This window comes from Tropicimonas marinistellae (assembly GCF_001509585.1).
Taxonomy (GTDB): domain Bacteria; phylum Pseudomonadota; class Alphaproteobacteria; order Rhodobacterales; family Rhodobacteraceae; genus Tropicimonas; species Tropicimonas marinistellae.
Genome location: NZ_LNCI01000005.1, coordinates 344,122 through 459,464 on the forward strand (window position 1 = coordinate 344,122; position 115,343 = coordinate 459,464).

Annotated in this window: 97 protein-coding genes and 1 other RNA gene (2 of these 98 only partly in view); 32 read left to right on the forward strand and 66 right to left on the reverse strand. The window is 64.6% G+C overall.

What is annotated here, in order from left to right; genetic code table 11:
• Both ARC39_RS12715 and ppsA read right to left on the reverse strand, forming a co-directional pair.
• Positions 1–114: the 5' end (the start) of a hypothetical protein gene (locus ARC39_RS12715; RefSeq protein WP_068114978.1), read on the reverse strand. 2,103 nt of this gene lie to the left of the window's left edge; 114 of the gene's 2,217 nt are visible here — the first part of the coding sequence; its start codon is at positions 112–114; the stop codon falls past the left edge of the window.
• A 345-nt stretch (positions 115–459) separates the two neighbouring features.
• On the reverse strand, positions 460–2,841 hold the full coding sequence (gene ppsA, locus ARC39_RS12720; RefSeq protein ID WP_068114980.1) for a phosphoenolpyruvate synthase: 2,382 nt from the start codon (positions 2,839–2,841) through the stop codon (positions 460–462).
• 270 nt (positions 2,842–3,111) lie between these two features.
• Between ppsA and ARC39_RS12725 the strand changes: the two genes are divergently transcribed.
• Positions 3,112–3,426, forward strand: coding sequence for a hypothetical protein (locus tag ARC39_RS12725; protein ID WP_068114981.1), 315 nt, complete (start codon positions 3,112–3,114; stop codon positions 3,424–3,426).
• Positions 3,427–3,478: 52 nt separating this feature from the next.
• Here the strand turns inward: ARC39_RS12725 and ARC39_RS12730 are convergent, their stop codons facing one another.
• The 7 genes from ARC39_RS12730 to ARC39_RS12760 form a co-directional block, all read right to left on the reverse strand.
• Entirely contained in the window at positions 3,479–3,949 is a 471-nt protein-coding gene (locus tag ARC39_RS12730) for a cyclic nucleotide-binding domain-containing protein (RefSeq protein WP_068114983.1), read from the reverse strand.
• 411 nt (positions 3,950–4,360) lie between these two features.
• Positions 4,361–5,377 carry an ABC transporter ATP-binding protein gene (locus tag ARC39_RS12735; protein WP_068114985.1) on the reverse strand — a complete coding sequence of 339 codons (1,017 nt, stop codon included), beginning with the start codon at positions 5,375–5,377 and terminating at the stop codon, positions 4,361–4,363.
• The gene (locus ARC39_RS12740) at positions 5,377–6,156 is read right to left on the reverse strand and encodes an ABC transporter permease (protein WP_068114988.1); all 780 of its coding nucleotides are present in this window, start codon (positions 6,154–6,156) and stop codon (positions 5,377–5,379) included. The genes ARC39_RS12735 and ARC39_RS12740 overlap by 1 nt, the downstream gene beginning before the upstream one ends.
• Positions 6,153–7,016: an ABC transporter permease gene (locus ARC39_RS12745; RefSeq protein ID WP_068114990.1), complete on the reverse strand. Its 864-nt coding sequence runs from the start codon at positions 7,014–7,016 to the stop codon at positions 6,153–6,155. Before ARC39_RS12745 ends, ARC39_RS12740 begins: the two co-directional genes overlap by 4 nt.
• Before the next feature lie 11 nt (positions 7,017–7,027).
• Positions 7,028–8,059, reverse strand: coding sequence for an ABC transporter substrate-binding protein (locus tag ARC39_RS12750; protein WP_149866412.1), 1,032 nt, complete (start codon positions 8,057–8,059; stop codon positions 7,028–7,030).
• A gap of 48 nt (positions 8,060–8,107) precedes the next feature.
• Positions 8,108–9,013, reverse strand: a complete 906-nt coding sequence (locus tag ARC39_RS12755) for a PfkB family carbohydrate kinase (protein WP_236545249.1) — start codon at positions 9,011–9,013, stop codon at positions 8,108–8,110.
• Positions 9,010–10,041 carry an ADP-ribosylglycohydrolase family protein gene (locus ARC39_RS12760; RefSeq protein WP_149866413.1) on the reverse strand — a complete coding sequence of 344 codons (1,032 nt, stop codon included), beginning with the start codon at positions 10,039–10,041 and terminating at the stop codon, positions 9,010–9,012. Before ARC39_RS12760 ends, ARC39_RS12755 begins: the two co-directional genes overlap by 4 nt.
• 196 nt (positions 10,042–10,237) lie before the next feature.
• Here ARC39_RS12760 and ARC39_RS12765 point away from each other — a divergent pair, with 196 nt between their 5' ends.
• The 15 genes from ARC39_RS12765 to ARC39_RS12835 all read left to right on the forward strand — a co-directional run bounded on the left by ARC39_RS12765 (position 10,238) and on the right by ARC39_RS12835 (position 28,967).
• Positions 10,238–10,735, forward strand: coding sequence for a TRAP transporter small permease subunit (locus ARC39_RS12765; protein ID WP_161470967.1), 498 nt, complete (start codon positions 10,238–10,240; stop codon positions 10,733–10,735).
• On the forward strand, positions 10,728–12,344 hold the full coding sequence (locus ARC39_RS12770) for a TRAP transporter large permease (protein ID WP_068114997.1): 1,617 nt from the start codon (positions 10,728–10,730) through the stop codon (positions 12,342–12,344). Before ARC39_RS12765 ends, ARC39_RS12770 begins: the two co-directional genes overlap by 8 nt.
• A gap of 46 nt (positions 12,345–12,390) precedes the next feature.
• Positions 12,391–13,455, forward strand: coding sequence for a TRAP transporter substrate-binding protein (locus ARC39_RS12775; RefSeq protein ID WP_068114999.1), 1,065 nt, complete (start codon positions 12,391–12,393; stop codon positions 13,453–13,455).
• A gap of 236 nt (positions 13,456–13,691) precedes the next feature.
• Entirely contained in the window at positions 13,692–14,276 is a 585-nt protein-coding gene (locus ARC39_RS12780; RefSeq protein ID WP_068115001.1) for an ANTAR domain-containing response regulator, read from the forward strand.
• On the forward strand, positions 14,273–15,451 hold the full coding sequence (locus ARC39_RS12785; protein WP_068115002.1) for an ABC transporter substrate-binding protein: 1,179 nt from the start codon (positions 14,273–14,275) through the stop codon (positions 15,449–15,451). The genes ARC39_RS12780 and ARC39_RS12785 overlap by 4 nt, the downstream gene beginning before the upstream one ends.
• Positions 15,452–15,726: 275 nt before the next feature.
• Positions 15,727–17,094, forward strand: coding sequence for a CmpA/NrtA family ABC transporter substrate-binding protein (locus ARC39_RS12790; RefSeq protein WP_068115004.1), 1,368 nt, complete (start codon positions 15,727–15,729; stop codon positions 17,092–17,094).
• A gap of 140 nt (positions 17,095–17,234) precedes the next feature.
• On the forward strand, positions 17,235–18,320 hold the full coding sequence (locus ARC39_RS12795) for an ABC transporter permease (RefSeq protein ID WP_068115005.1): 1,086 nt from the start codon (positions 17,235–17,237) through the stop codon (positions 18,318–18,320).
• 6 nt (positions 18,321–18,326) lie between these two features.
• Positions 18,327–20,033, forward strand: a complete 1,707-nt coding sequence (locus ARC39_RS12800) for an ABC transporter ATP-binding protein (RefSeq protein WP_068115007.1) — start codon at positions 18,327–18,329, stop codon at positions 20,031–20,033.
• Complete coding sequence (locus ARC39_RS12805; RefSeq protein WP_236545250.1) at positions 20,030–20,965, forward strand: GAF domain-containing protein; 936 nt, start codon at positions 20,030–20,032, stop codon at positions 20,963–20,965. The genes ARC39_RS12800 and ARC39_RS12805 overlap by 4 nt, the downstream gene beginning before the upstream one ends.
• Positions 20,966–20,981: 16 nt before the next feature.
• Entirely contained in the window at positions 20,982–21,404 is a 423-nt protein-coding gene (locus ARC39_RS12810) for a globin family protein (protein WP_068115011.1), read from the forward strand.
• A complete protein-coding gene (gene nirB, locus ARC39_RS12815) occupies positions 21,401–23,851 on the forward strand; it encodes a nitrite reductase large subunit NirB (RefSeq protein WP_068115012.1) in 2,451 nt (816 codons plus the stop codon). The genes ARC39_RS12810 and nirB overlap by 4 nt, the downstream gene beginning before the upstream one ends.
• A gap of 103 nt (positions 23,852–23,954) precedes the next feature.
• Complete coding sequence (nirD, locus tag ARC39_RS12820) at positions 23,955–24,290, forward strand: nitrite reductase small subunit NirD (protein ID WP_068115014.1); 336 nt, start codon at positions 23,955–23,957, stop codon at positions 24,288–24,290.
• The gene (locus ARC39_RS12825; protein ID WP_068115015.1) at positions 24,290–26,944 is read left to right on the forward strand and encodes a nitrate reductase; all 2,655 of its coding nucleotides are present in this window, start codon (positions 24,290–24,292) and stop codon (positions 26,942–26,944) included. The genes nirD and ARC39_RS12825 overlap by 1 nt, the downstream gene beginning before the upstream one ends.
• Positions 26,941–27,912 carry a glycosyl transferase family protein gene (locus tag ARC39_RS12830; protein ID WP_068115017.1) on the forward strand — a complete coding sequence of 324 codons (972 nt, stop codon included), beginning with the start codon at positions 26,941–26,943 and terminating at the stop codon, positions 27,910–27,912. The genes ARC39_RS12825 and ARC39_RS12830 overlap by 4 nt, the downstream gene beginning before the upstream one ends.
• Positions 27,913–27,923: 11 nt before the next feature.
• Positions 27,924–28,967 carry a siroheme synthase family protein gene (locus ARC39_RS12835; RefSeq protein ID WP_068115019.1) on the forward strand — a complete coding sequence of 348 codons (1,044 nt, stop codon included), beginning with the start codon at positions 27,924–27,926 and terminating at the stop codon, positions 28,965–28,967.
• Positions 28,968–28,993: 26 nt separating this feature from the next.
• Here ARC39_RS12835 and ARC39_RS12840 read toward each other — a convergent pair whose 3' ends face one another.
• From ARC39_RS12840 to ARC39_RS12950, 24 genes are all read right to left on the reverse strand, one after another.
• Positions 28,994–30,664, reverse strand: coding sequence for a ribonuclease J (locus tag ARC39_RS12840; RefSeq protein ID WP_068115022.1), 1,671 nt, complete (start codon positions 30,662–30,664; stop codon positions 28,994–28,996).
• Entirely contained in the window at positions 30,665–31,438 is a 774-nt protein-coding gene (locus ARC39_RS12845) for a type III pantothenate kinase (RefSeq protein ID WP_068115023.1), read from the reverse strand. It abuts the gene before it with no gap.
• A 118-nt stretch (positions 31,439–31,556) separates the two neighbouring features.
• Positions 31,557–32,330, reverse strand: coding sequence for a biotin--[acetyl-CoA-carboxylase] ligase (locus tag ARC39_RS12850; protein ID WP_068115025.1), 774 nt, complete (start codon positions 32,328–32,330; stop codon positions 31,557–31,559).
• A complete protein-coding gene (gene nuoN / locus ARC39_RS12855) occupies positions 32,302–33,747 on the reverse strand; it encodes an NADH-quinone oxidoreductase subunit NuoN (RefSeq protein ID WP_068115028.1) in 1,446 nt (481 codons plus the stop codon). Before nuoN ends, ARC39_RS12850 begins: the two co-directional genes overlap by 29 nt.
• Position 33,748: 1 nt before the next feature.
• Positions 33,749–35,299, reverse strand: coding sequence for an NADH-quinone oxidoreductase subunit M (locus ARC39_RS12860; RefSeq protein WP_068115030.1), 1,551 nt, complete (start codon positions 35,297–35,299; stop codon positions 33,749–33,751).
• 5 nt (positions 35,300–35,304) lie between these two features.
• Positions 35,305–37,494 carry an NADH-quinone oxidoreductase subunit L gene (nuoL, locus tag ARC39_RS12865; protein WP_068115032.1) on the reverse strand — a complete coding sequence of 730 codons (2,190 nt, stop codon included), beginning with the start codon at positions 37,492–37,494 and terminating at the stop codon, positions 35,305–35,307.
• Positions 37,495–37,499: 5 nt separating this feature from the next.
• Positions 37,500–37,805, reverse strand: a complete 306-nt coding sequence (gene nuoK / locus ARC39_RS12870) for an NADH-quinone oxidoreductase subunit NuoK (RefSeq protein ID WP_068115034.1) — start codon at positions 37,803–37,805, stop codon at positions 37,500–37,502.
• Between the two features lie 136 nt (positions 37,806–37,941).
• On the reverse strand, positions 37,942–38,565 hold the full coding sequence (locus ARC39_RS12875; protein ID WP_068115035.1) for an NADH-quinone oxidoreductase subunit J: 624 nt from the start codon (positions 38,563–38,565) through the stop codon (positions 37,942–37,944).
• Positions 38,566–38,570: 5 nt separating this feature from the next.
• Positions 38,571–38,975 (reverse strand): carboxymuconolactone decarboxylase family protein, encoded by a 405-nt coding sequence (locus ARC39_RS12880; RefSeq protein WP_068115037.1) that lies wholly within the window; start codon positions 38,973–38,975, stop codon positions 38,571–38,573.
• Positions 38,972–39,466: an NADH-quinone oxidoreductase subunit NuoI gene (gene nuoI / locus ARC39_RS12885; RefSeq protein WP_068115039.1), complete on the reverse strand. Its 495-nt coding sequence runs from the start codon at positions 39,464–39,466 to the stop codon at positions 38,972–38,974. Before nuoI ends, ARC39_RS12880 begins: the two co-directional genes overlap by 4 nt.
• A 4-nt stretch (positions 39,467–39,470) precedes the next feature.
• Complete coding sequence (gene nuoH, locus ARC39_RS12890) at positions 39,471–40,508, reverse strand: NADH-quinone oxidoreductase subunit NuoH (RefSeq protein ID WP_068115041.1); 1,038 nt, start codon at positions 40,506–40,508, stop codon at positions 39,471–39,473.
• Between the two features lie 15 nt (positions 40,509–40,523).
• Complete coding sequence (locus ARC39_RS12895; RefSeq protein WP_068115042.1) at positions 40,524–40,925, reverse strand: YNQ4 family lipoprotein; 402 nt, start codon at positions 40,923–40,925, stop codon at positions 40,524–40,526.
• A gap of 5 nt (positions 40,926–40,930) precedes the next feature.
• The gene (gene nuoG / locus ARC39_RS12900) at positions 40,931–42,958 is read right to left on the reverse strand and encodes an NADH-quinone oxidoreductase subunit NuoG (RefSeq protein WP_068115043.1); all 2,028 of its coding nucleotides are present in this window, start codon (positions 42,956–42,958) and stop codon (positions 40,931–40,933) included.
• 625 nt (positions 42,959–43,583) lie between these two features.
• Positions 43,584–43,739 carry a hypothetical protein gene (locus ARC39_RS25855; protein WP_161470968.1) on the reverse strand — a complete coding sequence of 52 codons (156 nt, stop codon included), beginning with the start codon at positions 43,737–43,739 and terminating at the stop codon, positions 43,584–43,586.
• A gap of 301 nt (positions 43,740–44,040) precedes the next feature.
• Positions 44,041–44,490, reverse strand: a complete 450-nt coding sequence (locus tag ARC39_RS12905; protein WP_068115044.1) for a DUF5333 family protein — start codon at positions 44,488–44,490, stop codon at positions 44,041–44,043.
• Positions 44,491–44,672: 182 nt separating this feature from the next.
• Entirely contained in the window at positions 44,673–45,953 is a 1,281-nt protein-coding gene (nuoF, locus tag ARC39_RS12910; protein WP_068115045.1) for an NADH-quinone oxidoreductase subunit NuoF, read from the reverse strand.
• 11 nt (positions 45,954–45,964) lie between these two features.
• Positions 45,965–46,195 (reverse strand): DUF5337 family protein, encoded by a 231-nt coding sequence (locus tag ARC39_RS12915; RefSeq protein ID WP_149866414.1) that lies wholly within the window; start codon positions 46,193–46,195, stop codon positions 45,965–45,967.
• Positions 46,196–46,211: 16 nt separating this feature from the next.
• A complete protein-coding gene (gene nuoE, locus ARC39_RS12920; protein WP_068115048.1) occupies positions 46,212–47,327 on the reverse strand; it encodes an NADH-quinone oxidoreductase subunit NuoE in 1,116 nt (371 codons plus the stop codon).
• Positions 47,327–47,884, reverse strand: coding sequence for a hypothetical protein (locus ARC39_RS12925; protein WP_068115049.1), 558 nt, complete (start codon positions 47,882–47,884; stop codon positions 47,327–47,329). Before ARC39_RS12925 ends, nuoE begins: the two co-directional genes overlap by 1 nt.
• Before the next feature lie 12 nt (positions 47,885–47,896).
• Positions 47,897–49,144 (reverse strand): NADH-quinone oxidoreductase subunit D, encoded by a 1,248-nt coding sequence (locus ARC39_RS12930; protein WP_068115051.1) that lies wholly within the window; start codon positions 49,142–49,144, stop codon positions 47,897–47,899.
• Entirely contained in the window at positions 49,141–49,749 is a 609-nt protein-coding gene (locus tag ARC39_RS12935) for an NADH-quinone oxidoreductase subunit C (protein WP_068115053.1), read from the reverse strand. Before ARC39_RS12935 ends, ARC39_RS12930 begins: the two co-directional genes overlap by 4 nt.
• Positions 49,750–49,848: 99 nt before the next feature.
• A complete protein-coding gene (locus ARC39_RS12940) occupies positions 49,849–50,382 on the reverse strand; it encodes a NuoB/complex I 20 kDa subunit family protein (protein ID WP_068115054.1) in 534 nt (177 codons plus the stop codon).
• The gene (locus tag ARC39_RS12945) at positions 50,373–50,738 is read right to left on the reverse strand and encodes an NADH-quinone oxidoreductase subunit A (RefSeq protein ID WP_068115056.1); all 366 of its coding nucleotides are present in this window, start codon (positions 50,736–50,738) and stop codon (positions 50,373–50,375) included. The genes ARC39_RS12940 and ARC39_RS12945 overlap by 10 nt, the downstream gene beginning before the upstream one ends.
• 487 nt (positions 50,739–51,225) lie before the next feature.
• Positions 51,226–51,582, reverse strand: a complete 357-nt coding sequence (locus ARC39_RS12950) for a VOC family protein (protein WP_068115058.1) — start codon at positions 51,580–51,582, stop codon at positions 51,226–51,228.
• A gap of 185 nt (positions 51,583–51,767) precedes the next feature.
• On the opposite strand from ARC39_RS12950, the gene ARC39_RS12955 reads away from it, so the two are divergent.
• The gene (locus tag ARC39_RS12955; RefSeq protein WP_236545251.1) at positions 51,768–52,460 is read left to right on the forward strand and encodes a helix-turn-helix transcriptional regulator; all 693 of its coding nucleotides are present in this window, start codon (positions 51,768–51,770) and stop codon (positions 52,458–52,460) included.
• A gap of 658 nt (positions 52,461–53,118) precedes the next feature.
• On the opposite strand, the gene ARC39_RS12960 is transcribed toward ARC39_RS12955, so the two are convergent.
• The 12 genes from ARC39_RS12960 to ARC39_RS13015 form a co-directional block, all read right to left on the reverse strand.
• Positions 53,119–53,904: a crotonase/enoyl-CoA hydratase family protein gene (locus ARC39_RS12960; RefSeq protein ID WP_068115063.1), complete on the reverse strand. Its 786-nt coding sequence runs from the start codon at positions 53,902–53,904 to the stop codon at positions 53,119–53,121.
• A gap of 138 nt (positions 53,905–54,042) precedes the next feature.
• Positions 54,043–54,912, reverse strand: a complete 870-nt coding sequence (locus ARC39_RS12965; RefSeq protein ID WP_068115065.1) for a hydroxymethylglutaryl-CoA lyase — start codon at positions 54,910–54,912, stop codon at positions 54,043–54,045.
• A 117-nt stretch (positions 54,913–55,029) separates the two neighbouring features.
• Positions 55,030–55,686 carry a glutathione S-transferase family protein gene (locus ARC39_RS12970; protein ID WP_068115067.1) on the reverse strand — a complete coding sequence of 219 codons (657 nt, stop codon included), beginning with the start codon at positions 55,684–55,686 and terminating at the stop codon, positions 55,030–55,032.
• On the reverse strand, positions 55,683–57,647 hold the full coding sequence (locus ARC39_RS12975) for an acetyl/propionyl/methylcrotonyl-CoA carboxylase subunit alpha (protein WP_068115068.1): 1,965 nt from the start codon (positions 57,645–57,647) through the stop codon (positions 55,683–55,685). The genes ARC39_RS12970 and ARC39_RS12975 overlap by 4 nt, the downstream gene beginning before the upstream one ends.
• A 102-nt stretch (positions 57,648–57,749) precedes the next feature.
• The gene (locus ARC39_RS12980) at positions 57,750–59,354 is read right to left on the reverse strand and encodes a carboxyl transferase domain-containing protein (protein ID WP_068115070.1); all 1,605 of its coding nucleotides are present in this window, start codon (positions 59,352–59,354) and stop codon (positions 57,750–57,752) included.
• Entirely contained in the window at positions 59,351–60,187 is an 837-nt protein-coding gene (locus tag ARC39_RS12985; protein ID WP_068115071.1) for an EcsC family protein, read from the reverse strand. Before ARC39_RS12985 ends, ARC39_RS12980 begins: the two co-directional genes overlap by 4 nt.
• The gene (locus ARC39_RS12990; protein ID WP_068115073.1) at positions 60,184–61,761 is read right to left on the reverse strand and encodes an AMP-binding protein; all 1,578 of its coding nucleotides are present in this window, start codon (positions 61,759–61,761) and stop codon (positions 60,184–60,186) included. The genes ARC39_RS12985 and ARC39_RS12990 overlap by 4 nt, the downstream gene beginning before the upstream one ends.
• A gap of 151 nt (positions 61,762–61,912) precedes the next feature.
• On the reverse strand, positions 61,913–62,395 hold the full coding sequence (locus tag ARC39_RS12995; RefSeq protein WP_068115075.1) for a hypothetical protein: 483 nt from the start codon (positions 62,393–62,395) through the stop codon (positions 61,913–61,915).
• Complete coding sequence (locus ARC39_RS13000; protein ID WP_149866415.1) at positions 62,385–62,903, reverse strand: lysozyme inhibitor LprI family protein; 519 nt, start codon at positions 62,901–62,903, stop codon at positions 62,385–62,387. Before ARC39_RS13000 ends, ARC39_RS12995 begins: the two co-directional genes overlap by 11 nt.
• Entirely contained in the window at positions 62,900–63,301 is a 402-nt protein-coding gene (locus tag ARC39_RS13005; protein ID WP_236545252.1) for a DUF1622 domain-containing protein, read from the reverse strand. The genes ARC39_RS13000 and ARC39_RS13005 overlap by 4 nt, the downstream gene beginning before the upstream one ends.
• A gap of 3 nt (positions 63,302–63,304) precedes the next feature.
• Positions 63,305–64,468: an isovaleryl-CoA dehydrogenase gene (locus ARC39_RS13010; protein WP_068115076.1), complete on the reverse strand. Its 1,164-nt coding sequence runs from the start codon at positions 64,466–64,468 to the stop codon at positions 63,305–63,307.
• Positions 64,469–64,683: 215 nt separating this feature from the next.
• A complete protein-coding gene (locus ARC39_RS13015; RefSeq protein WP_068115078.1) occupies positions 64,684–66,303 on the reverse strand; it encodes a GMC family oxidoreductase in 1,620 nt (539 codons plus the stop codon).
• 162 nt (positions 66,304–66,465) lie between these two features.
• Here ARC39_RS13015 and ARC39_RS13020 point away from each other — a divergent pair, with 162 nt between their 5' ends.
• Positions 66,466–67,389: a LysR family transcriptional regulator gene (locus ARC39_RS13020; RefSeq protein ID WP_068115080.1), complete on the forward strand. Its 924-nt coding sequence runs from the start codon at positions 66,466–66,468 to the stop codon at positions 67,387–67,389.
• 16 nt (positions 67,390–67,405) lie between these two features.
• Here ARC39_RS13020 and ARC39_RS13025 read toward each other — a convergent pair whose 3' ends face one another.
• From ARC39_RS13025 to ARC39_RS13050, 6 genes are all read right to left on the reverse strand, one after another.
• Positions 67,406–67,816, reverse strand: a complete 411-nt coding sequence (locus ARC39_RS13025) for a DUF2160 domain-containing protein (RefSeq protein ID WP_236545253.1) — start codon at positions 67,814–67,816, stop codon at positions 67,406–67,408.
• Positions 67,816–68,613, reverse strand: a complete 798-nt coding sequence (locus ARC39_RS13030) for a carbohydrate ABC transporter permease (protein WP_068115082.1) — start codon at positions 68,611–68,613, stop codon at positions 67,816–67,818. The genes ARC39_RS13025 and ARC39_RS13030 overlap by 1 nt, the downstream gene beginning before the upstream one ends.
• Positions 68,610–69,470: a carbohydrate ABC transporter permease gene (locus tag ARC39_RS13035; protein WP_068115084.1), complete on the reverse strand. Its 861-nt coding sequence runs from the start codon at positions 69,468–69,470 to the stop codon at positions 68,610–68,612. Before ARC39_RS13035 ends, ARC39_RS13030 begins: the two co-directional genes overlap by 4 nt.
• On the reverse strand, positions 69,467–70,549 hold the full coding sequence (locus tag ARC39_RS13040; RefSeq protein ID WP_068115087.1) for an ABC transporter ATP-binding protein: 1,083 nt from the start codon (positions 70,547–70,549) through the stop codon (positions 69,467–69,469). The genes ARC39_RS13035 and ARC39_RS13040 overlap by 4 nt, the downstream gene beginning before the upstream one ends.
• Positions 70,542–71,627: an ABC transporter ATP-binding protein gene (locus tag ARC39_RS13045; protein WP_068115088.1), complete on the reverse strand. Its 1,086-nt coding sequence runs from the start codon at positions 71,625–71,627 to the stop codon at positions 70,542–70,544. Before ARC39_RS13045 ends, ARC39_RS13040 begins: the two co-directional genes overlap by 8 nt.
• 110 nt (positions 71,628–71,737) lie before the next feature.
• Positions 71,738–73,477, reverse strand: coding sequence for an ABC transporter substrate-binding protein (locus ARC39_RS13050; RefSeq protein ID WP_068115089.1), 1,740 nt, complete (start codon positions 73,475–73,477; stop codon positions 71,738–71,740).
• Between the two features lie 150 nt (positions 73,478–73,627).
• Between ARC39_RS13050 and ARC39_RS13055 the strand changes: the two genes are divergently transcribed.
• Both ARC39_RS13055 and glpD read left to right on the forward strand, forming a co-directional pair.
• A complete protein-coding gene (locus tag ARC39_RS13055; protein WP_068115091.1) occupies positions 73,628–74,425 on the forward strand; it encodes a DeoR/GlpR family DNA-binding transcription regulator in 798 nt (265 codons plus the stop codon).
• The gene (gene glpD / locus ARC39_RS13060; RefSeq protein WP_068115093.1) at positions 74,400–76,007 is read left to right on the forward strand and encodes a glycerol-3-phosphate dehydrogenase; all 1,608 of its coding nucleotides are present in this window, start codon (positions 74,400–74,402) and stop codon (positions 76,005–76,007) included. The genes ARC39_RS13055 and glpD overlap by 26 nt, the downstream gene beginning before the upstream one ends.
• Before the next feature lie 90 nt (positions 76,008–76,097).
• On the opposite strand, the gene ARC39_RS13065 is transcribed toward glpD, so the two are convergent.
• The 9 genes from ARC39_RS13065 to mbfA form a co-directional block, all read right to left on the reverse strand.
• On the reverse strand, positions 76,098–79,475 hold the full coding sequence (locus ARC39_RS13065) for a DUF6603 domain-containing protein (RefSeq protein ID WP_068115095.1): 3,378 nt from the start codon (positions 79,473–79,475) through the stop codon (positions 76,098–76,100).
• A 15-nt stretch (positions 79,476–79,490) separates the two neighbouring features.
• Positions 79,491–81,281: a hypothetical protein gene (locus tag ARC39_RS13070; protein WP_068115096.1), complete on the reverse strand. Its 1,791-nt coding sequence runs from the start codon at positions 81,279–81,281 to the stop codon at positions 79,491–79,493.
• A complete protein-coding gene (locus tag ARC39_RS13075; RefSeq protein WP_068115099.1) occupies positions 81,281–84,550 on the reverse strand; it encodes a hypothetical protein in 3,270 nt (1,089 codons plus the stop codon). Before ARC39_RS13075 ends, ARC39_RS13070 begins: the two co-directional genes overlap by 1 nt.
• Positions 84,550–86,286, reverse strand: coding sequence for a hypothetical protein (locus ARC39_RS13080; protein ID WP_068115101.1), 1,737 nt, complete (start codon positions 86,284–86,286; stop codon positions 84,550–84,552). The genes ARC39_RS13075 and ARC39_RS13080 overlap by 1 nt, the downstream gene beginning before the upstream one ends.
• Complete coding sequence (locus ARC39_RS13085; protein ID WP_068115102.1) at positions 86,276–91,456, reverse strand: ATP-binding protein; 5,181 nt, start codon at positions 91,454–91,456, stop codon at positions 86,276–86,278. Before ARC39_RS13085 ends, ARC39_RS13080 begins: the two co-directional genes overlap by 11 nt.
• Complete coding sequence (locus tag ARC39_RS13090) at positions 91,453–94,281, reverse strand: hypothetical protein (RefSeq protein WP_068115103.1); 2,829 nt, start codon at positions 94,279–94,281, stop codon at positions 91,453–91,455. Before ARC39_RS13090 ends, ARC39_RS13085 begins: the two co-directional genes overlap by 4 nt.
• A 342-nt stretch (positions 94,282–94,623) precedes the next feature.
• Positions 94,624–95,610, reverse strand: coding sequence for an acrylyl-CoA reductase (NADPH) (gene acuI, locus ARC39_RS13095; protein WP_068115104.1), 987 nt, complete (start codon positions 95,608–95,610; stop codon positions 94,624–94,626).
• 39 nt (positions 95,611–95,649) lie between these two features.
• On the reverse strand, positions 95,650–96,129 hold the full coding sequence (locus tag ARC39_RS13100; protein WP_068115105.1) for a DinB family protein: 480 nt from the start codon (positions 96,127–96,129) through the stop codon (positions 95,650–95,652).
• A 115-nt stretch (positions 96,130–96,244) separates the two neighbouring features.
• Entirely contained in the window at positions 96,245–97,222 is a 978-nt protein-coding gene (gene mbfA / locus ARC39_RS13105) for an iron exporter MbfA (protein WP_068115107.1), read from the reverse strand.
• A gap of 128 nt (positions 97,223–97,350) precedes the next feature.
• Here mbfA and ssrA point away from each other — a divergent pair.
• The 3 genes from ssrA to ARC39_RS13120 all read left to right on the forward strand — a co-directional run bounded on the left by ssrA (position 97,351) and on the right by ARC39_RS13120 (position 98,951).
• Positions 97,351–97,700: a transfer-messenger RNA gene (ssrA, locus tag ARC39_RS13110) on the forward strand.
• A gap of 90 nt (positions 97,701–97,790) precedes the next feature.
• Complete coding sequence (locus ARC39_RS13115; RefSeq protein WP_068115109.1) at positions 97,791–98,219, forward strand: ester cyclase; 429 nt, start codon at positions 97,791–97,793, stop codon at positions 98,217–98,219.
• Between the two features lie 234 nt (positions 98,220–98,453).
• Positions 98,454–98,951 carry an SspB family protein gene (locus tag ARC39_RS13120; RefSeq protein ID WP_068115110.1) on the forward strand — a complete coding sequence of 166 codons (498 nt, stop codon included), beginning with the start codon at positions 98,454–98,456 and terminating at the stop codon, positions 98,949–98,951.
• Positions 98,952–99,148: 197 nt separating this feature from the next.
• Here ARC39_RS13120 and ARC39_RS13125 read toward each other — a convergent pair whose 3' ends face one another.
• On the reverse strand, positions 99,149–99,778 hold the full coding sequence (locus ARC39_RS13125; RefSeq protein WP_068115207.1) for a DnaJ domain-containing protein: 630 nt from the start codon (positions 99,776–99,778) through the stop codon (positions 99,149–99,151).
• A gap of 108 nt (positions 99,779–99,886) precedes the next feature.
• Between ARC39_RS13125 and ARC39_RS13130 the strand changes: the two genes are divergently transcribed.
• The 5 genes from ARC39_RS13130 to ARC39_RS13150 all read left to right on the forward strand — a co-directional run bounded on the left by ARC39_RS13130 (position 99,887) and on the right by ARC39_RS13150 (position 102,969).
• The gene (locus ARC39_RS13130) at positions 99,887–100,144 is read left to right on the forward strand and encodes a BolA family protein (protein WP_068115112.1); all 258 of its coding nucleotides are present in this window, start codon (positions 99,887–99,889) and stop codon (positions 100,142–100,144) included.
• 147 nt (positions 100,145–100,291) lie between these two features.
• Positions 100,292–101,692: a class II fumarate hydratase gene (gene fumC, locus ARC39_RS13135; RefSeq protein WP_068115114.1), complete on the forward strand. Its 1,401-nt coding sequence runs from the start codon at positions 100,292–100,294 to the stop codon at positions 101,690–101,692.
• Positions 101,693–101,694: 2 nt separating this feature from the next.
• Positions 101,695–101,889, forward strand: coding sequence for a DUF4169 family protein (locus tag ARC39_RS13140; RefSeq protein WP_068115115.1), 195 nt, complete (start codon positions 101,695–101,697; stop codon positions 101,887–101,889).
• Between the two features lie 154 nt (positions 101,890–102,043).
• Entirely contained in the window at positions 102,044–102,736 is a 693-nt protein-coding gene (locus tag ARC39_RS13145) for a Hint domain-containing protein (protein ID WP_068115117.1), read from the forward strand.
• A complete protein-coding gene (locus ARC39_RS13150; protein ID WP_068115119.1) occupies positions 102,733–102,969 on the forward strand; it encodes a ribbon-helix-helix domain-containing protein in 237 nt (78 codons plus the stop codon). Before ARC39_RS13145 ends, ARC39_RS13150 begins: the two co-directional genes overlap by 4 nt.
• A gap of 111 nt (positions 102,970–103,080) precedes the next feature.
• On the opposite strand, the gene ARC39_RS13155 is transcribed toward ARC39_RS13150, so the two are convergent.
• Positions 103,081–104,463 (reverse strand): cytochrome P450, encoded by a 1,383-nt coding sequence (locus tag ARC39_RS13155; RefSeq protein ID WP_068115121.1) that lies wholly within the window; start codon positions 104,461–104,463, stop codon positions 103,081–103,083.
• A 1-nt stretch (position 104,464) separates the two neighbouring features.
• Positions 104,465–105,637 carry a hypothetical protein gene (locus tag ARC39_RS13160; RefSeq protein WP_068115123.1) on the reverse strand — a complete coding sequence of 391 codons (1,173 nt, stop codon included), beginning with the start codon at positions 105,635–105,637 and terminating at the stop codon, positions 104,465–104,467.
• Between the two features lie 526 nt (positions 105,638–106,163).
• On the opposite strand from ARC39_RS13160, the gene ARC39_RS13165 reads away from it, so the two are divergent.
• From ARC39_RS13165 to ARC39_RS13175, 3 genes are all read left to right on the forward strand, one after another.
• The gene (locus ARC39_RS13165; protein ID WP_068115125.1) at positions 106,164–107,678 is read left to right on the forward strand and encodes a class I adenylate-forming enzyme family protein; all 1,515 of its coding nucleotides are present in this window, start codon (positions 106,164–106,166) and stop codon (positions 107,676–107,678) included.
• Positions 107,679–108,014: 336 nt separating this feature from the next.
• A complete protein-coding gene (locus ARC39_RS13170) occupies positions 108,015–108,656 on the forward strand; it encodes a DsbA family oxidoreductase (RefSeq protein ID WP_068115210.1) in 642 nt (213 codons plus the stop codon).
• A 114-nt stretch (positions 108,657–108,770) separates the two neighbouring features.
• Positions 108,771–109,982, forward strand: a complete 1,212-nt coding sequence (locus tag ARC39_RS13175; protein ID WP_068115127.1) for a multidrug effflux MFS transporter — start codon at positions 108,771–108,773, stop codon at positions 109,980–109,982.
• Positions 109,983–110,253: 271 nt separating this feature from the next.
• Here ARC39_RS13175 and mfd read toward each other — a convergent pair whose 3' ends face one another.
• Positions 110,254–113,724 carry a transcription-repair coupling factor gene (gene mfd, locus ARC39_RS13180; protein WP_068115212.1) on the reverse strand — a complete coding sequence of 1,157 codons (3,471 nt, stop codon included), beginning with the start codon at positions 113,722–113,724 and terminating at the stop codon, positions 110,254–110,256.
• A gap of 349 nt (positions 113,725–114,073) precedes the next feature.
• Here mfd and ARC39_RS13185 point away from each other — a divergent pair, with 349 nt between their 5' ends.
• Positions 114,074–114,709, forward strand: coding sequence for a calcium-binding protein (locus ARC39_RS13185; protein WP_068115129.1), 636 nt, complete (start codon positions 114,074–114,076; stop codon positions 114,707–114,709).
• A gap of 106 nt (positions 114,710–114,815) precedes the next feature.
• On the opposite strand, the gene ARC39_RS13190 is transcribed toward ARC39_RS13185, so the two are convergent.
• Both ARC39_RS13190 and ARC39_RS13195 read right to left on the reverse strand, forming a co-directional pair.
• Entirely contained in the window at positions 114,816–115,064 is a 249-nt protein-coding gene (locus ARC39_RS13190) for a hypothetical protein (protein ID WP_068115130.1), read from the reverse strand.
• A gap of 206 nt (positions 115,065–115,270) precedes the next feature.
• On the reverse strand, positions 115,271–115,343 hold the final stretch of the coding sequence (locus tag ARC39_RS13195; protein ID WP_068115132.1) for a component of SufBCD complex. The gene runs 482 nt beyond the window's last position; 73 of the gene's 555 nt are visible here — the last part of the coding sequence; its start codon lies off the right edge, out of view; it ends in the stop codon at positions 115,271–115,273.

Below are 115,343 nucleotides of genomic sequence, written 5' to 3' on the forward strand. Positions count from 1 at the left end.
CTGCCCGGCTTCGCCTGTCGGATGCGGCTCCGGACCGCTGTGTCCGCCGCCGCCTCCACCGCCTGGTTCCCCGCCATGTTCGTTCCCGTGGTCACCACCAGGCGTATCAGACATCTATTCCCATCCCGAAATTCAGTGTCGCAATACGCGGAAGACTTGCACGGGGCATCCATTCCAACAACGCATTTGTTACCGGAGTACGGAAAGGCACCGTATGGATTTGACTTAACGTAAGATTTTCCCTGTGGAGAGCAGCGGAAAACCCGGCACACCCACCGTGCGACCGCACGATTTTTGGGCCGGCCTCACCCGGTTTGCGCGCAAATCAATCGGTCAGCGAATGCGCGCCCGGCCGTCATCGCCGCGCCGATTCCGCGCACATGATCGGGCCGCCAAAACCACACGCGGCCCGATATTCCAGAACCTTCGGCAGAAGCGGTCTCTGCCGCCTCCTTCAGGTCAGTTTTCCGCTTCGGTCACATTGCCTTTCACGGCAACGAAGCTGTCCGGCGTTACCGAAATCGAGTCGATGCCGGCGGCCACCAGCAACCGGGCGAACCCCGGATCGTTGCTGGGTGCCTGCCCGCAGAGGCCGATCTTCGCGCCCGCTGCGCGCGCTTTCTCGATCACCGTCTCGATCATCCACAGCACGGCCGGGTCCCGCTCCTGGAAGAGGTAGGCAAGCCCCGCGCTGTCCCGGTCGATTCCGAGGGTCAACTGGGTGAGATCGTTCGAGCCAATCGAGAAACCGTCGAAGCGTTCGGCAAATGCCTCGGCGACGATGACGTTCGACGGGATTTCGCACATCACATAGACCTCAAGGCCATTCTCGCCGCGCACCAGGCCATTCTCGGCCATCACCTCCAGCACCCGGTCGGCCTCCTCCGGCGAACGGCAGAAGGGGATCATCACGACGATATTGTCAAAACCCATCTCCTCGCGCAGCCGCTTGATGGCCCGGCATTCCAGCGCGAACCCCTCCCGGTAGGCCTCCGAATAGTAGCGCGATGCGCCGCGGAACCCGATCATCGGGTTTTCCTCGGCCGGTTCAAACTGGCGCCCGCCCAAGAGTGCCGCGTATTCATTGGTCTTGAAGTCGCTCATCCGTACGATGCACGGGGCGGGATACCAGGGAGCGGCGATACAGGAGAGCCCCATCGCGAGCTTTTCGACGAAGAAGTCCTCCCGGTCGTCGTACCCAAGTGTCAACGTGTCGATGGCTGCCTTGTCCTCTTCGGACGTCAGTTGGTCGTAGCGCGTGAGCGCCAGCGGATGCACCCTGATCTCGTTGTTGATCACGAATTCCATCCGCGCCAAGCCGACGCCGTCCGCGGGCAACCTCCACCAGCGCATCGCCGCCCCCGGGTTGGCCAGGTTCAGCATCACGTTGGTGCGGGTCTTTGGCACCGCGCCGAGTTTGGTCTCCTCGACCTCGACCTCGGCTTTCCCCGCATAGACCACACCGCGATCGCCTTCGGCGCAATTGACCGTCACCATCTGACCGTCATGCAGCACATGCGTCGCCTCGCCGGTGCCGACGATGGCCGGCAACCCAAGTTCGCGGCTCACGATTGCCGCATGCGACGTTCGCCCACCGTGATCCGTGATGATCGCAGAGGCCTTCTTCATGATCGGAACCCAGTCCGGGTCTGTGATCGATGTCACCAGAATCGAGCCGTCGACGAATCTGCCGATATCGTCGGCACTCTCGATCAGGCAGACCTCGCCGGAAGCGACGGACATGCCCACACTGAGCCCCTCCAGCAGCTTCTCGCCCGCGCTGGTCATTCGGAATGACTTCAGCGTTTCGGTTTCGGCGCGCGACTGCACCGTCTCGGGGCGCGCCTGGACGATATAGAGCTTGCCGGTGTTACCGTCGCGGGCCCACTCCATGTCCATCGGCTGTCCGTAGTGATCCTCGATCGTACAGGCCGTGCGGGCCAGTTCCAGGATCTCCGCGTCCGAAAGCACGAAATGCGCGCGCTCGCGCAGCGATGTGTTCACGTTGCGTGTCTTGGCACCGCCCGTTGCGCCGTAGATCATCTTGATCTTCTTCGCGCCGAGCGCCTTCTTGAGGATCGGGGTCACGCCACTCCGGTCGAGGAAGGGCTTGTAGACGAGGTACTCGTCCGGATCGACGGCACCCTGCACGACGTTCTCGCCGAGACCCCACGCGGCATTGATCAGCACGACCTTGTCAAACCCCGACTCTGTGTCGAGGCTGAACATCACCCCGGACCCACCGATGTCGGACCGCACCATGAGTTGTACGCCGATGGAGAGGGACACGCCCATGTGGTCGAACCCCTTGATCGTGCGATAGGAAATCGCGCGATCCGTGAACAGGGACGCATAGCATAGCCGGCAGGCCCTGAGCAGGTCCTCCTCTCCGCGGATATTCAGGAAGGTCTCCTGTTGACCCGCGAAACTGGCGTCCGGCAGGTCTTCGGCGGTCGCGCTGGAGCGCACGGCCACGGACGGCAGATCGATGCCCGCCCTTTCACCGAGCGCACGGTAGGCGGCAAGGATATCCGCGGCAATGTCGGCCGGCCATTCGCCCGCCCGTACCTCGGCCCGGATTCGGTTCCCTGCTTCCTGAAGCGTGATCCGTTCTCGACTGAGATCGCTCAGGCATTCCGAGATCATGTCTCGCAGCCCGTTCGCCTCGATGTAGCGCTGGTAGGCGTCCGATGTGGTGGCGAACCCGGGCGGCACGCTTATTCCCTTTTCGCCCAGCGAACGGACCATTTCACCCAGAGAGGCGTTCTTGCCCCCGACCCGCGCGACATCTCCGCGCCCGAGGTCTTCGAACCAGACCAGATTTTCGCAGATCGCACGCATGGTTCCTCCTCCTCGACCAGACGCTTTTCTCGGTCGCATTCTACCGCATGCCTGTCGGCGGCGCGTTGATCGGCATCATTTCCCGAATGCCACTTGCTGCAATGGCATCAGCGGCGGCCTGTACTTCGCTGCAAGAGTGGCGGGGTAACCGCTCCGTCTCGTTCACCCTGTCGGTGTACGAGCGGAAAAGTCTGCATTTTCTGTTGGATCGCCCGATTTCCTGATATGCTCCCCCGTAGCGTTCACGTTGCAACGATTTCGGAGGATGGAATGAGGATCGTGCGTAATTCCCTGGTGGCCCTGGTCTTGAGTTCGGTCGCCGCAGGTGCAGGGCAGATTTCACCGGACCATCCCGACGGGATCGTTTGCCCGCTTCAGGCCACGGAAACACGCCCCGAGGGGCTGACAGCCTTCTATCTCGCCGTCGTGTTGAGCGATGGCCGCGTGCTGTATCAGACCATGGGCAGCCAGGTGCTCTCACTTACGTTCGGAGCCGACGGTGTACCGCTGGAAAGCTCCGACATCGCCTGCGACGGGAAAACCCTGTCAGAACTGGAGGCGGCGGGGATGACCTTCGGGAACTGACCGCGATCCGGCGATCTTGCCAGCAATCCTGAGTTTTCAACCGGCGCGCGCGTCACTGCACGCCGGCACCGTAGAGTTCCACGAGCTGCGACCGTTGCGCCTTGAAACGGGCCGCGAGGTGGGGAAGCCAATGCTTGACCAGCTCGTAGCCCAGTGCCGGGTTGTCGTCACAGCACGCGCGCAGGCAGGCCGAATCGAGACTGACGCAACTCACTTCGCTCATCGCCCGCGCGTCGTACATCGAGCGATACGGCGGGATCAGCCAACCCCACCCGAGAATATCGCCGCTGTGGACAGTCTCCACGATCATCGGGGCCAGATGCGCGGCCGAGATCTCGATGGCAACCTCACCCCGCCGCAGAATGTACACATGGTCGGCAGGATCGCCCACACGCTGCACGATCTCCCCCGCACCGAAGTGCCGTGAACTTGCACTTCCCGCAAGGGACTCGCGCGCCTCACACCGGAAGCGGCCAAGAACCGGATGATCCGCCAAAAGTTTGGGAATGCTGTACTGCGCCATTATCTACCCCTCCTTGGCAGTGTAGGTCGTCCGCGTCGTGGATTGGGTTTCCTTCGGAGCGCTGGATGCCGACGTCGCTTCCAGCCGCGTTCCGACCAACGAAATGTACGAAGACTTGCCGCCAATGCCCGGTTGCGGAATGCCAATACAACACCCGCTGCGCCCGCCCCGGCCATGCAGCATTCGCTCTCATCGTCGCCTCCAGCGCGGTCCTTGTCCCGGAAATCCGGTTAGGGGTGCGCCGGTTTTCTCCCTCGTCGGAATGAACCCTCTCTTGGACGATACCGATTTTTCCAGAACCGGTTCAACCTTGCGTTGACGTGGATCACACACTGCATCGATCACACCAGGAAATCGGGCACGATGGCGGCCCTGTCCGGCTCCGGCGTCGCGTTGCCGCCACCGGGAAGGCTAGCCGGGCGCGATCGGAAGCGTGTCCGCCGTGTCCCAGCTCAACCAGACCGCTGCGTCGTCCGAGAGCTGTGGCAAATCCCGGTCCCGGTCGATCACCTTCCATGTCACGCCTGCCACGTCGACGACACAGGTTGCCATGGAGCCGGCAAAGACACGCTGCACCAACCTCCCCGGCAGGATGTTGTCCGTATCTTCGGGTTGCTCCGCCGTCAGCCTGAGTGCTTCGGGCCGCACGGCCGCCGCGCGCATCCCGGACGGCAGCGCGACCCGCGCGCCCTCGGGCAGGATGTCGGGCAAGATGTTCGCCTCTCCCAGGAACCGCGCGGTGAAGGCATCCACCGGGGCGTTGTAGACCTCCCGTGGCGGCCCGGCCTGCACCAGACGGCCCTCGCGCAGGATGCCGATCCGGTCGGCCAGTGTCAGTGCCTCCTCCTGGTCGTGGGTCACGAAAATCGTTGTGATCCCAACCTCCCGCTGGATGCGCTTCAGCTCGATCTGCATGTCGACCCGAAGCGACTTGTCGAGCGCCGAGAGCGGCTCATCGAGCAGCAGCACCTTCGGGTTGGTCACGATGGCGCGGGCCAGCGCCACCCTCTGCCGCTGTCCGCCCGACAGCGCCTTGGGCTTTCGCTCTCCCAACCCTTCCAGTTGCACCAGTTCCAGCGCCTCGCCCACGCGCCGCCGCTCCTCCGCCCTCGGCACCTTCCGGGTCCGCAGCCCGAAACCCACGTTTTCGGCGACCGAAAGGTTGGGAAACAGGGCGTAGCTCTGGAACATCATCCCGATCTCCCGCTTCTCCACCGGCACCCGCTCCACCGGTTGCCCCGCGATCCGAACCTCGCCCGCATCGGGAAACAGGAACCCGGCGATCACCCGCAAGAGCGTGGTCTTGCCGCTGCCCGACGGCCCTAGCAGGGCGAAAAAACCGCCATTGACGAAATCAAGAGACACGTCGTCGAGCGCGGTCATTTCGCCGAACCGCTTGGTAACGCCGCGCACGGATACCTCGGCCATCAGCGATGTCCTCCGAAACTGAAAAATCGCGCCACCACCAGCATGAGCGCCATGGAACCCACGATTATGAGGGTGGAGACGGCGTTGATCTCCGGCGTGAACCCCTTGCGGATCGATGTGTAAATCAGCACCGGCAGCGTGGAATCCCCGGGTTTTGCCAGGAAATATGACACCACGAACTGATCGAAGCTCACCGCAAAGGCAAAAAGCGCGCCGGCCACCACACCCGGTGCGATCCAGGGCAACGTGACCCGCCGCGTGACGGTCCAGGGGTTTGCGCCAAGCGCCCGGGCGGCCTCCTCCAGCGTGCGGTCGAAGCTGACAAGGCGCGCATTCACCACCACGATGACGTAGGGCAGCGCCAGCGCAACATGCCCGATCAGCACCGCCGGGGTACCGCGCCCGACACCGATGGCAAAAAAGAAGATCAGCATGGCGGTGCCGGTAATGAGCCACGGGATGGCGATGGGCGGGAAAAGAAGAACCTGCAATATGCGCTTGCCGGGGAAGTCGTAGCGGAACAGCGCCAGCGCGGCGGAGGTGCCAAGTGCCGTTGCAATCACCGTGACCGCCAGCGCGATTAGGACGGAGCGGGTCGCGGCGGTCCGGATCGCCGTGTTCGAGGCAAGGTCCTCGTACCAGCGCGTGGAGAAGTCAAAGGGAAGTTGATAGAAGGGCGAGGCATTGAAGCTCATCGCCGCCATCACCAGGATCGGCGCATAGAGGAACACGAGCACGAGGCCCAGCCAGATCAGTCCCGCAATCCTGAGCGCGTTCATTGCATCCCCCGCCGCAGTACCGGGCTGGAAACCCCGAGGATCAGGAGAACGACAGCCAGCAGGATGAAGGAGAGTGCCGCGCCGAGCGGCCAGTTGAAGACAGCGACGAACTGATCCTCGATCACCGTGCCGTAATAGGTGCCGAACCGCCCGCCCAATATGCGCGGTTCCATGAAGGAGCCCACAACGGGCACGAAGACCAGCACCGCGCCGGCCAGCAGCCCCGGCAACGACAATGGAAGAACCAGACGCCACAGGATCGTCAGCCGCCGTGCCCCGAGCGACCGCGCGGCTTCCACGATATCGTCATCGATGGCCTGTAGCGCTAGGTAACTCGTCAGTATCACGTAGGGCAGATAAGAGTGGACCAGCCCGATCACGACGGCCGCCGGCGTGAACATCAGCGCGAGCCGCACGTCGCCGGGCCAAACCGCGTCCAGCGCACGGTCCAGCACCCCGTTTCCGCGCAGCACGATGGCCCAGGAGAAGATCCGCACGAGGGAATTCGACCAGAACGGCAGGATCACCAGCAGGAACAGCGCCTCTCGCGCCCTGCCCCGGATCTGCTTGGCGAGCACCAGCGCACAGGGGTAGCCGATGAGAATGCACGCGCCCGTCACCCAGAGCCCGAGCTTGATCGACTTCCATAGCAGTAGCGCGTAGGTGCTGGTTTCGAAAAACGCCCGGTAGTTGGACAGCGTCGCTTCAACCGGCTTGTCGCCGAAGGGGGCGGCAGTGAGAAAACTGAAGAACAGCATGGCCGAGAGCGGCAGGAAGACCGCCAGGGTCAGCCACAGGTAGGCCGGAGCCAGTAGCCTCGCTGCCCTGCGCCCATCGCCCGCGCTCAATGTCCCGGCCATGCGCCTTCAGCCTACTGCCGGGCCTTCAAACCCTGCCAGAGCGCAAGGTACTTCTCCCGCGTGGCGTCATCCACCGGGGCCTGGAAGGTCACGCGCGCCACGACGTCCGGATCTCCCAGAACGCGTTTGTTGAAGGAGTCGTCGGGCAGCGCATCCGCAGCGGCGGCATTGGCCGAGGCCGGCGCGCCCTCCTTGTCCCATCCCACGTAGAATTCCGGGTCGATCATCCAGTCGATGAAGGCCACGGCTGCCTCCTTCTTGGTCGAGCTGTCGGGGATCGACAGCCCATCGAGCCAGGCCACCGCGCCCTCCTTCGGCACCACGAATTCCACTGGAAGCCCCATGTCGGCGGAGCGGGCGGCGGAGCCCGACCAATAGGTCGCCACATCCAGCTCACCGGCGGCCATGAACTGGTTCCAGTCGTTTTCCGAACTCCAGAAGGTGCGGATCTGCGGCATCAACTCGGCGAGCTTGGCCTCCACCGCGTCCAGATCGGCAATGTCGTTGATGTCCTGTCCGGTCGCCAGCGCGCCGAACTGAACCACTTCGAGCGCATCGTCACGGATCGACACCCGCCCCTTGTGCGCCGGATCCCAGAAAACCTCGATGCTGTCGGGCACCGTTTCGAATGCCGCCGTGTTGACGGCGAACGACGTCAGCCCCCAGGTCCACGGCACGCCGAAGACCGCACCGTCGATCACCAGTTCGCTCTCAAGAAACCCGTCCGCGACGGTGCCGAAATTCGCCATGCCGGAGGTGTCGATTGCCCCGATCAGCCCTTCGTCCCTTGCCTGCCGGGTGAAGGCGGCGTTGATCAACACAACGTCGTAAGCACCTGGATTCGTGCGAAGTTTCGTCAGCATCTCCTGCTCGGAGGTGAAATACTCATGCACCACCGAATGCCCGGTCGCCTCTGCGAAGGCCTCCACCGCCCAGCCCAGGTCGGTGCCGTAGCCCTGCCAGTTGAGAACTCGGATTTCATCGGCCAAGGCCCCTGTGGCCGACAGCGCCAATAGAGACGATAGAAACAGGTGTCTGGTCATATTCATTTCCTCCTCATCGGATCTGCCTCGATGTCTATCCGCTGCTCCCTAGCCCAGCAATGCCAGGACGTCCGCCTGCGACGGTGCCGTCGCCGGGCCTTTCAGCGTCGTCGAAAGCGCGGCCGCGACATTCGCATATCGCGCGGCGTGCAATGCGTCGCCCGTTGCGTCGAGCCGCGCCAGAAAACTGCCAATATGCGTGTCGCCCGCGCCGTTGGTGTCCACCGCTGTCACCGCATGCGGCGCGACCTTTGCCACCTGCCCGTCGGTGGCCAGCCAACATCCCTCCGCACCGACGCGCAAAACCGCGCCCTGCCTGTTCTCGGCCAGCGCCTGTGCGGCCGCGCGTGGGTCCGAATACCCAGTCAGATGCGCCGCTTCCTGCGCATTGGCGCTGACCCACTCGGCACGGGCAAGCACGGGGCGTAAGACGTCCTGCGGGATTTCAGCAACCAGCGGACAGGGATCGAGCAGCAGCGGCGGCAGGTTTTCGGCCCGTGCAATCCACGCCGCGACCGCATCGCGGGCTCCGGCGTAGAGCAGCGTGTAGCCGGACACCATGACACGCGTCACGCCGGACAGATCCATCGCTTCCAGATCATCAAGGTTCATATGCCCCTCGGCCCCTTCGGCGGCAACGAACGTACGTTCGCCCGAGGGTTCGATGAGAACGGTGCAGCATCCGGTGTCGCGGGTCGCATCCCGTGACCGCGCGAGACCGATCCCCTCCTCCTCCAGTGCCGCGAGGACCCGCGCGGCAAACGGCCCCGTCCCGACAGAACCGCCGCACCGCGCCGCCATCCCCGCGCGACGCGCGGCAACCATGGCGTTGAACCCGCCGCCGGGGGACATGGAAAAACCGGTCACCACGGCCTCTTCACCGGACCGCGGCACCGCTGTGACGTCATAGAGAAGGTCAACGACCGGCCCTGTCATCTGCAAGAGCACGCTCACCGGCCGCGGACCCGCAAGGCCAGCAACGGCGCGGCCAGCCCATCCAGGTCGAGCGTGTTGGCCGCGCGCAACACCGTCAGCTTGTCCGCCGGCAAAGCGCCCGCGCCGCCGCAAGCACCGCAGATCGCGCCGGCAATCGCGCCAATCGTATCGGTGTCGTCGCCGATATTCGCCGCAAGGCACCCGGCCCTCCAACCGTCTCCCTCGGCGGCGGCGACGACCGCGAAGGCCGCCGGAACGGATTCGTGGCTGGCGACGGAGGTGCCGATGCGCTCCGCAATCGCCGCGGCGTCCCCCGCCTTGCCGACTTCCAACGCCGCCGCGATCCGGCTGGCCATGTCCGTTACACCGAAACGTTCGCCGTGGTCCTGCCCGAGGCGTGCCGCATCCAATGCCCCCGGAACGGCCGATTTCCAATCCGCACCCTCGACACCGGCGCTCACCATCGCCGCGACGGCCGACGCCCCTGCGATCGCTTCGCCTGTGTTGTGGGTGACGCGGCAGGTCTCCGCGACCCGCGCCACCAATCCCGCCGTGTACCGGGACGGTTGCGCAATCCCCACCGGTGCGATCCGCATCGCCGCCCCGTTGGTTGTCCCCCGCCTGCCGGTCTCGCTGACCGCCGTTCCGGAAAGGAGCCCGGTGAGCGCCGCCTTCGTGGAGGGCCCGAGCAGGTCGCGCAGCCCGCGGGATTTCACATCCGCCTCCCAGGTCAGCAGGTCGCGCGCCCAGCTTTCCGCATCGAACCCATCCGGAGAGGCGAGAATGCGACGCGCGAGCAAAAGGGCTTGTTCGGTGTCGTCGGTTATTTGCGCGGCCGTGAGCCCGTGGGAAACCGGGTGATCCTCGAAAGGCGCCACGAAATCGGCGATCACGCCGTATCGCGCGCGTATCTCCGCGCGGGTCAGCGTCTGCGACGGCATCCCGAGCGCATCGCCCAGTGCCAAGCCAAGCAATGCACCTTGCGCCCGGTCCATCGCAACCACTTCGCGTTCCGGCGCAACATTGCCCTGCAAATCTTTGATCATCAGGAAAAACGCCTCTGACTGGCGGTCGCGGCCATCGAACGCCCGTTTCCGTGTACTGTCAATGCCAAGCGCGCAGCACACGCTCGGGACGCAGACATTTGACGCAACGGCAGGCAAGGTGTCGCCGCTCGAAGCTCCGCAAAGACTTGCGGATTCCAAGGAATTTCGGCATGGGGCGCGGAACGAGGACATGTGGATGACAATCCTGACGAAGAGCGCCGAAACAGTGCACGCGATCACACGGCGCATGTGCCAATTGATGCTGGGGCTGATTTTCCTGGGGCAGCTTGCAGTTGTGATACTGCGCTATGTCTTCGGCGTCGGATTCATCGAGCTTCAGGACGCGGTCGCCTATAGTTTCGCAACGTTGGTGGTTCTGGGCCTGCCGCTTGCGCAAGCGTTGGACGTGCATGTCCGGGTCGATATCTTCCGGGCGCTGCAATCGCACAAGGCACAGCTGTGGACCGATCGCGTCGGTATCGTCGCGTTGTTGATGCCCCTCTTCGGCCTGACGATCTGGTGGGTCTGGCCCGATGTCGCCTACAGCTGGTCGATCCGCGAGGCCTCGACCGAAACCGGCGGCCTGCCCGGCCTGTACCTGATCAAGTCAATGCTGCCCCTCGCCTGCGCATTGATGATCCTTCAAGGGGTGTCGTCATTGGCCAAAGACCACGAGGACAGGCGCGATGCTTGAACACATCTGGCTGATCGTTCTCGGCTTGAGCCTGCTGGCCGGCATCCTCTCCGGCATCCCGGTCATGCTCGTTCTTGGCGGTGTGCCCATCGTGGTTGCCTTCGTTGCCTCGGCCTTTGGCGCCTTCGATCTCACCTTCCTGCAGGCTTTCCCGCAGCGTGCCTTTGGGGTGATGTCGAATTCCCTCCTGATCGCCGTCCCGCTGTTCGTGCTCATGGGCGTCATGCTGGAACGCTCCAGGGTGGCCGAACGAATGCTCACGCAGGTTGGCCGGCTGCTGGGCGGTACGCCGCGCGCCCTGACGCTTGCGGTTCTGTTGATTTCCACCCTGATCGCCGCATCGACCGGGATCATCGGCGCAACGATCGTGATGCTTGGCCTCATCAGCTTGCCAGCGATGCGCCGGGTCGGCGTGCCGGACGGGACCGCAAGCGGCCTGATTTGCGCCGCCGGCACCTTGGGCCAGATCATTCCGCCCTCCATTGTGCTGATCCTGCTGGGCGACCAGGTGGCCAATGCCTACCTCGATGCACAGCAACAGGCCGGCAACTTTGCCCCAGACGCGGTCACGGTGGGAGATCTCTTCGCAGGCTCCCTGCTGCCCGGCCTGGTGCTGGTGGCACTCTATGGCGTGTACGTTACCGTCAAACTCTCCGGCATGCCGGCACCGGACGACCAGCCGACGGAACGGGTTCGTCTGTGGGATGTGTGGCGGGAGGTTCTACCGCCCGTCCTGCTGATCCTCGCGGTGCTTGGCTCGATCCTCGCGGGCGTTGCGACACCGACCGAAGCCGCCGCCATCGGCGTCGCAGGTACCCTGCTCATCACCGCCGCGCGCGTCAGCGCGGCCAGCGAGGAGGACGCCTTGCCCGGCGGCGAGCATGCCCACGCCCCCGATGCGCGCCGTACCTCGGCCTGGTTGCGGCACACGATGTCTGCAACGGGCGCGGTCGGCTTCGCGCTGGTCGCCCTGCGTCTGAGCGGGGTGGCCCGGGTCGATCTCTCGGCCGCCGAACTCACCCTCAGCCCCGGTTCGCTGCTCGCGCTCGGACTGACCGTGTTGCTCGTGGCCGGACTGGCGCTGGCGGTGATCGTGCTTATCCGCGCGGGCGTTTTCGGCGCGGCGCTCGGACAGGCGGCACAGACCTCCGGCATGATCTTCGGCATTATCCTGGCGGCCTCCATGCTCTCGCTCGTGTTCCGTGGCTTCGAGGGCGATGAATGGGTGCGCGACGTGCTGACAAGCCTGCCGGGCGATCACCGCACCATGCTGATCTTCACCCTGCTGGTGATCTTCTTCATGGGATTCATCCTCGAATTCGTGGAAATCGTGTTCATTGTCATACCGCTGGTGGGGCCGATCATCCTGCAGGACGTGGACCCGGTCTGGTTCGCCGTACTGGTGGCGCTGAACCTTCAGACCTCGTTCCTGACCCCGCCTTTTGGCTTCGCGCTGTTCTATTACCGGTCCGCGGCGCCAGCCGATATCACCACCGGAACGATCTATCGCGCCATCGTGCCCTTCGTGCTGATTCAGATCGTCACACTGGGCATCGTTTTCCTCTGGCCGCCGCTTGCGACCTGGCTGCCAAAGGTGTTGTTTGGGTGAAAAGCAAAGCCGGGGCGAGACCCGCTCCGCAACAGGGAGAGATCACATGAAACGTCGTACATTCCTGAAGTCCGGTGCCGCAGCAGCACCGGCCGCAGCACTTGCCGCGCCGGCAATCGCGCAAGGTGTCATCGAGTGGAAGTGCCCCACCTCTTTCCCGGCCAAGGCGCCGGGCGTCGGCACCAACGCCGTGACTTTCGTTGAGCGCGTGAACGCCATGGCCGAAGGGCGGCTGCAACTCAAGCTCTACTCCGGTGGCGAACTGGTTCCGGCCTTCGCGGTGGAGGACGCGGTTCAGCAGGGCACCGCCGAGATCGGCCAGACCACGCCCTATTACAGCGCCGGCAAGAACTCCGCGCTGCACATTTTCACCAACATCCCCTTCGGCTTCAGCGCCGCGGAACTGTCCGGCTGGCTGCGCTATGGCGGTGGTCAGGAACTCTACGACGAGCTCTACGCCCAGCGGGGCATGATCCCGCTCTACTCGGGCAATTCCACCGTCCAGGCCGCTGGCTGGTTCAAGAACGAAATCACCAGCGTCGCGGACCTCTCGGGGCTCAACATGCGCATTGCCGGTCTCGGCGGCGAAGCGATGCGGAAACTCGGCGTGAACGCGGTTTTGCTTCCGCCGACCGAAATCTTCCCGGCCTTCCAGTCCGGCGCCATCGACGCTGCCGAATGGGTCGGCCCGATGCTCGACCAGGCCTTCGGCATGAACAAGGTGGCGAACTACTGCTACGCACCGGCCTTCCACGAACCCGGTGCGGGTCTGCACGTGGTCGTCAACAAGGATGCCTGGGACAGTCTCACACCCGATCTGCAGGCGATCCTTCGCAATGCCGCCGGTGCGGCAGAAGCCGAGACGATCAGCCAGTTCGAGTATTTCAACGCGATGGCCTTCAAGGCGCTGCAGGACAGCGGCGTTGAGTTCAAGGCCTTCCCCGAGGACGTGCTTGCCGCGCTCAAGGGCGCCGTCGACGAGGTCATGGCAGAACAGGCGGAGGCCAACCCGGACTTCGCCCGGTGCATGGAAAGCGTCAACGCCTACCTCGACGTCGCACGCCCCTATGGCGCTGCCTTTACCGCTCAGATGCTGTTGCAGCGCGCCTGAGGCGGCGTGACTCCATGATCGTCCAGTACCGCCGCGGGCATCTCCCGCGGCGGCTTTGCACATGGCGCAGCGCATCTACGGACGCCGCCCCCAAGCGCCAATCTCATAGGCAAATCGCCCAATCATGTGGCACTATTCTCGCGAAGCGCGCCCCAAGGCAGTCCGGTGGGCCATTGCCATTCTCTCCCGGCGGCCGGGGGGCTAGGTCTCTCCTTCGCAGGAACGGCGAGTGAGCCATGGCAAACAGACTATCAATTGTGGTTGTCGAAGCGGATCGCGAACGTGCGCGGTCGATCGTCGACAGCCTTCGCGATGCGGGCGACTTCGATATCTCCGTCATTTCGGAAGTCACCGGGCTCGCCCGACACGTGTCCAACCGCGATCCCGACGTCGTGCTCGTTGACATGACGAGCCCGTCCCGCGACAGCATCGAGGAGCTCACCCTCGCCTCCGGACCGCTCGAGCGCCCTGTTGCGATGTTCGTCGACCGCTCGGACGACGGGTTGACAAAGGCAGCCATCGAGGCCGGTGTCTCGGCCTACGTGGTGGACGGGCTGCGGCCAGACCGGATCAAGCCGATCATGGATGCCGCCATCGCGCGGTTCCACATGTTCCACCGCATCCGGTTGGAGCTTGAAACCACCAAGCGCGCGCTGGAAGAACGCAAGGTCATCGACAGGGCGAAAGGGCTTCTGATGAAAGCGCGCGGGATCGACGAGGACGCGGCCTATGCCCTGTTGCGCAAGACAGCCATGGACCAGGGCCGCAAGGTCGTCGACGTGGCCGAAGCCCTCGTGACAGCCGCGGGGCTGCTGTCATGAGCACGACGCCACTGGAGGCGGGAATTATTCCGCTGGTCGACGCCGCGCCGCTGATCATCGCGCGGGAAATCGGCTTCGCCGAAGAAGAAGGGCTGGACCTGCGTCTGCACCGGGCCCCGAGTTGGTCGAGCCTGCGCGATATGCTGGCGCTCGGCCAGATCGACGCCGCGCATATGTTGTCGGCCATGCCGGTCGCCATGGCGCTCGGGCTCGGCGGGTTCGCCGAGCGGATCGACGTTCTGAGCGTCCTGTCGGTCAACGGCAATGTCATCGGCTGCTCGCTCGACCTCGCGGCACGGATGCGGGCCGCCGGATACGGGTTCGATTTCGTCGACGCCACGGCGGCTGGCCGTGCATTGATCGCGGCCGCCGGCGACACCCCGAGAATTGGCGTGCCATTTCCGTTCTCCATGCATGCCGAGTTGCTCTACCATTGGCTTGGGGCGCTAGGGGTCCAGGCGCCCCAGGCATTGCGCGTTGTCACCGTCCCGCCGCCACTGATGGCGCAGGCAATGGCCGCGGGAGAGATCGACGCCTTCTGCGTTGGCGCGCCCTGGGGCTCCACGGCGGTCGAGGACGGCGTCGGCGAGCTTCTCCTGCCCACCACGGCGATCCGCGCCTTTGCCCCAGAAAAGGTTCTGGCGGTACGGCATACATGGGCCGAAGCCGAACCGGACCTGACGCGCCGCCTGATGCGGGCGGTCTGGCGCGCGGGCCGCTGGCTAGACCAGGAAGACAATTGCCTGACCGCTTCCGAGATTCTTGCTCGACCGGACTACCTGAACGTGTCGTCCGAGGTGGTCGAACGCTCGCTCACCGGCCGCTTGGTGATTTCCCCGCGTGGAGATCTGCGCAGCGTGCCGAACTACCTCGTATTCTTCCGCGGCGCCGCCGCCTACCCGTGGCGCTCCCAGGCCGCGCTCATGGCACACTCCCTGGCGGCCCGGTCCGGTCTGGACCGCGCAGCCGCCGTCAAAGCGGCCCGTTCGATCTTCCGCACGGACCTCTACCGGCAGAATCTTCGCGATCTGGGCGCCGAAATGCCCGGAGCAACCGACAAGGTCGAAGGCGCAATGCGCGACCCGACCGCCGTCGCCTCGGAAGCCGGCCACCTGATTCTGGAACCCGACGCGTTTTTCGACGGCTTCATTTTTGATCCAACCGGGGACGAATGACCAAATATTGCGCAGGAATTTCTGCGGTGCCGCGAAAACCGGGATCATGAACCGCTCCGCTTAGGAGATTTCGGGGCAGCCGTTGACAGTTTTTCTGCGAAGCGGCACAACATCCATGCACGGGGCAAAGGCGTCCCGTCACCCAATCCACCCTCAGTGTTGTGGGTATCCGAGCACAGCCGCTCGACCCCCTTGCTTCCTCCAGCAAGGACGGTCAGCGGCTTTTTTTGCGTTTTGCGGACCCCGACACGGGACAGAGACAGGATGACATCACCATGAAGAAGACCCTCGCATCATTGCTCGCCACCTCGTGCCTCACCCTGCCCGCCGCGGCCGAGATGCTGGACGTTGAGAAGGACGAGCTGACATTCGGCTTCATCAAGCTGACCGACATGGCCCCGCTCGCGGTCGCCTATGAAAACGGTTACTTCGAGGACGAAGGCCTTTTCGTCACGCTGGAAGCCCAGGCCAACTGGAAAGTGCTGCTCGACGGCGTGATCGACGGCCAGCTCGACGGCGCACACATGCTCGCCGGCCAGCCGCTCGCCGCAACCATCGGCTTCGGCACCGAGGCACATATCATCACCCCGTTCTCCATGGACCTCAACGGCAATGGCATCACCGTGTCGAATGACATCTGGGCGATGATGAAAGAGCATGTCGAGCATGACGCCGACGGCAAGCCGGTCCATCCGATCCCGGCCAGCGCGCTCAAGCCGGTCGTCGACCAGTTCGCCGACGAGGGCAAGCCGTTCAACATGGGCATGGTTTTCCCGGTTTCCACCCACAACTATGAACTGCGCTACTGGCTCGCCGCCGGCGGCATCAAGCCGGGCTACTACTCCCCCGAGGACGTGACCGGCCAGATCGACGCCGACGTGCTGCTCTCCGTCACCCCGCCGCCGCAGATGCCTGCTACCATGGAAGCCGGCACCATCTATGGCTACTGCGTGGGCGAGCCGTGGAACCAGCAGGCCGTGTTCAAGGGCATCGGCGTGCCGGTCATCACCGATTACGAGCTGTGGAAGAACAACCCTGAGAAGGTCTTCGGCATCTCCGCCGCTTTCCAGGAAGAGAACCCGAACACCACTATCGCCGTCACCAAGGCGCTGATCCGCGCCGCGATGTGGCTCGACGAAAACGACAACGCCAACCGCCCCGAAGCGGTGGAGATCCTCAGCCGCTCCGAATATGTCGGCGCCGATTACGACGTGATCGCCAACTCCATGACCGGCACCTTCGAGTACGAGAAGGGCGACAAGCGCGAAGTTCCTGATTTCAACGTGTTCTTCCGCTACAACGCGACCTACCCCTATTACTCGGACGCCATCTGGTACCTGACCCAGATGCGCCGCTGGGGCCAGATCGCCGAAGCCAAGCCGGATAGCTGGTACGACGAGGTCGCCAAGTCGGTCTACAAGCCGGAGATCTACCTCGCCGCCGCCGAAAGCCTGATCGACGATGGCTACGCCACCCGCGACATGTTCGATTTCGATACCGATGGCTACAAGGCGCCCACGCCCGCCGAGGATATCATCGACGGCATCCCCTACGACGGCCGCACCCCCAACGCCTACCTCGACAGCCTGCCGATCGGCCTGAAGGGCGAGCAGAAGGTCGTCGGTAACGAGGTGCAGGGCTAAACCTCTCGCCCCCCCCGAAGCCCGGCCCGTCGTCCCCTTCCTGACGCTGGCCGGGTGACGGTACGGCGGGTGGGGCGACGCTCTCAATGCAGCGAGCGTCGCCCCGCCACCCACGTGATCCCACGCAAGGACCTGAAGACATGACCGCCATCGACCCCGACAGCCTGAGTGCCGACGCGGCCCGCGAAGCCCGCCGCGCCCGTCTCTTCACCCGCATCAACAAGGCCGATTCCTGGTTCAAGGTCCTCGGTCTCAGCTTCATGACGCCGCTGCTCAAGGCCATCGCGGGCGACAACCCGAAGGCCCAGCTAAAGGAAGTCTGGCTCCTTCTCGGCGTGCCCGTCGTCGCCATCGCCGCCTTCCTCATGCTCTGGGCCACCCTTGCGCCGAAGGTGCAGACCTCTCTCGGCGCGGTGCCCGGCCCGGCCCAGGTCTGGGAACAGGTGATCAACCTGAACGAAGACGCCAAGCGCGAACGCGATAAAGAAGCGTCCTTCTACGAGCGCCAGGAAGAGCGCAACGCCAAACTCGAGGCCTCGGGCAAATCCGACAAGGTCAAGTGGCGCGACTACACCGGCAAGCCGACCTACTACGACCAGATCTGGACCTCCATCCAGACCGTCTTCTTCGGTTTCCTGCTGGCCACGCTCGTCGCCGTTCCGCTGGGTATCCTCGCCGGCCTCTCCCGCGTGGGCGACGCGGCCCTGAACCCGATCATCCAGATCTTCAAGCCGGTCTCGCCGCTCGCGTGGCTGCCCATCGTCACCATGGTCGTCTCCGCCACCTACACGACCAACGATGGCATGTTCACCAAGTCTTTCCTGATCTCGGCCATCACGGTGACGCTCTGCTCGCTCTGGCCGACACTGATCAACACATCCCTCGGCGTGGCCTCGATCGACAAGGATCTGGTGAACGTTTCCAAGGTGTTGAAAATGAACACCTGGACCAAGATCACCAAGCTCGTGCTGCCCTCCGCGCTGCCGCTCATCTTCACCGGCCTGCGGCTCTCGCTCGGTGTCGGCTGGATGGTGCTGATCGCGGCCGAAATGCTGGCGCAGAACCCCGGCCTTGGCAAATTCGTCTGGGACGAGTTCCAGAACGGCTCCAGCCAGTCGCTCGCCAAGATCATGGTCGCGGTCTTCACGATCGGCATCATCGGCTTCCTGCTGGACCGCCTGATGTACGCCCTGCAGTCGCTCTTCACCTTCTCGAACAATCGGTAAGCCATCATGAGCATCCTCAAGTTCGAAAACGTCTGGAAGTCCTTCGGCGAAGGCACGGCAAAGACGGACGTCCTGCGGGGCATCGACCTGGAAGTGGAGGAAGGCGAATTCCTCGTCCTCCTCGGCTTCTCCGGAACCGGCAAGACGACGCTGATCAACCTGATGGCAGGGCTGGAGACGCCCACCAAGGGCAACGTGACCTTCAAGGGCGCCCCGATCACCGGCCCCGGGCCGGAGCGCGGCGTAATCTTCCAGAACTACTCGCTGATGCCCTGGCTCACGGTAAACGGCAATGTCCGGCTCGCGCTCGACAGTGTCTTTCCCTCCATGCCAAGCGCGGAAAAGGACGAGAAAGTCGCCCATTACGTCAAGATGGTCGGCCTCTCCCATGCCACCGGGCGCCGTCCGGCCGAGCTTTCGGGCGGCATGCGCCAGCGGGTGAACGTCGCCCGCGCGCTCGCCATGAACCCGGAAATGCTGCTTCTCGACGAGCCGCTCTCGGCATTGGACGCCCTCACCCGCGCCAATCTGGCCGACGAGATCGAGCACATCTGGGATGCGGACCGGAAGACCTGCGTGCTCATCACCAATGATGTGGACGAGGCCATCGTCCTGGCCGACCGGATCATCGCGCTCAATCCCGACGGGACGCTGGGCGAAGAATTCCGCGTCGACATTCCGCGCCCGCGGGATCGCGGCGAGATGAACCACCACGAAGGGTTCAAACAGCTGCGCGGCGCGATCACCAAGTACCTGATGGACGTCGGGATCGAGGCGAAGGCGGATGAAACCAAGATTCTGCCAAGTGTTACCGCGATCCACAACGAGCCGCTGCCAAAGGCTTTGACCGATGCCCAGGGCTCGACGCGGACCGACAAGTACCTGGAGTTTTCCCGCCTCCACAAGATCTACCCCACGCCCAAGGGGCCGCTGACGGTGGTCGAGGATTTCGACCTGAAACTCGACAAGGGTGAGTTCATCTCCCTGATCGGGCATTCGGGATGCGGCAAATCCACGGTGCTCACCATGGCGGCCGGGCTCAACTCGATCTCCAAAGGCGTGATCAACCTGGACGGTCGCGGCGTCGTCGGGGCCGATCCGGAACGCGCCGTGGTGTTCCAATCCCCCTCGCTCTTCCCTTGGCTTACTGCTCGTGAAAACTGTGCCATTGGCGTCGACCGGGTCTACCCCAAGGCGTCGCGCGCCGAGCGACAGGATGTGGTCGACTACTACCTGGAGCGCGTCGGTCTTGCGGACAGCATGGACAAACCCGCCGTCGATCTTTCCAACGGCATGAAGCAACGCGTCGGCATCGCCCGCGCCTTCGCCCTCTCCCCCAAGCTGCTGCTGCTCGACGAGCCCTTCGGGATGCTCGACAGCCTCACCCGTTGGGAACTTCAGGAAGTGCTGATGGAAGTCTGGTCGCGCACCAAGGTCACGGCGATCTGCGTTACCCACGATGTCGACGAGGCGATCCTGCTTGCCGACCGCGTGGTCATGATGACCAACGGCCCGCAGGCCACCATCGGCCGCATCGTCGACGTGGACCTGCCCCGCCCCCGCACCCGCAAGGCGCTTCTGGAGCACCCCGATTACTACCTCTACCGCGAGCAGGTCCTGAACTTCCTCGAGGAATACGAACATGGCGCCAAGCCGAAGGCCAACCCCGCCTCGAAGGGCGAGACAGCCGCGGCCAAGCAGGAGGCTGCATGATGGATATCGCACTCGACGCCCCGACACGTACCTTTGTGGAAGCTTCCGAAATCTGGGTGCCGGAGGGTGACCGCCTCGTTCACGCCGGCGGGAACTACGGGATCCTGGACGAATTCGCCGCCGCGTCCGCACGCGAGAGCTTCGGCCACGGGGAAGGTCTGCCCGGCAAGGCCTGGGCAGAAGCCCGTCCGGTGGTGCTGAAGGAATTCGACGGTTCCTACTTCAAACGCACCGAAGCGGCAAAGGCCGCGGGGCTGACAAGCGCCGTCGCGATCCCGATCTTCGACGGCGACACGCTCAAGGCAGTGCTCGTGGTTCTCTGCGCCAATGACAGCGAACGCACCGGCGCCATCGAGGTGTGGCAGGCAAGCGACGACATCCTGCGCCTGGACGACGGATATTACGGCGCGGCGAAGCACTTCGAATGGGTGTCGAAGCACACGCATTTCCCGCGTGGACAAGGCCTGCCCGGCGCCGTCTGGGCCGCCAACACACCGATCCTCATGCGCGACCTGGGCTCGGGGTATCGTTTCATCCGCTCCGAAAGCGCCGGCAAGGCGGGGCTGACCACGGGGCTTGGCCTGCCGATCCCGGTGCCGGGCGACGAAACCTATGTTCTCACGCTGCTGTCTGCCCGCGGCACGCCGCTTGCCCGCCGTTTCGAGATCTGGGACGCCCGCTCCGCCAAGGTTGGCAAATCCAACGAGGCGGTGCTGATCGACGGTATCTGCGCCCGCGAAGGCCCGCTCTGGAGCGACGAGGACGAACGCCGCGCCACCGCCTGGCAGGGCCTGATCGGCAAGGTGATCGGCAGCGGCCTGCCGATCGTGGAGAGCAAGGTTCCCGGCCTCGCCGCAGGCTTCGACTCCGTCGTCGCCCTGCCGATCCACCAGGGCGGCGAACTCTCCCACGTGGTCGCCTGGTACATCTGAAACGGACGCCAATCACATGAACGATACCCAGATCGACCTGATCCAGGAAAGCTTCGCCAAGGTCGTCCCGATCAAGGACGCCGCTGCGGGCATATTCTACGACCGGCTCTTCGAGATCGCGCCGGAGGTGAAACCGCTGTTCAAGGGCGACATGACCACCCAGGGCGGAAAGCTCATGGCCATGTTGGGCGGCGTGGTGAACGGCCTGCGCGACCTCGACCGGATCGTTCCGGTGGCGGAGAAGCTGGCCGTGGACCACGTCCCCTACGGTGTTACGGCCGCACATTACGATCCCGTGGGAGCCGCGCTCATCTACACGCTGGAAACCGGCCTTGGCGACGCGTTCACCCTGGAGGTTCGCGAAGCCTGGGTCGACGCCTACGAAATCCTCTCCGGCGTGATGATCGACGCCGCCTATGGTGAAGGAGCCTCCGCATGAGCACCAAACGCAAACTGGTTGTCATCGGCGCCGGCATGGCCTCCGGCCGGGCCCTCGAGCACCTGCTCGACGCCGAGCCGGACAACTGGGACATCACGCTCTTCAACGCCGAGCCCCGTGGCAACTACAACCGCATCATGCTGTCGCCGGTCCTCTCCGGCGAAAAGACCTACCAGGAAATCGTCACCCATGACGACGATTGGTACGCACAACGCGGCATCACCTGCCGCTTCGGCGAAAAGGTATCCGCTGTCGACCGCGACGCGAAGACCGTCACCGGTGCCGACGGCATCCCCCTGCCCTACGACAAACTCCTTGTCGCGACCGGCTCCGCCCCCTTCATCATCCCGCTTCCGGGGCATGACCTGGACGGCGTGATCGCCTACCGCGACCTCGAAGACACCAACGCGATGATCGACGCGGCCGCGAAACCCGACGCGAAGGCGGTTGTCATCGGCGGCGGCCTCCTGGGGCTCGAGGCAGCCGCGGGGCTGAAAATGCGCGGCATGGACGTGACCGTCGTGCACCTGATGGGGCACCTGATGGAGCGCCAGCTCGACGAGGCCGCCGGCTACCTTCTGCGCAAGGCGCTCACGGATCGCGGCATCAACGTGCTGTGCTCGGCAAACTCCAAGGAGATCGTCGGTGAGGACGGCCGGGTAAAGGCATTGCTTCTCGACGACGGCACGGAACTGCCCTGCGACCTGCTGGTCATGGCCGTGGGCATCCGGCCCAACACGCAATTGGCCAAGGAGGCCGGTCTGGCGATCGGGCGCGGCATCCACGTGGACGACCAGATGGTCACCTCCGATCCGGACGTGCTCGCGGTGGGCGAATGCGTGGAGCATAACGGGGCAATCTTCGGCCTCGTGGCCCCGCTCTACGATCAGGCCAGGATCGTGGCCAAGACGCTGACCGGAGAGGACGCCGCCTTCGTTCAGAAGGAGGTCTCCACCAAGCTGAAAGTCACCGGATGCGACCTCTTCTCCGCCGGCGACTTCGCCGACGGCGAGGGCCGCGAAGACATCGTTCTGCGCGACCCGGCGCGCGGCGTCTACAAGCGCCTCGTGATCGAGAACGACCGCGTGATCGGCGCCGTCATGTACGGTGACACCGCCGACAGCAACTGGTTCTTCGGCCTGATCAAGGACGGCGAAGACATCTCCGAAATGCGGGAGACACTCATTTTCGGCCCGGCCTACCAGGGGGGTGACCCGCTGGACCCTATGGCGGCCGTTGCAGCCTTGCCGGATGATGCAGAAATCTGCGGCTGCAACGGCGTATCCAAAGGTGACATCATCGCCGCAATCCACGATGGCGCCAACGATCTCGCCACCGTCCGCGCGGTGACCAAGGCGTCGGGCTCCTGCGGCACCTGCACCGGGCTCGTCGAGCAGGTGCTCGGCGTCACGCTCGGCGACGATTTCGTCATTCCCGCGGCCCAAAGCGTCTGCGGGTGCACGGATCTTACCCACGAGGAAGTGCGCCGGCTCGTCAAGAGCCAGGAACTGAAATCCCAGCAGGCGGTTTGGCAGGAACTCGGCTGGAAGACGAAGGACGGCTGTCATGTCTGCCGCCCGGCGATCAACTACTACCTGCTTGCCGACTGGCCGGTGGAATATCAGGACGATCCGCAGAGCCGCTTCATCAACGAACGCAAACACGCGAATATCCAGAAGGACGGCACCTTCTCGGTCGTGCCGCGCATGTTCGGCGGCATGACCACGCCCGACGAGCTGCGCGCCATCGCCGATGCGGCGGACAAGTACAACGTGCCCACGGTGCATGTCACCGGCGGCCAACGGATCGACCTGCTGGGCGTGAAGGGCGAGGATCTGCCAGCGATCTGGGCAGACCTGAACAAGGCGGGTCTCGTGTCCGGACACGCCTATTCCAAGGGTCTGCGCACCGTGAAAACCTGTGTCGGCAGCAGCCATTGCCGGTTCGGCACCCAGGACAGCACCGGGCTTGGCGTCAAGATCGAGAAAAAGCTCTGGGGCGCATGGTCGCCGCACAAGTTCAAACTCGCGGTCTCCGGATGCCCGCGCAACTGCGCCGAGGCGACCTGCAAGGACCTCGGCATCGTCTGCGTCGATTCCGGCTACCAGATCGGTGTCGGCGGGGCGGCGGGCATGGACGTGCGCGAAACCGACCTTCTGGTGCAGGTCCCCAGCGAACAGGAGGCCATCGACGTCACCGTCGCCTTCTACCAGCTCTACCGCGAAAACGCGAAATACCTCGACCGCCCCTACAAGTGGATCGCCAAGGTTGGCCTCGATTGGGTCAGGGAACGCGTCGTCGACGATCTCGAAAACCGCCAGGCCCTGATCGACCGCTTCGCCCTCTCCCAGTCGGTCTACCAGAAGGATCCATGGGCCGAACACGTTCGCGAGCGTGCCGACAGCTACGCCCCGGTCGCCGATCTGACATTGCAGGCGGCGGAATGACACCCGCGGCCCTCTTCTTCTGTCCGAAAATATCCCGGGGGAGGCGTGCGCAAGCGCGCCGGGGGCAGCGCCCCCTCCGCCCCAGCCACAAGGAGCCACGCCCATGACATCCTGGATCGACATCGGATCGCTCGAAGACATCCCGCTGCGGGGCGCCCGCGTGGTCAAAACCTCCCTTGGCTGCGTCGCCGTCTTCCGGGCGAGCGACGACAGCGTCTTTGCCCTGCACGATCGGTGCCCGCACAAGGGCGGCCCGCTCTCCGAAGGCATTGTTCACGGTCACAAGGTGACCTGCCCGCTGCACAACTGGGTCTTTGACCTGGAGACCGGGGCCGCCACGGGCACCGACGAGGGCGAGGTCGCGACCTTCGCAACACGGATCGAGGCCGGACGGGTGCTGCTGGACGCCTCCGTCCTCGAAAAGCAGACCGCGGCGTGATGTCGGTGCCTTCCACAACCGGATCTGCCGCGCCGCAGGTGTGCACCACCTGCCCCTATTGCGGCGTCGGTTGCGGCGTGCTCGCCCAGCCGGACGGGCACGGCGGGCTGACCATTTCCGGGGACAAGTCGCACCCCGCCAACGCGGGCCGGCTTTGTTCCAAGGGCTCGGCGCTCGGCGAGACGGTGGACCTTGCCGACCGGCTGTTGACGCCCGAGATCGATGGCGCTCCCGCCGACTGGGACAATGCGCTCGACCTCGTGGCACAGCGCTTCCGCGACACCATCGCGCAGCACGGCCCGGACAGCGTCGCGTTCTACGTCTCCGGCCAGCTTCTGACCGAGGATTACTACGTCGCCAACAAGCTGATGAAAGGCTTCATCGGATCGGCGAACATCGACACCAACTCCCGCCTTTGCATGGCATCCTCGGTCGCCGGCCACCGCCGTGCCTTCGGAACGGACACCGTGCCGGGGCTCTACACGGACATCGAAGACGCCGACGTCGTCGTTCTCGTGGGCTCGAACATGGCATGGTGCCATCCCGTGCTCTACCAGCGTCTCGTTGCCGCGCGGAAGGCCCGCCCGGAGATGCGGGTGATCAATATCGACCCGCGCCGGACCGCCACCAGCGACATTGCGGATCTGCATCTCGCGATCGAACCCGGCAGCGACGCCGCGCTGTTCAACGGGCTTCTGGCGGAAATCGTCGCGAAAGGCGCAACCGACCAGGCCTTCACCGCCGAGCATGTCACAGGCTTTCACGAAGCTCTGGAAGCTACCAGTTCCGGCGATCTCGCCGCCACCGGCCTGCCGCCCGGCCAGATCCGCGCGTTCTTCGATCTCTGGCTCCGCAACGAAAAGGTCGTGACGGTCTACAGCCAGGGTGTGAACCAGTCCTCCAGCGGCACCGACAAGGTCAATGCGATCATCAATTGCCACCTGGCAACCGGGCGTATCGGCCGGCCTGGCATGGGGCCTTTCTCCGTCACCGGGCAGCCCAACGCGATGGGCGGGCGCGAGGTCGGCGGGCTTGCCAACATGCTGGCCTGCCACCTCGACATCGAGGTTCCCGAACACCGCGCGGCGGTGAAGGATTTCTGGAACAGCCCCGGCATCCCCGACGGACCGGGCCTCAAGGCGGTGGACATGTTCCGTGCCGTTCGCGACGGCCGGATCAAGGCGTTGTGGGTCATCTGCACCAACCCCGCCGTTTCGATGCCCGATGCGGATGCCGTGCGCGCGGCCATCGAGGCCTGCGATTTCGTCGTCGTCTCCGATGTGACCGGCCGCACCGACACCGCGCGCCTCGCCGATGTTCGCCTGCCGGCGACCGGGTGGGGCGAGAAGGACGGGACGGTCACCAATTCCGAACGCTGCATCAGCCGCCAACGCGCCGTGCTCCCCGCCCCGGGAGAGGCCCGCCACGATTGGCGCATCCTTGCCGATGTCGCCGCGCGGATGGGCTGGCAGAAGGAATTCGACTATCGCAACCCCGCCGAGATCTTCCGCGAATACGCCGCCCTGTCGGGCATCGCGGGCACGCTCGGGCGCGACTTCGATATCTCCGCCAAGGCCGACATCAGCGATTCCGACTACGAGTCCCTCGCCCCGTTCCACTGGCCCTGCAGCGCCCGGAAGATCGGCGGACGGTTCTTTGCGGACGGGCAGTTCTACACCGGCGACGGACGCGCCCGCATGCTGCCGGTCACACCGCGCGAGCCGGTTTCCCGGCCCAGTGCCGACTATCCGCTCCGCTTGAACACCGGACGGGTGCGGGACCATTGGCACACGATGACCCGGACCGCGAAATCGCCGCGCCTCAGCCAGCATCTCGCGGAACCATACCTCGAGCTCCATCCCGCCGATGCGCAGGACCGCGGCCTCGCGCCGGCCGATCTCGCACGCGTCGAAAGCCGCGTCGGCACCGCGATCCTGCGGGTTGTCGTGACCGACCGGGTGCGCCCCGGATCGGTCTTCGCGCCGATGCACTGGACCGGGGAAACCGCCTCGGCCGGCCGTATCGACGCTGTGGTGGCCGCCGTGACCGACCCCGTTTCGGGACAACCGGAGAGCAAGGGCTCGGTCGTGCAGGTCGCGCGGTTCGACGCGGGCTGGTACGGTTTCGCCGTCTCCGCTGCCGAACCGTTCCCGACCGACGCCTATTGGGCCAAGGCCCGGATGCGCGATGGCTGGCGCACGGAACTGGCCGGCGATGCCTGCCCGGACGACTGGGAAGCCTATGCGCGCGCCCTGTTCGACCTTCCCGACGCCGAGGTTCTGTCCCTTCTGGACCCCACGCGCGGCCTCGCCCGGCTTGCCCTGCTCCGGGACGGGCGTGTCGCGGCGGCGCTCTTCGCGTCGCCCTCGCCCGTCGCGGTGGCCCGCAACCACGTCGCAACCCTCGTCGGGACCATGGCCGAGGCCGCAACCTTGTCCGGCCGCCCCGGTGCGGATATGCCGGACCCGGGCGCAACGGTCTGCGCCTGTTTCGACGTAGGAGTCAACACCGTGCTTGCCGCGATCCGAGAGCAGAATCTTGCCAGCGTCGAGGCCATCGGCGCGGCCCTCCAGGCAGGGACCAACTGCGGCTCCTGCCGCCCGGAACTGGCCACACTCCTTGCCGCTGCGCAGGTGCGCGAGGCCGCTGAATGAGTCTCGTCCCGATGATCCGCGCCCTCGGTCGCGGCCCATCCTTCGGACGCGGGCTGACCCGGGACGAAGCGCGCGAGGCCATGCGGATCATCCTCGCCGGCGAGGCCGCGCCGGAGGCCGTGGGCGCGCTGCTCATGCTCATGCGCTACCGTGGCGAAAGCGCCGAAGAAATCGCGGGCTTCGTCGAGGCCCTGCGCGCGACCCTGCCCGCATGGCCGGGCCCGCCGCCGGCACTCGACTGGCCGAGCTATGCCGCCGGGCGCAGCCGGGGCCTGCCGTGGTTCCTGCTCTCGGCACTTCTGGTGGCGCGCGCGGGCGTTCCGGTGTTGCTGCATGGCCGGAACGGCCATCAGTCGCCCGTGGCCTCGGTGCGCGACGCGCTGCCACGGATCGGGATCGCCGAGGCAACGGGTGTCGAGGATGCCGCCCGGCTGATCCAACGCGACGGTATCGCCTATCTGCCACTCGATGCGCTGTCTCCCGGCGCCCTGCATGTTCTGCGCCTGCGCGACGTTCTGGGCCTGCGCTCGGCCATCAACACGGCCTTGCGGGTATTGAACCCGTCCGGGGCCGCTGCCAGCGTGCAGGGCGTTTTCCACCCGCCCTACCGGGCCTTGCAAGCCGATGCCTGCGCCTTGCTCGGACAGCCGAACATGACGGTCCTCAAGGGAGGCGGCGGCGAGTTCGAACGCCACCCGTCCAAGGAGATCGCGCTTTTCGGTCTGCGCGGTGGTGCGCCCTGGGCCGAAACGACCCGAACGCTTTGCGATGACACGCGCCGCCTCGCGGACGAAACGCCGGACCCGGACGATCTCTGCCGTCTGTGGGCGGGCGACCTCGACGCGCCCTTCGCGCGCGCTATCGTCTTGGGCACCGCTGCACTCGCCCTCGACACCGTTGGCCAGCCCGACGCCGAGCGGCGCGCCACCGAGCTCTGGGAACACCGCCTCGCCGAACACGCGACCTGAAGGAAGCCTCGATGAAAACCTTTCCCATGTTCCTGAAGATGACCGGCCGAGAGGTTCTCATCGTCGGCGGCGGCGAACAGGCCGCCCAGAAGACGCGCCTGATGCTGAAGACGGAAGCAAGGGTGACGATCCTTGCGACGGCGTTGGACGACGAGTTGCAGGCACTGGTCGAGAGCGGCCGGATCAGCCATGACCCGGGCCCGATCGGTCCGGAGCGATTTGCCGGCGCGGCCCTCGTCTTCATTGCCACGGGTTGCCCGGGCGCGGATACCGCGATCCACGCGATGGCCCACCGCGCCGGAGCGCCGGTCAATGTCGTTGACCGCCCGGATCTCTGCGACGCCTTCACACCCTCCATCGTTGACCGCGACCCGGTGGTCGTCGCCATCGGCACCGAGGGGACCGCGCCGGTCCTGGCGCGCCAGATCAAGACGCGGGTCGAGGAGATGCTCGAACCGCGCCTGGGCGATCTTGCGGCAATGGCCGGCCGCCTGCGCGGCGCCGTCGCCCGCGGAGTCCCCCAGGACCGGCGACGGGCCTTCTGGCGGTGGGTGTTCAACGGCGCCCCGCGGCGCCTGCATGCCACCGGCGCGGAGCGCGAAGCCGGTCGGGAGATCAAGGCCGCCATTCACGCTCAGGGCGCCCCGACACAGGACGAAGGCGCCGGTCTCGTCAGCTTCGTCGGCATCGGTCCTGGCGCGCGCGACCTTCTCACCCTGCGGGCCGTGCAGCGTCTGCAAGAGGCCGACGTGATCTTCCACGACCGTCTGGTCGACCCGGACCTGCTCGAAGTCGCCCGGCGCGACGCGGAACGCGTACCCATGGGGGCCGCTCCCGGCGCACTCCGGATGCCGCAGGCGCGAGCGGACACGGCCGTCGTGATCGCCGCCCGTCAGGGCAAGCGTGTCGTAAGGCTTGTTCCGGGGTGCGACCCGTCGGACTCGGCCGAGTACGAAGGCGCGACGCTGGCCGGCATCTCCGTTGAACTCGTGCCCGGTGCGGTCGGTGCCCTCACCGCGCCCGATGTCGGCCTGCGCGCCGCCGGGCAAGCCTAGGACGACCGGTCCGCGCCTGCCCTGCCTTACCCGAGGCGTGAGATGACGACGGTCACTTCCGGCTTCTTGCCGATTTCCTCCACCGCGACCTGACGCACCGCGCGCCGCAGCCCGCTGTCGAGCTTGTCGTCGTCCACAAGCACCTTGTCATCGGCGCGGGCGAGAAACTGCGCCGTCTCGGCCTCGATAAGATCGACCAGAGGCGACCGCGACCGGCCCGTCTCGGCAAGCCCCATGATCTCCGCCCAGGGTTCGCCCAATGGCTCGTCGTCCTCGTCGAGGATCACGTTGAGCATGACATGTCCGTTGAGCGCCATGCGGATCCGGCCCCGCACCACACCATCGAGCGCACCGATCTTCTGCGTTCCGTCCAGATAGACGCGTCCCGTTTCCACATGCCCGGCCACGCTTGGCACATCGCCGGTCAGATCCAGCATGGTTCCATTGACCGCCACGGCCGAAGCATAGCCGTTCGCCTCCGCGGCTTCGGCGTGGCGTCGCAGCATCCGGTGTTCGCCATGCATCGGGATCACCATCTGCGGCTTCATGAGCTGGTGCAGCGCTTCCAGGTCGGGCCGGTTCGCATGGCCCGAGACGTGATAGAGGTTGGAGCTGTCGTCCACCACGTTCACGCCCTTTTCCGAGAAGGCATTGACGATCCGCAGCACCGACCGCTCGTTGCCCGGAATGGTCTTGGAGGAGAAGAGGAACGTATCGCCCTCCTTCAGTTCCAGACCGAGGTATTTGCCGCGCGAAAGCTGCGCCGTGGCCGCGCGCCGCTCGCCCTGGCTGCCGGTGACGATGAGCATCAGGTTGTCCCGGGGCACGTCCTCGGCTTCCTCGTGCGAGATGACCGGCGGGAAATCGGTCAGCACGCCGGTTTCCACCGCCGCCTGTACCATCCGCAGCATCGCCCGCCCCATCAGGCAGACCGACCGCCCCGCGTCGCGGCCCGCCTCCGCCAGCGTCTTCACCCGCGCGACGTTCGACGCGAATGTGGTGGCCACCATCATACCGCTGGAATTGGCCACGAGATCGCGGATGTTCGGGCCAAGCGTGGCTTCCGAGCGCCCCGGGGATTCCACATGAACGTTGGTGCTGTCGCAGACGAGCGCGCGCACACCGTCTCCGGCGATATCGTGCCAGAGCGCGGCATCGAAAGGTTCCCCCACCACAGGCGCCCCGTCCAGCTTGAAATCGCCGGTATGCACGACGCGGCCCGCCGGCGTGCCGATCACCAGACCGGAGCTTTCGGGGATGGAATGCGAAACCGGCAGGAACGACACCGAGAACGGGCCGACCTCCACGGTGTCCGGGTAGCTGTCGACAACGGTGATCTGTGCCGGGTCGGCGCCGCGTTCCTCCATCTTCCGGCTTGCCAGGTGGCCGGTGAAACGGCGGCAGAACACCGGCGCGCGCAGCTCGTTCCAGAAATGACCGAGCGCGCCGATATGATCCTCGTGCCCGTGGGTGATGAAGATCGCCTCCAGCTGGTCCGCGCGCTCGATGAGCCAGGACATGTCGGGAAAGATCAGGTCGATGCCCGGCGTGGTGTCCATGTCCGGAAAGGTCACGCCCAGATCCACGAGGATCAGCCGTTCCTTTCCGGGCTTGCCCCAGCCGTAGACATAGGCGTTCATGCCCACTTCACCGGCCCCGCCCAGGGGCAGGTAGATCAACCGTTCTTCACCGCTCATTTACTGGTTTTCCTTGTTGTAGCGATGGATGACCGTGAGGCCGTGCATCGTCAAATCGTCTTCGATCAGGTCGAACAATACATCGCCCTGCGAGAACAGCGGTGCAAGCCCCCCTGTCCCGATGATCGTCATCGGCCGGTCGCGCTCCGCCAGGATGCGGTCGCAGATCCCCCGCACCAGCCCGACATAGCCCCAGAAGACACCCGATTGCATGCAGGCGACGGTGTTGGTGCCGATCACGCGCTGCGGTTTCGTGATGTCCACATGCGGCAGGGCGGCGGCGGCGAGGTGCAACGCCTCAAGGCTGAGGTTCACCCCCGGCGCGATCACCCCGCCGATATAGGCGCCATCCTTGGAGACCACGTCGAAGGTCGTCGCGGTGCCGAAATCCACCACCACCAGGTCGCCGCCGTGCCGGTCGAAGGCGCCGGCGGTGTTCACCAGCCGGTCCGGTCCGACCTGCGCCGAGCGGTCCACCCGCGGCGGGTTCGGCAACAGGCAATCGGGCTTGCCGACCACGAGCGGCCGGCAGTTGAAATACCGGTCGGCCAGCACGCGCAGGTTGAAGACCACGCGCGGCACGGTGGAGGAGATGATCACCTCGTCGATGTCCACCGACAGCCCGTGGTGTTCCATCAGCGTGGAGAACCAGACGAAGTACTGGTCCGCCGTGCGCTGGTGTTCCGTCGCCGTCCGCAGCGTGGTCAGGAACTTCGTCCCGTCCCAGACCGAGAAAACGGTGTTGGTATTGCCGGTGTCGATACAGAGGAGCATGGCGCGGATCCGGTCGGTTGCGTCGCGGCGGGTTTGAAGCCTTTCGGCTTCAATGCCTTCGGCGAGGATATTTGTCGACAGAAGAAGTCAAGGCAGCGCTCCCTGGTCCGGCCTGGGTCTAGAAGTGAATGTCGGCGGCGGGAATGGCGCGCCGGCCGGTGGATGTGGACAGGACGATGTTGCCCGTTGCATCGATCGTTTCGAATGTGCCGGTGACATCTCCGGACGCCATCCGCGCGGTGACCCTTTGCCCGAGGCGCGCGGCGCGGGCGAGCCAGGCTTCCCGGACGGGGGCGAAACCGTAGGTCGCAAGCTGGGACTCGTAGCGCGCATAGGCCGGCGCGAGCAGGTCCAGGAATTCCTCCGGCGTCACGGCGGCACCGGTCTCTGCCAGGAGAGACACCGGGCGCAGCGCGCCCTCCTCCACCTGCGCGGCCGACGGGGCCGTGGCGAGGTTCACGCCGATGCCGATGGAGAGGAAGCCCACGTCGCCGCCCTGCGCGGCGGATTCCAGCAGGATCCCCGCCACCTTGCCGCCATTCAGAAGCACGTCGTTGGGCCATTTGAGCGCGAATGGCTCCGCGCGGCCCGTGACCGCGACGAAGGTATCGAAGAGCGCCAGTGCCGCGACGAAGCTGCGCAGGGCCGCGTCCGGGGCCTCGAGCTGCGGGCGCATCACCAGCGTGGCGGCGAAGTTGCCGGCCGGGTTCGCCCAGGCGCGTCCGCGGCGCCCGCGGGCGTCGGACTGGTGGAGCGCGAGAATCCACGTCGGGCCGGAGATGCTACCGGCGCGGCGCGCGGCCTCGGCCATGGTGCTGTCCACGCTGGGAAGCACCAGGCGGTCATAGCCGGCCGGCCAGGCCTCAGTTGACGACAAGGGAGGCCGCTGCATTGGCCGCGAGGCCATCCACGCCGAACAGGTTGATCACCCCCACGACCATGATCGCGGCACTGGCCACCAGGACGACCCACTGGGCCGGGCTCATCGACCCGTCGATCTGTTCGGCCTCTTCGGAGCCGAAGTACATGTAGTAGACGATCCGCAGATAGTAGAAGGCGGAGATGACCGAGCCCACCGCGCCCAATGCGGCCACCCAGACGAGGCCCGCGTCGAGCGCCGCGGCGAGCACCGCGAACTTGCCGAAGAACCCCACGAGCGGCGGCACCCCGGCGAGGCTGAAGAGCAGCACCAGCATGGCGAGCGCCGTCACCGGTTCCTTGCGGCTAAGGAGCGAGACGCCTTCGATCCGCGTCACGTGCTGACCCTCCCGCTCCATCGACAGGATGAAGGCGAAGGTCCCGATATTCATCGTGACGTAGATCGCCATGTAGATCAGCATCGCGGAGACACCGCGCTCCGTGCCGGCGGCGAGCCCGATCAGCGCGAAGCCCATGTGGGAGATCGAGGAATAGGCCATCAGCCGCTTGATGTCCCGCTGGCCGATCCCCGCGATCGCGCCGAGGAAGACCGACAGCACCGCGACCAGCGCGACGATCTGCTGCCAGTCCGCGACCGCATCGCCGAAGGCGTCGTGCATGGCGCGGGCGAACATCGCCATTGCCGCCATCTTCGGCGCGGAGGCGAAGAAGGCGGTGACCGGTGTCGGCGAGCCCTCGTAGACATCCGGCGTCCACATGTGGAAGGGCACTGCGGAGACCTTGAAGGCAAGGCCGGAGATCATGAAGGTCAGGCCGAGCAGCAGGCCGAAGCCCACATGGCCATCGGTCGCGGCGGCATAGATATCCCTGAAGACGGTGGAGCCGGCATAGCCGTAGGTGAGCGAGGCACCGTAGAGCAGCAGGCCCGAGGAGAGCGCGCCGAGGATGAAGTATTTCAGGCCCGCCTCGGTGGATTTCAGGCTGTCGCGGCGGATCGCGGCGACGACATAGAGCGAGAGCGATTGCAGCTCCAGCCCCATGTAGAGGGTGATCAGGTCGCCCGCCGACACCATCACCATCATGCCGATGGAGGCGAGCGTGATGAGGATCGGGTATTCGAAGTGCATCGCGCCGCGCCGGGTGAAGAAGCCTTCGGAAAGGATCAGCACCACGGCGCCTGCGAGCAAGAGGGTTACCTTGGCGAAACGCGCGAAGGCATCGTCCACGAACATGCCGCCGAAGGCCACATGCGTGGTTCCACCCGCCAGCGCGATCCAGACAGCCACGGCAACGAAGACCGCCGCCGTCAGCCAGCAGAGCAGTGGCGCGGTATCGTCCTTGCCCGTCCAGACCGCACCAAGCAGCGCCACCATGGCGTAGAGGGCGAGGAAGACCTCGGGCAGGATGATTGCAAGATCGGTCGAGGTCATCTCAGTGGTCTCCGGCCAGGGCCAGTTCGGTGGCGGGCGTGTAATCGTTCAGGGCAACCTCGTACTGGCCGATCAGATGTTCGACCGAGGGACCGATGACATCGGTCACGAGCGCGGGATAGACGCCCAGCAGAAGGGTCATGACGACCAGCGGCGCGAAGATCGCCTTCTCGCGTCCGGTCATGTCCTTGATGGTCTTGAGGCTCTCCTTGATCAGATCGCCCAGCATCACCCGGCGGTAGAGCCAGAGCGCATAGCCGGCGGAGAAGATCACGCCGGAGGTCGCCACGAGCGCCACCCAGGTATTGACCTGGAAGATCGCCATCAGGGTGAGGAATTCGCCGATGAAGCCGGAGGTGCCCGGCAGGCCCACATTGGCCATGGTGAAGAGCATGAAGATCAGCGCGTAAACCGGCATCCGCACCATCAATCCGCCGTAGGCCGCGATGTCGCGGGTGTGCATCCGGTCGTAGACGACGCCGACGATGAGGAAGAGCGCGCCGGAGACGAAGCCGTGGCTGAGCATCTGGAAGATGGCGCCGTCGAGCCCCTGCTGGTTCACCGTGAAGATCCCCATGGTGACATAGCCCATGTGCGCGACCGAGGAATAGGCGATGAGCTTCTTCATGTCTTCCTGCGCCAGCGCCACGAGGGAGGCATAGACGATGGCGATGGCCGAAAGCCAGAAGACGAAGGTGGACATGACCTCCGAACCCACCGGGAACATCGGCAGGGAGAAGCGCAGGAAGCCGTAGCCGCCCATCTTCAGCAGCACCGCGGCCAGGATCACCGAGCCTGCGGTGGGCGCCTGCACGTGGGCGTCCGGCAGCCAGGTGTGGACCGGCCACATGGGCATCTTCACCGCGAAGGAGGCGAAGAAGGCGAGGAACAGCAGCGTCTGCATGCCGCCGACGATCTGGATGCCCAGGACCGGGAAGGTTTCCGATGCAAAGGTGTGCATCATCAGCGACGGGATGTCGGTGGTACCGGCGTCGACATACATGGCGATCATTGCCACCAGCATCAGCAGCGAGCCGAGGAAGGTGTAGAGGAAGAACTTGAAGGCCGCGTAGATCCGGTCCTTGCCGCCCCAGATGCCGATGATCAGGAACATCGGGATCAGCCCGCCCTCGAAGAAGAGGTAGAAGAGCACGAGGTCCAGCGCGGTGAAGACACCCAGCATGAGCGTTTCCAGCACCAGGAAGGCGATCATGTATTCCTTCACCCGCACCTTCACCTCCCAGCAGGCGGCGATGGTGATCGGCATCAGGAAGGTCGTCAGCATCACGAAGAGGATCGAGATGCCGTCCACGCCCATCTTGTACTTCAGCCCGAGCAGCCATTCGCGCTCCTCGACGAACTGGAAATCGGTATTCGACGGGTCGAACCCGAAGAGCAGGAAGAGCGAGATGAAGAGCGTCGCCGTGGTGGCGATGAGCGCCAGCCACTTGGCGTTGCGTTGCGCCGCCTCGTCCTCGCCCTTCAGGAACAGCGCCAGGATCAGCGCCGCGATCAGCGGCAGGAAGGTGATGATGGAGATCAGGTTCTGCATGGCTCTCAGTTCCCCGCGATCGTCATCCAGGTGACGAGGACGACGATGCCCAGCACCATGGCGAAGGCGTAGTGGAAGAGGTATCCGCTCTGCGCCCGTCCGGCGAGGCGCGTGAAATAGGGGATGATCCCCATGGCGAGCCCGTTGATCGCCCCGTCGATGGTCGCACCGTCGCCCTTCTTCCACAGCAGCCGGCCAAGCGCCCGGACCGGGTTGACGAAGACCGCATCGTAGATCTCGTCGAAGTACCACTTGTTGAGCAGGAAGAGGTAGAGCGGCTTCTGGTTCTCCGCGAGCTTCGCGGGAAGCTCCGGCTTGCGGATATAGAAGAGGTACGCAAGGCCGAGGCCGAGCAACATGGCGATGAACGGCGAGACCTTCACCCAGGCCGGCGCGGCGTGCGCATCGTCGAGCACGTGGTTGTCGGGCGCGAAATAGATCGCCCCCTCGCCCGGACGCCCGCCGAAGGCCGCATGATGCTCTCCGTCGGCGGCATGGTCGTCGCCGTGATCCGCGGCGGCCTCGGTCGCATGTTCGTCCTCGTGGGCGGTCGCAGCGGCGTCGCCATGCGCGGCCTCCGCCGTCCCGTCGGCCATGTGCTCGTCGTGGGTCGCCTCCGTGTGGCCCTCCATGGACGCCTCGGCGTGAACCTCGCCGGCCAGCGGAATGCCGTAGAACTTCGCCACCTTGTCGGTGTGGCCGAAGAAGGACCCGTACCACAGCATGCCGGAGAAGATCGCCCCCGCGGCCAGCACGTAGAGCGGGATCAGCATGACCCGCGGGCTCTCATGGGCATGCTCGTGGGTGTGCTTGTCGCCCCGCGCCTCGCCGTGGAAGGTCAGGAACATCAACCGCCAGGAGTAGAAGGAGGTCATCAGCGCCGCGACGACCAGCGCCCAGAAGGCAAAGCCGGAGGCCGTCGTACCGCCCGCCCAGGCGCTTTCGATGATCGCGTCCTTGGACAGGAACCCGGCGAAACCGATCGAGGTGAGCGGGATGCCGACCCCGGTGATCGCCAGCGTGCCGATCATCATGATCCAGTAGGTCACCGGGAACTTGCCCTTGAGCGCGCCATAGTTCCGCATGTCCTGCTCGTGGTGCATCCCGTGGATCACGGAGCCCGCGCCGAGGAACAGCATGGCCTTGAAGAAGGCGTGCGTCAGAAGGTGGAACATCGCGGCCGAGTACATGCCGACGCCGGCGGCCACGAACATGTAGCCAAGCTGCGAACAGGTCGAATAGGCGATGACACGCTTGATGTCGTTCTGCACCAGCCCCACCGTCGCCGCGAAGAAGGCGGTGATGGCGCCGATATAGACGATCACCGTGGCCGCGCCCGGCGCGAATTCGATCAGCGGCGACATGCGGCAGACAAGGAAGACGCCCGCCGTCACCATCGTCGCGGCGTGGATCAGCGCGGAAACCGGGGTCGGGCCTTCCATGGCGTCCGGCAACCAGGTGTGCAGCAGGAACTGCGCCGACTTGCCCATGGCACCCACGAAGAGCAGGAAGGCCAGCAGGTTGGCCGCGTTCCAATCGGTCCAGAGGAAGGAGATGGAGGTCTCGGCCAGTTCCGGCGCGGCGGCGAAAACATCGTCCAGCGCCACGGAATCGACCATGAAGAACAGCCCGGCGATGCCGAGCGCGAAGCCGAAATCGCCCACGCGGTTGACGATGAACGCCTTCATCGCCGCCTCGCCCGCGCTCTCCTTCTTGTAGTAGAAGCCGATCAGCAGGTAGGAGGCGAGACCCACGCCCTCCCAGCCGAAGAACATCTGCACGAGGTTGTCCGCCGTCACCAGCGCCAGCATCGCGAAGGTGAAGAGCGACAGGAACGCGAAGAAGCGGGCACGGTACGGCTCGTCCTCCGGGAAGGCGCTGTCATGCGCCATGTAGCCGAAGCTGTAGAGGTGGACGAAGGCCGAGACGGTGGTCACTACGACGAGCATGATCGCCGTCAGCCGGTCGAGCCGGATCGCCCAGTCGGCCACCAGCGACCCGCTGTCGATCCAGCGCATGATGGTGATGTGTTCGGTCACGCCGTCATGGGTGAAGAACACGATCCAACTCAGAAAGAAGGACAGGAACAGCAGCGACGTTGCGGTGATCTGACCGGCCTTCTCGCCGATGACCCGCCAGAAGAAACCGCAGATGATGGCGCCGATCAGCGGGGCAAAGAGGATGATGGTTGCCATGTGCCTCAGCCCTTCATGTTATTGATGTCTTCCACCGCGATGGTGCCGCGGTTGCGGAAGAAACAGACGAGGATCGCAAGCCCGATGGCGGCCTCGGCTGCGGCGACGGTCAGCACGAAAAGCGTGAAGACCTGCCCCGTGAGATCGCCGAGAAAAGACGAGAAGGCGACGAGGTTGATATTGACCGAGAGCAGCACCAGTTCGATCGACATCAGGATGATGATCACGTTCTTCCGGTTCAGGAAGATGCCGAAAATGCCGATGACGAAAAGCGTCGCGGCCACGGCCAGGTATTGTTCCAGTTGAACCATGCGCGGTCCCTCGATCCTTGTCCCCGCCCTTGGCGGGCGTCCTTGTCTTCGCCCACTGCGGGGCGCCGTGCGTTGCGCCGTCTCGCGGCGCTTCGTAACGAATTCCGGGCCGCGCGGTGCGGCCCGCCCAGTCCCTTTACTCCGCCAGGCCCTGCCCCGGCTTGATGTCCTTCAGCTCCATCGTCTTGGCCGGATCGCGGTACATCTGGGCGAGGATGTCCTGCCGCTTGATGTCCTTGCGGTGGCGCATCGTCAGCACGATGGCGCCGATCATGGCCACCAGGAGGATCAGGCCCGCCAGCTGGAAGAGCACGAAGTACTTGTCGTAGAGCAACAGCCCGAGCGCGGCCGTGTTATGGTCCCCTGCCCCCTCGGGCGTGGCCATCGGCGCATCGAGCATTTCCACGCCGCCGCCGATTTCCCAGGCGCCGAAGGCCATGGCAAGCTGCATGATCAGCACCAGGCCGATCAGAGCGGCCAGCGGCAGCCCCTTGGCCATTTCCGCCCGCAATTCGGCGAAATCCACGTCGAGCATCATGACGACGAAGAGGAACAGCACCGCCACCGCGCCCACGTAGACGATGATCAGCAGCATGGCGACGAACTCCGCCCCCAGCAGCACCATCAGCCCGGCCCCGGACAGGAACGACAGGATCAGCCACAGCACCGAATGCACCGGGCTCTTGGAAATCACCGTGAAGATACCGCCAACGAGCAGCGTCAGCGCGAAGAGGTAGAATACGAACTGCACGACGGTCATGGGGTTCAGCCTTCCTCTTTCGCGGAAATCTCGGACTGGGCGAGTTGCATCGCCTTGGTCATTGCCGGCACGCCACCGAAGACGGACATCTGGCCGATCACCTCGGCAATCTCCTGCGGCGTCGCCCCGGCTTCCAGCGCGTGCCGCACGGTCACCTTGATCTGCTGGTCGAGCTGCGACCCCTGCGCCACCAGCGCACCGAGCGTCACGAAGAGCCGGGTTTTCGCATCCAGCCCGCCGGGGTTGAACGTCTTGCCGAAGGTCATTTCCATCGCTTCCTTCGGCATGGTCGGCATGAAGGCGGAGAAGTCGGGCATCTGGAATTGCTCCAACGCCGGGTTCATCGCCTTGGCCATCTCCTGGCTCTGCGCGATCATCGTCTGGAAGAGTTTGGCGAAATCGGCACTCATCTGTACGGCGCATCCAGTTCGATGTTGCGGGCGATTTCCGCCTCCCAGCGTTCGCCGTTCTCCAGGAGCTTTTCCTTGTTGTAGTACAGCTCCTCGCGGGTCTCGGTGGCGAACTCGAAGTTCGGCCCCTCGACAATGGCATCCACCGGGCAGGCCTCCTGGCAGAACCCGCAATAGATGCACTTCGTCATGTCGATGTCGTACCGCGTGGTGCGGCGCGAGCCGTCCTCGCGCGGCTCGGCGTCGATCACGATGGCCTGTGCCGGGCAGATCGCCTCGCAGAGCTTGCAGGCAATGCAGCGCTCCTCGCCGTTCGGATAGCGGCGCAGCACGTGCTCGCCCCGGAACCGCGGGCTGAGCGGGCCCTTCTCATGCGGGTAATTCACCGTGGCCTTCGGCGCCATGAAATACTTCATGCCGAGCTGGAAGCCCTTCAACATGTCCATGAGCAGGAAGTACTTTGTGGCGCGGGTCCAGTCGATTGCGGTCATCGGATCAGCCTCCAATCGCCCAGCGGGCCCAGAAGCCGCCGAGAACCTCGAATTTCGCCAGGAAAGACACGATCACGACCCAGCCGAGCGACATCGGCAGGAACACCTTCCAGCCGATCCGCATCAGCTGGTCGTAGCGGTAGCGCGGCACGATCGCCTTCACCATGGCGAAGATGAAGAAGAAGAAGCACATCTTGGCGACCATCCACAGCACGCCGTCCGGCAGGCCGGGAATGGGCGACAGCCAGCCGCCGAAGAACAGCAGCGTGACGAGCGCGCACATCAGCACGATCGCGATGAGCTCGCCCATCATGTAGAGCAGGAAGGGCGTTGAGGAATATTCCACCTGGTAGCCCGCCACCAGCTCCGATTCCGCTTCCGGCAGGTCGAAGGGCGGGCGGTTCGTCTCCGCCAGCGCCGATATGAAGAACAGGAACACCATCGGCAGGTGCGGCAGCCAGAACCAGTTGAAGAACCCGAAGGAGCCGTCCTGCGCCCGCACGATCTCGGTGAAGTTCATCGACCCCGCCGAGATGATCACCCCGATGATGATGAGGCCGATGGAGACCTCGTAGGAAATCATCTGCGCCGCCGACCGAAGCGACCCGAGGAACGGGTATTTCGAGTTCGACGCCCAGCCGCCCATGATCACGCCATAGACCTCCAGCGAGGACATGGCGAAGACGTAGAGGATGGCCACGTTCAGATCGGCAATCGCCCAGCCGTCCCCGAACGGGATCACCACCCAGGCGATCAGCGCCAGCACGAAGGAGATCATCGGCGCGAGGAAGAACACCGTCTTGTCGGCGCCCGAGGGCACGATGATTTCCTTGGCGATGTACTTCAGGAAATCGGCGAAGCTCTGGAGCAGCCCGAAGGCGCCCACGACGTTCGGCCCCTTGCGCATCTGCACCGCCGCCCAGATCTTGCGGTCGGCATACATCAGGAAGGCGAGCGACACGAAAAGGATGGTCACAAACAACAGGATCTGTGCCGTCACCAGCACCAGGATGCCCAGATTCGTTTGCAGAAAATCAGCCATGGTGCCTCATCTTCCTCAGACCGTAGGTATGCCCCGCGTGGTGCAGTCGTCGACGACCTTTTCGGCATCAATCGGCTGCGATCCTTGCGGGAGCGCTGGCGAGATCGTGTAAACCGCATCCGCACGCCAAACGCCAGCCTCTTGTGCGTGTCTTGTGCGGACATGTCGCGCAAATCCGTAGCCACGGATCAGCGTGTATTGGGCGGCGGCGCAATTCGCGTAATCGGTCACGTCGGACAGCTCGCGCGCGCCCTCCATCTCCACGACGAATGACACGAGGTCATCGTCGAGCAGACGGGTTTCGATACCGCGATAGACCGGGTCGAACGCCGCGGGCTCGGTCGCTGCCGGCGCGGTGTTGCCACAGCCTGCCAGAGCGGCCAGACACAGCGCCGCCCCTCCTGCCCGCCGCCGCATGCCGCCTACTCCGCGGCCAGCGGCGCCGCCGACCGGGCCTTGGCCTGCGCCGACAGCTCGGCCATCAGCTGGCTGGCCCGCGCGATGGGATTGGTCAGGTAGTGATCCGCGATGGCCGTGCGGAACGCCGCGTCGCCCAGCGGGCCGGCGTCCAGCACATCGCCGGAGTTCTCGATCACCTGGTCAAGCTGCGCTAGATGGGGCACCGCGTCGACCAGCGCCTGCCGCAACTGCGCCAGGCTGTTCCACGGCTGGGTTGCCTCCAGCTCCGCCGACAGCGCCCGCAGGATCGCCCAGTTTTCCTTCGCCTCACCCGGCGGGAAACCCGCCCGCATGGCCATTTGCGGCCGGCCCTCGGTGTTCACGAAGAGCCCGCTCTCCTCCACCCAGGCGGCCGCCGGCAGGATGACATCGGCGCGGTGCGCGCCTCGGTCGCCGTGGCTGCCCTGGTAGATGACGAAAGGCCCGTCCGCGATGTCCACCTCGTCCGCACCAAGGTTGTAGATCACCTCCGCCCCGTCGATAGCCGCCTCCATGCCACCCTCGGTCACCGCGCCCACGTCCATCGCCCCGACGCGCGCGGCGGCGGTGTGCAGGATCATGAGCTTGGCATTGCCCTTTCTGCACAGCTCCATGGCAGCGGCCAGAACCGCCGCCCCATCGGCCTCGCGCAGCGCGCCCTGACCGACGATGATCACCTTCGGCTTGGCATAGTCCGGTCCGTCCCGGTCGCGATCCTTGCTGGCCACCATCTGAAGCGCGGCACGGTCGTTCCCGATCCTGTCGTAATCGTAGGTCAGATCCATCTCCGGACCGATGACCCCAACAAGCGCACCGGCCAGCCACGCCTTGCGGATGCGGGCGTTCAGCACCGGCGCCTCCACACGCGGGTTGGTGCCGATCAGCATGATCATCTCGGCGGTGTCGATATCCTCGATGGTGGCGTCACCGACATAGCCAAGGCGATTCCCGATGGGCAGTTTCGCGCCATCGGTGCGGCACTCGACCGTGCCACCCTGCCCCTCGACCAGTTGCTTGAGCGCGAAGGCCGCTTCGACGGGGGCGAGATCGCCCACCAGACCAGCCACCTTCTTGCCCTTCATCGCCGCCGCGGCGGCCGAAAGCGCCTCCGGCCAGGACGCGGGCTTGAGCTTGCCGTCGACCCGCACGTAGGGCCGATCCAGCCGTTGCCGGCGCAGCCCGTCCCAGACAAAGCGGGACTTGTCCGACAGCCACTCCTCGTTGATGCCATCGTTGTTGCGCGGCATGATCCGCATCACTTCGCGGCCCTTGGTATCGACGCGGGTATTGCTGCCGAGCGCGTCCATCACGTCGATGGTCTCGGTCTTGGTCAGTTCCCACGGCCGGGCAGTGAACGCATAGGGTTTGGAGACCAGCGCACCCACCGGACACAGGTCGATGATATTGCCCTGCATGTTGGAGTTCAGCGTCTCCCCCAGATAGGAGGTGATCTCCGAATCCTCGCCGCGCCCGGTCTGGCCCATCTGGCTGATCCCGGCGACCTCGGTGGTGAAGCGTACGCAGCGGGTGCAGGAGATGCAGCGCGTCATGTGGGTTTCCACGAGCGGCCCGAGGTCCAGATCCTCTGCCGCGCGCTTCGGCTCCCGGAAGCGGGAGAAATCCACCCCGTAGGCCATCGCCTGGTCCTGCAGGTCGCATTCGCCGCCCTGGTCGCAGATCGGGCAGTCGAGCGGGTGGTTGATGAGCAGGAACTCCATCACCCCTTCGCGCGCCTTCTTGACCATGGGCGAATTGGTCTTGATCTCCGGTGGCTCGCCATTGCGGCCCGGGCGCAGATCCTTCACCTGCATCGCGCAGGAGGCCGCGGGTTTCGGGGGGCCGCCGACCACTTCCACCAAGCACATCCGGCAGTTACCGGCAATCGACAGACGTTCGTGATAGCAGAACCGCGGAACCTCGATACCAGCCTGCTCGCAGGCCTGGATCAGGGTCATCGCCGGGTCGCACGCGACCTCCTGTCCGTCAATGATGATGGTGCGTAGGTCACTCATGCGCTGCCTCCAGCTCCGTCGCGGGTTTCCCCTCCTGGCCACCGGAGGCAATGCGCCACTCCGGCTCCGTGCTGGCACCCTCTCTAACGGCTTCTCCGGAGAAGTCCAATCTGCGATTTCGCCGCGCAACCGTGAGAACTGCCGCAGGCAGCAAACACCCCGACTCACCGCCGTCTGCGGAGTGGCGCCCTACCGCGCCACCGTCGGACAATTCCGCTGAAATACGGGTGTAGAAACGGGACGCCAGCCGGCCACATCACCGCCCCAAGCCGCCCCTCTTCCCTGCGCCCCGAACCCTGCGTGGAACGAGGATGGAGAACCGCCACGCATCGCCGGTCCGCCCGGACAGGCGGATGTGACGTTATAGATGATGCTAAACTTCCAATCCGTTGGGGGACTTTGCCGTCGCGGGCAGCCGATCGTTCAGCCTATCCTTGCGAACCGGACCCGCGCGGCGCGTCATTCCGGCCCGGCCCGGCGACCGGGACATAAGGGTTCGACTACGGTGAACCGCCCCCTTCAACAGGGCTTGTCGCACAGCACAGGGAACCGGATTTCACGTCGCGGATGTGCGGACTTACGTGGCGGGAGCATGTCGCGTGACCACAAACGAAGCCGACAGGCGTTAGCTCGCCTCACCGGACGGGATCACCCCTTCGATGCGGGCAGTCTCCGAAAGCGCGGCGCTGGCCTCCACAGAGCCCGAAAAGGCATGGCTGGCAGAAACCAGAAGCGTGAAACCTGCCAGGAGCGCCATTGCGACCGTGATTTTCTTGAACATCCGTCTATTCCTTGCCTGCCTTCGAGGCCCCGCGTGCCGGGGCGCTTTACCCGAACTGGGAACAAGGATGCCCGCTATTCAATATCAGCCCGTTAACTTCCGATAACATCTTAGGGAAATCGTTCCCGATACGGCCAACGCCGGCAATGCTGCGCAGGCCACCACGGGCCACGCCGGGCGCACCGACGGTCCGGCCTCTACATGAAGCAACAGGGAGACGCGCCCTGAGCCGGTCCTGAAACCGCGATCAGCGGCGCAGCCGGCGCCCCGCGCATACCGCGCCCCGGGCGCAAAACACGACCTATTCGCTGGCCTTCTCGGTCGGGTCCACGGCATCCTCGCCCGTGATCTCCGTCAGGAACCCACCAATGGCCGTCCCCTCTGCGATCTCCGCAAGCCCGGCGGCACAGACGGCCTCGAAATCCGCCCCGTCTCTGGGAAGCCCATGCTTGACCAGAAACGCCTGCTGCATCCGCCGTATCTCGTCGGCGGGGTCCGCCATGGTGGCTTCGAGGTTCTTCGCGTCGAACCCATCGTCGGCCAGCCGCGCCAGAACGTCGTCAGATACCGTCGAGGCGCGGAAAATGTCGAAACTCAGGTAGGGGCATGCCAACGCGAGGTTCTGCGCCGTGGTTGTCGCGACGATCGTTTCGAGGAAGTAGCCGGGCGCGGGCTGCGGTTCCTGAGCCGCGGCACCGAAAGCCACGCTCCAGATGACAAGTGCCGGCACGTATGCCCGTCGAAGTCCCATACCACGCCCTCTCACCTAGCCGACCTGCACGCTATCTGCGCTGTCCGGGAACCGCTTACGCGACCCCGTCAGGTCCCCACGTCTGTTGGCGGCAAACCGCGTTCCCCAGGCCTCGCATCGAGCTGGCTCGAAACCTGGCGGAACCGCGCCTTCGCTGTCCGGGCCCGGCCCCGGCTTCACTGCTATTCCGCCGCGATCCCCGGCTTGTTCTTGATCCGCCATTCGATGTCGTCGCGGAAATGCCGGATCAGCCCCTGGATCGGCCAGGCGGCGGCATCGCCAAGGGCGCAGATCGTATGCCCTTCGACCTGCTTGGTCACATCGAGGAGCATGTCGATCTCCTCGACCTCCGCCTCGCCCCGCACCAGCCGGTCCATCACCCGCATCATCCAGCCGGTGCCCTCGCGGCACGGCGTACATTGCCCGCAGCTCTCGTGCTTGAAGAAGGCCGAAAGCCGCCAGATTGCCTTCACCACATCCGTGCTCTGGTCCATAACGATCATGCAGCCGGTGCCCAGAGAGGACTTGTTCTCACGCATCCAGTCGAAATCCATGATCGCCTCGTCGCACATCGAGGCCGGCAGCACCGGACAGGAGGCGCCGCCGGGGATCACCGCCTTCAGGTTGTCCCAGCCGCCGCGCACGCCGCCACCGTATTTCTCGATCATCTCCCGCATGGACATGGACATGCTTTCCTCGAACACGCAGGGCGTGTTCACGTGGCCCGTCAGCGCGAAAAGCTTGGTACCCGTGTTGTTGGGACGGCCGAAGGACGCGAACCACTCGCCGCCCCGGCGCAGGATCGTCGGCACCACGGCAATGGACTCCACGTTGTTCACCGTGGTCGGGCACCCATAAAGCCCCGCACCGGCCGGGAACGGCGGCTTCATCCGCGGCATCCCCTTCTTGCCTTCGAGGCTCTCGATCAGCGCGGTTTCCTCGCCGCAGATATAGGCCCCCGCGCCATGGCTCAGATACAGGTCGAAATCCCAGCCCGACCCGGCGGCATTCGGCCCCAGCAGCCCCGCGTCGTAGCATTCGTCGATCGCCGCCTGCAGCGCCTCGCGCTCGCGGATGAACTCGCCACGGATGTAGATATAGGCCTGATGCGCGCCCATCGCGAAGGAGGCGATCAGCGCACCCTCGATCAGGTGATGCGGATCGTGCCGCATGATCTCCCGGTCCTTGCAGGTCGCGGGCTCGGATTCGTCGGCGTTGATCACGAGGTAATGCGGCCGCCCGTCGCTCTCGCGCGGCATGAAGGACCACTTGAGCCCGGTGGGGAACCCGGCGCCGCCGCGCCCGCGCAGGCCGGACGCCTTCATCTCCTCGATGATCTTCTCCGGGCCGCGCTTGATGATGTCGGCCGTCCCGTCCCAGATCCCGCGCGCCTTGGCACCGGCCAGGCTACGCTCCTTGAGCCCGTAGATGTTGGTGAAGATCCTGTCCTGATCCTGCAGCATCTCTTATCCTCTCATCCCTGGTCGCCGGACCGGCTGCGCCACATCCGGAGTGCCACCACGAGCGCCCAGACGAAGGCCGCCAGCGAGGCGAAATAGAACAACATTTCATAGCGCGCGGGCAAGCCCGTGACCTGCACCAGCACCGGCGCGAATATCGCCAGCAACCCCGCCGCCGCGATCACCACGGCCACCACCCGCCCCCGGCGGGCGAATGCGCGGTCGAAATCGCTGTCGCGGGTCATCGCCGGCTCCATCCCGTCAGTTGCGCGCCGAGAATTCGGTCTCGCCACCGCCGGCGAGGATCTTTGCCTGCGCCACCCATTCGTCGCGGGTCACACGGCCCTTGAACCCTTCGAGGTTCTGGTCGACCCAGGCGATCTCGTCGGCGGTCCAGGCGGCAATCTGGTCGAAATGGTAGAAGCCGAGCGAATTGCAGAGCTGTTCAAGCTTCGGCCCGATCCCCTTGATCTTCTTCAGATCGTCGGCCGCGCCGTCACGCGGCGCATCCAGCGCCTGCGGGCGCGTGCCCTCCGTGACCACGGGTTCTGCGGGCGCAGCTTTCGCCTTTGGCGCGGGCGCCGGTTTGGCAGCCGGGGCGGGCTTCGGCGCGGGGGCCTCGGCAACGGTCGCGTCCGCGGTCGCGGCGGAAACGGCGGGCCGGCCACCGCGGTCGGCCCAGGGCGTCAGCAGCGGCACTTCGGTGCCGTCGATGCGCTTCACCGTATCTCCCTGGGCAAGCGCCAGGCTCACGGAGGCGTTGTGCGGGGCCGCATTCTCGTTGCCCTCGGTCAGCACAACCGTGCCACCCAGCGGTTCGCACCCATAGCGGCCATTCTGCGGCCCCGGCGTGGGAACCTCGCCTGATGCCAGCGCATCAAGGATCGCCACGAAACTCTCCGCCGTCAGATCCTCGTAGAAATCCTTGCCGATCTGCACCATCGGCGCGTTGGTGCAGGCCCCGAGGCACTCCACCTCTTCCCACGAGAATTTGCCGTCCTCCGACAGCGTGTGCGGCGTCGGCGCGATCTTCTCCCGGCAGATGGAAATCAGGTCCTCGGCGCCGCAGATCATGCAGGTCGTTGTGCCGCAAATCTGGACATTCGCAACAGATCCAACCGGTTGCAACTGGAACATAAAGTAGAATGTTGCAACTTCCAGCGCCCGGATATGGGCCATGCCCAGCATGTCGGCGACATATTCGATAGCCGGGCGGCTCAGCCAACCTTCCTGCTCCTGCGCCCGCCACAGAAGCGGGATGATCGCGCTCGCCTGCCGGCCTTCGGGGAACTTGGTGATCTGCGCCTCGGCCCAGGCCAGGTTGGCCGGCGTGTAGGCAAAGCTCTCGGGCTGAACGGGGTGGAGACGGCGTAGCATCAGCTTGTCCTCTGCGCGACGGTCTTGCAGCCCTCACCCACGAGGTACTGCGCGCCGACGAATTCACTTAAGCGGGCGAAGACGTCCTTCACCTGCGCGTCGGGGTCGGCCTTGCCGGCCAGGGCGGGGTTCAGGGTCAGCAAGCGCTCACCGAGCCCCGTGATCTGTTGGGCCAGATAGGCCCGGTTCTTGTCGAGCGGCGCCAGAACGGCGGCCTTCATCAGCCCGTTTTCCAGCCCCGCCAGCAGCGGTGGCACACGCCTCTGGAACCGAACCAGCTCCGCGGCGCTCTCGGCCCGGACCATTGGCGGCCACTCCGCAGCGTGGGCGCCCTCGCGGGCCAGTTGCCGCAATTCCCCGTCGAGCAGCGTTGCCGCGTCGAAGGTCTCGAAGCAGATGTCGAGTTGCTGTTCCAGAATCCGCGAATTGGAGGCTTCCACCACCTGCACCCGCGCATACCAGGCCTGAATGGCGACGAAGATGGCGGCGGCAACGGTGGACACGGCGATCCAGAAGGTCGCCGAGCCAAGCCAGGTGTTGCCGCTGTCGCCAAACATCGCCCGCCGGTCCTAGCGGTCCACTTCGCCGAACACGATGTCCAGCGTGCCGACGATGGCGGCCATGTCGGCGAGCTGGTGGCCGCTGCCGATGTGGTCCATGGACTGCAAATGCGTGTAGCCCGGCGCGCGCAGCTTTACCCGGTAAGGCTTGTTGGTGCCGTCGGCGACGATATAGACGCCGAATTCGCCCTTCGGCGCCTCCACGGCGGAGTAATACTCGCCCGCCGGCACCTTGAAGCCCTCGGTATAGAGCTTGAAGTGGTGGATCAGCGCTTCCATCGACGTTTTCATGTCGGCGCGCTTGGGCGGTGTCAGCTTGCCGCGCGCGAGAACGTCGCCCTGCCCTGTTGGATGCCGCAGCTTTTCAATGGCTTGCTGGCAGATCTTCACCGATTGCCGCATCTCCTCCATGCGGATCAGGTAGCGATCATAGCAATCGCCGTTCTTGCCTACGGGGATCTGGAACTCGAACTCGTCATAGCATTCGTAGGGCTGCGCACGGCGCAGGTCCCAGGCGAGCCCGGCGGAGCGGGCCATCGGCCCGGTCATGCCCCAGTCCATCACGTCCTCCGGCGTGACGATGGCGATGTCGACGTTGCGTTGCTTGAAGATGCGGTTTTCGGTCAGCAGCTCGTCAAGGTCGTCCAGCACCTTCGGGAAGCGCTCGCACCAGGCTTCGATGTCGTCGAGAAGGTCGGGCGTGATGTCCTGATGCACGCCGCCGGGGCGGAAGTAGTTGCAATGCATCCTCCCGCCCGAGGCGCGTTCGAAGAAGACGAAGAGCTCCTCCCGGCCCGGCTCGAACCCCCAGAGCGGCGGCGTCAGCGCGCCCACGTCCATCGCCTGCGTGGTCACGTTCATCACGTGGTTGCCGATCCGCGTCAGCTCCCCGAAGAGCACCCGCAAGAGGCTGCCCCGGCGCGGCGCCTCCACGCCCGTCATCTTCTCGATTGCCAGGCAATAGGCGTGCTCCTGGTTCATCGGCGCAGAGTAATCCAGCCGGTCCAGGTAGGGCGCGTTCTGCAGGTAGGTGCGGCTCTCCATCAGCTTCTCGGTGCCGCGGTGCAGCAGGCCGATATGCGGGTCGGCGCGCTCCACGATCTCCCCGTCAAGCTCCAGAACCATCCGCAAAACCCCGTGCGCCGCAGGGTGTTGCGGTCCGAAGTTGATGTTGAAGTTGCGGATCTGCTGCTCGCCGGTCAGCGCGTCGCTCGATCCGTCGTCATAGCGGTTTACCCGGGTATCGCCGTCCATCATTTCGCGTCCTCGGCCTTCTCGTCCCCGGGCAGGATGTATTTCGCGCCCTCCCACGGCGACAGGTAATCGTATTGCCTGTAGTCATGCACCAGCTTCACCGGTTCGTAGACCACGCGCTTGGACACCTCGTCGTAGCGCAGCTCCACGTAGCCGGACGTCGGGAAATCCTTGCGCAGCGGATGTCCCCGGAACCCGTAATCGGTCAGGATGCGCCGCAGGTCCGGGTGGCCGGAGAACAGCACCCCGAACATGTCGAAAACCTCGCGCTCGTACCAGTTCGCATTGGGGAACAGCCCGGTCACGGACGCGATGCTCTCGTCCTCGCGCACCGACGCGTGCAGCCGCACCCGCTGGTTCTGGTGCATCGACAGCAGGTGGTACACGATGGTGAAACGCTTCTCGCGTTCCGGATGGTCCACCGCGGTAATGTCGATCAACTGCGTGAACCGGCAGCTGTTGTCGGCCTTGAGAAATTCCACCAACCCGGCGATCGCATTGGGGGCCACGTCCACGGTGAGCTGGTCGAGCGCCACGTGCCAGTCCACAACGCAGTCGGGGCGGCGGGTGGCGATATGCTCGCCCAGAACCTTCAGTGCTTCGCTCATGTCGGCGTCGTCCTTGTCGTCATGTCCCGGTCGTGGAAATCCGGTCGTCCGTGCCCATCGGCATGTGCGCCGCGGGCCCAACCCGCGACCTGCACGAAATCAGCGCGTGATCGTGCCCACGCGGCGGATCTTCCGCTGCATCTGCAGGATCCCGTAGAGCAGCGCCTCGGCCGTCGGCGGGCAGCCCGGCACGTAGACATCCACCGGCACGATCCGGTCGACGCCACGCACCACCGAGTAGCTGTAGTGGTAATACCCGCCGCCATTGGCGCAGGAGCCCATCGACAGCACGTAGCGCGGCTCCGGCATCTGGTCGTAGACCTTGCGCAGCGCCGGCGCCATCTTGTTGGTCAGCGTACCGGCGACGATCATCATGTCGGACTGGCGCGGGCTTGCACGCGGCGCGGTGCCGAACCGCTCGAGGTCGTAGCGCGGCATGGAGACGTGGATCATCTCGATGGCGCAGCAGGCGAGCCCGAAGGTCATCCAGTGCAGGCTGCCGGTGCGCGCCCAGTTGATCACGTCGGCCGTGGAGGTGACGAGGAACCCCTTGTCGGAGACCTCCTTGGCTAGCGCCTTGGCGACGACTTCCTTGTCGGCACCCGCGTCGTTGAGGGACGTGCTCACTCCCATTCCAGGGCTCCCTTCTTCCATTCATAGGCGAAGCCCACCGTCAGGACGGCCAGGAAGACCATCATCGACCAGAAGGCGGCCATGGAAATCTCGCCGAAGGACACCGCCCATGGGAACAGGAAGGCCACTTCGAGGTCGAAGATGATGAAGAGGATCGAGACCAGGTAGAACCGGATGTCGAACTTCATCCGCGCATCGTCGAAGGCATTGAATCCGCACTCATATGCGCTGGACTTCTCGGGGTCCGGATCGGACGGCGCGACAAGCCACGCGGCGGCGACGAAGATGATGCCGAATACGATGGCAATGGCGAGGAAGACGAGAACCGGAAGGTATTCTCTCAGAAGATCGTCCACGTTTGGCTCCTTGTCTGCCAGCGTAGGTATAGCACGCGGGTGGTCTCGGGCTATCTCGCGGTTTACGCGCGCCCCCGGACGGGGTCAACCGGCGGCGTGTCGCGGGCAAGCGGCGTTCTGTCTCGGCAAGGGCGGCCTCCAGCGGTGCCCGGCAATCGACGCGCCCGGCCTGCGCCGTTTCTCACCGCTTTCACGCTGCCGGGGCCACCTGCGCGAAACCTCAGAAAACCGCCGCGAGATCGGGCGTTGGCACGATATTTGTCCACCCTAGGCATGCCCCTTCGGTCTGCGGCCAGGTGCAGCGCCGTTTCGAGACACCACCGTAATCCATGCTGCCCGTCGCACCACTCTGACAAACCACGCGCCTCCAATCCCGGTCGCGCCCGCGACCTATGCCGCGCGACCGACCTCTAACGATGTGAGAGATAGCGCCGCACGCCCCAAGGTCCATCACCGGCGGTTGGCGGCACAGCGCCCCCCGTGCCGCCTAGCCGGCAAAGCACAGCTTGTTTCCGTCCGGGTCCCGCGCGTAGGCCGAGAACCGCGGTCCCCGCTGGTCCGGCACACCCTCGCACCTGCCCCCGAGTGCGAGCGCTCTTTCGTGAAACCGTCGGACCTCGTCTGCGGATCCCACGTTGAAACCGATCATGGTCCCATTGCCCCCCGTGGCAGGCTGCTCGTCGAACGGGATCGCTGCCGCAAATGCGAAGTCCTCGCCCAGCCAATAGGTCATCCGGTCCGATGGCCTGACGCAACTCACGCCCGCCCCTTCGAATAAGCCGGTGTAAAACGCCACCGCTGCGGCCATGTCGTTCGTTCCGACGACGAAATAATCCATCTTCATCTGTTGGTTTCCCATGTGCAGTCGTTGATCCTTGCCCACTCCGGGGCGCAAAGCAGAGAGCGCGGCGCGGCAGACATGGCCCGATCCGAAACTCTCATCCCCGCTATATGGATAACTATGACAATTTATGTCTTATTTGATTCATGGCACGGACAAATGCACATGGCAGGCTGAGGCGAATGGAAATGCTGGCCGTTCAGCTGAAGCAAGAGGCGCATTGCACCGTCGCGGACCTTGCCCGACAGCATGGTGTCAGCGCGCGCACGATCGCACGGGATCTGTCCCTCATGCGGGATCAGGGTATGCAGATCGACGCGGATCGCGGACGCGGCGGCGGGGTGCGTCTCGACCGAAACTGGGGGGTTGGCCGGCTGAACCTGAGCTATTCCGAGGCGGTCGACCTTCTCATCAGCATCGCTGTCGCCGAGCAAATGAACTCCCCCATGTTCCTTGCGAGCCTCGGCTCGGTGAGGCGACAGTTGGTGGCCTCTTTCTCCCCCGCCAAACGCGACAGGGTGAACAGCCTCAAGTCGCGCATTCTGATCGGAGTCACGGCATCCACCTATGTTCAACAAAGCGTCAACACCCCACCGGCGCGCGTCGTGCAATCCCTGCACAGGGCCTTTGTTGATCAGGAAACGCTGGAGATACGCTATCGGAGAGAAGACGGCACCACGTCTGACCGCGTGATCGAGCCTCACTATCTCCTGCTGAAATATCCGGTCTGGTATGTGGTCGCGCAGGATCATCTCAGGCAAGCGCCGCGGACATTCAGATGCGACCGGATTCTTTCCGCCAATGGGCAAGGCGCCCAGTTCCGCCTGTTGCCAAAGGCGACGTTCCAGCAGTCCCTGGTCAGTGACGGTCTTCTGGGCTGATCGCGCTGTCCGTCTGCGCAGCAAGCGATCTTTGCGGCGGTCAAGCTTCGGTGATCGGATCGTCCTCGGACCTGACCCTGCCCCGGCACGGCTCCGTCCCGGCTCGTCGCGCGCGTCCCGGGACAGGGCACATTCCCTTTGCCCAATCGCCAAATGCCCTCGATATCCCAACACCGCACTCTGACCGAAGGCGCCCTGTCCCAAGGATCTTGCATTCCGTCCGCCACGGCGGGTCGCACGAACCCGGCCCTTCGATATGGTGTCCGGCGCGGCCCGCGTGGCACTGGTTCCCAAGATCGTCAGACCGTGTGCGTCCCTTCCGCGGCGGCTATTGCGATCCACACACCAGCGTCGCACGTCGTGAATCGTCCGGCGCGTGCGCGTCTGCCGTTCGCACCCCGTTGTTGAAGCTGTTACCGGCAAACTCGGCCGGAGTTGGAGACAGACGGAAACGTCCGGACGAGGCACCTGCGACCGTGGGGCTCGTGGAGGCACTTGCCTCGGGCGCCGCTTCGGCCATCCCGGCGCCAACGCGAATGGTGTCTCGTCCCCCGACGCGTCGAAATCCCTAAGAAATCGTGAAGACGCCCCTGCAACCCACTGATTTTATTGTGTCGTGAAGATGTCTCACGATGAGACACCCGGTCTCTTCCATCCCCTAGCTCTGGTCGTGCCACCGTGCCGGCCGCTTCTCGAAGAAGGCCGCGATCCCCTCCGCCGCCTCCTCGCTCTCCCATCTGCGGGCCAGCGCCTCGACCGTCTCCGCGATGGTCGCCTCGTCGATGGCCGGCCCGAGGCGGCGCAGCAGCGCCTTGGCCTCCGAAACCGCCCCCGGTGCGACCGAAAGATACGGGGTCACCTCCGCCTCCACCGCCGCGTCGAGTTCCTCCGCCGGCACCGACCGCGCCAGCAGCCCCAGTGCCTGCGCCTCGCCCGCCGGGAACAGCCGCGCCGACATGAACACCCGCCGCGCCATCGCCTCCCCCATGCGCGCCACCACGTAGGGCCCGATGGTCGCGGGGATGAGGCCCAGCCGGGTCTCCGTGAACCCGAAACGCGCCGTCTCGGCGGCCACCGCAACGTCGCAGACCGAGATCAGCCCCAGTCCGCCGCCGAACGCATTCCCGTGAACCCGGCCGATCAGCGGCTTGGGGCAGGTATTCAGCGCCTGAAGCATCCGCGCCAGCCGCGTCGCCTCTCTCGCACGCGCCGCCGCACCCGCGTCTCGCTGAGCCTGCATCCAACCAAGGTCGCCCCCCGCGCAGAACGAGCGCCCCTCGCCCGCCAGCACGATGACCCGAACAGCGGGATCGGCGCCGAGCCGGTTCGTGGCGTCGGTCACCTCATCCATCATCCGCGCCGACAGCGCATTGTGTTTCTCAGCCCGCGCCAGCGAGAGGCGCGCCACGCCGCGCATGTCCACCGTCACAGCTACGTTTTCCATCCTCGTCCCCTCCTGCCTGTTCGCGCCAAATCCGTCCGCCCCACACAACGCGCCGATAGCCCCCCGCCCCGATCAATCGCCGGCACTGCTGCCTCCCTCGGAGTCGGGCCGCGCAGCGCCTGCGGCGCTGTCTCCGTATCACGCCTGGTCTCGATTCTTGCCCCGCAAGGACACTGCGAAGTTCGCTGCCTCGGCCACCGCGTCGGCATCGAGACCGACATCCAGCCCCATGGCCTGCAGACGCGCCAGCACCGCCTCGGTCGCAACGTTCCCGGCTGCACCCGGCGCGTAGGGACATCCACCAAGCCCGCCGACAGACCCGTCGAAAACCCGCAGGCCGCGCTCCAGGGACAGGGCGATGTTGTCCAATGCCCGTCCCCCTGTGTCGTGATAATGTCCCGCCAGGCAGTCTGGCGGAAGTGCGGCCAATACCGCGTCGAGCATTGCGCCAATAGTTTTGGGCGTAGCCCGCCCGATGGTGTCACCGAGGGAGATCTCGTAGACCCCGAGTGCCGCCAGACGCTCGGCGGTTCGCACAACCTGCGCCGGGGGAACGGCCCCGTCGAACGGGCAATCGGTGACACAGGAGACATAGCCGCGTACGGGTAGGCCGACATCCGCCGCCGCCGCAACCACCGGCGCGATCCGCGCGAAACTCTCATCGATGGAACAGTTGAGATTGGCACGACTGAACCCTTCGGAGGCGCTGACGAACACCGCCACCTCGTCAGCCCCTGCCGCCACCGCTCGTTCCAGTCCCATCAGGTTCGGCACCAGCGCCGCGTAAGAGACGCCGGCGACCCGGTCGATCCCGGCCAGAACCTCGTCCGAACTCGCCATCTGCGGCACCCACTTCGGACTTACGAAACTCGCAACCTCGATCCGCCGGAATCCGGCCCGTCCGAGCAGATCCACCAACCGAATCTTGTCGGCGACGGCAATCGGATGGGGTTCGTTTTGCAGCCCGTCGCGTGGACCGACCTCGAAGATCTCAACGCTATCCATCACGCCTCCCAGTGCCCCCCCGTTCCCGCAGGTTTCCCCGTGGCGCGCGCCGCGCGCGCGCCCGGCCCAACCCCGAGCAAGTGCGCCAGCACGCCGCCGAGGGGGCGGGAGCCACCCGCCTCATGCGTCCCACGCCGGGTAGAAATGTTGTGTGTAGAGCGGCGCCTCGTCGGATTTCGGCAGCGATGCGCGATAGGCTGCCCGTTCGCCGCAGCGTTCCATCCAGGCATGCAGGGCCGGAAAGGGCTCGGTTCTGGCGAAGTGGCGTCCCATGTAGACGGCCTGCCCGACGCTCACATCCGCCGCGGAAAACCCGCCGTCCAGCAGCCATGCGCGCCCCGCCAGCCGTGCGTCCAGCGCTGCGTAGCATTTGCCCAGCCGCGCCGCCTCCAGCTTCATGATCACCGGACTGCGCATTGCATCCTCATAGAGCGCCACGTGCTGCTGGGTCAGCGCGGCAGTGTGCTGGCTCACGGTTTCGGCGAAATGCACCCATATCAGCCAGTCGGTGCGTTCGGGATGATCCACCGCCCGTCCCAGCCCGGCCTCCGGAAAGCGCTCGCACAGAACTTCGGTAATCGCTCCGCTCTCCCATATCGTCTTCCCGTCAAGTTCCAGCGCCGGCACCCGTCCCGCGGGATTGAGGGCCAGAAATTCCGCCTGCCGGAGATTCCTGCCGAAAGCATGTGTAACGACCTCGAACTCGCATCCGATCTCACCCAGCAACCAGAGCGCCCGCATCGAACGCGTTTGCGGGCAATGGTGCAGCCGGATCATGCCGCGTTCTCCCCTGCATCGGTCGCCTCGTCCTCCAACCGGATCAGGGCGTCATGCGCGGCCACCTGTGCACCCGCGCTGACGAGCACCTCGGCAATGGTGCCATCGCGTACAGCGGTCAGCGTATGTTCCATTTTCATGGCCTCCAGCACCGCCAAAGGCTCGCCGGCAGAAATCGACTGACCTCGTGCGACCAGAACCTGCCGCACCACGCCCGGCATCGGCGCCTCCAAGACGTTGCCGCCCGTCGCCGCAGCCGTGCCGCGCGCCAACGGATCGGGCAGCGTGAATTCCCAGGGCTGTCCGGCAAAAACCACCACTGCGCCGGGCAGGAGCCGAGCCGGTCCGGGCGCGCGTGCCTCGCCGATCAGCCAGTCCTCACCACCCCGCCGGCATCGGAACGAACGCCCGTCCAGTTCAGCGTCGACCCGGTTACCGGAACAGGCCAGCCTGACAGTCCAACACGCCTCTCCACGGTGCAGTACCACGGTACGAACCATCTGTGCCCACAGCGAGAACCCTTCGAACTCGGCCACAGCCCCACCCAGCCCCGCCGCTCCAAGGGCGGCACAGACGACAACCTCGTCCGACGGCGTTTCCGGTCCGGTCAATGCATCGAGGTCTCGCTCGATGAGCCCCGTATCCACACGGCCCGCGGCAAAGTCCGGATGCCGCGTCAAGGCTTCCAGAAACCCGATGTTGGTAATGGTGCCGCCCACTTCCGTCGCGGCCAGCGACCGCCCGAGCCGCGCCAGTGCCACGCCGCGCGAGGGGCCATGGGTGATAACCTTCGCGATCATCGGATCGTACCAGGGGACGATGTCGTCGCCCTGGCGCACACCGCTGTCGACCCGCGCCGCCGGGTCGAAGGCGAGATGCTGCAACCTCCCCGTCGCGGGCAAGAAACCCGCCGGTACATCTTCTGCATACAGCCGCGCCTCGAACGCATGGCCGACGAGCGGGATGTTTTCCTGATCCAGGGGCAGCGGCTCGCCCGAGGCAACTCTGAGTTGCCATTCGACGAGATCGAAACCCGTCACCGCCTCGGTCACCGGATGTTCCACCTGCAACCGGGTGTTCATCTCCATGAACCAGAAGCCGTCAGGCCGGAGCGGCCCGCTGCCGTCGACGATGAACTCCACCGTCCCTGCACCCACGTAGCCGATCGCCTCGGCCGCCCGCACGGCCGCGTGCCCCATCGCCGCGCGCATCTCCACCGTCATCCCCGGTGCCGGCGCCTCCTCGATCACCTTTTGATGCCGCCGCTGAAGCGAGCAATCTCGCTCGTGAAGATGCACCGCGCGCCCGTGGCTGTCGCCGAACACCTGCACCTCGATATGGCGCGGGCGGTCAACGTATTTCTCCACCAGCACCGCCGCATTTCCGAAGGCCGACTGCGCCTCTGCCTGGGCCGACGAGAGAGCGGCGGCGAAATCCTCGGCCCGCAACACGCGCCGCATTCCCTTACCGCCGCCACCGGCCACGGCCTTGATCAGAACCGGGTAACCGATCCGCTCGGCTTCGCTGGCCAGCCGCTCGGGTGACTGGTCGTCCCCGTGATAGCCCGGCACCACGGGCACGCCCGCCTCTGCCATCCGACGCTTCGCCGCGTCCTTCAACCCCATCGCCCGGATCGCCGGGGCCGGCGGGCCGACGAAGATCAGCCCCGCGGCTTCCACTGCCTCCACGAACTCCGGGTTCTCTGACAGAAACCCGTAGCCGGGGTGGATTGCCTCCGCCCCAGAAGCCACGGCCGCCGCGATCACCCGAGCGCCATCAAGATAGCTCTCCGCCGGCGCGGCGCCGCCGATGTGCACGGCCTCGTCTGCCATTTCCGTGTGGAGCGCACCCGTGTCGGCATCGGAATAGACCGCGACGGTGGAAATCCCCATTCCCCGCGCTGTCCGTATCACGCGGCAGGCAATCTCGCCCCGGTTCGCGATCAGCAACTTTCGGATCATCGACCCGTTCTCCCCTCCTGCTCCCGCGCGCTGTGGCGAACGCGGGATCGGCGGGCGGGAGCGCGCACCGCGGCGCGCGGCTCTCCGCCAACCTGACGACAATTACATTCGGAACACTCCGAACCGCGTCTCCTCGACCGCTGAGTTCAACGCCGCTCGGAGGCTCAGGCCCAGCACGTCCCGGCTCTTTCGCGGGTCGATCACCCCGTCGTCCCAAAGCCGGGCGCTGGCATAGAGTGGATGAGCCTGGGTGGCGAACATCTCCTCGGTTGGCCGGCGAAAGGCGGCCTCTTCCTCCGCGGACCACGCGCCGCCCGTGCTTTCGATCGCCGCGCGCTTCACCTGTGCCAGAACGCCGGCCGCCTGCGCCCCGCCCATCACAGAGATCCGACTGTTGGGCCAGGTCCAGAGAAACCGCGGCTGGTAGGCGCGGCCCGCCATTCCGTAGTTGCCCGCGCCGAACGAACCGCCCACCAACAGCGTGATCTTCGGAACCGCGGTGGTCGCAACCGCGGTGACCATCTTTGCCCCGTGCCGGGCGATGCCCTCGTTCTCGTATTTCCGGCCCACCATGAAGCCGGTGATGTTCTGAAGGAAGACAAGCGGGATCTTGCGTTGCGAACACAGCTCCACGAAATGCGCGCCTTTCTGCGCGGCTTCCGAAAAGAGCACCCCGTTGTTCGCCACGATCCCCACCGGGCAGCCGTGGACATGGGCGAAACCGGTGACCAGCGTCTCCCCGAAGCGCGCCTTGAACTCGTCCAGCCGCGAACCGTCTACGATCCGGGCAATCACCTCCCGGATGTCGTAGGGTACAGACAGGCTCTCGGGCACCACGCCCAGAATCTCGTCAGGATCGTAGGCGGGGGCTTCCGGCGTCGCCCAATCCGACCCGACCTGCGGCGCGGGCCCCAGAGACCCGACCGCCCGCCGCGCCAATGCGAGCGCGTGGGCATCATCCACGGCCAGATAATCGGCCACGCCGGAGAGCCGCGTGTGCACGTCCCCGCCGCCCAGATCCTCCGCTGTCACCACCTCGCCCGTGGCCGCCTTCACCAGCGGCGGACCGGCGAGAAAGATCGTCCCCTGCTCCTTCACGATGATCGTCACGTCCGACATTGCCGGCACATAGGCGCCGCCCGCCGTGCAGGAGCCCATCACGACCGCGATCTGCGCGATTCCCGCCGCCGACATGCGCGCCTGGTTGTAGAAAATGCGGCCGAAATGATCCCGGTCGGGAAAGACCTCGTCCTGCATCGGCAGGTTCGCACCGCCGGAGTCCACGAGGTACACGCACGGCAAGCGGCATTCGGCAGCAATCTCCTGCGCACGCAGGTGCTTCTTCACGGTGATCGGATAGTAGGTGCCGCCCTTCACGGTGGCATCATTGCAAACGACCATGACATCGCGCCCCATGACGCGCCCGATGCCGGCGACAACGCCGGCGCAGGGCGCAGCGCCATCGTAGAGCCCGTGCGCGGCCACGGCGCCGATCTCAAGGAACGGCGAACCAGCGTCCAGCAAATTCGCCACCCGCTCTCTCGGGAGCATCTTGCCGCGCGACGTATGCCGCGCCCGCGCCCGGTCACCGCCCCCCGCAGCGGCCAGTTCGGCGGCTTGCTCGATCTCGCGCAGCGCCTCCAGATGCGCGGCGTGGTTGGCACGAAACGTCTCCGAACCGGGGGATGCCTGACTGAGCAGCTTCATACGGCGTCGCTTTCCTGACGTGCGGCGGCGTGCTCCTCCGATGGCCCCTCCAGGAGCCGTCGCGCCATCAGCCAGCGCATCCGGTAGCCGTAGCGCGCGGCGCGGCTCACATCGGTCTGGAAACTGGCGTTGACCACGGCGGCGACGGCACCACCCACAACCGGGACGACCTGCCCTGCCTTGCGCCCGGCGAGCGATACGCCGAGTTGGCGGGCAATTCGCTCGACGACCTTGTCCGAGAGCCACCGACCGCCACTGTCGAGCACCAATCGGCCTTCCGGGCTGGCCAGAAATGCGGCCATGTCCGCAAGCGTGGCCAGGGCCTCTGCGCGGCCGCGCTCGCCGGCTTCGGCGGCGACTTGCAGCACCATCAGCCGGTAGGCGCGCTCTTCATCGCTGTCGTCGTTGAACCCGAAGGCCGCGCCGGTTGCGCGCACGTTGCGCGCCGCCATGGCGATGGTGGCGGGTATATCGGCGGTCATTCCAGCGGCTCCCAGCCAGCCGGCAGCCCCCCCGGAGGCCGCATTGGCGCTCGCGGCCCATGCTTGCACGCGACGTGCGGCAGCCTCGCACGCGGCGAGATCCTCAACAGAATGGCGGGTCCAATCCGCTGGAATTGTGTATCCCACGGCCCGGTCTGCCAGCTTCAACCCGTGGCTCACCATGCGCGGCGGTATCATGCGCGCCACCAGCCCGCCGACCGGCGCCGTCAACCGTTCGGCGCCCCGCCCCATGCGCGTAGGTTTGCGATCCTCGAAGGCCCGTTGGCGCTCCAGCGCCTCGCGCAAGATGTCCGCCGCCAGATGCGGTCTGCGATTCGTGATCGGGCTCATGTCAGAACGTCCTCCGTCGCGATCCGGCGCAGTTCCCGCCGAATGATCTTTCCACTGATCGTCATGGGAAGGCTCTCCACGAAATGGATGATGCGGGGATATTCGTGCGCCGCGAGCCGCGTTTTCACGTGGGTCTGAAGCGCCTTGCGGGTAGCGTCGCCCGGTTCATGACCCTCCCGCAGCATGACAAAGGCGGTCACGGCTTCCGTCCGCCGCGGATCGGGCGTGCCGACGACCCCGCAGCTCGCCACGGCCGGGTGGGTCAGCAGGCAATCCTCCACCTCGCCAGGTCCGATCCGGTAGCCCGCCGAGGTGATCACGTCGTCATCGCGGCCCTTGAAGCGCAACTCGTCCCCGTCGCGAATGCCGCGGTCGCCGGTCAGCATCCAGTCGCCGCGGAACTTCTCTGCAGTGGCGCGTGGATTTCTCCAATATTCCAGCATCATAGAAGCCGATCCTCTGCGCACCGCGATCTCGCCCTCGCCCTCCTGTGGGCGCCCGTCCGGGCCTATCACGTCGACCTCATGTCCGGGCGCCGGGCGGCCCATGCAGCCGGGCTTCGGCGCATACCGCGCGGCGCAGGCAGAAACGATCATGTTGCACTCGGTCTGGCCGTAGAATTCGTTGATCGTCAGCCCGAATGCCTGGCGGCCCCAGTCGAGCATCTCGGCCCCGAGCGGTTCGCCACCGGAGGCCACGGAACGCAGCCCCGAAATCTCAACACCTGCCGCTTTCAGCGCACGCAACGCGGTTGGAGGGAAAAACACATTTCTTACAGAGGCCTGCCGGATAATCCTGATGCACTCCTCGGTTGAGAAAGGCGCCATGCGCGCCGCAACCACCGGCACCCCATGCCAGAGCCCCGGCATCAATACGTCGAAGAGACCGCCGATCCAGGCCCAATCCGCTGGCGTCCAGAGCACATCGCCTTGCTGGGGCAGCAGGTCGTGCGACAGTTCCACGCCGGGAAGATGTCCGCGCAAGACGCGATGGGCATGAAGCGCGCCCTTGGGATTGCCGGTTGTTCCGGAGGTGTAGATCATCACCGCCGGGTCGTCCGCCGCCGTATCAGCCGTCTCGAAGCGCGGCCCATCGCACGACAATCCCTCGGGTGTGCAAATTGCAATCGCTTCGGCTACGGCAGTCGAAAGATCGCCCTCGCGCAGCCGCGTCGCCCCGCCCGCGTCGGTCACCAGGCATCGCGCTTCGGAATCCTGAAGGCGCATCGCCAGGGCCTCGGGGCCGAAGAGGGTGAAAAGCGGTATCGAAATCGCCCCGATCTTCCAGATCGCGACATGCGCGGCCGCCGTCCATGGGGACTGGCTGAGCAGCACTCCAACCCGGTCGCCCCGACCGATACCGCGTTCCACGAGACGGTAGGCCAGCGCGTCGGCCATGCCCTGCAACGCGCGATAGGTTGTCTTCTGCAGCCCGTCCGCCCGCGGCTCGATCACCGCCACACGGTTCGGTTCGGCCTCAGCCCACCGGTCGCAGACCTCGGCCGCCATGTTGAGACGCTCTGGAATTTGCCAGCCGTCGCGCGCAACCGCCTCGAATGTCGGCCCGCCATTCATCGCCCAGCCCTTTCCGCGGGCGCAGCCCGTGCCGATGCGCTGCGCGCATCGACCACCGCGCGAGGATCCATGATCCCGCGCAACCCGCCCGCCACCGGCGGCACCGCCCGTTGTTCACGCGCCCCGTCCATCCAATATGCACGGGCGACCCTCATGGCATCAGCAGGCTCGGGTCGACCTGTGCGCCAACCGACCGGAGCTTGGCGAAGCGCAGTGCCTGAACGTGGTAGGTACAGGAAACCGCCTCTTCCGCCGGGAGATCGTCGCACTGCCCGAGTGCGCCATTTTCGATGTCGGTCAGGATTTCCCGATACCGCTCCTTGGCAAAGTCCGGGACGCCATCGAGTTCCACTGGAAGACGTGCGAGCAAGCCGTCGGCCCGTGCGGACAGGGCAGATGACATCGCAGTCTCACAGGCCGCAAGGTCGTCTGCGCAGGACCTGTGGGCCTCGTTGAAGCAGACAATCGTCGAGTTCGCCACGTCGCGGCTGACCGCACTCTCCACGAGACAGGCGTCCATGGCGGCTAGGACACCCGCCGAAAGCTCTTCGGCCGACAGGCTTCCGGCACCTGCGATTCCAGCCACCGCAAGAACGATCTGCCCGAATGCCTTGCTGCCCCGGCTACTGGCCATCGTTCAACCGCCGCTCCAGTTCAAGCGCCTGGCGCCCGGTCAGGTCCATCAAGCAGGCAAGCGTCGCCGGCCCGCCACCGGTGCCATTGCCCCACTGGGCGCGCTCATAGTCGCAAGTCGCATCGCGATAAGGAATCCAGGCCCGCTGCATCCCGCGCAGAGCCTCCGCCAGCGATGGCACGGTTGCGCCAAGCTGCGTCATCTCCGCATCCATCGCCTTCTCGCGCTGCATGAGCGGCCCATAGGCCGCGTTCAACCGCGCGTCCCAGAAAACCAACTCTTGGTCGAAGCAATAGCCCATGCCAACCGTCGTATATCCCATCTCGTTCGACGCCATGCAGGCTTCGGCCGCGACACCGATGCAGGCTTGCTGCGCGACGAAATCAGGTGCCCCCGCGAGGCAGGACAGCGCCGGGGTTGGGTCGAAGTGCGGCGTCTCCTGAGCCGATACAGCCAGCGGAGAAATCGCGACGGCGGCGCAGATCGCGCGCGTGATACATCCCATCATAGTTCAGGGTTCTCCTTGATTGCCCGAACTTCCTGGCCGAGCAGATGGCTGACCGCGAAGCGAATGGCCACCAACAAGCCAAGAAAGATCAGATCTCCGAGATCCAGGCTCAGCGCGGTGTGGATGATGTCGGAGACAATGAAGATCATAAGCCCGGCCAATATGTACCGCCCGAGTTGAATACGCTCGCCGTTGATGATCCGCGCGCGCGAGGCTTCCTCCGCCTTGGTCTCCGCCCGCACGAAGCCGGCAAGAAACCGCAGGGCGCCGACCAGCATGACCAGGATGGCCATCACGTCCACGGCCGCCGCCACCAGTTCCAGAAAATGCACCAGATTTGGGAAATCCGCATGCAGCAGGCTTGGTGTGCCCTGCCAGAATGCGCCTTGGTCTTCCACGTTTCATCCTCTCGCCGCCATCAACTCGCGACCGATGAGCATCCTGCGAATCTCCGAGGTGCCCGCACCGATCTCCATCAGTTTGGCATCCCTGAAGAGCCGGCTCACGGGGGAATCGTTCATGAACCCCGCACCACCCATGGCCTGCACCGCCTGATGCGCCTGCGTCATGGCGACTTCGGAGGCATAGAGCACGCAGGCAGCCGCGTCCTGCCGGGTGACTTCACCCCTGTCGCAGGATTTCGCGACCTCGTAAACATAGGCCCGCGCGGTGTTCAGCGCGGTGTACATATCGGCGATCTTTGCCTGCATGAGTTGGAAGTTTCCGATGGGCTGGCCGAACTGCTGCCGCTCGTGCAGATAGGGCATGATCTCGTCGAGACAGGCGGCAATGATCCCTGGCCCGATGGCCGCCAGCACGACGCGCTCGTAGTCGAGCCCGGACATCAGCACCAGCACGCCCTTGCCTTCCTCCCCGAGGACATTCTCGAACGGTACTTCGACATCCTTGAAAACCAACTCTGCTGTGTTGGACCCGCGCATGCCGAGCTTGTCGAAATGCAGGCTCGTGGAGAATCCTGCCATCGTCCTCTCGACGATGAAGGCGGTAATGCCCTTTGCCCCGGCCTCCGGGTCGGTCTTGGCGTAGACAACCAGCGTGTCGGCGTCCGGACCGTTGGTGATCCAGTATTTCGTCCCGTTAAGCAGGTAGTGGCCGTTTCGCTTCTCCGCCCGCAGCTTCATTGAGACAACGTCGGAGCCGGCACCGGCCTCTGACATGGCCAGCGCCCCTACATGCTCACCGGAGATCAGTTTCGGCAGGTAACGGTGTTTTTGCTCCTCGCTGCCATTCAGCTTGATCTGGTTGACGCAGAGGTTGGAATGCGCACCGTAAGAGAGCGATACTGACGCCGAGGCGCGTGCTATCTCCTCCACGGCAATGGCATGGGAGAGATAGGACATACCGGCGCCGCCGTATTCCTCTGGAACGGTGACGCCCAAAAGGCCAAGCTCCCCCATTTCACGCCAAAGGTCGGCGGGAAACTCGTTCGTGGCGTCGATCTTGGCCGCCATCGGCTTCACCCGATCCTGCGCCCAACGATGCACCATGTCGCGCAATGCGCTGGCTTCCTCGCCGATATCGAAGCTCATCGTCGCGTGGAACATGCCAACAGGGCCTCCCCTCCCCGTTATTGAACGCTCGTTCAAATACTAGACAGAACCTTGCTGCCGGGTCAATCCGGTGCGTGTACCCACGTCGTTTTCCCAGGCACCACGGTGAGCGTCAGCAAGCCAACAAGGTACATTCGCTTGCGCCAAAACGGAACGCGTCACCGGCGCGGCACCGCTCTCTCAGCGGCGCGACGACGCCCCGACCGGCGTCAGGCCGTTGCCGTGGCGCGGGCGGCGGATTTGATCATGTCGGCGGCCTTCTCAGCGATCATGATCGTCGGCGCATTGGTATTGCCGGATGTAATGCATGGCATCACGGACGCATCAACAACCCGCAGCCTCTCGACGCCATTGACCCGCAGTTCGGCGTCGACCACAGCCTCGGGATCGGTACCCATTCGGGCGGTCCCAATCGGGTGAAAAATCGTAGAGGCGATCCGCCCTGCCCCCTCGGCCAATTCGGCATCGGTCTGACACTGCGGCCCCGGCTTGAACTCCTCTGGGCTGTACTGCGCCAGCGGTGCCTGTTCCATGACCTTCCGCGTCAGTCGAATCGCGCGTGCCGCCACCAGCCGATCCCGCTCGGTCGACAGGTAATTCGGCTGGATCTCCGGATGGTCGGACGGCTTCGGTGACGCGATCCGCACGTGGCCCCGGCTTTCCGGGCGCAGGTTGCAAACACTTGCCGTGATCGCCGGAAAATCATGCGGCGGCTGCCCGAAAGCGTCGAGCGTGACCGGTTGCACGTGGAATTCGAGGTCGGGTGTCGCGACATCTGGCGAGGAATATGCGAAGGCACCGAGTTGACTTGGGGCCATGGACATCGGCCCGGAGCGCGTGAGCAGGTATTCCAGCCCAATCCGTGCCTTGCCCAGCATCGTTGCCGACATCGTGTTGAGCGTCAGCACATTTTGAACCTTGTAGGCACAGCGGATCTGCAAGTGATCCTGGAGGTTTGCCCCGATACCCGCGTTCTCGTGCAGAACGTCGATACCATGTGACTGCAGCAGATCGCCGGGACCGACACCTGAGAGTTGGAGGATCTGCGGCGAGCCGATGGAACCGGAGGCGAGGATCACCTCGCCCCGTGCCCGCACCTCCGCCAACTGCCCCTCTCGCCGAAACCGGACCCCCACCGCGCGCCGGCCGTCGAAGATCAGCCGTTCCGCCTGGGACTTCGTCATCACCGTCAGGTTCGGCCGCGACCGCGCTGGCTTGAGAAAGCCCTTCGCAGCGCTCCATCGCCAACCTTTGCGCTGGTTCACCTTGAAGTATCCGACGCCGAAATTGTCACCCCGGTTGAAATCGGACGTTTCCGGGATACCCGCGGCCACGGCGGCGGCCTTCCAGGCATCGAGGATCTCCCAATGCAGGCGTTGCTCTTCCACCCGCAGTTCGCCGCCTGCACCGTGGGCGTCGTCGGCACCCTCGTAGTAGTCCTCCGACTTCATGAAATAAGGCAGCACATCGTCCCAGCCCCAGCCGGACAGGCCCATCTGCCGCCATCCATCGTAGTCGGCCGCCTGCCCGCGCAAATAGAGCATCCCGTTGATCGAGGAGCAGCCGCCGATCAGCCGCCCACGCGGGTACAGCAACGAACGACCCAGCAGTCCATCGCAGGGCTGGGTTTTGTATCCCCAATCGGTGCGGGGGTTGCCGATGCAATACAGGTAGCCGACGGGGATGTGCACCCAGTGGTAGTTGTCGCTGCCACCCGCTTCCAACAACAGGACTCGCGTCTCCGGCTGCTCGCTCAGCCGGTTGGCCAGAACGCAGCCGGAGCTGCCGGCGCCGACGATCACGTAGTCATATGTCCCGAATTCTTCCATCCCGTCCTCCACACGCCGCCCACCGGCGCCACGATTGGCCGGGCCGGATTGGCGCCTATTTGAGACAGACCGAGCTGCAAAAAGGAATTTTCGATTTTGCACAATTACTGTCTATTTTCGTTCAGTAAGCGACTACGATAGGCTTCCGAAAGAGGACAGCACATGACCGATCGTTTCGACTGGAACGACATCCATTACTTCCTGGAAACCGCCCGCGCCGGGCGGATCAGCCGTGCGGCAAAGCGGATGGGCGTCAGCCACACCACTGTTGCGCGTCATCTTTCGCGTCTGGACATGCGACTGAAAAACCGTCTGTTCGACGCGGATGCCGACGGCTACACGCTGACTGAGGCCGGCAATGCGCTGTTGCCACTCGCCGAAGAGATGGAGGCAACCGCGCTTGCGGTACTCGACAGGTTGCAACGCCCGGGCGCATTGCAAGGCCGCGTTCGGATCGGCGCGCCCGACGGGCTCGGCAATGCGATGCTGTCACGCGCCCTGCCCGCGCTGGCCCGCCTCGAACCCTCGCTCGAGATCGAACTGGTGCCCGTCCCTTCCAGCCACAAGCTCTGGAACCGTGACGTCGACATCGCCGTCAGCCTCGACAGGCCGCAAACCGGCCGGTTGGTGATGCAGAAACTCGTCGACTATGAATTGCGTCTTTACGGCTCTCCGGATCTGCTAGCCACTTACGGGCAGCCGGTCACGCGCGAGGACTTACTGCGGCTGCCCTTCGTCGGCTACATTGACGAGTTGCTCTACACCGCTGAACTCGATTTCAACCGAAGGCTGCACCCGGATATCCGCACCGGCTACAAGGCAGCAACCGTGCAAGCGCAACTCGATGCGGTGATCGGCGGTGTGGGCCTCGGCGTACTGCCATGTTTCATGGCGCGCGGACGTGACCTGTTGCCCGTCATGCCGAAAACCGTTGGCTTCACTCGCGCTTATTGGCTGCTCTACTCCGAGGATGATCGGGAGAGCGCGCGCATTCGACGTGTCGCCGCCTTTATCCGCGACGCGGTCCAATCCCGTCAGGCGGACTTCAGGTTCAATCCAGAACACGACGGGGCACCCGCCACGTAGCGTTCCCTCGGAAAGCTCATATCTTCCAGAAGGAAAACGCGCCCCAGGCAATTGCCAGACCGAGCGGCGCCCACATGGGCGGCCCCACGAAGCCAAGCCACGCCAGGAAGATATAGGCCGAGCCGAGGAGCGTGATGAAGAGCCTATCGCCCCGTGTCGTGGTCAGACCGAGCACGCCAGTCCGCTCCGCACCGCCGGGCCAGCGAAGTTCCAGAAGCGCCATCAACCCGATACAGCTGAAGATGAACACGAAGAATGCGAGCGTCGCCCGCGTCCAGGCCATCCAGAAGCCCGAGAACATCGGCTCTGTCCACCATTTCGCCCAGGAGAACACCTCCTCCTGCGGTTTGCCGACATTCCCCCAGCCGGCCTGCTGGGCGAGTGCCGCGGCCGGGATAAGGAGCAGGACCAGACCGAGGCGCAGCATCAAACTCTCCCCAGGGCAAAGCCCTTGGCGATGTAGTTGCGGACGAAGTAGATCACGATAGCGCCCGGAATGATCGTCAGAACCCCAGCCGCCGCCAGCAACCCCAGCTCGTAGCCCGCGCTGGAGGCGGTCCGCGTCATGACCGCTGCGATGGGCTTGGCATGGACAGCGGTGAGCGTCTTGGCCAGCAGCAGTTCCACCCAGGAGAACATGAAGAGGAAGAAGGCCGTCACACCAATGCCGGCCTTGATCGTCGGCACGAAGATTGTTGTGAAGAACCGCGGGAAGGAATAGCCGTCGACGAAAGCGCTTTCGTCAAGCTCGCGCGGAATGCCCGACATGAAGCCTTCAAGAATCCACACCGCCAGCGGGATGTTGAACAGACAATGGGCGAGCGCCACCGCCAGGTGCGTATCGAAGAGCCCGACCGCCGAATAGAGCTGGAAGAAGGGCAGCGCGAAGACGGCGACCGGTGCCATCCGGTTCGTGAGCAGCCAGAAGAAGAGATGCTTGTCGCCCATGAAGCTGTAGCGCGAGAACGCATAGGCAGCCGGCAGTGCGGCCAGCAGCGAAATCACCGTGTTCAGAGAGACATAGAAGATCGAGTTGAAGTACCCCCAGTACCATGTCGGATCGGTGAAGATCGTCCGGTAATTGTCCAGCGTCCATTCCTGCGGAAAGAGCGAGAAGCCCCCGAGGATCTCGTTGGTGGTCTTGAAGCTCATCGCCACCAGCCAGTAGATCGGCAGCATCAGGAACAGGATGTAGAGGATCGGTACGAGGCTGCGGGGTCTCATTGCTCGTCCTTTGTCATGATGGTGTAGAAGAGCCACGACACGAGAAGCGTGAAGGCGAAGTAGATCAGCGACATCGCCGCCGCCGGCCCGAGATCGAACTGGCCGAGCGCGACCTTGACCAGGTCGATGGACAGGAAGGTCGTGGAGTTGCCCGGCCCACCGCCGGTCAGCACGAAGGGCTCGGTATAGATGTTGAAACTGTCCATGAAGCGCAAAAGGATCGCGATGGTCAGCACCCGCTTCATTTTCGGCAGCTGGATGTAACGGAAGATCGCCCAGTTCGACGCAGCGTCGATCTTGGCCGCCTGGTAATATGCCTCTGGTATGGAGATCAGCCCCGCATAGGCCAGCAGCACCACGAGCGAGGTCCAGTGCCAGACATCCATGACGATCACCGTGACCCAGGCCGCCACCGGGCTTTGGGTCATGTTGTAATCGATCCCCAGCACGGTGTTCAGGAAATACCCAAGCAGGCCGATGTCCGGCAGGGTGAAAATGTTCCACATCGCGCCGACCACGTTCCACGGGATCAGCAGCGGTAGCGACATAAGGACGAGGCAGACCGGCACCCAGAACCCCTTGCGCGGCATTGTCAGCGCAATGGCGACGCCTAGCGGCACTTCGATGATCAGAATTGTTGCGGTAAACAGTATCTGGCGACCTAGCGCGGCGTGGAACCGCTCAGAGCGCAGCACGTCCTCGAACCACCCAAGCCCGTGCCAGAAGAACAGGTTGTCGCCAAAGGTCTCCTGGACGGAGTAATTGACGACCGTCATCAGCGGCACAAGCGCGTTGAAGGCCACCAGGATCAGCACCGGCAGGACGAAGAACCACGCGCGTTGATTTTGCGTCTTCATGCGCCCGTCTCCCGTGTCGCAAGCCAGCCGTCCGCGTAAACCCGCGTATGTGTTGGATCGAACCGCAGGCGGACTTCGCTGCCGGCCTCCGGTGCGGTCCCGTCGAGGACCGCGCTGACTGGCACATCGCCAGCCATCGCCTCAACCACGGTATGACGCCCTATATCGGCGGCCTTGCGGACGATGGCGGGAATGCCGCCTTCGGTGGAAAGCGACACGAATTCCGGGCGCACCCCGATCTCGGCCGCCGCGCCGGAGGGCACATCCGGCACGCCTGCCGTGGGCACCGTGACGCCCTGGAAGGCGACCCGCTGCCCCTCCACCGCGCAGGGCAGGATGTTCATTCCCGGAGAGCCGATGAAATGACCAACGAAGGTGTGGCGCGGGCATTCAAACAGGTCCACCGGCGTTCCGATCTGCACCACCTGCCCTTCCTGCATCACGACCACCTGGTCGGCGAAGGTCAACGCCTCGGTCTGATCGTGCGTGACGTAGATCATCGTCACAGCAATTTTCTGATGCAGTTCCTTGAGCTTGGAACGCAATTTCCATTTCTGCGCCGGGTCGATCACGGTCAGCGGTTCGTCGAACATGATCACGTTCACGTCGTCCCGTACCAATCCACGGCCCATGGAGATCTTCTGCTTGTCGTCAGGCCCCAGACCGGCGGCACGCGTGCGCAGGCGGTCGCCCATCTCCAACATCTCGGCGATTTCTGTCACCCGCGCATCGACCTGTATCGCAGGCACACCCCGGTTGCGCAGCGGAAAGGCGAGATTGTCGTACACGGTCATCGTGTCGTAGATCACCGGGAACTGGAACACCTGCGCGATATTGCGCCGGTCGGGCGGCTCCTCAGTGACGTCTCGATCATTGAACAGCACGCGCCCCTCCGAAGGATGAAGAAGCCCCGATATGATATTGAGAAGCGTTGACTTTCCGCATCCAGACGGTCCGAGGAGTGCATAGGCGCCTCCATCTTTCCACTCCAGATCCATCCGCTTCAGCGCGTAATCCTCCTCGCCCTGCGGCTCGGGCATGTAGCTGTGACGCAGCCCGTCAAGCGTGATCCTAGCCATGGGCGATCCCCTTCGCGGCCAACTGGCCGTCCCCGGCAAAATAGAAACACTGGCCCGGCACCATGTGGAACTGGTGCGGCGCACCCACCCGGTATCGTTGCACCCCCGCGCTCTGGGAGACCCAGATCCGCTCTCCGGACACCGTGAAATGGGCAACGCTTTCGGAGCCGCTCAGTTCCGTGATCCGCACGGTTCCCGTGATCGGCACGGTGGAGTCATCGGTAGAGACCGGCGAAATATGATGCGGCCGGATACCGACCATGTAGCGGCCGTCCGGTAACTGCGCTGCGTCACCATACACCGGCCAGTCGAGCGCATCCCCCAGATGCATGCGCGCACCGCGCTTTTCGACGGGCGCGACATTGATCGGCGGGTCGGAAAAGACCGATGCCGAGGTCAGGTTTTCCGGGTTGCGATAGATTTCCGCTGTGGGGCCAGCTTGCGAAACGCGTCCTTCGTGCATCAGTGCCGTTCGTCCGCCGAGCAGCAGTGCCTCCGTGGGTTCGGACGTGGCATATACGATCACGGTTCCGCGACCGGCCAGCAGTTCCGGAAGTTGCTCCCGCAGTTCCTCGCGTAGCTTGTAGTCGAGGTTGGCCAGCGGCTCATCGAGGAAGATCGCCTTGCTTTCCTTCACGATGGCGCGGGCAAGCGCGGTGCGCTGCTGTTGGCCTCCGGAAAGCTCCTGCGGGCGACGACCCAGCATCGGCCGCAATTGCAGGATATCGGCAGCCTCTTCGACGCGACCTGCGATTTCCGACTTCGGCACGCCCGACACCCGCAGCGGCGAAGCGATATTTTCGAATACCGACAAATGTGGGTAGTTCACGAAAAACTGGTGGACGAGCGAGATGTTTCGTTTCTGAGGGCTTCGCCCGGTTACATCCTCGCCATCCACAAGGATCTGCCCATCCGTGGGACGTTCAAGCCCCGCAGCGAGCCGGATCAGCGTGCTCTTGCCAGCGCCCGTTGCGCCGAGAAGGATGTTGAATTCCCCCGCTTCCAGCCGCAGCGTCGTCGGGTAGATGTGCATGTCGGCCCCGACCCGCAGGCAGACGTCTTTCAGGTCCAGTGTCATCGATTTCCCGTTTGCCTGCCGTCGGCCGCTATCGCCCTTCGGCGCGACCGGTGCCGTTGAACCGGGGCGCGTCGGGCGCCCCGGCCGTGTTCAAAGCCGAACTAGGCTCGTCAGTTTTCGGCCCAGCGGGCAACGAGGTCGTCGTAGTTGACGGTCTGACCCTGCGGCTTTTCGTTTTCCAGCATCGGCTTCGGCGAACCGGGCTGCGAAAGCCAGTACTCCGGATCCTGCGGTTCGTTCAGACGCGGGCCGCAGCCACCATAGACATTGGCCGCCTCATCGGCCTGCTGCATGCGAGCCATGGTGACGTCCATTTCTTCGGCGAGACGGTCCATCGCTTCCTGCGGCGTGAAGGCGCCGGAGTTCACGTCACCGATCTGCTGCCACCAGATCTGCGCCAGCTTGGGATAGTCCGGCACGTTGATCCCCGTCGGCGACCAGGCCACCCGGTCCGGCGAACGGTAGAATTCCACCAGACCGCCGAGTTTCGGCGCCCGCTCGGTGAAGCTCTCATGCCGCACCGTGCTGTCGCGGATAAAGGTGAGACCCACGTGGGACTTCTTGGTGTCGACGGTCTTGGAGACGACGAACTGGGCATAGAGCCAGGCGGCCTGAGCCCTGTCCTCCGGCGTCGAGTTCAGGAAGGTCCAGGATCCCACATCCTGATAGCCGACCTTCTGACCGTCTTCCCAATAGGGGCCGTGCGGGCTGGGCGCCATCCGCCAAAGCGGCGTGCCCTCGTCGTCCACAGTGTTGTTGCCGTCGGCCTTGGACGCCACCATGTCGGCCGTGAAAGCGGTGTACCAGAAGATCTGCTGCGCCACGTTGCCTTGGCTCAATGCCGGCAGCGACTGGTAGAAGTCATAGGAGGCCGCACCCGGCGGTGCATAGTTACGCAGCCACTCGTCCCATTTGCGGATCGCGTAGACTGCGGCCGGGCCGTTGGCAGCACCACCGCGGGCGACACTCGCGCCAACCGGGTTACAGGTGCCCTCCTCCATGCGGATGCCCCATTCGTCCACCGGAATGCCGTTCGGCTCGCCCTTGTCTCCGGCGCCCGCCATGGAGAGCCAGGCATCGGTCATTCGCCAACCGAGGTCCGGCGCGCGCTTGCCATAGTCCATATGGCCGTAGATCTGGACGCCGTCGATTTCCTTAACGTCCTCGGTGAAGAACTCGGCAATGTCCTCATAGGCCGACCAGTTCACAGGGACGCCAAGGTCGTAGCCGTATTTTTCCTTGAAGGCGGCCTGCAGGTCCTCGCGGTCGAACCAGTCCTTGCGGAACCAGTAAAGGTTCGCGAATTGCTGGTCGGGGAGCTGGTAGAGCTTGCCGTCCGGGCCAGTGGTGAACTGGATGCCCATGAAGTCTTCGAGGTCCAGCCCCGGGTTCGTCACATCGGCCCAGCCACCTTCGATCATGTCGCTGAGCGGATAGGCGAGCTGCAGACGCGAATGGGTACCGATCAAGTCGGAATCGTTGACGTAGGCGTCATAGAGATTCCGCTTGGTCTGCATCTGCGTCTGAACCGCCTGCACCACCTCGCCCTCGCCGAGGATCTGGTGGTTGACCTTGATTCCGGTGATTTCCTCAAAGGCCTTGGTCAGCACCTCCGATTCATAGGAGTGGGTCGGAATACCCTCCGACAGCACGTTTATCTCCATCCCGGAGAACGGCGCGGCCGCGTCCACGAACCACTGCATCTCCGCAACCTGTTCGTCGCGCGACAAGACTGATGGTTGAAATTCCTCGTCAATCCACTTTTCCGCAGCCGCCATATCGGCGAATGCCGCGGGCGCACCCGCAACGACGGCAATCGCCGCAGTCGCGGAGAATAGATACCTGCGCATCTAAACCTCCCTGTTCGCATTTTTTCGGAGGGGTCCTCCTCCCCCCGGAAAAACTTTTGAATTACCTTCATATGAAAGTCAAATACAAAGAATGCTGGCAATCGCGCTCAAATCGGGTAGTTTCGGCGATGGACAGCGGGCTTGTGCAAAATGACAGACGCTCTGACTGAGAGACAAAACGACATCATGAAGTTCCTGCGGCAGCACGACATCGCTGATGTCGATGCGCTTGCACAGCAGTTCGACGTCTCCACCCAAACGATCCGCAACGACCTGCGCGAACTCGCCTCTCGCGGCCTCGTCATACGAACCCACGGCGGTGCGCGGCGCGCCGGATCGGCATCGAACTACGCCTATTCCGAACGGCGCCGGATTCGGCAGCGGGAAAAGGAACTCATCGGTCGCAGAACCGCGCAGCTCATTCCGGACCATTGTTCCGTGATGATCAATATCGGCACCTCGACCGAACAGGTCGCTCGGGCGCTAACCGGGCACGAAGGCCTCGTGGTGCTGTCCAACAATATCAATATCATCAACGTACTCGTCGGCTCCAAGGCACGCGAATTGATCCTTGTTGGCGGTTCGGTGCGGCAAAGCGACGGCGCAATCGTCGGGGCCGACGCGGTGGACTTCATCTCTCGCTACAAGGCAGATTATGCGGTGATCGGTGCCTCCGCACTGGATGAAGACGGCGCAATCCTCGACTTCGATGCCCGGGAGGTCTCCGTTGCTCGCTCGATTCTGAAAAACTCCCGCACCCGCATCCTGGTCTGCGACAATTCGAAATTCGACCGCACCGCGCCGGTCAGGATTTGCGATGTGGCAGATCTGGACTACGTCGTGACGGACGCTGATCCACCGCATGAGTTCCTGCAGGCGGCGAACCGTGGGCAAACCGAAATCCTGACAATCGAGCAGGAAGATGACTCAGAAATCCTCACTGCCTGACCCCTCTCAATTCTACGATCTCTTCGTCATTGGCGGCGGTGTGAACGGCTGCGGAATCGCACGCGATGCCGCCGGTCGAGGCTTGTCGGTTGCGCTTGCCGAGATGAACGACCTTGCTTCGGCGACGTCCTCTGCTTCGACAAAACTGTTCCACGGCGGTCTTCGCTACCTGGAGTATTTCGAGGTCCGCCTTGTTCGCGAGGCGTTGGCCGAACGCGAGGTTCTGCTGCGCGCGATGCCCCACATCTCCTGGCCAATGCGGTTCGTTCTGCCGATCCATGCAGGCATGAAGTTCGACGCGTCAACGCCGGCATCGCGGCTGTTGTCGACGTTCATGCCCTGGACAAGGGGCAAGCGGCCGCCCTGGATGATCCGCTCGGGGCTCTTTCTCTACGACCATCTTGGTGGGCGGGACATTCTGCCCGGCACCCGGCGGGTCGACCTCTCGGGCGCGCCGGAAGGCCGGCCACTCAAACCCGAGTTCCGCTTTGCCTATGAGTATTCCGATTGCTGGGTCGAGGACTCGCGTCTTGTGGTGCTCAACGCCCGCGACGCGGCCGACCGCGGGGCGCAAGTCATGACGCGAACCCGGGTCGTGGGAGCCGAGCGTCGCGAAGGCCTGTGGGAGGTGGCTCTGGAAGGGCCGGACGGCCCGCGGACCGTCCGAGCGCGGGCGCTGGTAAATGCCGGAGGCCCGTGGGTCGAACAGGTTCTGCGGAACGTGGTGCGAGCCAACAGCGGCGCTGGCATCCGGCTCGTCCGCGGCAGCCACATCGTCACCCGGCAACTCTTTGACCATGACAAGTGCTATTTCTTCCAGGGCTCAGACGGTCGGATCGTTTTCGCCATCCCATACGAACAGGATTTCACGCTGATCGGAACCACCGACATGGAGCATAGCGCGGCCGATGAACGGCCGGAATGCACCGACGAGGAAAAGCGCTATCTGCTGGATTTTGTCTCCGCGTATTTCGCGAAGCCGGTGACCGAGGCGGATATTGTATGGACCTATTCGGGCGTACGCCCGCTCTACGACGACGGCGCCAGTTCCGCCACGGCGGCGACACGTGACTATGTGCTCTCGCTCGACGAAAGTGACGGCGCTCCGCTGCTCAGCGTTTTCGGCGGAAAGATCACCACCTACCGCAGACTTGCGGAGGCGGCGATGGGCAAGCTCGCGCCGCACTTCCCGACCGCGAGTGGCCCATGGACCGCGGGCGCGGCGCTGCCCGGCGGAGACTTCCCGGTGGACGGGGTTGAGACCCTCGCGGAACAGCTTGGTGAAGCCTATCCCTTCGTCGATACCGCTTGGGCGCACCGCCTTGTGCGCTGCTACGGCACGCAGGCGCGCGACCTGCTCGCGGGCGCGACCTGTGCCGAGGATCTCGGCAAGAGCTTCGGCGCAACTATCACAGAGCGCGAACTCGACTGGGTGATCGACCGTGAATGGGTCCAATGCGCCGAGGACTTCGTCTGGCGCCGTACCCGCATCGGGCTGCGGCTCACGCCAGAGGAGATTGAGCGGATAGACGCATACATCGCGCAAGCGCGGGCAGCCGACGGTTCCGCAGCCACCGCCTGATGCAATTGCCCACCCCTGCGGTTGCGAACCCAACGACGCGCCGCGCATGACCTAAGCACCGGAACGAGGCGTCAATCTGGTGTGCTCACCTCAATCCGAACGCGTTCCGCCCATGGTGTCTCGCACGGGTGCTGCCGGTTTCAGCTGGTATTTCGGAGCGGAGGCGGTGCGCGGGTTGCCCCCCGTTCCACCTCCTGCAGCGCCCAATCCGCCTGCCCGGCCCGCACGCGCAACACGTCGGTGCCCGACACGCGCGCCATGTCCGGCGCCCGGCCGCACTGTCCCTCCAACGCCCGGCGCTTCTGAAACGGCTGCCTGCGACCTTCGGCGTTCGTTGAGCTCAGGGTCGATCGTAACGGTTTCAAAGACGTGCGCGGCCTCCTCGCTCTGGCCCAGAAACACATCGCGACTGCTGACCGCGAGACCCGCCGGATAAAGCCGGTAACTCGGCGAGGCGAGTTCTTCGTCGTCTCCAATCTCTTTGAAGGCCGCCGGCGCAAACCACTCCTCCAGCCGATCTTCATCGCCGACAGGAATCTCCGGTCCGTCCCCCAGGCGGATGGTCTCGAACCGGAACTCGCTCGCACCCGCGATCCCACCGGTCGCGTATTTCTCCAAAACCTCGTCGAACGGAACGACCTTCTGCCAGAGTTCCAACCGTGCGGAAGGCAGCACCGGGCGCGCGCCCGACCGCTCCACGAGAAGGACCGGGAGCTCATCCACCTCCGGCTGGGGTATCTGAACGGCGTCCTCGGCCGCGAGCGCGGCGCCCACAAGTGCGGCGACATCGGTCAGTGTCACCGGTTCCGGCTTGCGTTCGCCCACGGTGATATCCACGGAGATCGACTTCTTGACACCGAGGAATTTGAACTTGGCTTCACCGTCCACCACCCAGAGCCCCGGCCCGGTAACCCGCGCAAAAACGTCGACGCCCAGCAAGGTCGTGTTTCCCTTGCTGACACTCACACCGAACGTGACGAGGAACTCGAAGCCAAAGGGATCGAATTGGATCAGCGCGTCAAAGGAAAACCATCCTTCCGCGTTGAACCCGGCGACGCGCACCCAGACGTCCAGCCGCCCACCCGTCTGGAAGGTGTTGGACGTGATGGCGACATAGGCCTTCAGTTCCACTGCGGCGTTGTCACCGAGCGGGAGCGCGGCGCGTAGCCTGGCGAGGTTCGGCGTCCCTTCTGGCGGGACGAAATCGGGATGAAACCCGCCCATCGACACCAGCATGTTGGGCGCATCGCCCCAACTCATCCGCATCGCCATGTCGCCGGAAAGCTGGAACAGATGAAGCACGTGGCTGTCCCGGAGTGTTGCATCCAGCGCGAAGGTCTTTTCGGTGAGGTTGACCACACCGAAAACGTCCATGTTGAGTTCGACGATGGCTGCTTCGGGATCGGGCAGCGCAATACCGATGCGGCCCAACAGAGCGATCTTAATCGGATCCGGGAACTCGACGATCACGCCGAGGTCCGCTGTCACCAGCGTGGGCGTGCCCCAGCCGAGCCGACACATCACGCCGAAAACGAACTGCCCATTGGAGACCGGGAAGATCGCGCGCAGGTCCGACAGGATCTGCGGGGCATTGGCGATAGGGTCCGACGGGAACATGATCGACTCGAGCGCCCCGTCCTTCAACCGCGCCCGCAGCGCCTCGTCGTCGAAGGTGCGGTGTAGCCCGACAAGCCCACCAACGCCGTTGAGCGTGATGCCGAAGCCGAGCTGGATCGGGGGAAACTCGCTGAAGACCGACAAGAAAAGCGACCAGCCCGGTTCGTTGTCCGGAAGCCGGGTGGAGAGCATTCCGATCGCGGTCAGCTTCAGCGAGGTGAAGGCCACCTGCCCCACCCCGGCATATTCGCCCGCCTCTGCGTCATGGAACAGATAGCCGCCGCCGGTGACGATACCACCAGCATCGATGGTAAGCCCAAGCCCCTTGGGGGGGAGAAAGTTGATCGCAAGGTCGAGTGGCCCGATATTGCCCGGCTGTTCACTTTCCGGCGGGCGGCTCACAAGCGCGCGCAGCCCGATTTCCTCCACCGCGACCTGCATGACGGAAATATCCAAGCCGCCGGTCACCGCCGCATCGAGCGTGATGCCGTCGAAACCGGCCAACATCTTCAACCGCAACGCGTCGATACCGATTGGGCCAAGCGTGAAATCGATTGGAATGAGGATGTCGAACCCGAGGCCCGCATCGAACCGAAACCCACCCGAGAGCGACCAGCGCGCGCCGAGGTCGCCTGTCACGACGAACTCTGTGTCGCCGAATATCTCGCCGATGAACCCGTCGCCGTCTCCCGGCGCGACGATGATGCGCAGCCCCGCCTCCTCGCCAGCGGTGGTGGCCGCAATCTCGATGTCGTGGCCATTGGTGGACAGCTCCGTTGCAACTGAAAAGGTCAGTTGCGCCAGTTCCAGCCCTGCTTTGCCGGGTGCACCGATCAGCCGCCACGGCGCCTCCGGCCGCCCTTCCACGGCAATGCGGATATCGGCGCTAGCCTGGCCCGGCACCACCTCTATGCCGGATGGCCGCATGCGCAAATCCAAGGCCCGGTCTGCGTCACCGGAGGCCGAAAGCGCGAGAGCGAAATCCCCGGCCAGAGGTTCGCGGTCGCTCAGGCTACCGCTCAGGTAGTTGGTCAACGCAATCCCGGTGAGGCCGGCGGCATCCCCCATGGTTCCAAGCACGACCGCCGCATGGACGGCGGCACTGCCGTTGCTGCCGAAGCTCGCCCGCTTGTCGAGCAGAAGCGCCTCCAGTTCGATGGCCGCATCGTTCGCCTCTCCTGCCATCCAATCGGAGACGAGAGCCGGGCGCAGCGCGCGATAGGCGGGGTAGATCCCAAAGCTGGCAAGGAGCCTGTTGAGGTTCTCCAGCGCCAATCCAACGTCGAAATCGTCCGGCCAGCCGTAGCGCTGTGTCAGGTGCGCTACCGGATCGCTCATTGCCGGGCCGAGAGCGTCCCAGTCGATGGAGCGGCGCGGTGGCAAGCGCGGGTCGACCTCCTCCTCCGCGATCACGCCAAGCGCATGGAGCGCCTCGTAGAGAGGTTGGAGATAGGTGATGAGCCAGTTGGTGATCAGGTAATCCGGCAGGCGCAGCGCCATCTCCTGCCAGTCACCGCCTGGTTGGAAAACGTCGAATGGCGGCGGGACGTCCGTCAGGTCGCCCAACGTGTCACCGTTGGCGTATCCCTTGACCGTTTCGAAGATCAGGCGGGAATTCCCGATCAGGTCCTGTGCCTGCTGGTGCGTAATCTCCCGCGTGGCAATGATCGCACGCGCGATGGTGGCGATGTTGCCGAGTTGTACCGGGATCGCCATCGCATCGCGAAGTGCGCCAGCCTGGGTGTCGTTGAGTTGTATTTCCCAACCCAGTTCCTCAAGCAGCGCCTGCAGGCTTTCCTTGTCCTCGGCGGCCTCCAGAAGGGGGGCGAACAGGTCGATGATCAGCTTCATGCCACTCCCATCCTTTTACGGCGCTGCGGCCGGCACTGCGGCGCGCACGTCTGTCTGAAGACAGTTCGGCTGCACGTTGGGGGTGCGGAAATCCACCTCGAACTGGATCGGCGGCGTGTCGGAATGCGCCAACCGTTCCAGCAATTGCCGATCCACCTCCCCCTTGTCGTCCATGATCATCCGGGCAATCGCGAGTTTCTTGACGGTCATGTTCTCGTCGGCGTTGATCAGCCCCTGCAACACGTCGCGCGAGCGCAGCCCGGTGCGGCCGACACTGCGGTCGAACCCGTCCAGGATCGCGGTTTTCGCGGCATTGGTCAGCGGCCCATCGTCGGCAAGCAACGTGTTGTACTGTGTCAGAAACCCCGTGAGCTGCCCCTCTTCGGCCGCCCGCAAGGCATCCACGCCGGCCTCTGTGGGCGGCGACTGAAAACGCGAGATCAGCCGGTCGCGGTCCACGCTGTAAACCGCCTCCGGCATCAGGTCCGACCATTCGGGAGCCGTATTCGCCGCAGGTGGCGCCTTCACCCGCAGCGGGCCGGAAACCAGATCCTTGTCCGTATCCAGCATCTCCTTCCAGGTGCGCCGCAGGTCGCTGCCGGTCTGCCGCAGCATCTCGGACCTCGGGCCGACCAGATCGGAAGCACGCGAATAGGATTTCACCTGCACGAACCGCGCCAGGAAGCCACCGCCCGGCTTGTCGAACATCTCCACCATGTCGGGCCCGGCGCCGCCCGGGAAGGTGAACTGGATGATCTTGCGGATCGGTGAGCCGGCATCGCTGCCCGGATTGATCGTGCGATCCAGGATGATGGCCAATTCGAACACGTAGCCATGGGTGTTCTTGCCGCCCGCTCCGACGATGGCCAACTTGATCAGTTCCTGCTGGCCTTCCACGATTGCCGACGACAGATCGTTCATGTTGACCAGCCCATTGGCGCGCGCCACGACGTTCAGCACCTCGTAACCGTCCAGTACCCGGTGCATGAATTCGTCGGGGTGGAGCACCCGACCGCCGGTCATATGGGCGACGGTCGTGCTTCCGAACAGGGTGATGTCGTTCGGGGTGAGCCCGCCATCGGTCGTCAACGGGTTATAGCGACCGGCGAAATACTCCATGTATTCCTTCACCGCGAGTTGCGTATCGGCGAGGCTTGGCGGGTCGGTCATGCCGCGCGCGTGGTAGAGGCGTTCGACCATCTCGTCGCGCCGCGTCGCGTCTTTGACAATGCCCACGAGATCGGCAACTGCCGTTGCGCCCGGCACGGTCTCCGGACGCGGACGCACCCGCCAACCGCTCGACCCCTGGCCGGTGACGTATTTCCGCGACTGTCGCAGGTCGGCCGGACCGAGCAGCGCATCCAGCATGGCGCGGTGGCGATAGCCCTCGCGCGTGGAGACATGGTTGCGCACCCAGTTTTCGGGCGATCCGTCCAGGGTGCCGCCATCGATGGCCTGCTTGTTGTCACTGACCCAGCGTTTATAGACCCTGTCGATCTCCGGAATGATGAAGCCGTCTCCACCGGGCTTGGCAATGTCGTCAATCGACAGGAAGGCCGCGTCGTCGGCACCGCCCCCGGCATTGCGAAATCGGAGCACCTGCCGCGCAATATCCTCGACGTCCGTTCCAAGATCACCGAAATGGTCCGCGACCAGCCGCCGAACCGCCGCCGGATCGTCACCGGCCGCCTCCAGTTCGGTCAGGAACGCCTTCACCCGCTGAGGCGTCACCGCCCCTTCCGGCGTCGAAATCAGGTGCCGCAGCAGCGGTGCGAGCACGTCGTTTATGTCGAAGAGCGCCCGCATCAGTCGAGGTCCAGATCCAGCAAGAATATCGCGATCTCATCGAGCCAGTCTTCCGCGCCGATATCCGGCAGCCCCTGGAAGAAACCGCGCAGCGCCCGGGAGGAGACAATGGGCAGCATGACCGCACCGAACATGATGAGCTGCTCGAACCGGGAGACGGGCTTGCCCCATTTGTCCTGCCCGGTGCAAACGGCAATCAGCAGATCCTCAATGTCGAGAATGTCGCCCACGACGGGAATGAAGCCGAGCGCCATGTCGATCACGAATTGCGCCATTTCCACGTTGGCGTCGTATTGCGCCTGCTCGATGGGCACGTTGGTGCGCATCAGGTGCCCGGTGCCGGTGCCGCGCCCGGTGCGCGGTACGGTCTGGGTTGGCGCGTCGGCATTGGCAAGCGTACTGCCGAGGTCCGGGATCGCGTCGAAATCCCGGTCTGCGTCCGTGTAGGTGATCCGGTTGTTCGCATCCGGCGCGGGCGGCGACCCGGTTCCGGAATAGGTGCGCCAGATGTGGTAGTCGAAGGTCGTTTCGACCTCCTCGAGCTGGAAGTGGTCCCACAGCGCTTCCCAAATCGGATCGGCGATGTTGTTGTCCTTGATGCCGATCTCAACCGAGGGCGTTGCATGGATAATCAGCGCAAACTGGATCAGGCTGAGATCGTCGCGCCCGATAACGAAATCCCGGAACCGTCCCAGCACAAAGTGCTGCAGCAGGACTTCCGAGAAATCGGTTCGGTTGATCCCGTGATGCACCTTGTAGCGGACGTCGAAGGCGAACCGATCATGCGCAGACCGTTTCGAACAGGTGATCCGCACGGTCGCCTCCCCCTTCACCCCACCCCACAGGCGCGGGCGGCGGTCTTCCGGCGCGGCGTTGGGCGTGGTGGCATCCTGCAGTTTGTATACGACCTCCACCCCCCAGTGCCCCGTGGGCCCGGGATCACGAAAGGGCTTCACCGTGACGAAAGGCATGTCGTCCCGGCGGATCGCGTTGCGCTCGCGGAAGTCTTCGAGTTGGGGTGTGGGAAACTCGAAGGGCGCGCCCTGATTGGCCTGCGGACCTTGTGGAAAAGGCGCCCCGTTTGGCCATTCCCCATAGGCGTATTCCGTGCCACCCGGCAACTGAACATCGATCGCGTTCTGCGTGGCCCCGCCGCTTCCCGGTTCGTCTTGCAGCAGCGTGATTGCCGACCCACTGCCACCTGCACCATGCGGGTCGCTTTCGCGGCGTCCGGATCCGGGCGACACCCAGGCGTACCCTTCGAACGGCGCCGCGGCGGTGCCGCTCGTTCCGTCGTCGAGGGGACGGACATCGTCGTAGAGCGAAATCGTGTAGGGCGCCTCCAGCAACTTGGTGTTGATCGGCGTGCCAAGGGGCGGGACCTGGGCCGGGGTCACGGTGCGATAGAGCTCCACCCGACACGTCGAGGGAAAGTCGGCGCGATAGGTCACCGACACGCCCGGGCCGGCAACAACGATCACCTGGTCCTTGCCTTCGTCTATCACCTCCAGGATGCCGGGATTGACCTTTTCCAGCATCTCCTCGGTGTCGGTATCCGCGAGCGGCGGCTGAGCCGGGATATATTGCCAGCAGACGTTCCGCTCCAACCCGATGAGATTTGCCTGGCTTCCGACCGGATGGACCATCGTCAAACGGATGTCGCTGTTGGGCGATTTCGAATGGGTGAGACGTATCTCGGTAATGGTCCCGTCGCCGTCCTGACCGGTGATCGTGGCAACCACATGGGGCTCGTAGTCGGCTGCGCTCACAGCACCAATCTGATCGGAAACCGAGAAGATCCCGAGGTTGAACATATAGAGCAGCGCATCGACATAATTCAGCGCCCTCATGCCCCGCGTCATGGACGTCAGTTCCCCGGAGGAGAAGACGCCGGGGTGACGCCACTTGATCAGGCGCCGTAGCCCGGTTCGGAACCGTAATTGCTTCAAGCGACGCCGGTTTACCTCGTCCCAGGGGTTTGCATCGCCGGCCTGAACCGCTTCCGAGGCCTGTTCCGTCAGCAGCACGCGCAGATTGTAGCCGCGCATGCCGAGGTATCGGCGTTGCTGTGACTCCACCAGCGTTCGCTGAAGAACGTAATAAAACGGCGACGCATGCAGCACGAGATCCGGTTCCTCGGGATCGTCCTGCCACTCGCTCTCCAGCTGCGGGGACTGCCCGAGCGCAACGAGAGGATCGTAGAATGCAGGCCCCTTGCCGGACGAAACCCATTTCAGGTGGTGGGGCGTAGCGAGAATGTCTGCGACCACGCCAGCGACCTTCTTGACGCCATCGTAGGCCCCGGGCGGGTCACCCAGCGTGTCATCGTCGGGCAGCATCGAATCCCAGGTGGCGGGGTTCAACACCCAGAGTAGGCCGGGCCAGGTCGCAGCACCGGCGCCGCCGGGGAGGGCCGCGGTTTCCTCGACAGCCTCCTCCGCCTGCTGCCAGAGCTCCGCGCCGACCCACCAGGTTATGCTGTCAAAGACGAGAATCCTGAGCACGTCGAGGCAAACCTTCGCTGCACCCGTTTCCACTCCGTGGATCACCGGCGCACCCTTTTCCGGCGATAACCGGCTATGCACGTCGGCATAGGCAGCACCGCTTTCCAGCGCTCTCGCCAGCCCTTCGATCGCCCAGCTTCTCTGCTGGTTGATATCCGCGCTCGTGCTTCCGAGTGGCTCCTGGATATAGGAAGCCAGAAAATCCCGTTCGGTGGTCCCAGTCGTATCGACTGTGTTTGCGTGGTCCTGAAGGCCGGCATCCGATAGCGGAAGGCCGAGATCCTCGCCGTCCAGGGCGCCGACCTTCTCAAGGTAGATCCGCGCGCCAACACCCAGATTGCTGTCATTCCCGGCCACATCGCCTTCGGCAACCGCAGCCGCGGAGGTGTCGCGCGGCTCCAGCCGAACGGTGCGCTCAACAAGATCGAGATGCAGCCACCAGTCGCGGCTTTTGTGCATGACATGGTCCGGAAGCGCAGCAAGCGTGTATTGCGGGAAGACGATCTGGAGCGTCGGCACCCGGTAGCCAGCCAGTGTCAAAGCGGTGAGTGCAGGGCTGATGTCTTTGAGGAAGCTCGCAATATCCGACAGACGGATACCAAAGTCCTCATGGAAGAAGACTGGTTCGTCCGGAAGGGTCCTGCCCTGGCGTTCTTCGAGCGGCCCCTGGGGATGGGTGAACCCCTCGGCAGGCCGCAACTCCCCGAAAAGCGGAGAGTCGAAATCCCAATGTGCAGGGATGAAGAACTGCGGCACGGCGGTCATTACTTGCGCCCCCGTTCCACCACATCGGTCAGCCGTCCGGCGCTTTCCAGCCGTCCGGCGGGGCGGCGGCGGCGGGCGAGCCAGACCCGCAGCTTGCCATCGGCGCCGCGCGTGGATTGAAAAGCGCGCGTAACCTCCGTGCCGCCCGGGGCGATCTCTTCGTCCTGAACGGTGAAGGGACGATCCGGCGCGAGGATCTGCCCCTTTGCGCCCGCCAGATCGGTCTTGGCCGGGCCGAGCAGATCCCATTCTTGCAACCGTGCCCGCAAGAGCCGGCCCGTGGCCAGCGCGGACTCAATCTCCGGCACGAAGGGCACCCAGTGCGGCGGCACGCTGGCGCTGAGGAGGCGATAGACCCAGGCCTCGGCTTCCGGGTCCGGCTCGGGCATGGTGCTGTCGCCGAGATAGCTCCGGTACTGATCGCGCAGCCGCGCCCAGTGTTGCGTACGGTCCACGGGACGCCCATCGGGTCCTTCGATGACAGCCTCAACCGCCCAGGCGAGATTCGCCTGTTCGTCGCGTGAGAAGACGACACGCTCAAGCACCCGCCCCTGTTTGGTCGCCTCCACGACCCGCGGAAGATAGAGCCATGGGGTTCTTGCGCCGGTCTCCGCATTGGCGGAGACGTCTCCATCCAACTCAAAGAACCGAAATGACCGGCCGGCCCCGTCATTGGCAGCGGCCGAGGCAAGCGTGACGGTGTCGCCCCAGGTATCGTGGACCTTCATCGAGACGATCCGGTTGAGCGTACCGGCTGGCACCCGCATCGGCATCAGGAACCAATCATTGCTGAAGGCGGTGGCGAATTCGGTTACCAGCATCTGCGCCAGATCAGTGCGCCCTGCCCCGAGCCCGCCGAAATAGACCTGCCCCTCCTCGAAATCCCAGAGCGTGTCGGCGGGCATCCCGGAATACCTCACCGGCGTGGGATAGAGCGTGTGGGTGCGCCGCGCGCCGATCAGCTTTTTCGTGCCCGGCGAACCGGGGATGACATCGAAGCTGAACCAGTCGAGCCGGCCGCCGTCGTGCCTGTCCGCCGTCAGCGCAATCCTGTTCGCCCGCGCCGCGTTGTTCCGCGTTTTCAGACGGTATCGCATTGCGGAATCGTCCCATGCCCCGCCGCGCTTGGGCTCGGCAAAACGCCCCGCGTAATACGTTTGCCAGGCCTTGATCTCGGTCTCCACATCCGTCTGCGCCTTGGCTGTTACCCGGGCGATATCGGTGGCGAGGTCTTCCAGAACCTTCGACAACCGCTTGCCGTGCAGCCCGGCGAGCATCAACGCGCGCAGTTCAGGAACGTCTTTTGCATGGCGTTTCTCTGCATCGGAGAAGCCCGCCTTCTCGACCAGAAGCGTCCTCAGAGCGACGCGATCGGCGCCGTCGAAGCGACGCAGGAACTGTAGCCCCGCCCGCGCCTCCCGCAAGAGCACGGCCGGCCCGGCCGATGTGGCCATCGGTTCGGCCTGCGCCTCCAGCGGAACAGCGGTCTCAAGACGGCTCCATGCGGGCGTATCGTGGCCCGCGAAATGCGTGACCGGCACTTGCCGTCTGGTAATCTCCACCCGGGCCGGGCTGCCGGCATCGTCGCCGGTCAGCGCCCCGAACTGCCATTGACGGGCCAGCATCCATGCCGGGTCGGCAACCCGCATTGCCAGCCCTTCCTCGATGCCATCGCCGCGAAGCGACGTCCAAATCCGCGTCCAGGCCGTGCGTTTCGCGACAAGGTCAATCGCCATGGTCGTTCTCCGCGTGCAGGCCCGCCCCGGCAAAGATGGCTGGCAGGATCTGGTTGAACTGGCTCATGTAGCCGCCGTCCACGGCTCGGATCCGCGCAAGGTCGAAGGCCGTTTGAACGGTTTGCAGCACGGTATCGAACGACCAGCCCTCGTCCTCGTCTCGTGGCAGCGCAAGCAGGATCGCCTGCGGCGCTTCGGCGTTGGGGCTGTCGAAATGCATCGCTGCGGCCATGTCCGTCTCCATTGCCGGCATCGCCTCCACCACGTCGGCGAGCACCAGCGCCGCAAACCCCGCGTCGGGATCGACCGCGACGGGCGGGCGTTTCTCCTCGTCATTTGCCGCCGAGTCGGGCTGTAGTTGGATTACCACCACAGATCGCGTCGGCCCTTCGCGATCCGTGACGCCTGTCTCGGCGATCCACTGCACGGCACCGCTTGGTTCGGGCCATTGAGCGACGTGTAACCCGAACCCGCCTTCTCCCGCGACCTCGGCCACGTCGAGCGCCAGTCCGAGCTGCCCAAGTGGCTCATGGGTATATCCCTGACGCTCGATCCAGGTGGATGGGGTGCCATCCAACCCGGCGAGCCGCGCGGCGCTCTTGGCGAAACTGTCGGCGTACTCCTGCAAACCCTCCCACCGCACCGGCACGACCACCGGATGCGACCGGCCAAGGACACGGCGGATCGTGTCACGGGCCGCCTTGAGCCGGGCCTCCGGGGATGCGCTTGCGTCCGGAGTGTAGGTGCCAATCTCCGCGGCGAGCGCCCGAGCCCGCCGAAGCACACCCTTGAGGGCACGACCCAGCCCCTGCCCCTCGCCGCTTCGCGAAAGACGATGGACCGTTAGCGCCTCGCGAAAGTCGGCACGCGCCAAGTCCAGCAAGGCGTTTTCGGCTTCGGAAGGAAGCGGGTCGAAGTCGTCCGGCAAGTCGTCCGGCGCCACATCAGACCCGCCCACGGCAGCGTCCAGCACGGCCACCGCATCGGCTACACAACCTTTTACTGTCGTCGCGCGACCTTCGACGTCCCCGAGAACCATCTCGGCAGCTGCCGCCCCCGGCGGGATGTCTCGCGCATCGAAGGCGCGGGCCTGCCCCAGAACAGCCCGCCAGGCATCGAGCATTGCCTCGGCAATGCCCTCGTCCACGCCGCGCGGCAGGTTTGCCGCTTGAAGCCGTATCTCACTGGTGGCTGACAGTCTCACGGTGCCCGCGTGTGCAAGCGCGGCTCCGACCCACCCGGCGAGCCCGCCGATACCGCCTTGCGCGGTGGCACGTAGCAAATCGGATGTGCCGAGCCCGAGCGTATCGGCGACATCCTTACGCCAGGACAATACACCACTCGCCTCTTCCTGCCCGTCGGCCGGTGAAATGGCTTGCCACTTCAGTTCCAGCGCATGGAGTGGCTTCAGTACCCGGTCCAACGCAGCGTCGAGATGGGGATCGGCCAGCATGGACAGGCTCCGCGCTTCCTCCGCCGTGTCGGCCGTGACCGGTAGCGGCAGGATCACCTGGTGCTGGAACCCGACGGCGGCCGGCCCGGTCTGCAGGACGTCGAGTTCCGGTGGCGGGGCATCGCCCGTCTGGAGCGCCCGCAGGGTACCGCCGGCGCGCGCGACATTGCCAAGGACCAGCTGATGTACCGCCTCGGCGATCCCGGTGTCCGAGAGCGCATCCACAGTTTCCCGCAAATTGGAGAGCGCCGTTTTCAACGGCTCTTCCCAGGCGGTGTCATAGGGCTGGCTTGCGGGCAACAGGTCTATCAGTACTTCCTTCGCCTGCTCGATCAGATCCGCCTCTCCCGTCCCCGTCACAATCAGACGGTGCAGTTCCAGCCCATCCACGGAATGCTGGGCGCGGGCGCCGCGTTGCGTTTGGCCCTCCGGCAGGGCGAGCCGCAGTGGCAGCACCCAGATCGCACCCGCTGCGCTGTCACGCAGGTCCGACTCGACCTGCTGACCGAGGATATCCGCGAGATCCTGCCCCTGTCGCAGTGCGTCCATCGCCTCCCGCGCGCGACGCACCCGGCGAGAGGAAAGGTTCACCGCAAAAGGAGAATCGGCCGCGTCCGAGCCGTAAGCGGTCCATCCCGCTCGCAGCACCGCGGCGGTCTTGGCATGGGCGATGGAGGGTGCCGGAATGAAGCCCTGGCTGCGCCCTTTCGACTGGCCGTCGAGCGCACCCAGCGCGCGGTTGAGGTTTTCCACGTAGCCATATGCGCCGATCTGCATCCCCTCCGGAACCTTGGCGCGCATCTGTTCCAGGCGGTTGTCTGATAGCGAGGAGATCCACGCATCGAGACGCCAGCTCACCACACCGAGGGTCTGCGACATCAGCAGCCGGAGCTGTTCGGGTGCCATCTGTCGCAACCGCCCAAGCGCGGCCTTGATCTGGTTGATCTCGGTTATCCGCGACGATGCCAGCGGCTTCAGCGTGCCCTTGAGCACCGTCGCATCCCAGTTCCGGACCACCGCCTCCAGAGTCTCCGACAGTTCCAGCATCTGGACCAGCGGCGCATCCGGTTGCTGACCGGACTGGCCGGCAACGGCCGAAAGGTTGCCGGCCAATTGCGCAACCTCGGAGGCGGTTGCGCCGCGCATCAGTCTCAGGACACCGTCGGACTCCACCGTCGCCGTCGCGCTGCGCGTGGGCGAAAAGCTGACGACCAGCGTCTCGTTGAGGTCCACCAGTTCCGGGCCGGACAGAGATTCTACCGTGTGAAACGGCACGCTGCCCTGTAAAACGGCCACCTCGTCCAACAGACTGCTCAGAAAACCTGCCGTCCGGCTTTTTCGGGTCGCGACGCGGCGCAGTCCCGTGCGGATCAGGTGATACAGCAGCGGCTTCTCACCGTCGGGGAAGGCCGGTTCATCCGGGACCGCCTCACCTTTCGCTGTGGCTTCGGCATAGGCTTCCAGGTTCGTCAGCCAGTCGGACGGCTCTACTGTCTCCGCTCCCTTGTCCACGCGCACCAGCCTGTCGGCGGGCCAGGGCACTTCCTCAATTCCATGCATGAGGTAGGAAAACGGCGGGTCAACCGCCCCGCCCAGCACGCTGTTGGCCAGCGTCGTCGGCGCGCCCAGCAACCGCAGTACATGATTGCGATCCTCGTGGTCGCGAACCGCCAGCAGAACCTCGTCGAACAGTGCAACGATCCGTTCCAGCGCCTCCCCGTTCTGATCCCGCAGGACATCTGCGAAGGCCTCGCCCCAGGAATCGTCGAATGGATAGAGGCGCGGCCCGTTCAGGATGCTCGCATGAACCGCCTGCAACGAGGCAAGATGCCGTTCCATCGCGCCGGCGCTGGAGAAATTGGCCGGCCAGTCGAACAGGTCCGGCAAGTCTGGCGCGATGTAGAACACGCCGTCTTCGCCGAAGTCGAGCGTGTAGGCATCGCGCAGCAACTCGCTCCCATCGACGTCCGTCAACGATTGCCGGTTCTCCTGCAACGTCCAGGTGATGTTGCGCTCGCCGCTTTCGACCGAAGATGTATAGAAGCTCTGCGGATGCGGACCGGAATGCAGCACCGCCATGAGTTGCTCGCCAGGCGTGCCGAAACCGTTGCCGGGCATGTCTTCGCCAGCCAGTCGCACCACGTCACGCGATCCGGCGAGCCAATGGGTGAACAGCGTCTCCAGGAAGATCTCGAGCTGGCGTTCCGGTTGCTTGCCGGCGTCCAGCAGCGACATGCCAAACTGCCGGGCGGTCTGGCGCTGGATCGGGAGCACACCATAGGGGCGCTCGCCAATGCGGATCGCGGGCAATCGGCCACCGCCATGCACACGGTTGCGGAACCACGTGCGTACCCAGCTGACCAACTCGCTGTCGAAAAAGTCGTCTTCTCCCGGCTGATCGAGGATCGTGCCAAGCAATTCGCCCAACGTGGCCGGCCAGAGGGCCGTGTTCATCGCCTCCATCGCAGCGGCCTCGGAACCCTCGCGGAACTGGAACCGGCGCAGCGTCTCGATGTCGGCCAGTCCGAAGGCAGCGGCCATACGACCGGCATTGTGGTCTTCCTCGTCGCCGCTCATCAGCCCCGGGCCGGGCCAGAGCGGCGCGGCGTCCTGATTGGCCGCATGCGCGACGGGGACGACCCCGGTACCCTTCTGTTCCGCCTCACGTTGCCAGGCGGCCTCGGGGCTGCGCTCCCCGGGCGACCACCCCGACCGCACAGCATCGGTGTTGTTGGTCGCCAACCCTTGCGGCACGAAGCCGGCGCCGAAGGCGTAGTGCTGGCTCCGAAGCGTGTCGGCAAATGCCTCCGCGGTCTTTCTGGAGCCTGGTCTGGGCTTGTTCCCGGTGGTCCGGTTGTCGCGCCAACCAAGTACATAGAGGCTGTCGATGCGTTCGCGCGCCGCGCCCTCGAGCGGTGCCTTGATCGCCATGCCCTTGTTCCAGGCGGTCTCGAAGTCGAACATCCAATGGGTCCGGGCGTTCGTGGCCGGATCGCTTGCCGCGTCGAGGTCGCCCGGATCGGGGAGAAAGTCGATCTCCTCCACCACAGTTTGCGAAAAGGCGGAAAAGGCGAGCGCTCCGTCGGTGTAGCCAACTGCGAACCAGCGGTCCGGCAAGAGCGGGGAAACGAGCCCGGTGTCCAGATCGGCGCGCTCCGCCGTCTCCGCCTTCAACACGCCGCGCGCGACCTGATAGGCATGTGCGAATGCCAGCGCATCTGGCCGGGCCATGAAACCGGACCACGCCGCCAGAACCTCCGGATGATCGGGACCGTTTTCATCCACCAGCTCGGCGAATTCTTCCGCCGCCGACAACGTGTCCTTCGCGACCTGTTCGGTGCGCGGCGACAGGAAGATGTCGCCCGGCATGATGCGTATCTGCAATTCGCGCGCGCTGCCCTGCCCCTTGAACCGGGTTTCAAGGCGTACCGGCAGAAGTACCAGAGGTACATCATCGGGGATTTGCGAAAAACTCGCCGATAGCTCGCCGAAATTGCCGCCGCGCCCCGGCAGGATCGGCACGTCAGGCTTCGGAAATGGGAAGCGAGGCTGGAAAGGCGTGTCCCGCTGGGGGAACTTCTGCGGATCGAGTTTCGGCGCGTCCCATTTTCCGCGAACGAGATCACCGAGCGGACCGTCCTGCCAGCCCGGTCCAAGCAATTCGCCGATCTCGGGCCGTTTGCGGATTGGCCGCTTGCCGCCAGGATCGTCGCTCATTGACCGCCCTCGGCAATCAGGCTGTCGGCATGCATGGCCACACGCACCGGGTTCTGGAAACACAAGGCCGCCTGAACGGCAGAATTCGCACCCCACTGCAGTCCGTCCACGGGCGTTTGCCACCAGTCGGGACGCAGTGGCGCGTGGCTCAGCCCGTCCAGTTCACCTGCATCGGCGGCGAAATTCCCCCAACTCAGATCGAGGCGGCTCCCCGGATGCTGTCCAAAGTCGCCCCCTGCATCCAATCCGAAGCGACTATCGGTTTCCGGCTGTTCGAAGACGATGAAGTATCCGGGATCCTGCCCCGGCACCTTGCTGCCGCGCAACGTGGCGGCCGACCTCGGAAAACCAAAAAAGACGCCCTTTGCACCAATCACCCCCTCGAAGCTTGGCCAGACAAATCCATCGGGTGCGTCAAGATCGGCAATGCGCCGCTCTGCCAGAGCATCGGCGGGCTTGAACCTGTCGGCGAGGCTCGCCGCCGGATCCGGCGGTGCCCAAAGCGCCGGAGCGGCGTAGACGCGTGTTTCCGGATAACGGCGAAAAAGATCGCCCTTCACCAGAACCACGACCTCGTCCTCCTCCGCCTGCGGCCGAGGCGGCTGGTGTGACCCGAGCTCCGAAAACGGCCCCCAGTCCGCGACCGGTTCGATATCCCGTCGCTCTGGCGCGCCCACGTAGTCCCAGAATGTCCGGAACCAGCTTGAACGCAGATCTGCCGGATACTGACGCCAGGCCAGTTCGCGCGACATCTCGTGATTGAGCCCCAGCAGGAAAGCTTCGATGAAGGCCTGGTTGACCGTCATCAAGCTCACCGAATTATCCGGCAACGCCCCATAGCCCGGTAGCAGCAACTCCGGCGAAACGCGCTGCAAATCCAGATAGGCCGGGTCGCGGAATTCCAGTTCGACGGCGGCCACGGCGGGGATCGGCACACGCCCGCCAACGTTGCGCTCCAACCCGTCTATACGGGATTGCGCATGGCGTGTGACCGTCTCGTCCGGTTCGAGTTGCTCCAGCGTTGTCTCCACCAACGCGTTCGCCGGGAGCACCTCCGGCTGGACGCGGTAGACATCCTGCACTTCGGACACGCGGAGAATGCCGTGCCCCAAAGAAGCGCCGTCCGTCCGCCGCCGCCCGCCACGCGTCCCCAATCGGATCTGGCGAGCTTCCAACCGCTCCGGCGGCAGGCGCGTGCCGGCATTTGCACCGGCGAAGGCGATGGTACGGTTCTCGACCAGACCGTCCGCCCGCCCCGGCACGCTCTGCATCAACGTCTGCCCAGTGCCATCCAGCCACATTGTCCCGATTTCGCGGTGAATGTCGGTCCAATCGACCGGCCGCACACGCCGCGCCACCCCATCGGCACGCACCGTCGCACGCCGGAACACGGCCTCGAATGCGCCGCCGGGCAGCGAATTGGTTCGGTGCAGGACATCGGCAACCGTGCTATCGCCGACGTCCGGGCGCCCCCTGATTTCAGAATGCACAGGCTTGGTGACTTGCAAGACCTCGGGTTGTGACAATGCAGATAGTCGGACGTGGACGGCGTTTCCGACCGTCTGGGCCATTCTGGCGCGTTGTAACGTGCCGGTGATTTCCCGGTGATTTGCGGCGACCGCCCAGGCCTCGGTCATGTAGTGCTCCTGAAAGCGCCGGACGATCTCGGCACCGACGCCTGCGCTCGCGCGTTCCGGCGCCTGTAGATTCACCGTCCCGCGCCATGCGCCGTCAGCCAATGTCTGTGGCGCCTCGTCGGAGCCGCTCACCTGCCATGTGCCGTAGTTCGGTACGCCAACGACCGGATCATCTCGAAGTGCATCGTAGCCGCCCGACGCGACAGGCGCTCCCTCTCCGTCCGAAACCAGCCGCGACTTCAACGCATCCTGAAAGGCGGCCTTGTGGTCCGCGCGCCAGTTGGCGGGAGCGACGACGGGCGACACGAGTGCTCCGGCGTAGCTCACTATCGCCCGCTCTTCCGTGTTCCAACCGGGCAAAACCTCATCGGCGTTGAGCCCGCCCCGCGGAACGGAAATATCGAGATCATGGACACCGACATCGCCCCCGGCCTCGAAGGGCGTCAAACGCCGTACCAGTTCCTCGAAATCCGCCTGCCCGGTACCGAACCGCCAATGGTAGTAGACGGGTAATTCCAGCGCCTCGGTATCCTCGTCCCACGCGAGCAGGCCCGTCGCGCCCGATGGATCGCGCCCGAGCCCGGCAAGACGCCCTGCCTCGAAACTCGGCACCAGCGCCGCCAGATACCCCGTGCGGGGCTTCATTCGCACCGGACAGAGAAGCCGCGAAATCTCGGGCCCTTCGGACCCCTCCATCACGGCTTCGGCGTGCGCCCAGCCATGCGCCTCGGCAAGATCGGGCAGCTTTTGCCCGGCGCCGGATTCGATCTTCAGCCTGTACCCCGGCGCTTCCGTGACCTTGGTCAGCGCGACAGTGTCGGTCTCTTCCAGGACGACCAACACCAGCCACGGCAGCAATCGTCCTTCATCGTTCGGTTGCGCGGGCGTGAACATCCATGGAAGCTCAGGTGTCACCAGTTCCACGAAGGGGAAGTAGTTCGGTTCCGCATCGCGGGCGTCCGGCTCCGGAAACGTTGCGCGAACCGCATCGGCGGAGATCGCCTTCACATCGGCAGGTCCGGCGAGCGTGACGATATGATCGATTGGCTGCCCCAACCCGTGGACGACTGCACGAAGATCGAGTGATGCTCCCGCGATTTCCGGAACGCCATCGTCACGTTCCACATCGGCAAGAGATGTCGACAGCCCACTGCGAACGGACGACCAGAATCTTGAGCGAAAACTCATTTTCAACCAAGGACGTTGTATCAATTACCGCCCAACGTGAGTTAGCGTCCTGCGGCCTGTCAAGAAGTTTCGGGACGAAACCAGCCAAACGACGACAGGCAATCAATCGAAGATCGACAGGCAGGCAAATATTCAAATTAATACATGTATTTCAATATTTTGAACGCGACTTTGAACGTGGCACATTATCCTTGGGCCGACGGCCGCCACATGCTCACTACTCCCAATCGTGCGACGCGGATCGAAGCACAGGGCGCCGGTGCTCGCCCGCCTCCCGAAAGGGAGACGGCCAGCCAAATAGTCGCGCAGGACTTCCCGGAAAGCCGGCGCCAGCGTTAGGCGTCAGGCGTTCACGTCAACCACCACACGTCCGCGCACCTGTCCTTTCAGGATTTCGGCGCCGAGTTTTGGCAGATCGTCCAAAGTCGCCTCCACAATCATGCCGTCGAGCCGGTCCATCGGCAGGTCGGTGGCAACCCGTGCCCAGGCTTTCTTGCGCGCTTCGATTGGCTGCATCACCGAATCGATACCAAGCAGGTTCACGCCTCGTAGCAGGAAGGGCGTGACCTTGGCAGGGAGATCCGCGCCTCCGGCAAGCCCCACCGCAGCGACCGATGCGCCGTATTTCATCTGGCCTAGGATACGCGCGAGCATCGCGCCGCCCACGGCGTCGACGCAGCCCGCCCAGGTTTCCTTCTCCAACGGGCGTTTGACGGTTTCAGACAATTCGTCGCGCGTTACAAGCTTGCTCGCTCCGAGCGCGGCAAGATACCGGGATTGCTCCGGTCGTCCGGTCACGGCAGCGACGTCGTAGCCCAGATTGGCCAGGATGGCAGTTGCCACCGAACCAACCCCGCCCGTTGCGCCGGTGACCAGCACTTCGCCGTTCGCCGGTGTGAGCCCATGGTCCTCCAGCGCGATAATCGCAAGCATCGCGGTAAACCCGGCGGTGCCGACAGCCATCGCCTGCCTTGCGCTCAGCCCCTCCGGCAGAGGAACGAGCCAATCGGCCTTGACCCGCGCCTTCTCCGCGTAGCCGCCCCAATGCGCTTCGCCCACGCGCCATCCGGTGAGGACCACCTTGTCGCCCGGACTGAAACGCGAATCCTCGCTGGCCTCGACCGTGCCGGCGAAATCGACACCCGGGACGTGCGGGTAGGTTCTCACAAGTCCGGCGCCGGGGCCAATGCACAGACCATCCTTGTAGTTCAGCGTCGAATACTCGACCCGAACGGTCACGTCGCCTGCGGGCAACCGGCCTTCGTCTACCTCCTGCACCGAGGCGGTGGTTCGCCCGTCCTCCGCTTTCTCAACGATCAACGCGCGCATCTCATCGTTCCTTCTGCTTCCGGCGATGATCCGCTGCTATCAGATCGTGTCCGGCATGAACACCAGATCGGTGGCCGCAGGGGTGACACCGGCTGCGGTGAGCATTGCGTGAACCTGGCCTCGATGATGGGTCTGATGGTTGAACATATGGGCGACGCAGGTCGCCATCGGCTTGCATTGTTCGCGCCCTGTGGCCCCGGACTTCCACGTCAGATCGCCGCGCAACGCTGACGGGCGGAGCCGACGCGCCCAAAGCACCAGTTTCGCATCCGCCCGCATCCTGTCCGCTTTCCACGCGGCAAGCGTCGGGTAGAGTTGCGGGCTGTCCGCGATCCCACCCGCCGGCCTTGTCCAGCCGTCTATCCGCGCCATCCAGACCCGGTCTGCCCACAGAATGTGATTGAGCGTGGCAAAGATGGAGCCAAAAAATGCACCGCGGTTTTCCGTGAGCGCAACTTCATCCATAACCTCCGTCGCTACCATCAGCGCTTTGTTTTGCCATGCATTATACCGGGACATTAGCTGGGCGTACTCGATCGATATCACCGCACCACCTCCTTCTGAATCCGGACGTCCGGCATAGCGTCGCTGCACAGCGGCATGCTGTCAATCGTTGTGCCGCAACGCGGCAATCCTAGCCGCTGCCGATCAGAACACCCGCCGCCAGAACGAGACCGCCGCCAACGACGACTTGCAGCGCCGCGCGCCAGAAGGGCGTGTCCATGAAACGCTTCTGTATCCAGGCGATTGACCAGAGTTCAACGAAGACGACCATCACGGCGATTGTGGTCGCGGTCCAGAAATCCGGAATGAGATATGGCAGCGCGTGGCCAAGGCCTCCGATTGTGGTCATCACGCCGGACGCGATACCGCGCTTGACCGGACTGCCGCGCCCGGACAGTTCCCCATCATCTGAGGCCGCTTCTGTGAACCCCATCGAAATGCCTGCCCCGACAGATGCAGCGAGACCGACGAGAAACGTGCTCCAGGTGTCTCCGGTGGCGAAGGCGGCCGCGAAGATCGGTGCGAGTGTGGAGACAGACCCGTCCATAAGACCGGCAAGACCAGGCTGAACCCAGGTGAGCACGAATTGACGACGCGCCTGATGCTCCTCGTCGGCCAGCGCCTCGACCGTCAGGTGCTCTGCGACCAATTCACCAGCGCGTCGTTCGTGCCCGGCCTCGGCCGCGGCGAGATCGCCCAGCAGACGCCGTGTTTCGGCATCCGTCACCCGCGCCGCGGCGGTTTCGTAGAACGTCCGAGCCTCCAGCTCCATCTCCGCCGCGATCTCTCGAACGCGCGAGATCGGGAGCTTCTCCAGCAACCACTCGGGTTTTCGCTCATAGAAACCACTCACATGAGCCCGCCGAATGAGCGGTATCGTGTGCCCGAAGCGAATACGGTAGAGCGCAATGAGGCTTTGTCGGTGACGATCCTCCTCGGCAGCCATGTCCATGAACATCGCTGACGTGGCGGGGTATTCCGCCTGCAAACGGCTGGCAAAATTCCGGTAGATCCGGCTATCGTCCTCTTCAGAGGAGATCGCCAGCGCCAGGATCTCCGATTCCGAAAGATCGCGAAAATGCACCTTGCGCGAGAATAGCGAGGTCATGTCCATGCTCTTGTAATGGGCCCTGAACAAGGCACTAACCCGCTGAACAGCCGAAGCAAAGCGTGCGTGTTGACGCTCGTACCTGCGTCTTACCCCGTGCGCATTCAACGACGAATTCTTGAACGGCCTATCTTGAAGTTCGGAACCGGTGGAAATACCTTTATCTTGTCCTTTGGGACTATGGCGATAAACGCGCTCGTAATAAGCGGCTCGGACCCGGGGGCGGTACCCGGCGGCTCCACCAAAATCCCGCGTTGGGGGATCATGGGGCCGAAATAGGATCGACGGACGTCTAAAGGGGTTAGCTTTTGCTCGGTGAGGTACCACCGTTATCGGTCCGTTAAGCATAATTGCCAACGACAATCGTGCTCCGGTGGCCGTCGCTGCTTAATGCAGTGACCAAAGCCGAAATCTTAAGCCCAGTCCTCTAGCAAGGGCTGGCGGGGTTCGCAGGCACCTGGCAACAGAAGCCTGCACTTTCCCTCTAGCAAAATCATATCAAACCGCTTGGTGTTCAGGGTTTGTTCAGTATCTCGCCCTAGGGTTGCTGACAAACAGGAGAACCACCATGGGTTGTAAAGTCGATTTGCTACAACGCTTCTACGACCGCGTCTGGGTCGAGGGGGCGATCGAAGAAGCCGGAGACTTCTTCAACACGGAGGCAGAAGCCAGCGGCCTCATGCCCGAACTGGCCCTGAGCGCACAGGAGTTTCACGATTTCGTCGCTGCCCTCCTGGAAATGCTGAATGTCACCAGTGTCAAACTCGAGAAAACCGTCGAGCAGGGCGAGTGGCTGTCAGTCATGGGCTCTTTTGAGGCGACACTTCTCGCGACCGGTCAGCCGATCCGCGGCGGCGGAATGCTGATGGCTCGGATCGTGGACGGTCGTATTGTCGAGGCATTCAACTGCATGGATTTTTTGGGATTGTTCGAAAAACTCGGTCTGGTTCCCGAACATGCCCTCGCCCTGGGCATGGCTGGACACCGGTTCAAGTGATCGTTTCCGCAACCAACGACGACGCAATCAGACGAACGGTTCCATTCCCGGCGGGATGGCCTCCCGATGCCGTTTTGCGAGGCTCCATCACAATCAAATGCCCTCAAAGCCAGCGCTCCGTGTATCTCGGGTGTCGCTAGGTCAACCGGTGCGTCATATGACGTCGGCAGGGGTATCATTCGGCTTCGAATCCCCTATGCTGACCTCGGAACAAAGCGGAGACACCGAAGGTTCATGTCGCAGAGCATCGACTATGGCAAACTCATGCACCGGGCCATGCGGAGCCTGATTCAAGAGGTCCTTGGCGAGGTCGCGCGGAGCGGACTGCCGGGGCAGCACCATTTCTTCATAACCTTCGACACGACCCACCCCGATGTGAACATCGCGGACTGGCTACGGGACCGCTACCCGCAGGAAATGACGGTGGTGTTACAGCATTGGTTCGACAATCTCGATGTCACTGATGATGGCTTCGCGGTAACCCTCAACTTCGGCGAAACGCCGGAACCGCTCTACATCCCCTACGATTCCATCGCCACCTTCGTGGACCCTTCGGTCGAATTCGGCCTGCGATTTGAAACAGCTTCCGCCGCAGACGACGATGAGGCGCCGGAGGACGACGACCGCGGCACGCCCGAACCGACCGACGAAGCGCCGATTGCTGAAGATATCCAGCCGGATGAACCGCAAGGCGATGCGGAGGTGGTCCGTCTGGACAGTTTCCGGAAGTGATCAGGCCCCGGCCGGCGCAACCCACGCGCGCCTTTGCTCAAGGGGGCTGGACTTTGTGCAAATCGCAGTTGCACGTCATATCAAGTAGCCGGGATTGACCCGCCATCCCAACCGGCGGGGCGGAGCCCTAGAATTGGCCGGTCCCGGCGTGCCGCTGGAGAGCAAGACCTGTCAGGAGCCCCGATGGTGCGGGTCTATCAATCCTTGAAGTTCCGGCTTTCCTTGATCTGATCCCAGGCCCAGACAACCTCCTGAAGACGCTCTTCGTCTGACCGATCGCCACCATTCATGTCCGGATGCAAGACCTTGATAAGCGCCTTGTAGGACTTGCGCACCTCGGTCTTGGTCCAATGGTCCTTCGCATCGAGAATCTCAAGCGCACGCCGCTCGGTAGGCGGCAGCCGGCGCCCGCCGCCTCCCCCCTTGCCGGGATTGCGCGTGGCATTCTCGCCCAGAACCTGATGTGCATCGTCAATGCCCAGCCGCGCCCAGGCCCGTTCCTCCGCGCTTTGGCTGAAGGGCTTGGTCTCGCGCTCCCAGACCTTGTCCTTGTCGATCTGGCTTTGCAGTTCTTCTTCGGTTGTCCCGTCGAAGAAGTTCCACTTCAGATTGTATTCGCGAACGTGGTCCTTGCAGAACCAGTAATACTCATCGAGTGAATCCGGTGACTTGGGTGCCCGGTATTGGCCAGGCTCCTGACAGCCCGGGTGGTCGCACTGTCGCTGCGATGTCTCGAACGCACCCGACATGCCCCGCTTGCCACGCGACCGTTTCTTCTTGTCGCTCTTGACGCGGATATCGAAGCCGAAAGGGTCTGGTTTCGCCATGGCAAGCATCCTTTCTCGAAACAACTGCGCTCTGTCCGGGTTCTTTCCGACTCGGCCGCAGGAGTTTAGTCTGTTCGATGGGGGGGCGAACAGGGGGATTCTTGAAAAATGCCTGTGGCAGATGAAATCACAAAGCGGCTCACCGAGAGCTTTGCGCCGCGCGAACTAGAAGTAATCGATGACAGCGAACGTCATCGTGGGCATTCGGGCTACCGCGAGGGCGGCGAAAGCCACTTCAATGTGCGCATAGCGTCCGACGCATTTGCCGGGATGAACCGCCTTGCGCGTCATCGCGCGGTTCATGCGGCCCTCGGCCCGGACCTGATCAGTCGGATACACGCTCTCGCGCTGGATATTTCCGAGTAGCAATCCGAAACCATCATCCACCGATGCTAGCCGGGCGCCTGTTACCGCAAACTGGGCGCCCTGCGCCCTTTCGCCCACCCAGGAGCCGTTGCCAGCCCCCCTGACGGGCGGTAAATCCGCATCCAATCGCACATCCAGGAGGCCCGCATGACCGCGACCCGCACCGAAACCGACAGCTTCGGCCCGCTTGAGGTTCCCGCCGACAAGTACTGGGGCGCCCAGACCCAGAGGTCGATCATGAATTTCCCCATCGGCTGGGAGAAACAGCCGGTCATGATCGTTCGCGCGCTCGGCGTGATCAAAAAGGCCTGTGCGATGGCCAATGTCGAGAATGGCAAGCTCGACCCCAAGCTCGGCGAGGCAATCCAGAACGCCGCGCAGGAAGTGATCGATGGCAAGCTCGACGACAACTTCCCGCTCGTCGTCTGGCAGACCGGCTCCGGCACACAGTCCAACATGAACTCCAACGAGGTCATCGCCAACCGCGCCATCGAGATGCTGGGCGGCGTGATCGGCTCCAAGGATCCGATCCACCCCAATGACCACTGCAATATGGGGCAGTCTTCCAACGACGTCTTCCCCACCGCCATGCACATCGCAACCGCCATGCAGGCGCGTGCCGTGCTGCTGCCCGGCATGAAGAAGCTCCAGGCCGCGCTGGAAGAAAAAGTCGCGGAGTTCGAGGGCATCATCAAGATCGGGCGCACCCACACCCAGGACGCGACGCCGATCACGCTCTCCCAGGAATTCTCCGGCTATGTGCACCAGGTGAAGAAGAGCATCGAGCGCGTCGAAACCGCGCTTGGCGACATCTATGAGCTGGCGCAGGGCGGAACTGCCGTTGGCACCGGGCTCAACACGGTCGAAGGCTGGGACGTTCAGGTCGCCGCCAACATGGCCAAGATCGCCGATCTGCCCTTTGTCACCGCGCCCAACAAGATGGAAGCGCTCGCCGCCCATGACGCCATGGTGCAGATGTCCGGCTCGCTCAAGACCTGCGCAGCCTCGCTCTTCAAGATCGCGCAGGATATCCGCCTGCTCGGCTCCGGCCCGCGCTGCGGCCTCGGCGAGCTGCTGCTGCCCGAGAACGAGCCCGGCTCTTCGATCATGCCCGGCAAGGTCAACCCGACCCAGTGCGAAGCCATGACCCAGGTCTGCTGCCACGTGATCGGCAACGATGCGGCCGTGGGCGTCGCCGGCACGCAGGGCAACTTCGAACTCAACGTCTACAAGCCGATGATGGCCTATAACGTGCTGCAATCCATGCAGCTTCTGGGCGATGTCTGCTCGGCCTTCACCGACAACCTCGTCGTGGGCCTCAAGGCCGACCGCGAGCGTATCGAGAAGCTGCGCGACGAGTCCCTGATGCTGGTCACCGCTCTGGCCCCGACCATCGGCTATGACAACGCCACCAAGGTCGCCAAGACCGCGCATAAGAACCGCACCACGCTCAAGGAAGAGGCCATCGCGCTCGGCTTCGTGGACGAGGCGACCTTTGACGCCGTCGTGCGCCCCGAGAACATGGTCGGCCCGAAGCCGAAGGCCTGAGTTTGGCAAAGCCGATAAATCTCAACCGTGCCCGCAAGGAGCGGGCGCGGAAAACGGCCCGAGAACAGGCGGACCGCAACGCCATCCTGCACGGCCTGCCGAAAGCGGAGAAACAACGGGCGAAAGCAGAAGCCGAACGTCTCGCCCGTCTCCATGAATCCGGCCGCCGCGACACCCCTGACGCGGACCCGGACTAGGACTTTTCGGCAACAACACCTCGATCTCTCTCCACGTGGCAACAACGGTCGCTTGCGTCTGCGATTCCGTGGCGTGACTCTTCCAGTAAGAAAGTCCGGGGCAAAGCCCCTACGCCGCAACGACGGCCAAGAGCAGGATAGAGAGAAACCGGGCATGGAAAACGCCCCGCGCGAAGCCTTTGTCGAGGCCCATCCGGTGGAGTCCGCCTCCGCCATGGCCGGACCGCTCTTGTTGCGCACGGATGACCTCTGCGACGGACCAGACCCCATTCCAAATCCGGGCCCATGGCTGATCTCTGCTATAGCTGCGGAAGCCCGTATCATGACGCCCGCCGGCCCCTGCCCCGCAGGACGGCTCGTGCCGGGCGACAGCGTGCAGACCCTCGATCACGGCCCCTGCCGCTTGCTGTGGTGCGGACGGCGGACCATCACGGCTGCGCAGGTTGCCGCGCGCCGGGAGGTTGGCGCTATTTCCGTGCCCGCGCATGCGTTTTCCGGTGGCAGCCCTCGCCGTGCGCTCCGGCTGTCGCCCCGTGCCGGCGTATTGATGCTGCCCGACGGCGCCCCCAGGAACGGTGTGCTGGTACCGGCCCGAGACCTCCTCGGCCACGCCGGGATTGCCCCGGCGCAGGCCGCGACCGTGACTTATGTCCAGCTCCTGCTGGAACGACACGCGATTTTCGCGGCGGACGGGTTGTTGGTGGAGAGTTTCCATCCAGGCTGGCTCGGTGAGGGGCCTACAGACAGCCGGCTTCGCGCGGAGGTACTGGAGGTGCTACCGGAGCTGGAACACGGTCTCGACCTCTACGGCCGCGAGGTCCGCCTGCGGGCGGAACGGGCCCGGTGAAACGCCCCGAGAAGCATTCGCTAACTCTGTCCGGGCATCGCACAAGCGTGTCACTCGAAGAACCTTTCTGGCGCGCATTCCGCGAGATCGCGGCTGAACGCAGCCAGCCAATCAACGCACTTGCCGCCGAGATCGACCGTGACCGCGGCTTGGACATGGGGCTCGCCTCCGCCATTCGGCTGTTCGTGTTGCAGGAATACCGCCAACGATTGGGGCTCGAAAAACCCGGGTGACGCCCATCGCCGGTTCACGCGATTATCCGAATACCGCTGCCAGCGATGTGCGCAGGGCTTGCAGCATCCAGGCAATGCAATCCGATCCCGCGGACGCAGCCAACGCTTTTCTCAGAGCATCTTGCGTTTCCGAACCGCGAGCCAAATCCCGTCACGCGCGCGCACGGTCAGATGTGCAACGGGAACCGGACGACGGTCCGCAAGCGTCTCCAGCCGGTAGGCCCGCACAATCATCGCTAATAGCAGCACCCCCTCGATCATCGCAAACCCCGCCCCGGTGCAGACACGCGTTCCGGCAGAGAACGGGATAAAGGCCTCTCGCTGGCAGGTCTTGCCGTTCGTGGAGTGCCAGCGCGACGGGTCGAAGGCGTCCGGGCATTCCCAAAGCCGGCTATGCCGGTGCAGGTGCCACGGGGACAGCACGATCTGGCTCCCACGCGGCACGTCCCTGTCGCGAAACCGCTCCGATCGTCTGCTCTCGCGGACCATCATTGGCACGGGTGGGTACAGCCGGAGGGCCTCCCGGAAAACATCCCGGGTGAAGGCGAGCCTCGAAATGTCGCCAAAAACCGGCTGCCGCCCGCCGAATACGCCGTCGGCCTCGGCTGCAACGCGGGCCTGCGCCTCGGGATTGTCGGCGAGCAGCCAAAGCGCCCAGGCAAGTGCCGAGGCGGATGTTTCGTGACCCGCCAGAAAGAAGATCGCCACCTGATCCACCATCTCGGCGGGATCAAAGGACTTGCCTGTCAGCGGATCGGCGGTTGTCATGATCTTCGTGGCCAGATCGTCGGGAGCGCGACCGGCCTGAATGTCCGCCGCGCGGGCGTCCGCCATAGCGCCAATCAACCCGCGGATCTTCGCTGCACTTTCGCGGGTACGGCGGCGGTATGGACGCGGGATCCAGGATGGCAACGGCAAGAAGGCGGCGAGGTTCAGAAGCGGCTGGCTGCGCTGATAGTCCCGAAAGGCGTCGAACACCTGCGACGCAGTCTCGTGCTCGATCGGCAGCGAGAACAGCGCACGAAAGATCACGTCGGCCGCCGCGTGGCTCATCTCGGCCTCGATTTCAACTGGCCCGCCATCGACCTTGTCGCCAATCCGACCCACCGCCGATTCCGCCGCCGCGAGCATCGCCGGAAATACCTCGCGCAGCCGACCTCCCTCGAAGGCCGGGTCGATAATGCGCCGTTGACGCTCCCACTCCGCACCATTGGTCACGAAAACGCTGTTCCCCAGCAGCGGTCGCAACCCCTCGCTCACGCGATCCGACTTCGGAAAGTCACCGGGACGGGCGCAGAGGACCTCGCGCACGAGATCCGGCTGGTTCACCAGATAACTGCGGAAGAACGGGGTACGGAACTCCGCCATCCAGGCGCCATAGAGCTTTTCAGGCTGCGCCGACAATATGTCCCGACGAAACATTCGGAGGTACCGCCGGAACGACACCTTTTCCGGCCGGGGATCTGGCTTCGGTGGCAGGCGACGGTTTTCCATGTCAGGTCGCCATGCTTCGATGGCGCGATACCGGACGTCGTATCGCACTTGGCGTCGACCGGCGGTGCGCGAAACGCTGCGCGAGGGTCTGCGGGCCGGCGGTTATCCGGAAGTAGTCGTAGTCGCCGGGCCGGTCAAAGGCGCAGAGGTACTGGAAGTGCAATCGGAAGAAGCGCCAGCGCAGCGCCTTCCAACGCGCCGCGCTGAGCGTCCGGGAAAAAGCCGCCGACAGGATCAGCGGGCCGCGTTGGCCGGGGGGCGCAACACCGCTCACCGATGCCGGGTCGCAGAGCGCAAAGGCACAGCCATCGCCCGGGGCTGTGACATCGACCCAGGTCAGAGCATCGCTTGCCGAAAGGAAGTGCAGGTCTGCCCGAAGTCGCGTGGCGGTGGGCAGGAAGGAGACCATCGGGATCACTTCTCCGAGCGTCAGCAGCGACAGCGGCGGGCATCCCGCGTGCACGCGCCCGCTCCGGATCAGATCCGCAAGAATCGACACGGCAAGATGCGCCCCGGACGAATGACCCACCACGAGGACCTCGTCCGCATCGGAGGCCAGCGCGTCGGCCACGACCTCCGCGAACGCCGCGATCCGCGCCTCAAGCTCCGGCGGGTTCGCGCCGCCGAGGCTGGCGGAGAACGCGTAGTTGTGCATCAGGTAGCGCGCGAGAATGGCCCTGTCGTGCCTCTTGAACCATTGCAGCACCGGCGGCACGGCCAGCAAACCGGCAAGGCTCAGCCAGCCGGGCGCAATACGGCTGATCGCCCAGCCGATAAACGCGGCAATCGCAAGTGCAAGCGCGAGCTGGAGGAGCAGCGCCACCAGCGGGTAGATGGCCGCAATTGCCGGCCCCTTGCGCAACCTCAGAACCGCCCCGAGCGCGCCCGACCTTGCGTAGATCCAGAAGGTCCGCGCGGCCTGCGTATACGTTTGCAGCGGCCCCCGCTCCATCGAGGCCTTCACAATGTCCGACCACCCCAGCACCGCGATTTCCGCCGTCACAGGCGCGCCCTCGATCGTGGCACGGACCTGCCAGCGATACGGATCGAACTGGCCTTGAGATGCAATATCGATCTCGTAGCCGGAGACCTCTGCCTGCGCGCGGCTTTCCTTGCGATAGAGTTCCCGATATCGGCGCGCATGAAACGGGTCGTAGCCGGGAACATAGATCACCCGACGGTGGCGGACTGGCCCTGACTCGCGATCGGCGCCGCTCGCACAGGTGCCTTCAGCGAGATGTGATCCAGTGTTCCGGGTTCTCACGACCGTGTCTCGCTCGCAATCGTTCCTGCACGGCTCCTTTGATGAGCGGACCGGGGCGGCAATGGCAAGTCGAAAGTGCGTATCAGCCGAGACGCGTCCGAAGGAGCCCGAACGACCCGACGGCGACCGAAACAAGACGCAATACATCATTCTGCCTGTCGGACACGTCAGCACGTCTCAGTGGTGTCCGACCGCTCTCCGCACCGGTCGGTCTGCGAACAGGCAGGCGGAGGCTCCCGCCCGTCGTCGGCGCATTTCGAATGCGCCTCCTCCCGTTGGGCCGGGCGCGCCTCCGGCGCGGCAGGTGCGCTTCACCCGCCCGCCCCTTCCACGGCCCCATCCTTCGTGCTTACGTCCGTACCGTCGCGGCGGCCTGACCGGGCGATGGCCAGAGCCGGTACTTGCCCGGTCGCCGCGCCTCGGCTACGCGAAGAGCATGATATCCTCTGTCCATTACGATACGGCGCCAGTCCCGCCGCCCTTGTCGTTCAACATGGCGGCACATGTTCTTGCGCGTGCTGACGCGCAGCCCGACAAGACGGCGCTCGCAATCGTGTCGCCGGCGCGTGCGTCGCGATGGCGCTACGGTGCGCTCGCACAAGCGGTGGAGGGGATCGCCGCCGGACTGCTGGCCACGGGGCTCTCGCCGGGCGACCGCCTGCTGATGCGGCTTGGCAACGAGGTGGAGTTTCCGCTCACGTTTCTCGGCGCGATCTGGGCCGGAATAGTCCCGATCCCCGCCGCCGCCGCGCTCACCGAGACGGAGATCAGCCGTATCGCCGCCGAGACGCAGCCCGCAGCCATTGTGGCGGCGCCGGACATCTCCCTGCCATCGGGCTGTGAAGCACGTATTCTTCCGGCCCTCGCCCTGCGGGAGATGGAGGCGACACCGCCAGTGCCACCGACAATGGGCGACCCGAACCGCCCAGCCTATATCGTTTATACATCCGGCAGTTCCGGGCGCCCGCGTGGCGTGGTCCATGCCCATCGTGCCATCTGGGCGCGGCAGATGATGTGGACCGATTGGTACGGGCTGCAGGAAACCGACCGCCTGTTGCACGCAGGCGCTTTCAACTGGACCTATACGCTTGGAACCGGTCTGCTCGACCCGTGGGCTGTCGGCGCGACGGCGCTGATCCCGTCCGCCGGGGTCGCATCCGACCAGGTACCGCTTCTTCTCCGGCGACACGACGCCACGATTTTCGCCGCCGCTCCCGGCGTGTATCGCCAGATGCTGCGCGCCGCACCGCGCATGGACGTACCGAAGCTGCGGCACGGGCTGTCGGCGGGTGAAAAACTGCCCGAACGAACGCGGGCGGCCTGGGAAGCCGCCACCGGCACCCTCGTTCACGAAGCGCTCGGAATGTCCGAATGCTCAACCTATCTTTCCGGCAGCCCGGCCCGCCCTGCCCCTCCTGGAAGCTCGGGCTATCCGCAGCGTGGTCGGCATCTGGCGGTCCTCGACGCAGGCGGCCGGGCCGTTCCGCGCGGAGAAGCTGGCACAATGGCGATCCATCGTGGCGACCCGGGCCTGATGTTGGGATACCTCGACGCACCCAAGGAAACGGCGGACCGATACGCCGGCGACTGGTTCCTGACCGGAGATACGGTCTCCATGGCCGACGACGGAGCGGTCACGTATCTCGGACGGTCAGACGACATGATGAACGCGGGCGGCTACCGGGTGTCGCCACTGGAGGTCGAGTCCGTGCTCGCCGCGCACCCGGGCATCGTGGAGGTGGCCTGTGCAGAGGTTGCCGTCAAAGCGGACACGACCGTGATCGGCGCTTTCTACACCGGCCCGGAACTGCTCGCCCCGGAGGCGCTCCTGGCCTTCGTTTCCGACAGGCTCGCGCGGTACAAGTGCCCCCGGGTATTTACCCACGTGGAACGACTGCCGCGCTCCGGTAACGGCAAGATCGACCGCAAGCGCCTGCGCCAGCCGATCTGACCCGGGCGATCTGACCCGGCCGATCTGATCAGGCGCGGATCCACCCCGCGCCGCACGTGGACGGTTGGGAGCTCCCGTCCGTCGTCGACGCATCGCAGATGCGCCTCCTCCCGTTGGGCCGGGCGCGCCTGCGGCGCGTGGCACAGGGTCTGCCCGCGCGCATCCCCCTTGGACCCGCCGCAGGCGGGCTCCGCCCAACCGCCACCGAAACGCGCCCAAAAAGGCGCGAGAGCGTGGCGGGCGGGAGCACCCGGCAGCGGGCAAATGAAGCGATGGGGAATGATCGGCTGGCAGATTCCGCTTGGCACGGGTCGCGGGGCTGGTACACGGGGCGCCATGATCAAGCTCGACATCCTCTCCGACCCGATCTGCCCGTGGTGTTTCATCGGAAAGACGCTGCTGTTCAACGCGCTTGACGCCAGGCCCGACCACCCGTTCGTCATCGAATGGCACCCGTTCCAGCTCAACCCGGATATGCCGCCCGAGGGAATGGACCGCCGCCGCTATCTGGAAGCGAAATTCGGCGGCAAACAGGAAGCCGTGGCGGCCTATGCCCGGGTTGCCGAGGCCGCGGAAGCGGCAGGGCTCGACATCGATTTTGGCAGCATTCCCCGCACGCCGAACACGTTGGACGCACACAGGCTGATCCATTGGGCCGGGATTGAAGAGCGCCAGACCCCGGTCGCAAGCGCCCTCTTCGCCGCCTTTTTCCTCGAAGGCCGAGACATCGGCGACCACGACGTGCTGGCAGATATCGCCGACAGCGCGGGGATGGACGCCGCGACGATCCACCGTCTGCTCGGAAGCACGGCGGATGCCGCCGACATCCGAGAACGCGACAGGCATGCCCGTGACCGTGGTGTGACCGGCGTGCCGACCTTCATCATTGCGAACACCCATGTTGTTCCCGGTGCGCAGCAACCCGACCTCTGGATCAAGCTCATCGACGAGATCAACGGGCAGCTCATGACAGGCTGACCCAACGCGTAATCGGCACACAGGGACGCAAACGCACAGAGAATTGTGCATTTTCACACAATTGGCATCGACCGGACATCCGTGATAGCGGGTCAGGCTACAAGGATTCCTGACATGCCCAAACGCCTGCCGAAGGTGGAATTCGTCGCCCTCATCGCGATGCTTTTTGCCACCATTGCCTTTTCGATCGATTCCATGCTGCCCGCGTTACCGGAGATTGCGGCCGAGTTGACGCCGGCGCATCCCAACCACGCGCAACTCATTCTGACGAGCTTCGTACTCGGCATGGGGCTTGCCACCATCCTGACCGGTCCGCTGTCCGACGCCATCGGCCGCCGGCGCGTCATTCTCGGCGGCGCTGCGGTCTATATGGTCGGTGCGGCAATCGCCTGGGCTTCAGGATCGCTGGAGATGATGCTGATCGGCCGGCTGATACAGGGGTTCGGCGCGGCCGGCCCTCGGATTGCAGCCATCGCCATCGTCCGGGACCTCTACAAGGGCCGCGACATGGCACGACTGATGTCCTTCGTGATGATGGTCTTCACGCTCGTGCCGGCTGTCGCCCCGACGATAGGCGCGGGGATCATCGCCGTGACCGGGTGGCGCGGGATTTTCGGCGCGTTCCTGGTGTTCGCCCTTTTCAGCTCGGGCTGGATGCTGCTGCGCCAGGAAGAAACGCTCGATCCGTCAAACCGTCGTTCGTTGCGGGCGCGCGTTCTGTACCAGGGTGTGGTTGAAGTGCTCTCCAACCGTGTTGTCGCTATCTCCGTGGCCGCGCAGGGCTTCTGTTTCTCCATACTCTTTGCCAACATCAGCTCGATCCAGCAGATATTCGACATCACCTTCGACCAGGGGGCTCATTTCCCCCTCTGGTTCGGCCTGATCGGACTTGTCGCCGCCGCATCGAGCCTGTTGAACGCCTGGTTGGTCGGGCGTTTCGGCATGCGCCGGCTGGCCACTGCCGCCCTCTTGCTGCAGCTCATCTTCTCCAGTGCCATCGCGATGCTCTTCGCGGGACCGTGGCTGCCGCCTCACGCGGGGTTCGGTGTATACCTCGTCTGGACCTGCTCCGTGTTCTTCCTCAATGGCTTGACTCTGGGCAACCTGAACTCGATTGCCATGGAGCCGATGGGCCACCTCGCCGGAATGGCCGCTTCGGTGCTCGGTTCGGTTGGTACGGTGATCGCCGTTATTCTCGCGGTGCCGATCGGCCTGGCCTTCGATGGAACGCCTCTGCCACTCATGGCCTCGACCGCCCTACTGGCAGCCGTTGCGCTCTTCCTGACGATACGGATCGGGAGACAGGAGGAGGCCGTCACGGCGTAAACCGCCGCCCGTTCTGACAGAACCCGACCAGACGTGCATTGCTCGCATAGCGGGGCCAATGCAACCGTTCCTCGTGATCGGTCATTCTGTGCCACGTCACGGATATCCATTTGCCGAACGGTCAAGCGTCACCGGATGTCACGTCGGGGGGCGCGCAATCTGCGCCTGCGGTGCCGGGAAAGGGGCCGAGAACCACGATCTTGTCCCGCCGGTGGCCGGGCACCATGCGCGCGCGGAGGGTCACGGTCGGGTCCCCGGTATCGACGTGCTGTCACCGCACCGTTTGCGTAGGCTTTTGCTTCGCCTGTTCCGCCAGATCCCGGGCGATGGCGAAGGCCCCCTTGATCTTGTCGGCATTGTTCTTCCAGTCGCGCCGCACGACGATCTTGTTGTCCCTGATCTTCGCCAGCCCGTTCTGCGCCTGCACGAAGGTGACGAGCCCCGCCGGATTTGCGAATTTGTCATTGTGGAATTGGATGGTCGCGCCTTTGGGCCCGCCGTCCAGCTTGGAAATGCCGGCGCGTTTGCACATGGCCTTGATCCGCACGATCAGGAGCAGCGTGTTGACCTCCTTCGGCAGCTTGCCGAAGCGGTCGATCAATTCGGCGGCGAAACCCTCCAGTTCCACCTTGGTCGATAGCCCCGAAAGCCGGCGGTAAAGCCCGAGCCGCACGTCGAGGTCCGGCACGTAGGCTTCCGGGATCAGCACCGGCACGCCGAGATTGATCTGTGGCGCCCACTGCCCATCGTCGTCGGTCAGCCCCTCGAAGGCGCCCGACTTAATCTTGGAAATCGCCTCCTCGAGCATCGTCTGGTACAATTCGTAGCCCACCTCGCGCATCTGGCCGGATTGCTCCTCGCCCACAAGGTTGCCCGCGCCGCGAATGTCCAGGTCCTGGCTCGCCAGCGTGAAGCCGGCCCCGAGGCTGTCGAGGGAGCCAAGCACGCGCAGCCGTTTCTCCGCCGCATCGGTCAGTTTCTTGCGCGGTTTGGTGGTCAGATAGGCGTAGGCGCGGGTCTTGGCGCGACCCACGCGGCCGCGGATCTGGTAGAGCTGCGCCAGCCCGAACATGTCGGCGCGATGCACGACCATCGTGTTGGCGGTGGGAATATCCAGACCGCTCTCGACGATGGTGGTTGCCAGCAGCACGTCGAACTTGCCGTCGTAGAAGGCATTCATCCGGTCGTCCAACTCGCCCGCAGCCATCTGCCCGTGTGCGATAACATAGGTCACTTCTGGCACATGATCCTTGAGGAACTCCTCGATCTCCGGCAGGTCCGATATCCTCGGCACAACGAAGAAGGACTGCCCGCCCCTGTAGTGTTCGCGCAGCAGCGCCTCCCGGATCGTCACGCTGTCAAACTCCGACACGTAGGTCCGGATCGCCAAACGGTCCACCGGGGGTGTGCCGATGATGGAGAGATCGCGGACGCCAGACAGCGACATTTGCAACGTCCGCGGAATCGGCGTGGCGGTGAGCGTCAACACATGGATGTCGGAGCGCATCTCCTTCAGCCGCTCCTTGTGCTGCACACCGAAATGCTGCTCCTCGTCGATCACCAGCAGGCCCAGGTTGTGGAACTTGACCTGTTTGGCGAGCAGAGCGTGCGTTCCGATGGCGATGTCCACCGACCCATCAGAGATCCCTTTTCGGGTGTCGGCCGCCTGTTTGGCGGAAACGAAGCGCGAGAGTTGCCGCACCTTCACCGGAAAGCCGCGGAACCGGTCGGCAAAGCTCTTGGCGTGCTGGCGGGCGAGCAGCGTCGTCGGCGCAATGACAGCGACCTGCAACCCCGACATCGCCGCCACGAACGCCGCGCGCATGGCGACTTCCGTCTTGCCGAAGCCCACATCGCCGCAGATCAGCCGGTCCATGGGCATGCCACGGGTCATGTCGTCCAACACATCCTCGATGGCGCGTAACTGGTCCTCCGTTTCCTGGTAGGGAAAACGGGCGGCGAATTCCTCCCAGATATGGTGCTCCGGCTGCATCACAGGCGCCTTGCGCAGCGCGCGCTCGGCAGCGATCCGCATGAGCTTGTCGGCGATCTGCCGGATGCGCTCCTTGAGCTTGGCCTTCTTGGCCTGCCAGGCGCCCCCGCCCAGCCTGTCGAGCAATCCTTCATCGTGTCCGAAGCGCGAGAGAAGCTCGATGTTCTCCACCGGCAGGTAGAGCCGCGCCGCCTCCGCATATTCCAGGTGGATCATCTCGTGATCGGCTCCGAGCGCGCTCACGATCTCCAGCCCCTTGTAGCGGCCGACCCCGTGATCCACATGGACAACCAGATCGCCGGGCGAGAGTGATTGCGCCTCGGTCAGGAAGTTCTCCGCCCGCCGCTTGCGCCGCGGTTTGCGGATCAGCCGGTCGCCGAGCACGTCCTGCTCCGAAATGACGGTCAGCGCGCCATCGTTTGCCGGTCCCTCGAACCCGTGTTCGAGCGCCCAGACGACGAGGTAGAGCCCGCCTTTTCCCTCCGGTACATCGCGAAAATCGGCAATCTCGGTGGCGCCGACCACGCCCTCGTCATCCATCAGGCCCGCCAGACGTTCCCGCGCGCCTTCTGAATAGCTCGCGACGATCACCTGCCCGTCCTGTCGCTTTGCCTTCAGATGATCCGCCAATGCCCCAAAAAGGCTCACGCTTTCCTGCTGGCGCTCTGGTGAGAAATTGCGGCCGATCCGGCCGCCGGTATCGATCACCCCAGGGCCGCTGCCCTGCGGCAACGGGCTGAGCTTCATCACCCTATGGCCGCCGACGGCTGCCTCCCAGCCGGCCTCGTCGAGATAGAGTGTATCCGGCGCCGCGGGCTTGTAGACCGTGTCGAGCCGCGCCTTGGATTTCATCGCCTCGACGCGGTTCTCGTAGCTGTCGACGATACCGTCCCAGCGGGCAATTCGCGCCGCGTCGCTCTGGTCGTCCAGCATCACGGACGCATCCGGTAGGTAATCGAACAGGGTCTCCAGGCGCTCATGGAAGAACGGCAGCCAATGCTCCATTCCCGCGTGCTTGCGCCCCGCGCTCACCGCTTCATAGAGCGGGTCATCGGTGCCGGCGGCACCGAACTCAATCCGGTAGTTCTGCCGGAACCGCCGGATCGCCGCCTCGTCCATGACGATCTCGGAGACCGGCGCCAGCTCCACCGCCTGCAACTTCTCGGTCGTCCGCTGGTTCGCGGGGTCGAAACGGCGCGCCCCGTCAAGCACGTCGCCGAAAAGGTCCAGCCGGATCGGTCCGGAATGCCCCGGTGGGAATATGTCGATGATCCCCCCCCGCACGGCGTAGTCGCCGGGCTCCAGCACCGTTGGCGCCTGGCTGAAGCCCATGCGGACGAGAAATGCCTTCAGCCCCGCCTCGTCGATGCGGTCACCCACGCGGGCGGCGAAGGCTGCCTCGCGCAACACGTCTCGTGCCGGCACCCTCTGCGTGACGGCGTTCAGGGTGGTCAGAAGAACAAACGGACCGGACAGACCCGCCGCAAGCGCGGCAAGTGTCGCCATCCGGCGCGCGGAAACGTCCGCATTGGGCGACACACGATCATACGGAAGACAGTCCCAGCCCGGAAAATCCAGCACGACCGCATTCGGCGCGAAGAAGGCAAGCGCCGCCCGCATCGCCGCCAGCCGTTTGTCGTCCCGGGCCACATGCACGACGGGCGCGCCCTTCTCCAACTCGCGCACGAGCAGGAGCGCGTCAAACCCTTCGGGCGCGCCGCCAACGGTAATGTGGGAGGCTGGTTTCATGGATCGATTACCTTCGGATACCCGTTCCGGCGTCAACGCGACGAGCGGGCCCTGTTGATCGCGGAAATGCGCGACGGAGGCAACCCCCACGGCACCTTCGAAATGCCGGGATGAGTGCGACGCCGCCCGGCGTAGCCTATTCCATCGACCTGCCAATGCAACCTGGACGCCGGTCGACGGTACCTTCGCACGCGTCGGGGCGATGCATTCATCCGACTGGGCCGATGATCCCGCAACGCGGCGGATGGCCTTGGGGTGACCCAAATCATCGCCCGAAGGCCGGCAACTTGTTACACTATACCGTACATCGGAACGCGCGTTGAACGGCACTGAAATCGGGAGGAGAGTTATGGGACTTCTCAAGATCAGAGGCACATCAAGCGACGACACCATCCGTGGTATCGGACGCGCGGAAAAGATCATTGCCAGCCTCGGCGATGACTTCGTGGATGCGCGCGGCGGCAACGACCATGTGCGCGGCGGCGAAGGCCGTGACGGGCTTCTTGGCGGCGACGGGTATGACCGCCTGTTCGGCGGACACGGCGACGACCTGCTTGCCGGCCAGCGCCACAACGACGTTCTCGATGGCGGCGACGGCAACGACATTCTCATCGGCGGCACCGGCAGCGACAGGTTGATCGGCGACGGCGGCGACGACACGATGATTGGCGGCACGGCGGAGTTCGAATTGTACGAGGGTGTCTGGTACGCCCACAGCGCGGAAGGTGACGGCGCAAAGGACACGTTCGTCATCAACGAATACGCAGGGGATGGGAACGACGAAATCTATGGCTTTGAGCCTGGAACGGACGTGCTTCTGTTCAAGCAGAATGACATCGTGTCTCACCGGGAAAACCTGTACGGGGTCACGCTCACCACGGCGACTGGCGGGACAGTGTACCTCGAACATGTGTGGACCGAAGACATCATCGGAAGCGTGCAGGGAACGGATTACTTCGACGACGTTCTTTTTGACTTGGGCTAATCCCTGCGGCGCGGCGGGTGCTCCCGCAGGCCGCCCCAGCCGTTCTCATTGTCCGCGCGTCATCGCTGGTAGCCCCCCCGATCGCGCAGGTTGGGAAATTCGTTGATCAGCTACAGTGCCTTGCCAGCCAGGCCAGCCACTTCGCAGTCGACATGCCCGGCGGCTTGGAGCGGGAACAATTCGATGACGCGGCAACGGCTTCATCGGCCGTAAGGACGACGGTCGACGTTCCGGCGACAAAGGCAGCGTATTTTTGTACCGCCTTCAGAACCTCGCGCCGTTCCTTGTCTTCCAGGCTATCGGGCGGCAACTCACCTGAGAAGGTAGGTTTGTTGCCCGGTTGCTCAGTGCCCATTTTCCGCACCTCTTTTTTGCTCTCCGACGTGATATCGCACGGAATCCTGTCTTAATTGGGACGATCGCCCAACGGGGCTGATATGTGGTCAAGCGCCGCCAATCCAGAACACATGACAACTTTGAGAACAGCTCGAGCGCGGACGCCAACCGAACCAAGTCATATGTCTGACACGAGGGCACGAAAGTGTGTCATTCGGGCATTGCCTACAAGACTCCCAGGTTCATGTTCTGCCACATGCCCCAGAACGCGGTGACAAAGATCGCGATCATCCCTGTC

Excerpts from the sequence above, each read along its gene's own strand:
- ppsA (WP_068114980.1), bottom strand. The coding sequence starts at position 2,841 with ATGCGTGCGATCTGCGAAAATCTGGTCTGGTTCGAAGACCTCGGGCGC.
- ARC39_RS12725 (WP_068114981.1), top strand. The coding sequence starts at position 3,112 with ATGAGGATCGTGCGTAATTCCCTGGTGGCCCTGGTCTTGAGTTCGGTC.
- ARC39_RS12730 (WP_068114983.1), bottom strand. The coding sequence starts at position 3,949 with ATGGCGCAGTACAGCATTCCCAAACTTTTGGCGGATCATCCGGTTCTT.
- ARC39_RS12735 (WP_068114985.1), bottom strand. The coding sequence starts at position 5,377 with ATGGCCGAGGTATCCGTGCGCGGCGTTACCAAGCGGTTCGGCGAAATG.
- ARC39_RS12740 (WP_068114988.1), bottom strand. The coding sequence starts at position 6,156 with ATGAACGCGCTCAGGATTGCGGGACTGATCTGGCTGGGCCTCGTGCTC.
- ARC39_RS12745 (WP_068114990.1), bottom strand. The coding sequence starts at position 7,016 with ATGGCCGGGACATTGAGCGCGGGCGATGGGCGCAGGGCAGCGAGGCTA.
- ARC39_RS12750 (WP_149866412.1), bottom strand. The coding sequence starts at position 8,059 with ATGACCAGACACCTGTTTCTATCGTCTCTATTGGCGCTGTCGGCCACA.
- ARC39_RS12760 (WP_149866413.1), bottom strand. The coding sequence starts at position 10,041 with ATGATCAAAGATTTGCAGGGCAATGTTGCGCCGGAACGCGAAGTGGTT.
- ARC39_RS12765 (WP_161470967.1), top strand. The coding sequence starts at position 10,238 with ATGACAATCCTGACGAAGAGCGCCGAAACAGTGCACGCGATCACACGG.
- ARC39_RS12770 (WP_068114997.1), top strand. The coding sequence starts at position 10,728 with ATGCTTGAACACATCTGGCTGATCGTTCTCGGCTTGAGCCTGCTGGCC.
- ARC39_RS12775 (WP_068114999.1), top strand. The coding sequence starts at position 12,391 with ATGAAACGTCGTACATTCCTGAAGTCCGGTGCCGCAGCAGCACCGGCC.
- ARC39_RS12780 (WP_068115001.1), top strand. The coding sequence starts at position 13,692 with ATGGCAAACAGACTATCAATTGTGGTTGTCGAAGCGGATCGCGAACGT.
- ARC39_RS12785 (WP_068115002.1), top strand. The coding sequence starts at position 14,273 with ATGAGCACGACGCCACTGGAGGCGGGAATTATTCCGCTGGTCGACGCC.
- ARC39_RS12790 (WP_068115004.1), top strand. The coding sequence starts at position 15,727 with ATGAAGAAGACCCTCGCATCATTGCTCGCCACCTCGTGCCTCACCCTG.
- ARC39_RS12795 (WP_068115005.1), top strand. The coding sequence starts at position 17,235 with ATGACCGCCATCGACCCCGACAGCCTGAGTGCCGACGCGGCCCGCGAA.
- ARC39_RS12800 (WP_068115007.1), top strand. The coding sequence starts at position 18,327 with ATGAGCATCCTCAAGTTCGAAAACGTCTGGAAGTCCTTCGGCGAAGGC.
- ARC39_RS12805 (WP_236545250.1), top strand. The coding sequence starts at position 20,030 with ATGATGGATATCGCACTCGACGCCCCGACACGTACCTTTGTGGAAGCT.
- ARC39_RS12810 (WP_068115011.1), top strand. The coding sequence starts at position 20,982 with ATGAACGATACCCAGATCGACCTGATCCAGGAAAGCTTCGCCAAGGTC.
- nirB (WP_068115012.1), top strand. The coding sequence starts at position 21,401 with ATGAGCACCAAACGCAAACTGGTTGTCATCGGCGCCGGCATGGCCTCC.
- nirD (WP_068115014.1), top strand. The coding sequence starts at position 23,955 with ATGACATCCTGGATCGACATCGGATCGCTCGAAGACATCCCGCTGCGG.
- ARC39_RS12825 (WP_068115015.1), top strand. The coding sequence starts at position 24,290 with ATGTCGGTGCCTTCCACAACCGGATCTGCCGCGCCGCAGGTGTGCACC.
- ARC39_RS12830 (WP_068115017.1), top strand. The coding sequence starts at position 26,941 with ATGAGTCTCGTCCCGATGATCCGCGCCCTCGGTCGCGGCCCATCCTTC.
- ARC39_RS12835 (WP_068115019.1), top strand. The coding sequence starts at position 27,924 with ATGAAAACCTTTCCCATGTTCCTGAAGATGACCGGCCGAGAGGTTCTC.
- ARC39_RS12840 (WP_068115022.1), bottom strand. The coding sequence starts at position 30,664 with ATGAGCGGTGAAGAACGGTTGATCTACCTGCCCCTGGGCGGGGCCGGT.
- ARC39_RS12845 (WP_068115023.1), bottom strand. The coding sequence starts at position 31,438 with ATGCTCCTCTGTATCGACACCGGCAATACCAACACCGTTTTCTCGGTC.
- ARC39_RS12850 (WP_068115025.1), bottom strand. The coding sequence starts at position 32,330 with ATGCAGCGGCCTCCCTTGTCGTCAACTGAGGCCTGGCCGGCCGGCTAT.
- nuoN (WP_068115028.1), bottom strand. The coding sequence starts at position 33,747 with ATGACCTCGACCGATCTTGCAATCATCCTGCCCGAGGTCTTCCTCGCC.
- ARC39_RS12860 (WP_068115030.1), bottom strand. The coding sequence starts at position 35,299 with ATGCAGAACCTGATCTCCATCATCACCTTCCTGCCGCTGATCGCGGCG.
- nuoL (WP_068115032.1), bottom strand. The coding sequence starts at position 37,494 with ATGGCAACCATCATCCTCTTTGCCCCGCTGATCGGCGCCATCATCTGC.
- nuoK (WP_068115034.1), bottom strand. The coding sequence starts at position 37,805 with ATGGTTCAACTGGAACAATACCTGGCCGTGGCCGCGACGCTTTTCGTC.
- ARC39_RS12875 (WP_068115035.1), bottom strand. The coding sequence starts at position 38,565 with ATGACCGTCGTGCAGTTCGTATTCTACCTCTTCGCGCTGACGCTGCTC.
- ARC39_RS12880 (WP_068115037.1), bottom strand. The coding sequence starts at position 38,975 with ATGAGTGCCGATTTCGCCAAACTCTTCCAGACGATGATCGCGCAGAGC.
- nuoI (WP_068115039.1), bottom strand. The coding sequence starts at position 39,466 with ATGACCGCAATCGACTGGACCCGCGCCACAAAGTACTTCCTGCTCATG.
- nuoH (WP_068115041.1), bottom strand. The coding sequence starts at position 40,508 with ATGGCTGATTTTCTGCAAACGAATCTGGGCATCCTGGTGCTGGTGACG.
- ARC39_RS12895 (WP_068115042.1), bottom strand. The coding sequence starts at position 40,925 with ATGCGGCGGCGGGCAGGAGGGGCGGCGCTGTGTCTGGCCGCTCTGGCA.
- nuoG (WP_068115043.1), bottom strand. The coding sequence starts at position 42,958 with ATGAGTGACCTACGCACCATCATCATTGACGGACAGGAGGTCGCGTGC.
- ARC39_RS25855 (WP_161470968.1), bottom strand. The coding sequence starts at position 43,739 with ATGTTCAAGAAAATCACGGTCGCAATGGCGCTCCTGGCAGGTTTCACG.
- ARC39_RS12905 (WP_068115044.1), bottom strand. The coding sequence starts at position 44,490 with ATGGGACTTCGACGGGCATACGTGCCGGCACTTGTCATCTGGAGCGTG.
- nuoF (WP_068115045.1), bottom strand. The coding sequence starts at position 45,953 with ATGCTGCAGGATCAGGACAGGATCTTCACCAACATCTACGGGCTCAAG.
- ARC39_RS12915 (WP_149866414.1), bottom strand. The coding sequence starts at position 46,195 with ATGACCCGCGACAGCGATTTCGACCGCGCATTCGCCCGCCGGGGGCGG.
- nuoE (WP_068115048.1), bottom strand. The coding sequence starts at position 47,327 with ATGCTACGCCGTCTCCACCCCGTTCAGCCCGAGAGCTTTGCCTACACG.
- ARC39_RS12925 (WP_068115049.1), bottom strand. The coding sequence starts at position 47,884 with ATGTTTGGCGACAGCGGCAACACCTGGCTTGGCTCGGCGACCTTCTGG.
- ARC39_RS12930 (WP_068115051.1), bottom strand. The coding sequence starts at position 49,144 with ATGATGGACGGCGATACCCGGGTAAACCGCTATGACGACGGATCGAGC.
- ARC39_RS12935 (WP_068115053.1), bottom strand. The coding sequence starts at position 49,749 with ATGAGCGAAGCACTGAAGGTTCTGGGCGAGCATATCGCCACCCGCCGC.
- ARC39_RS12940 (WP_068115054.1), bottom strand. The coding sequence starts at position 50,382 with ATGGGAGTGAGCACGTCCCTCAACGACGCGGGTGCCGACAAGGAAGTC.
- ARC39_RS12950 (WP_068115058.1), bottom strand. The coding sequence starts at position 51,582 with ATGAAGATGGATTATTTCGTCGTCGGAACGAACGACATGGCCGCAGCG.
- ARC39_RS12955 (WP_236545251.1), top strand. The coding sequence starts at position 51,768 with ATGCTGGCCGTTCAGCTGAAGCAAGAGGCGCATTGCACCGTCGCGGAC.
- ARC39_RS12960 (WP_068115063.1), bottom strand. The coding sequence starts at position 53,904 with ATGGAAAACGTAGCTGTGACGGTGGACATGCGCGGCGTGGCGCGCCTC.
- ARC39_RS12970 (WP_068115067.1), bottom strand. The coding sequence starts at position 55,686 with ATGATCCGGCTGCACCATTGCCCGCAAACGCGTTCGATGCGGGCGCTC.
- ARC39_RS12975 (WP_068115068.1), bottom strand. The coding sequence starts at position 57,647 with ATGATCCGAAAGTTGCTGATCGCGAACCGGGGCGAGATTGCCTGCCGC.
- ARC39_RS12980 (WP_068115070.1), bottom strand. The coding sequence starts at position 59,354 with ATGAAGCTGCTCAGTCAGGCATCCCCCGGTTCGGAGACGTTTCGTGCC.
- ARC39_RS12985 (WP_068115071.1), bottom strand. The coding sequence starts at position 60,187 with ATGAGCCCGATCACGAATCGCAGACCGCATCTGGCGGCGGACATCTTG.
- ARC39_RS12990 (WP_068115073.1), bottom strand. The coding sequence starts at position 61,761 with ATGAATGGCGGGCCGACATTCGAGGCGGTTGCGCGCGACGGCTGGCAA.
- ARC39_RS12995 (WP_068115075.1), bottom strand. The coding sequence starts at position 62,395 with ATGGCCAGTAGCCGGGGCAGCAAGGCATTCGGGCAGATCGTTCTTGCG.
- ARC39_RS13000 (WP_149866415.1), bottom strand. The coding sequence starts at position 62,903 with ATGATGGGATGTATCACGCGCGCGATCTGCGCCGCCGTCGCGATTTCT.
- ARC39_RS13010 (WP_068115076.1), bottom strand. The coding sequence starts at position 64,468 with ATGTTCCACGCGACGATGAGCTTCGATATCGGCGAGGAAGCCAGCGCA.
- ARC39_RS13015 (WP_068115078.1), bottom strand. The coding sequence starts at position 66,303 with ATGGAAGAATTCGGGACATATGACTACGTGATCGTCGGCGCCGGCAGC.
- ARC39_RS13020 (WP_068115080.1), top strand. The coding sequence starts at position 66,466 with ATGACCGATCGTTTCGACTGGAACGACATCCATTACTTCCTGGAAACC.
- ARC39_RS13025 (WP_236545253.1), bottom strand. The coding sequence starts at position 67,816 with ATGCTGCGCCTCGGTCTGGTCCTGCTCCTTATCCCGGCCGCGGCACTC.
- ARC39_RS13030 (WP_068115082.1), bottom strand. The coding sequence starts at position 68,613 with ATGAGACCCCGCAGCCTCGTACCGATCCTCTACATCCTGTTCCTGATG.
- ARC39_RS13035 (WP_068115084.1), bottom strand. The coding sequence starts at position 69,470 with ATGAAGACGCAAAATCAACGCGCGTGGTTCTTCGTCCTGCCGGTGCTG.
- ARC39_RS13040 (WP_068115087.1), bottom strand. The coding sequence starts at position 70,549 with ATGGCTAGGATCACGCTTGACGGGCTGCGTCACAGCTACATGCCCGAG.
- ARC39_RS13045 (WP_068115088.1), bottom strand. The coding sequence starts at position 71,627 with ATGACACTGGACCTGAAAGACGTCTGCCTGCGGGTCGGGGCCGACATG.
- ARC39_RS13050 (WP_068115089.1), bottom strand. The coding sequence starts at position 73,477 with ATGCGCAGGTATCTATTCTCCGCGACTGCGGCGATTGCCGTCGTTGCG.
- ARC39_RS13055 (WP_068115091.1), top strand. The coding sequence starts at position 73,628 with ATGACAGACGCTCTGACTGAGAGACAAAACGACATCATGAAGTTCCTG.
- glpD (WP_068115093.1), top strand. The coding sequence starts at position 74,400 with ATGACTCAGAAATCCTCACTGCCTGACCCCTCTCAATTCTACGATCTC.
- ARC39_RS13065 (WP_068115095.1), bottom strand. The coding sequence starts at position 79,475 with ATGAAGCTGATCATCGACCTGTTCGCCCCCCTTCTGGAGGCCGCCGAG.
- ARC39_RS13070 (WP_068115096.1), bottom strand. The coding sequence starts at position 81,281 with ATGCGGGCGCTCTTCGACATAAACGACGTGCTCGCACCGCTGCTGCGG.
- ARC39_RS13075 (WP_068115099.1), bottom strand. The coding sequence starts at position 84,550 with ATGACCGCCGTGCCGCAGTTCTTCATCCCTGCACATTGGGATTTCGAC.
- ARC39_RS13080 (WP_068115101.1), bottom strand. The coding sequence starts at position 86,286 with ATGGCGATTGACCTTGTCGCGAAACGCACGGCCTGGACGCGGATTTGG.
- ARC39_RS13085 (WP_068115102.1), bottom strand. The coding sequence starts at position 91,456 with ATGAGCGACGATCCTGGCGGCAAGCGGCCAATCCGCAAACGGCCCGAG.
- ARC39_RS13090 (WP_068115103.1), bottom strand. The coding sequence starts at position 94,281 with ATGAGTTTTCGCTCAAGATTCTGGTCGTCCGTTCGCAGTGGGCTGTCG.
- acuI (WP_068115104.1), bottom strand. The coding sequence starts at position 95,610 with ATGCGCGCGTTGATCGTTGAGAAAGCGGAGGACGGGCGAACCACCGCC.
- ARC39_RS13100 (WP_068115105.1), bottom strand. The coding sequence starts at position 96,129 with ATGTCCCGGTATAATGCATGGCAAAACAAAGCGCTGATGGTAGCGACG.
- mbfA (WP_068115107.1), bottom strand. The coding sequence starts at position 97,222 with ATGACCTCGCTATTCTCGCGCAAGGTGCATTTTCGCGATCTTTCGGAA.
- ARC39_RS13115 (WP_068115109.1), top strand. The coding sequence starts at position 97,791 with ATGGGTTGTAAAGTCGATTTGCTACAACGCTTCTACGACCGCGTCTGG.
- ARC39_RS13120 (WP_068115110.1), top strand. The coding sequence starts at position 98,454 with ATGTCGCAGAGCATCGACTATGGCAAACTCATGCACCGGGCCATGCGG.
- ARC39_RS13125 (WP_068115207.1), bottom strand. The coding sequence starts at position 99,778 with ATGGCGAAACCAGACCCTTTCGGCTTCGATATCCGCGTCAAGAGCGAC.
- ARC39_RS13130 (WP_068115112.1), top strand. The coding sequence starts at position 99,887 with ATGCCTGTGGCAGATGAAATCACAAAGCGGCTCACCGAGAGCTTTGCG.
- fumC (WP_068115114.1), top strand. The coding sequence starts at position 100,292 with ATGACCGCGACCCGCACCGAAACCGACAGCTTCGGCCCGCTTGAGGTT.
- ARC39_RS13145 (WP_068115117.1), top strand. The coding sequence starts at position 102,044 with ATGGAAAACGCCCCGCGCGAAGCCTTTGTCGAGGCCCATCCGGTGGAG.
- ARC39_RS13155 (WP_068115121.1), bottom strand. The coding sequence starts at position 104,463 with ATGGAAAACCGTCGCCTGCCACCGAAGCCAGATCCCCGGCCGGAAAAG.
- ARC39_RS13165 (WP_068115125.1), top strand. The coding sequence starts at position 106,164 with ATGATATCCTCTGTCCATTACGATACGGCGCCAGTCCCGCCGCCCTTG.
- ARC39_RS13170 (WP_068115210.1), top strand. The coding sequence starts at position 108,015 with ATGATCAAGCTCGACATCCTCTCCGACCCGATCTGCCCGTGGTGTTTC.
- ARC39_RS13175 (WP_068115127.1), top strand. The coding sequence starts at position 108,771 with ATGCCCAAACGCCTGCCGAAGGTGGAATTCGTCGCCCTCATCGCGATG.
- mfd (WP_068115212.1), bottom strand. The coding sequence starts at position 113,724 with ATGAAACCAGCCTCCCACATTACCGTTGGCGGCGCGCCCGAAGGGTTT.
- ARC39_RS13185 (WP_068115129.1), top strand. The coding sequence starts at position 114,074 with ATGGGACTTCTCAAGATCAGAGGCACATCAAGCGACGACACCATCCGT.
- ARC39_RS13190 (WP_068115130.1), bottom strand. The coding sequence starts at position 115,064 with ATGGGCACTGAGCAACCGGGCAACAAACCTACCTTCTCAGGTGAGTTG.